This is a genomic window from Burkholderia territorii, assembly GCF_001718335.1.
GTDB lineage: Bacteria > Pseudomonadota > Gammaproteobacteria > Burkholderiales > Burkholderiaceae > Burkholderia > Burkholderia territorii.
Genome location: NZ_CP013365.1, coordinates 1322474 through 1436531, shown reverse-complemented (window position 1 = coordinate 1436531; position 114058 = coordinate 1322474). Strand labels below are relative to the sequence as shown.

The following is a 114058-nucleotide window of genomic DNA, read 5'->3' as shown; positions in this document are numbered from 1 at the left end:
CATGCCCCGATTCGTTGATGAAGCCGGTCTTCTGCAGCCGGATCGGCAGGCGGCCGTACCGGACGAGCGGATCGGAGTTCACGTACAGCAGCTCGCCGTCGCCGGCCTGCACGGTGGCCGACGTGTCCGTCGAGAAATAGCGGATCAGCGGATCCTGCGCGGCCGCGCCGACGAGCCGCGCGAGATCCTCGGCGGTCGACACGTTGTGCGGCGACAGGCCGGTCGGTTCACGGAAATGCGTATGGCGCATCCCGAGCCGGCGCGCCTCGCGGTTCATCGCCTTCACGAACGCGGCGCGGCCGCCCGGATAGTCGCGGCTCAGCGCGGCGGCCGCGCGGTTTTCCGACGACATCAGCGCGATATGGAACATCTGGCGGCGTGACAGTTCGGTGCCGATCGGCAGCCGCGAACCGGTGAACTTGATCGTGTCGCGATCGCGCGCGGTGACGCGCAGCACACCGTTCAGCGGCCGGTCCGCGTCGCGTGCGACGACGGCCGTCATCAGCTTCGAGATCGACGCGATCGGCCGCACCGTGCGTGCGTTGCGGGCCAGCAGCGGCGTGCCGGAGTCGACGTCGAGCACATAGGCCGCGCGCGAATGCAGCGAGCGAACCGCGCGCGGGCTGTAGCCGCAGCTTGCGAGCAGGCGCGGTTTCGCGGCGGGGCTTGAGCGGGCCGCATTCGTGCGTTTCGCGCGCCGTTGCGGCGCGGGCGCCGCGTGACGCTTGACCGCATGATGCTTCACGCGCGGGCGGCGGTGCTTGACGGCCTTGTGTTTGCGGGACGCGGGCTTCTTCTTGACGACTTTCGCATGCACATGCGGCGCCGCGGTGCGATGCGGCTGCGCGGACGCGTTCGTCGCGAACGCGAGTGTCAGGAACGACAGGGCGATGATCAGGGTGGTCCGGGCGCGAGGCAGGCGCGCGATGAGGCCGGTCAAGCGAAAGTCTCCTTTTCACGCGCGTTGCGGCGGCGCGAAATGCGTGGGCGGTCAGCGGGTGCGGGAAATTATAAGGTCGATTGCGTCGCGATGACGATGGATGTGTGCGAATTGATGCGTGATGCGCGCGGATTCCTGCCGTTTTTTGCGGAAGATCGAACGCGTGCGTTCATTGGCGGGAGGCAGGCGTGCCGATTCAACGCGGCCAGTTTCGCCGCGACACGACCGCGAAGCTGATCGCGATCGAACCGGTGCCGCCCCGCGACGGCACGTCGTCCAGCGCATCGCCGAAGCGGAAGCGGCGGCTGCGGCTGTCGGCGCGTGCGGCGCGACGCCCGGGCGCCGGCGCGTCGTGCGCGACATCGCCTGTGTCGGCGACGACCGTGTCGCACGATACGTCGGTCAGGTACTCGGCCGCATGATCGAGAGGCATGATGGTGAATTCCGGGAAGGGTGTTTGCCCATATTGAACGCCACGACGATCGATCAGTAAAATGAATGTTTCAATCGATAAGATTCCTTTCAAGAATGGAATTGAAACTGCTGCGCACTTTCCTGACGGTCACCGAGCTCAGCCATTTCAGCCGCGCGGCCGACACGCTCCACATGAGCCAGCCGGCGCTGAGCAAGCAGATCGGCGCGCTCGAGGCGAGCCTTGGCGGCAAGCTGTTCGAGCGCGGGCGGCACGGCGCGGAACTCACGCCGTTCGGTGAACGCTTCCTGCCCGACGCGCAGGCGCTCGTGCGCGATGCCGACGAGATTCTCGCGCGTGCGCGGGAGGCGACCAGCGGGCAACGCGGGCATTTGCGGCTCGGCATCTGCCTGTCCGTGCTGACGCTCGTCCCGAAACTCGTCGCGGAATTCCGGCGCCGCAATCCGGGCATCGCGGTCACGCTGAGCGACCTGTCGTCGTCCGAGCAAACGCGGCGGCTGCGCGCGGGCAAACTCGACGCGGGGTTCCTGCGATTGCCGTCGGACGAAGGCTTGTCGTCGTTCAAGGTGATCGACGAGGGGCTCGCGCTCGCGGTGCCGCCGCACCTCGGCTTCAAGCGCGTACCGGCGGATCTCGACGTGCTCAACGAGATCGGCTTCATCGCGCTGCAGCGCGCACGCGGCCCCGGACTCGCCGCGCAGATCGACCGGTGGTGCGTCGAGCGGCGCTTCGTGCCGCAGGTGATGCAACAGGCGGAGGACGTGCAATCGGTGCTCACGTCGGTCGCGGCCGGCGTCGGCGTCGCGTTCATTCCGTCGCGGGCGCAGTACCTGCTGCGCGATGCGACGGTATTGCCGCTCGCCGGCAGGGACGCGAAATGGCGCGTCGGGCTGGCGTGGCTGTCCGGCCGCGACGATCCCGTGACCACGCGTTTCGTGTCGTTCATGCGTGCCGCGATCAACGGTGCGTGACCGGGCGTATAGTGTCCGCGATTGCCGCCTTCCTGAATGCCGGCCCCGTGCCGGCGCATGAACCCGAACCTATGACTTCCGAATTCGACGACGCCCCGCTCGATCCCGCACTCGTTGCGACGCTCGCGACGCTGCACGAAGCTGCAAGCGACCCGTCCGGCAAGACGTGGTCGCTGCCGAAGATCGCGAAGCGCGCGCAATTGCCGATGAGCACGCTGCGCCGTGCGTTGACGCAGCTCGACGCGGCCGGCCTGAGCGCGACGACGTCGAACGACGACGGCACCGGCAGCGCCGCCTTGACCGAAGAGGGGCGCGCCGTGTGCGCGCAACTGTTTGGCGCGAACGACGGCAAATGACGAAACGGGCCGCCCGAAGGCGGCCCGTCGTCGTGCGGTTGAATATGCGGCATCGGCCGCATCACCACGGCATCACCACCGCACCGTTACCCCGCCCATGACGGAATGTCGGTAGGTCTGGTCGTTCAGCCCGTGCCGGTAGCCGATGTCGAGGTCGAGCCAGCGCTTCGGCGAGTAGATCGCGCCCGCGATCACGAAGGCCGGATTCGCGCCGGCCGTGCTTTCGGTGTTGCGCGACAGGCCGATGTCCGCGACGAACTGCAGCGTGTCGGTCGCTTTGTAGAGCGCCGCGGCGGACACGGCCCAGACCGAGCGCAGATCGCCGTGGCGATTCGGCTGGTACGCGAGGCCCGCATTCGCGAGCAACGAGAAGCGCGCGATGTCCGCTTGCGCGAGCAGCGTCGCGCCGGTGCCGACGCGGCCTGTGCCGAGCCCGCGAGCGTCGTTGCCGGTCGGCATCGTCACCTTCGGTTTCAGCGCAAGCGACAGCGGCCCGTGTTCGACGAAGCGCCATTTCATGCCGATCTCGACATCGCCGATGCCCGCGCCGTTGTCGTCGGTCCGCGTTTGCAGATGCGTGTAAGGCGCGTTCACGTAGAGATCCACGTGCTCGCCGAACCCGCGCGTGAGCGTCGCGTTCCACAACTGATGGCGGCCGTTCTCGTCCTGTTTCGACGTTTCCTCGCCGTTGAACTCGAACTGCCAGTTCGCATTGCCCTGCGTGCCCGTGTCGTCGCTGACGAGCGGATGAGCCGCGTAGACGTCCAGCGGCGCGAGGAGGGCGCTCGCGGCCGCGAGCGGAAGCATTTTTCTTTTCATTACGTCACCTGTCGTGCGTCGTAAGCGGCCGGCCCATGCGGGCCGGCACGCCATCATTCGGAGAAGATCAGAACCACTGCTTGTAGCGACGGACATAGATCGTCTTGACGATCTGCGCGAGCAGGATGTAGCCGGCCATCGTCGCGGCGAGCCACAGCCAGTAAGTGCCCGGCAGGTGCGCGAAGCCGAGCGAATCGGCGAATGGCGAGAACGGCAGCCAGCAGCCGATCGCGATCGCGGTGAAGGTCGACAGCAACACCGGCAGCGCGGCCGTGCTCTGCAGGAACGGAATCTTCTGCGTGCGCAGCAGGTGCACGACGAGCGTCTGCGACACGAGGCTCTCGATGAACCAGCCCGAGTTCATCACGATCTGGCCGCCCGAGCCGCCGTGCAGGTGATACATCGCACCCGCGCCGAACACGGTCCACATCAGCACGTAGGTCGTGATGTCGAACACCGACGACGTCGGCCCGACCCACAGCATGAAGCGGCCGATGTTGCCGGCTTCCCACTTGCGCGGCTTCTTCAGGAACTCCGGATCCATCTTGTCCCACGGCAGCAGCATCTGCGACGTGTCGTAGATCAGGTTCAGCACGAGCAGCTGGGTCGCGAGCATCGGCTCCCACGGCAGGAACGCGCTGGCGACGAGCACCGAGAACACGTTGCCGAAGTTCGAGCTGGCCGTCATGTTCAGGTACTTGAGGATGTTGCCGAACGTCTCGCGGCCCTTGATCACACCTTCCTCGAGCACCATCAGGCTCTTCTCGAGCAGGATGATGTCGGCGGTCTCCTTCGCGATGTCGGCGCCACTGTCGACCGAGATGCCGACGTCTGCGTCGCGCAGCGCGGGTGCGTCGTTGATGCCGTCGCCGAGGAAGCCGACCGTGTGCCCGTTCGCCTGCAGCGCCTTCACGATGCGCGCTTTCTGCAGCGGTGTGAGCTTCGCGAACACCGTCGTGCGTTCGACGACCTTCGCGAGTGTCGCGTCGTCGAGCGTTTCGATTTCGGCGCCGAGCATCGGCCGGCCCGGTTCGAGGCCGACCTGGCGGCACACCTTCATCGTGACGGTCGGATTGTCGCCCGTCAGTACCTTCACCGATACGCCGTTCTCGCGCAGCGCCGCAAGTGCCGGCGCGGCCGATTCCTTCGGCGGATCGAGGAAGGTCAGGAAGCCGCGCACGACCAGGTCGCGCTCGTCGGCCGTGCGGTATTGTTCGCGTTCGTCGCCGCGCGGGATCGCGCGCGTGGCGAGCACCAGCACGCGGAAGCCGTCCTCGTTGTAAGCGTTCGCCTGTTCGAGCAGCCGCTTGCGCGCGACGAAGTCGAGCGCGCGCACGCCGTGTTCGTCCTGCACGTGCGTCGAAACCGCGAGCATTTCCTCGACCGCGCCCTTGCAGATCAGCAAATGCGCGCCGTGCTTGTCCTCGACGACCACCGACAGGCGGCGGCGCACGAAGTCGAACGGCAACTCGTCGATCTTCCTGTAGCCCTGCGGTTTCGCGCGCTCGCCGATCTCGTCGGCGCGCGCGACCACCGCGATATCGATCAGGTTCTTCTGGCCGCTCTGGTGGAAGCTGTTCAGCCAGCCGAGCCGCAGGATGTCCTCGTTCTTGTGGCCGGACAAGTCGAGATGATGTTCGAGGATGATCTTGTCCTGCGTGAGCGTGCCGGTCTTGTCGGTGCACAGCACGTCCATCGCGCCGAAGTTCTGCACGGAATTCAGCCGCTTCACGACGACCTTGCGGCGTGCCATCGCGATCGCGCCGCGAGCGAGGTTCGCACTGACGATCATCGGCAGCATCTCGGGCGTGAGACCGACGGCGACCGCGAGCGCGAACGTGAGCGCGCTCAGCCAGTCGCCCTTGGTCAGGCCGTTGATCATGAACACGATCGGCACCATCACAAACATGAACCGGATCAGCAGCCAGCTCACGCTCGCGACGCCGCGGTCGAAGCTCGTCTCGATGCGCTTGTGGCTCACGACGTTACGCGCGAGCGATCCGAAATAGGTGTCCTCGCCGGTCGCGACGACCACCGCCGTCGCGGTGCCGCTGACCACGTTGGTGCCCATGAAGCACACGTTCTCGAGATCGAGCAGCGACGTCGACGCGTCGTTCGCCGCGCCGGACGTGCCCGCGACGCCCGCGTGCGCCGACTTGCCGGCGACCGCGCCGAGCGTGTCGTACTTCTCGACCGGCAGCGCTTCGCCGGTCAGCACGGCCTGGCTGATGAACAGGTCGCGCGATGCGAGCAGACGCACGTCGGCGGGAATCATGTCACCCGCAGACAGGTGAACGATGTCGCCGACGACTACTTCGCGCATCGGCACCTCGCGCCGCGCAGGCTCCGACGTGTCGGTCACCGCGCGCTGCACGGTCGCCGTCGTGCGAACCATCGCCTTGAGCTTTTCGGCCGCGCGCAGCGACCGGAATTCCTGCACGAAGCGCAGCAGCGCGCTGATCGTGACCATCGCCAGCAGGATGGTCATGCCGACGTAGTCGCGATCGTCGGCGGCCGCGAAATAGACGTCGGTGAAGAAGCTGATCGCGGCCAGCACCAGCAATACGTAGACGAACGGATTGTGGAATGCATGCAGCAGCTGGCGCATCCAGTGCGGCGGCTTGTCGTGCGCGATTTCGTTCGGGCCGTGGTGCTGCAGGCGGTCGGCGGCCTGCGCGTAGGTGAGGCCGCGCATGCTGGTGTGCAGCGACTTGAAGGTTTCTTCGAGCGGGCGGGCCGCTTCCTGTGCGGCGCGCATGATGCGCGGTTCGTTCTGCTGACCGGGGCCGGCGTTGATGAAGCCGCGCTGTTTCTTTTGCGGGTTGTTTCGTTGAGTCATGAATCGCTCCTTGCGCACGAGGCGGCGGGCGGGGAGCGAGCGTGACGTTATCGATGCACGAACGCCCCCCGCCGCGTCGCGTCAGGCGCGATCGGCTGTGGATCGGTGAAGGGAGGAACGCTCGCCGGCGCGCGGAGCGCGGCCGGATGGACGATGCGCAGCGTCGCACCGGCGAGCGGTAATCGACTACTGTCGTCTGAGTTCATCTGCACTCCTGTCGGTTTCGGGTAGATGGCGCGAGCGATCGGCAGCCGCGCACGCACATGGGCGCGCGGCCGGACGGCACGCGAACGGAACACGCACGCAGCGTGTGCTGCGCGCGGCGCGAACGTATGCGCGCGGCAACGCACGGTTGCGCAGCGCGGACATTCGGCGATATCGAAAAAATCGGCGGGGGATTCTGGCCGGTCAGGCCGGAAGGGCGCCGCATCCTGCTTCCCGGGATGCGGCAGAAGACGAGGCTCTGCGCGGTTTCCTCAGGCAGCAGTCAAGTTGGTCGACGACCAACTACAACTCGCATCGGTGTTCACAGAACACTCCATGTAATCAGACGGGGGCGATGGTAATGGGTCGTCGTGCGAAGCGTCAACCCTTTTACGGCCTTTTTTCAGGCAGTTCAGTGCAATATGTCATCGCGACGACGCCGGCTCCGCAGATAAAAAACGCGCGCACGCCAGACAGGCGTGCGCGCGGTTGCGTCGAGGCGACGTGCCGGTTACTGCGTGGCGGCCGTGACGGCGGCACCTGCGTCGGCGATACCGGAGCCTGCCGGCATCGCGGTGCACGACGTGCTGGCCGGCAGCATCGCCGCACGCGCGCCGCCTTGCAGTTTCTGCTGGATCTGAGCGGGCGTGAGGTTGCCGTTCACCGACAGCATCAATCCGACGATGCCCGTCACCTGCGGTGTCGCGAGGCTCGTGCCGCTTGCGGTGCCGTAGGTGTCCGTGCCCGGCGTCGTCGCGCCGCTGTTGGCCGTCGACAGGATGTTGACGCCCGGAGCGCTCAGCGCGACGTCGGAGCCGAAGTTGCTGAACGATGCGCGGCGCCCGGTCGCATCCGTCGCGCCGACGCTGATCACGCCGCGGCAGTTCGCCGGCTGGTCGAGGCCGGTCGACAGGCCGTCGTTGCCCGCGGCGACGACGACCGTCACGCCTTTCGCGTTCACGTCGTCGATCGCCTGCTGGAACGTCGTGCTGCATGCGCCCACGCCGCCCAGGCTCAGGTTGATGACCTTCGCGGGATTCGGGTTCGTCGGCACGCCGGCGACCGGAATGCCGGCCGCCCAGCGCATCGCGTCGGCGATGTCGCTCGTCGTGCCGCCGCACTTGCCGAGCACGCGCACCGGCAGGATGCGGCCGAGCCACGACACGCCGGCGACGCCGATGCCGTTGTTGGCCGCGGCGCCGATCACGCCCATCACGCGCGTGCCGTGCCAGCTGCTGCTGCTCGGTTCGCTCGCGCAGTGATAGTACGGGCCGCTGGCGTCGTCCAGTTCCTGCTGCGTGACCCAGTCGCCCGGATCCGTCGCATCGGTGCCGCGCGTCTGGCCGTTGTTGCTGGTGTGGGCGTTCGAGATGAAGTTGTAGCCGGGCAGCAGGTTGCCGACGAGGTCGGGATGCGGCCGGTAGCCCGTATCGAGCACCGCGGTGACGACGGTCGGCGAACCTTTGGTCCGCGTCCATGCGGGCGGCGCATTGATGCCGACGCTCGCGTCGGACAGATACCACTGCTGGCTGTATGCGGGATCGCTCGGCGTGTCGCGGATCTGCATCGGGTGATCCGGTTCCGCGTAGTCGACGTCGCCGTCTGCTGCAAATGCCTGCGCGAGTGCCGCCGCGTCGCCGGACGCGATGCGCTGGCCGATCGACAGCACGGCCGCGCCGTCCGACAGGGTTCGCTCGACCTGCACGTTCAGCGGTGCCTGCGACGTCGTCGCGGCTGCATACGTGCGTGCGGCGCCGGTCGCGGTCGGCGCCGTCCAGCGCGTCATCGAGCGCTGGATCACCGCGTCGAGCCGCGTGCCGGTGTCGAGGGCCGCCATCGCGCGCGTGGCCGTCAATGTCTTGAGCTTGACGATCAGGTGATCGACCGGCGGCTCGGCCGGCGCGGTCGTCTGGGCGGCCATCTGCACGGCGGCCTGCTGCGTCGCGCATGCATTGCTGCCGCTGGTGGTGGGCGGAGTCGTCGGGGCAGGGGCCGGCGCCGGGGCGGGCGAAGGCGAAGGGGCCGGCGCGGCATTGGAAGACGACGGATTGCTGCCGTCGCCGCCACCGCCGCCGCAGCCTGCAAGCGGAAGCAGGGCGGCGGCAGACAGCATGCCGGCAAGCATGCGCGCATGAGCGGAGCGGGCCAGCGCGAAATTGAAACGTTTGGCTCTCATGGTGAGACTCGATCCTCGTAGATAACCGTCGTGCTGGCGGTCGTGCCTGGCCGGAGGAACACCGGCCCTTGTCGTTTTTTGTCTGACGAGCGCGGCATGGTTGCTGCGACGCGTCATGCACTGGGTAACGGCTGTTGCGGACGCTTCTTGAGCGTGTTTAGCGAGAAAAAATCGGGGAGCCGCAAACGATTACGTTGTTGCAATGCGGCGCGATGGCGGGTGTGGAGCGAGCGATATCGCGTGCGGGACGCGTCGGAGCGCGCCCGGCCGGGCGCGACGCGTGTCGCACGCATGTTTGCGCGCCACGGAAAACGGCTGTGCCCGCCCGGCCGAGATCGACGGTGGCTTGCGCTTTCCCTGATGCGACGCGAATTTTGTCGGGCGTACGATCGCGATTCGATCAACGATTCATCAGGAGAAAAGCATGGATCGCCGCTTCCGTTGGCTGGCCGTCGCGCTGACCTGCGCGCTGGCGGGCACCGCGCACGCGCAGGCGCTCACCGGCACGCTGAAGAAGATCAAGGACACGGGCATCGTGTCGCTGGGTATCCGCGAATCGTCGGTGCCGTTCTCCTATTCGGACAACCAGCAGAAGAACATCGGTTATTCGCGCGACATCGCGGCGCGCATCATCGACGCGCTCAAGGTCGAGCTGAAGGCGCCGAACCTGACGGTGAAGGAAATTCCGATCACGTCGCAGAACCGGATTCCGCTGCTGCAGAACGGCACCATCGACTTCGAGTGCGGATCGACGACCAACACGCTGGAGCGGCAGAAGCAGGCCGCGTTCTCGAACAGCATCTTTCTCTATGGAATTCGCTTCAGCACGCGCAAGGATTCGGGCGTGAAGGACTTTCCGGATCTCGCCGGCAAGACGGTGGCGACGACGGCCGGCACGTCGGACGAGCGCCTGCTGCGCAAGATGAACGAGGAGAAGGGGATGAACATGACGATCATCAGCGCGAAGGACCACGCGGAAGCGTTCATGAACGTCACGACGGGGCGCGCGGTGGCATTCGTGATGGACGAGCCGCTGCTGTACGGCGAGATCGCGAAGGACCGCAATCCGGCTGCGTATACGGTGACGGGCACGCCGCTCGTCCACGAGAACTACGCATGCATGATGCGCAAGGACGATCCGGCGTTCAAGCACGTGGTCGACGGCGTGATCGCGAAGATGCAGACGTCGGGCGCTGCCGAGAAGCTCTACGACCAGTGGTTCATGCAGCCGATTCCGCCGAAGGGCGTGAGCCTCAACTATCCGCTGTCGCCGGAAATGAAGCAGCTGTTCAGGAATCCGACGGATCAGGCGCAGTACTGATCGACGCTCCGCAGCCGTATCGCATCGCAAATAAAAAAACCGCCGGCACATGCCGGCGGTTTTGCTTTGCGGCCCGGTCGCTCGCGCGCCGGAATCGCGTGTCAGGCCTTGATTTCTGGGCCGCGCGCGGCCGGCCGGGCCGGCACCGACGGTGCCGGCGCCACCGCCCGCGTCGACGGCTGGGCCGGCACGAGCACGACGACCGGTTCGGGCATCGCCCACAGCGGCATCGTGAATGCGACCGGCTGCGGCATCGGCATCGCGAACGCGTTGGCGAGCGCGACGTGCTGCAGCGCCATCATCTGCTGCTGCAGCGCGACCATCTGCGCCTGGGCGGCCTGCATCCGGTACTGCGCGGCCTGCAGCTGCCGCAGCGCGGCTGCGGGCGGGGTGCCGTCCGACGACGACGTCTGCATCTCGAAGCTCGCACCGCCTTGCGGGCTGTGCCAGCTCCACGTGCTGACCTTCATCGGGCCGAGGGCCGTCTGGACGACACGCGTTTCGGCTTTGACGGGCACGGCGTGACCGTTGACGTTGACGAACATCGGTTGTGCGGCCGGGGCCGCGTCGGCCTGCCCGGCCATCGCGAGCACGGGCATCAGCGCCAGCGCGCCCGCCGCCATGGATGAACGGAATCGCATATTCGTATCTCCAACAAACGAAGACTGATCGAATCGACAATGGATGAAGCGTGTGGCTCACGGATCGAGCCACACGCGACTATGCGGGTGCTGGCTTAAAGCAGGATTAAAACGGCGACGGGCGCTGCGGGAGCGCGACTGCGGCGGGATGTCGAAACCGGCCGGCGGCCGGCGGCGCTTGTCTCGGCGCGTTTCGGAAGGCCACGCGACAGCCATTCAACCTCGTCCGCGCCAGGGAATTCCTGTGAGAGGGCGCAACAAGAGGCACAATACGGCTTCGCTGCGCACCGCTGTTCGTTATTCGAACACGCTGGCGCGTGCTGCCGCCGTCCGAATCCTTCCCGGTTGTCATGAACGCCTCGCTCACACCCGCGCGCGAATCGAACTCGCCGCGCTTCCTGTTGTTCCTGATCTGCCTGTTCGCGTCCGCCGGCCAACTCGCGATCGACATCTACGTGCCCGCGCTGCCCGACATGGCGCGCTCGTTCGCCACCACGCCGCAGGCGATCCAGTCGAGTGTGTCCGGCTACATGGCCGCCTATGCGCTCGGCCAGCTGATCTTCGGTCCGGTCGCCGATGCGTACGGGCGCAAGCGCGTGCTCGCGTTCGGGCTCGTCATCTATACGATCGGCTGCCTGCTGTCGCTCGGCGCGCCGAACCTGGAGACGTTCGTGCTCGCGCGCTGCCTGCAGGGCTTCGGGATCGCGACCACGAACCTGCTCGCGAAGGCGATCATCACCGACTCGTTCTCGGGCCAGGCGCTGATGCATGCGTTCACGTACATGTCGATCGCGTGGGGGCTCGCACCGATCATCGCGCCGGTGATCGGCGCGCACCTGCAGGAATGGTTCGGCTGGCGCGCGTGCCTCGTGTTCCTGCTGGTGTATTCGCTGGTGATGTGGGCGCTGCTGTGGCGTTATCGCGAGACCTTGCCGAAGCCGGTCCACCTCGAGCCGCGCACGCTGATGGCGAATGCGGGCAAGGTGCTTGCGAGCCCGGTGTTCCAGAGCTGCTTCCTCGCGCAGGGGCTTTGCTACAGCATCCTGCTGGTGTTCAACATCGTCGGGCCGTTCATGGTGCAGACCACGCTGCACAAGCCGCCGACCTACTTCGGCTATCTCGCGCTCGGGATCGGACTGATGTATTTCCTGGGCGGGCTGTCGAACCGGATCCACGGGCGCGGGCTGCCGAGTGCCGAGCAGCGGCTGCGCATCGGCGCGCGCGTGATGGCGGGCGCGGCGATTGCGATGCTGGTGCTGGCGCTGACCGTCGGCCTGCGCGTGTGGACGCTCGCGACGCCGGTGCTCGTGATGGGCTTTTGCGCGGGCGCGATGTATCCGACGCTGATGGCCAAGGGCAATTCGCTGTTTCCGCATATCGCGGGGCTGACGAGCGCGATCCTCGGCTGCGCGCTGCTGCTGGTTTCGTCAGCGATGATGGGCCTCGCCGGCTTCGTGTCGGTGCAGGTGCTGACGCCGCTCGCGGTGTTCTTCGTCGCGCTGTCGTTCATCGTCGTGTGGATGGTGACCAAGCTGCTGCGCTACCTCACACAGCAGCAGGCCGCGCGCGTTGCTTGCGGGAGCGGGGAGGCCGCGTAAGCGTGTCGGCGGCGTGAGTGCGTGCCGCAACGGCACGCCGGCCAATTTACAGCGGGTGTCCCGCACCCGCCTGTGCCAGCAGCGAAATCGCGGCCGGATCCGGCATGCCATTCGAATCGATCGCGCCGGCCTTGGCCAGCGCATCGAGATCGCCGTCGATGCCCGGTTGGCCGACCACGAACGGTGTCGTCAGGAAAGCCGGCGTCGACAGCGTGACCGAATAGCGCTGCTGCAGATTCGTCACGACCGCCGATTGCGCGGCCTGCACCGCGTTCGGGCTGCCCATCGCCTGCTGGAAGCGCGCATTCCCCTGAAAATTGCCGATCAGCCCGGCCGTGTTCGTGCCGAGTTGCGCGGCCAGATAGACGAGCATCAGCTCGGTCTCGGGTGTCGTGTTGAAGGTGCCGCCCGCGTACGCGAGCGAATGCAGGCTCGTGCCGCCCGATGCAACGGTGATCGCGCATGGCAGCACGGCGTTGACCGTCACGCGGTAGTTGCCGCCGCCGTCGGTCAGCGTCGTCGCCGAGCCTTGCGCGCAACTCACCGTCACCGACGCGCTCGCGAGCGCGGCGCCGGTGGCGGCCGTGCCGGATAGCGCGACGGTCTGCGTGTTGTTGCTGTTGAAGCAGACATCGACGCCGAAGCAGGCGTCGCCGTTGCAGCCTGCCAGCGCCGCGACGGCGGCGACACAGGCGGTGCCCAGCGCGGGGCGGAGAAAGCGCGGATGGCAAATGTTCATGGTCGCGGGCGATCGGGAGAGGGGGCAACCGTTGTACGGCGCGGGCGCCGGGACGCTCATATTCTAGGTCTCGAATCCGGGCAGTGCTTGCCCGTTTTCCTGATCGAATGCGGGGCGCGTGCCGGCCGACGTGTTTTGTCACATCCGTCTGCAAACGCGGCGCATTTCCCGGACGCAATCGGCAACCACGGCGGGCCGGAACCTTTCGATTCCCTTCGCAATTGGTTATGCTTCGGGTCGATTAAAAAAACGACGAGAGAACGCGCCGTTCCCGACGGAGCCGGCGCGCCGTTTCCGACATGAACCTGAAACGACTGACGGGGCGTTCACGCCTCCCGGATTGCGAGGGCGATCCGGTATCGACGGGAGGCACGACGCGCCTCGCAATGGCGGCCGCGCTGCTGGCCGGCGCGATGTTTCTTTGCGGCCCGGCGTTCGCCGCGCCGGCCGCGGGCGAAGGCGCGATTCCGCTGGCGGCCGGTGCGCCGTCGACCTGCACGAACGTGGCTGCCGCAGCCGCTTATCCCGTCGCCGACAACCCCGAAGCGCCTCCGCCGCTGAAAGGCCGCGTGACCGACATGACGGGCGTGCTGAGTGTCGCATGTGCGTCCGAGCTGACCGACCGCCTCGCCGATCTCGAGCGCCGGCTCGGCGTGCAGATGGCGATCCTGCTGGTCGGGTCGACCGGTCACGCGACCATCGAGCAGTTCGCGACCGCGGTGTTCGAGAAATGGCGTCTCGGCCAGAGCAAGATCGACAACGGTCTGCTGCTGGTCGCCGCACTGAACGATCGCACGGTGCGGATCGAGGTCGGATACGGCCTCGAAGGTGCGATTCCGGACGTCGTCGCGGGGCGAATCATCCGCGAGCGCATCGTGCCGCCGTTTCGCGAGAAGCGTATCGAAGCCGGCGTGAGCGACGCGGTCGATGCGCTGGTGCGTGAGATGACGCCGCCGCAAATGGCGGAGTCGGAGAGCGCACTGCCCGACGAGGACGCGCAGCGCACGACGTCGCACGATGTGAAGAGGCTATCCAACGGCTTGCGGGAGAAAACTCCGGTCGACCTCGGGAGCTTCTTGTTCTGGTTACTGCTCGGGCTGACCGGTGTCGCGCTCGGTGTCGTCACCGAATGGCGCAAGCTGCGCTGGCGGGTGATGCTGCCGGCCAGCTTTCTCGTCGCGACGATCGTGCCGGTTGCGATGTTGCCGGTCGGCGCGATTTTCGACGGCGATCTGGTCGCGATGCTGGGTGGGCTGGGAATCGCGACGAGCATGGGTTTCTGTGCGTGGCTCCTCGGCATCGGTCTCGTTCGCTCCGCACGCGTGCGCAAGAATACGGCGATCATCGGCGTGACATTGCTGGCGCTGATCTGGATCGGGCATCGGATGGGATATTCGCCCGGTCAGGTTCTGCTGACGGTCTTCTGCGTGGTGATGGGGATCCTGGTGATCGTCGAAAAACTGACGGGCAGCGATTGGTCGTCATCCAGCTCCACGTCCTCGTCTTCGTCCTTCAAGTGGCCATCGTCCGGCTCGGACTCGTCCAGCTCCAGCTCGTCCGACTCGTTCACCGGCGGTGGCGGCTCGAGCGGCGGCGGCGGGGCATCGGGCCGCTGGTAGCCGCTGATGGCCGCCGTGCGCGGCGCATGCGCGAACGCTTCTTTTCAACTTACCGCTCCAGCCGGAGCGTTCAACGGGAAGTCACACACAATGAAATGGTTTCGAATCCTGCTCGTATGCTGCGTGCTCGCGCCGCTCGCCGGTTGCGGCTACAACGCGATCCAGTCGTCGGATGAAGACGTCAACGCAGCGTGGTCGGAGGTGCTGAACCAGTATCAGCGTCGTGCCGACCTTGTGCCGAACCTTGCCGCATCGGTGAAGGGCTACGCGTCGCACGAGGAACGCGTGCTGACCGAGGTTGCGTCGGCCCGCGCGCGCGTGGGCAGCGTGCAGATGACGCCGGAGATGGCAAAGGATCCGGCCGCGCTGGCGGCGTTCGATCAGCGACAGGGTGAACTGGCGGGCGCGCTGAGCCGGCTGATGGTGGTGTCCGAGCGTTATCCGGAACTGAAGGCGAACGTGGCGTTTCGCGATCTGCAGACGCAGCTCGAAGGCACCGAAAACCGCATCGCGGTCGCACGTGGCCGCTACATCAAGACGGTGCAGCAGTACAACGTGCAGATCCGCCAGTTTCCGGGCGTCGTGATCGCGCGGATCTTCGGTTACCAGCCGCGCCCGAACTTCAGCGTCGCGAACGAATCCGCGATTTCGACCGCACCCGTCATCGACTTTTCCAACCAGCCGCCGAAGGCGAACGCGGCCGGCCAGTAAGCAGCCGGCCCGGGCACTCAGCGCTTGCGCGCAGCCGGCTTCGCGAACGCGCCGCGCACTTCGAAGCCGATCGCATCGGCGACGTTGCCGCGCGCGTCGACGAGTTCCAGCCGGTGCCTGCCCGGCCACGGCATCCACGCGATGCGGTCGGCGTGGCCGATCACCTTGTCGTCGAGCCGCCACGCGAAGCGCGCGGCATGCCCGGACGAGCGCTCGAACCAGATCCGCTGGTTCTTCGGCGGAATGTCCGGATCGATCGCGAAGATCGTGCCGTCGGTCGGCGCGCCGATCGTCAGCGGCGCGCGCGCGCCGTCCTTGCCCGGCGTGACGGGCGCCGCGAGCCGGATCGTGTCGAGCGCGGTGCCCGCGACGAACCACTCGTCGCGCGACGGCTCGACGTTGCGCTCGAACGTGATGCGGCGCGTTTCGACACCGGCCGGCGGACGCGGCGCGCGGCTCGGCAGGTCGCGGTGCAGGTAGCCGACGACGGCCGACCACACCGGCGACGCGCCCGTCACCCCCGACACGTCCCACATCGGCGAGCCGTCCGCATTGCCGACCCACACGCCCACCGTGTAGCGCGACGTGAAGCCGACGGTCCAGTTGTCGCGCATGTCCTTGCTCGTCCCCGTCTTGACCGCCGAGAAGAAGCGCGTGGCGAGCGGATTGTCGAAGCCGAACGTGCGCACGCGTGCGTTGTTGTCCGAGAGGATGTCGGTGACGACGAAGCTGGCCGCTTCGCTGAACACGCGCGTGCCGCTGTCCGCGCGGCCCGATGCCGATGCGCCGGAAGCGGGCGACGGCGCGGGCAGGTCGACGACCTTGCGCGCGACACCGCCGTTCGCGAGCGCGCGATACGCATTGGTCAGCGACAGCAGCGTGACGTCGGCGCTGCCGAGCGCCAGGCTGAAGCCGTAGTAATCGCCTTCCTGCGCGAGCGGCAGGCCGAGCGCGCTCAGCGTGCGCGCGAAGCGGTGCGGCGTGACGAGCACGAGCGTGCGCACGGCGGGCACGTTCAGCGAGCCGCCGAGCGCGCTGCGCACGCTCACCCAGCCCTTGAAGTCCTTGTCGTAGTTCTGCGGAATGTAGAGTCCGCCACCGGCGGCGAGGTTGATCGGCGCGTCGTCGAGCAGCGACGCGGCGGTGAGCCGCTTCTCGTCGATCGCCTGCGCATAGAGGAACGGCTTGAGCGTCGAGCCGGCCTGGCGCGGCGCGAGCACGGCATCCACGTCGCGCGCGCTCGACAACGCCCCCGACGAACCGACCCACGCGCGAATCTCGCCGGTCGCGTTGTCGATCACGACGACCGCGCCGTCCTGCACGTTGCGCCGGTGCGCGGGCGCGTTGAGCTCGGTCAGCGCGCGCGTGAGCGCGTCGCGCGCGAAGCGCTGCAGCGGCGCATCGAGTGTCGTGCGTACCCGCGCGCCGGCCGTCGGTCTGACCTCCGCCGCGATGCGGCGCGCGAAATGCGGGGCGAGGGCGGCGCCGTCGTCGCGCACGGCGCTGGCCGGGCGGGCGATCACGAGCTGCACGTAGCCGTCCAGCGACGCGCAGCCCTGTTCCGCCCGCATGTCGCGCAGGATCCGGCACGCACGCTCGGCGATCTTTGCAGGGGCCGCGTTCGGTGCGCGCACCAGCGCTGCCGCGATCGCGGCCTCGCGTGCATCGAGGCCGGACGGCGCCTTGCCGAACAGCACCTGCGACAGCGCGGCGAGGCCGACCGTCTCGCCGCGCAACGGCACGAGATTCAGGTAGGCCTCGAGGATCTGGTCCTTGCGCCAGCCGCGCTCGAGCCGCAGCGCGTTCACCGCCTGCGTGGCCTTCTGCGGCAGCGAGCGCTGGCCCGAGCGGCGCGGCGAATCGCTGAGCAGCCCGGCGAGCTGCATCGTCACCGTCGACGCGCCACGCGTGCGCTCGTTCCACAGATTGCCCCACGCCGCGCCGGCGATCCCGCGCCAGTCGACGCCGCTGTGTTCGTAGAAACGCTTGTCCTCGGACAGGACGATCGCCTCGCGGAACGCGGGCGACACGTCGGCGAGCGATACCCAGTCGCCGCGCCGTTCGGTGAGGTCGACGCGCGTGCGCTGCAGCGGCGTGCCGTCGCGCGCGAGCAACACCCAGTCGGAGCTGCGCCAGTTGCGGCGCACGTCGTCGTAGCCGGGCAGCGCGTGCGCGACCAGCGGCACGGCAAGCACGACGGCGACGAATATGCGGCCGGCGAAACGCACCGGCCGCGGCAATACACGATCGATCATCACGTACTCGTTACTTGCCGGTGTCGGCCGGCTTCACGGTCATCGGCGGGTTCGGCCACAGGCCGTACACGGACGGCGCGTACAGTGCCTCGACGCGGGTCGGCGGCAGTCCGAAGGTGCCGACGTTGTTCAGCCGCACCGTGTATTCGACCGAGAGTTTGCCCTTCGGCAGATAGTCGTAATACGCGCGGTAGCCGTCGAAGTCGCGTTCGATGAAGGCCGGCCATGCGCCGTCCGGCGATTTCTCGCCTTGCGTCGCGGCTTCGGAATCGCGGCCGAGGCCGGAGCCGAGGATCGTCGCGCCGGACGGGATCGGATCGTTGACGACGACCCACGTCATGTCGCTCTGCGCATCGATGTCGAGATGCACGCGCACGACGTCGCCGCGCGTCAGCACGCCCTTGACCGCGGGCGACACGGGCGTGACGGTCTTCGTGATCCGGTAGCCGGCCGCGAACGGCGCACGCAGCGGCACGGCCGCGAGGCTTTCGACGGTTGCCCACGGGCGGCCCGTGCCGTCCTGCGTGACGGACAACGTGGCCGGCGCCTGCGCCGCACGCGGCCACGGCATCAGCACGCTGCGTGCGGCTGCGGCACGCGTCGCGGCGGTGGCCGACGCAGGGGCGTCCGACGGCACCGGCGCCTGCGACCACGAGATCGCGCGCTCGTTGCCGCCGAGCGCGACCTTCGTCGTGCCTGCCACGGGCGTGCTCTCGTAGGTGCGCGAGAAGCGTTCGATCGCGAGCTGACCGAGCGCGTTCGACGTCGTCGTCTGCCATGCGCCCTGGCGTTGCAGCGCGAGCAGGCCGGTCGCGACGCGCGGCATCTCGTCCTTCCACGCGGGGTCGCCCGCGAATTCCAACGCGAGACGCGCGGCGTTGGTTTCGTTGCTCGTCATCAGCCACCACAGATCGTCGTCGCGCGCGGTCGAGAACACGAGCTGCGTGCCCTGGTACGTGAGGCGCGCACGCAGGATCTGCTCGACCTGCGTACGTTTCTCGTCGCGCTGCGGGATGTCCTTCACGCGCGTGAGGATCGCGTGATAGTCGATCACCGCCGATGTCGGCCACTGGTTCGGCGCGATCTCGATCGAGCCGAGCATCCGGCCTTGCGCGGCGCCGTAACGCGACAATGCCTCGATCGCGGCGAGCTTGCGCAGGTCGCGATCCTGGCGGGGCGCCCACGCGTTGCGCTCGATGCGGCCGTCGACGAAGCGCGCGAGCCCGGCCTCGAGCTGCGTGCGCACGTCCTCCGGCAGCGCGAAGTGCGGGTCGAGGCGGCTGGCCTCGTCGGCGACCACGAGCAGGTACGACGACAGCGTCGGGCTCCCGTAGTGCGCATCGTCGGACGACGGCGGGAAGTAGTTCGCGAGGCCGTCGCTGTCGAGGTAGACCGGCATGCGCGCGACCAGCGCCTGCCATTGCGCGGCGTCGTGCAGGCCGATCGCGCGCGACGTCTGCTGCTCGAGGCAGCGATACGGATAGCGCTCGAACCAGCGCCGCACGCCGGGCAGGCCGTCGGCGAGCTTCGACTGCAGCGACACGGCAATGCCGCCGCGCGGCGCGCCCTGTGCGTTGTTGACAGCGCCGGCCGGCGCCGACACGGGCACCGTCAGCGTGCCGTCGACCTGCGCGAGCGTGGCCTGCTGCACGGTCACGGGCAGCGCGGGCACGACCTTCTGCGCGACGGCCAGCGCGTCGGACGCACGCTTGCCGCCTTGCTCGGCCGCCTCGATGCGCCAGTTCAGCGCGCCGGCCGCATCGAGCGCCTGCTCGGGCACGGTGATCGTCCATGCGACCTCCGTCGCCGCATTGGCCGCGAGCGACACGGTTTGCGGCGCGACGTCGAGGCCGGTCACGCGCGGCGTCACGACGACCTGCATCGCGCGGTCGGTCGTGTTGCGCAGCGTGACCTGCGCGCGGAACGCATCGCCTTCGCGCACGAGCGGCGGCAGCCCGGAGATCAGCTGCAGATCCTGCGTGCTGCGAATCGACGTGCTGCCCGTGCCGAAGCGATCGGCGCCGACCGCCGCGACCGCGACGATCCGGAAGCGCGTCAGCGCGTCGTTCAGCGGCACCTCGACGGTTGCGCTGCCGTTCGCGTCGAGCGTCACGCGCGGATTCCACAGCAGCAGCGTGTCGAACAGCTCGCGCGTCGGCGCGCTGCCGCCGCCGCCGCCGGCCGGCACGGCCTTGCGGCCGAAGTGGCGGCGGCCGACGATTTCCATCTGCGCGGTGGCCGTCTCGACGCCGTATGCGCGTCGCTGCAGCATCGCGTCGAGCAGGTCCCAGCTGTTGTTCGGCATCAATTCGAGCAGCGCCTCGTCGACGGCCGCGACCGCGATCTGCGTGCCGGCTGGTGCCGGCTGCCCGTTCGGCAGCGTGACCTTCACGTGTGCTTGCGCCTTGCTGCGTACCGTGTAGCGCGTCGCGTCGGTCGTCACGCTCACGCCGAGGCGATGCGCGCCCGTGCCGACCTTGATCTCGCCGAGCCCGTAGCGGAACGCGGGCTTCGACAGGTCGACGAATGCGGTCGGCGCCTCATAGTGACGACCCTCGCGCCAGAATGCGCGCGCCCATTCGACCGGTGCCTTCCAGCCCCAGGTGAAGAACGAGTACCACGGCACTTCGCGAATCCGGCCGCGCAGCGCGAGCACCGACACATAGACGTTCGGCCCCCACGATTCGCCGACCTTCAGATCGACGGTCGGATTCTTGCCGTTCAGTTCGACGATGTGCGTTTCCATCACGCCGCCGCGCTCGACCGCGACGAGGGCCGTTGCGTAGCGGAACGGCATGCGAACCTGGAAGCGGGCCGTTTCGCCCGGCTCGTAGGACGTTTTCTCCGGGATCACGTCGATCCGGTCGGTGTTGTCGCCGCCGAACCAGAGTTCGTCCTCGCGCGTGACCCACACGGACGTCGACGCATTCGACGTGCGCCCGTCGCCATCCTTCGCGACCGCGATCAACTGGATGTTGCCGGCCTGTTCGAGCGTCGCGTCGCAGGCCATGCGGCCCTTGTCGTCGGTCTTGCCCGAGCACAGCACGCCGAGCTCGCGCGTGTCGCTCTTGTTGTCGTATGCATAGAAGCCGCCGACCATTCGCTTGCGCGACGACGTCGTGATGTGCGCGATGCCCTTGATCTCGATCGGCACCGATGCGCGCGGCTTGCCCTGCAGGTCGACCGCGAGCGCCTGCACCGGCACGCGCTGGCCGACCGACACCCAGCGTCCGGCCTTGATGCCGGCCACGACCGCGGCCGGCCACAGGATCGTGTCGCCGCGGATCGTCTGCACTTCGCCGTTCGGGTCCGCGAACGTCGCCTCGAGCGCGATGCGCTTCGGCGCGTCGACATCGGGCAAGCCCTTGAGCGTGACGGAGCCCGCGCCGTTGCGGTCGAGCGTGACGGGCAGCTTGTCCGCGATCAGCCGGGTCGCGTCGGGATCGTTGTTCGCGGCCGATGCGTTGTCGCCGTCCTGCGCATCGTCGTCGGCATTGCCGTCGCTGCGTTCCGCGCGGTACGGCGCGAAGCTGAAGTCCTCGAAACGATCCGCGAACGGCGGCGACGCCCATTTCATCAGCGCCGACACCTGCACGGGCAGGTTCGATGCGCCGCCGCCCGATACGTAGTCGATCTGCACCGCGAGCGGCGCTTCCTTGACCGCGACGAGCGGGCTCTTCTGCGCGTCGCGCGCGCCGATCGTCCCCTTGAGCACCGGCAGGCGGAATGCTTCGACACGGAAGCTGCCGCTGTAGTAGCTGGCGGTCGGCGCGTCGTCGGGGCCGCCTTCGAGCGTCACGCTGTACTCGCCGAGCTTTGCCGCGGGCGGCAGCGTGAACTGCGTGTCGGCGCTGTGGTCGGCCGACCACGTCAGCGGCAGCTTGTAGGTCTGGTCGGAACCGAGATGGCGGATCGTCACGCGCGACGGGTATTGCGCCGGAAACGCGAGGCTCTGCAGCGTCTCGGTGCGCAGGAAGTGCTTCATCGATACGGTTTCGCCGGCCCGCAACAGCGTGCGGTCGAACACGGTATGCGCGCGCACGGTCGGCGCGCTGTCGGTGTCGGTCGGCACGTTGAAGCGCCACGATTCGATTCCGCGGTTCCAGTTCGAGCTGACGAACGCCATGTCGGGGCCCGTCTTCGGATCGTCGACGCGCGCCGACACGAAATAGTCGTCGAAGCGTTCCGACTGGCTGCATTCGTGCTTCGGCTCGAATGCGCCGTCGATCTTCAGCAGGCCTTGCGCGTCGGTCTTGCCGGACGCGATTTCGTCACCGTTGCAATCCGACACGCGGATTCGCGCGTTCGGCACGGGCTTGCCCTTGTCGAGCGTCGTGACCCATACGAGGTTGTTCTCGCGGCCCTGTTTCAGATGCACGCCGAGGTTCGTGACGAGCACGGTGGTGCGCACGTACATGCTCGACGGCTTCGCGAGCAGCGAGCGGCCGAGTGCGGGCGACGCGAGTTCGAGCACGTAGAAGCCGGGTTTTTCGATCGGCACGCCGACGACCTCGAACGGGCGCAGCGCCTTCGGATCGGCCTTCGGCAGCGTCAGCGCCTGCGCACCCGGTTCGCCGGTGAGCAGCGACAGCGAGCGCACGTCGATGCGGCGGTTCTGCGGCGCGGGCATCTTCTCGCCGGCCGCGAGCGGCACGTAGACGGGGTGCTGGCCCTTGCGCCGGAGCAGGCCCGGGATGCGCTCGTCGATCGTGTCGGCCGTCATCGACCAGTTGTCGAACCGCTCGACGGTGCGCATCCATTGGCGAATCGCGGTGTCGTCGTCGACCTTCAGGTTCGAGAATTGCGCACCGCTCGTGTTGAGGCCGGCGATATGCAGATCGGCCTCGACGTTGCGCAGCGTGACGGGCACGAGCGCGGGCGTACCCGGTTCGGCGAAACGCTCGACGATCCCGAAGGTGCCCGACGAGAACTTCGCGAGCGGCGGCATCGGCGCGGTGCGCGTCGCGAGCGGGAACAGGTCGGCGTTCGCGAGCGAGCGGTCCGTCACGTCGCGCAGGCCGGACGGCAGCTCGACGGTCAGGTTCGCCTGCGCGGGCAGCGGCGGATTGAACGTGACGGTCGTCACTTCGTCGCTGCGATCGTCGGCCGCGAAGGTCGGTGAAAGCGAACCGTCAGGGCCGCGCAGCCTGATCGCCTCGGCGTTCTTGCGCGAAATCGGCGCATTGAACGACAGCGTGAGCGGACGCAGCGGCGTGCAGGGCGCCTTCGCGTTCTCGCGCTCGCACGAGAAGCTCGCGGCGAACGGCGCGCGCACCGTGAAGTCGAAACGGCGCTCGGTATCGTTCGCGATGCCGCTCGGGCTCGCGACGCCCTTGCCGTAGACGAGTTGCATCTTCGCGCTCGCGGGCAGCGCCTGCGCGCACGACAGCGTCAGCACGCGCGCGGCGTCCTTCTTCAGCCCGAAGTGATCGAGCAGCGCGTTGCGGGTATCGTCGTCGGCGGCCGTGACGGGGATGCGGTTGCCGATGCCGACCGCTTCGCACCAGATGTTCGCGAGCGCGGAGCGCGGCTCGGCCGGGCCGTTCAGCTTCAGCACGAACACCTGGCGTTCCTCGATCTCGCGCGAGCCCGGGCGCACCGTCACGGGAAACGGGCCGCCGGTTTGAAACGTGAAGCGGCGCGGGCCGCTGACCGCATTGCCGGCGACCGAGCGCAGCGAGTCGTTGAGCGCGACGGAGCATCGCACGCCGGGCGGCAGGTCGTTCTCGAAATCGTAGACCCACGTCTTGTCGTCGAGCCAGTGCCCCTGGCCGCGTGCGGCGGTGGAATCGTTGCAGGTCATGCGTGCGGGATTCGGCGCGGATGCCGAACCGAACGCGACCATCGCTTCGTCGAACTTGACGACGCTCTGCCGGACTTCGGTGACCGTGCCTTGCGGCGACACGCTCACCGTGCGGGCGGCGCCCGCATGCAGCGACAGTGCAGCGGCGGCGGCGAGCACCGCGACCGCGCCGATGCGCCAGGGTAGCCGTGTGGTGTGACGGGTTGAATTCGTGTTGTTGTGCTTGTCGTGCTGCTTCATCGCTCGATGCCCTCGGAGGGAAGCTTTCTGTTTGATTGCACGCGATTCTAACCGACGCGCATATGAGCGGATGACGGGAGGCGGCGTGTCGTCGGCTTGCGACACCTTGGCGTCTCGAAGCAGAATTGTCGCGTCGACGACACAAAAATGCAGCGAAATGTCGATTGTCTCGGATTGCGGAACATTTAATGGACTATAAAAGCATTGTCCAATCCGAATTGTGCGCGTACATTTCAGGGCCGCGCGAAAGTTTGAGAAATATCAAGCGTGGTTTTCCCGAATCCGGTGTTCGAGAGAAGGAAACATGCACAACGACAACACTCCCCACTCGCGTCGCGATAACGACGCAGCCGCATCCGGCATCACGCGGCGTCAATGGCTGCAGGGCGCACTGGCGCTGACGGCGGCGAGCCTCACAGGCTCGCTGGCGTTGCGGGCCCTGGCCGACAACCCCGGCGCCGCGCCGCTCGATACGTTCATGACGCTCTCCGAAGCACTGACAGGCAAGAAAGGGCTGAGCCGCGTGCTCGGCGAACGCTACCTGCAGGCGTTGCAGAAGGGCTCGTTCAAGACGGCCGACGGTCTGTCGCAACTTGCCGGCGCGCTCGCCTCCGGTTCGTTGAGCCCCGATCAGGAAGCCTCCGCGCTGTCGATTCTCGGCGCGTGGTATCTCGGCATCGTCGACAACGTCGTGATTGCATACGAAGAAGCATTAATGTTCAGCGTCGTGTCCGATACGCTCGTGATTCCTTCGTATTGCCCCAACAAACCCGGCTTCTGGGCCGAAAAACCGATCGAGAGGCAAGCCTGATGGCCGATACCGATACGCAAAAAGCCGACGTCGTCGTCGTCGGGTCCGGTGTCGCAGGCGCGATCGTCGCGCACCAGCTCGCGATGGCCGGCAAGTCGGTGATCCTGCTCGAGGCAGGCCCGCGCATGCCGCGCTGGGAAATCGTCGAACGCTTTCGCAACCAGCCCGACAAGACGGACTTCATGGCACCGTACCCGTCGAGCCCGTGGGCGCCGCACCCGGAATACGGCCCGCCGAACGACTACCTGATCCTGAAGGGCGAGCACAAGTTCAACTCGCAGTACATCCGCGCGGTGGGCGGCACGACGTGGCACTGGGCTGCCTCTGCGTGGCGCTTCATCCCGAACGACTTCAAGATGAAGACCGTGTACGGCGTCGGCCGCGACTGGCCGATCCAGTACGACGATCTCGAACATTACTACCAGCGCGCGGAGGAAGAGCTCGGCGTGTGGGGCCCCGGCCCCGAGGAAGATTTGTACTCGCCGCGCAAGCAGGCCTATCCGATGCCGCCGCTGCCGCTGTCGTTCAACGAGCAGACGATCAAGAACGCGCTCAACGGCCACGACCCGAAGTTCCATGTGGTGACCGAGCCGGTCGCGCGCAACAGCCGTCCGTACGACGGCCGGCCAACCTGTTGCGGGAACAACAATTGCATGCCGATCTGCCCGATCGGTGCAATGTACAACGGCATCGTGCACGTCGAGAAGGCGGAGCAGGCCGGCGCGAAGCTGATCGACAGCGCGGTCGTCTACAAGCTCGAGACGGGCCCGGACAAGCGCATCGTCGCGGCGATCTACAAGGACAAGACGGGCGCCGACCATCGCGTCGAAGGCAAGTACTTCGTGCTGGCCGCGAACGGCATCGAGACGCCGAAGATCCTGCTGATGTCGGCGAACCGCGATTTCCCGAACGGCGTCGCGAACAGCTCCGACATGGTCGGGCGCAACCTGATGGACCATCCGGGCACGGGCGTGTCGTTCTACGCGAGCGAGAAGCTGTGGCCGGGCCGCGGGCCGCAGGAAATGACGTCGCTGATCGGTTTCCGCGACGGTCCGTTCCGCGCGACCGAAGCCGCGAAGAAGATCCACCTGTCGAACATGTCGCGCATCAACCAGGAGACGCAGAAGATCTTCAAGGCCGGCAAGCTGATGAAGCCGGAGGAGCTCGATGCGCAGATCCGCGATCGCTCCGCGCGCTACGTGCAGTTCGACTGCTTCCACGAAATCCTGCCGCAGCCCGAGAACCGCATCGTGCCGAGCAAGACGGCCACCGACGCGATCGGCATTCCGCGCCCGGAGATCACGTACGCGATCGACGACTACGTGAAGCGCGGCGCCGTGCATACGCGCGAGGTCTATGCGACCGCCGCGCAGGTGCTGGGCGGCACGGACGTCGTGTTCAACGACGAGTTCGCGCCGAACAACCACATCACGGGCTCGACGATCATGGGCGCCGATGCGCGCGACTCGGTCGTCGACAAGGACTGCCGCACGTTCGACCATCCGAACCTGTTCATCTCGAGCAGCTCGACGATGCCGACCGTCGGTACGGTGAACGTGACGCTGACGATCGCGGCGCTGGCGCTGCGGATGTCGGACACGCTGAAGAAGGAAGTCTGACCGTGCGGAAATCTACTCTCACCTTCCTCCTGGCCGGCTGCCTCGCGCTGCCGGGCCTCGTGCGCGCGGCCGACTCGGCCGATCCCGCGCAGATCAAGCGCGGCGAATATCTCGCGGTCGCGGGCGACTGCATGGCATGCCACACCGTCAAGGGCGGCAAGCCGTTCGCGGGCGGCCTCGCGATGCCGGTGCCCAAACTCGGCAAGATCTACACGAGCAACATCACGCCGGACCCGGACACCGGCATCGGCAAGTGGACGTTCGAGGACTTCGAGCGTGCCGTGCGCCACGGCGTGTCGAAGAACGGCGACAACCTGTATCCGGCCATGCCGTACGTGTCGTACGCGAAGATCAACGACGACGACGTGCAGGCGTTGTACGCGTACTTCATGCACGGTGTCGAACCGGTCAGGCAGACGCCGCCGAAGAACGAGATTCCCGCGCTGCTGAGCATGCGCTGGCCGCTGAAGATCTGGAACTGGCTGTTCCTGAAGGACGGCGCGTACCAGCCGAAGCCGGCGCAGAGCGCCGAGTGGAACCGCGGTGCGTATCTGGTGCAGGGCCTCGCGCACTGCAGCACGTGCCACACGCCGCGCGGCATCGCCATGCAGGAGAAGTCGCTCGACGAGACGGGCGGCAGCTTCCTGTCGGGTTCGGTCCTCGCAGGCTGGGACGGCTACAACATCACGTCCGACCCGAACGCCGGTATCGGCGGCTGGACGCAGCAGCAACTCGTCCAGTACCTGCGCACCGGCAGCGTGCCGGGTGTCGCGCAAGCGGCCGGCCCGATGGCCGAGGCGGTCGAGCACAGCTTCTCGAAGATGACCGACGCCGACATCGGCGCGATCGCGACGTATATCCGCACTGTGCCGGCCGTCGCCAGCGGCGACGCGAAGCAGTCGCGCTCGTCGTGGGGCAAGCCGGCGGAAGACGGCCTGAAGCTGCGCGGCACGGCGCTCGCATCGTCGGGCATCGATCCGGCGCGGCTGTATCTCGGCAACTGCGCGACGTGTCACCAGATGCAGGGCAAGGGCACGCCGGACGGCTATTACCCGTCGCTGTTCCACAACTCGACGGTCGGCGCGTCGAATCCGGCGAACCTGGTGCAGGTGATCCTGAACGGCGTGCAGCGCAAGGCCGGCAGCGAGGACGTCGGCATGCCCGCGTTCCGCAACGAGCTGTCGGATGCGCAGATCGCCGCGCTGGCGAACTACGTGACCGGCCAGTTCGGCAATCCGGCCGCGAAGGTGACCGAGCAGGACGTCGCGAAGGCGCGTTGATGGCGCGCGCGACGCGGCACGAAGCAGGGCAACACTGACAAGAGGAGGAGCACAGCACATCGGGCGGGCCCCGATGCCGGTTGTTGCAGAGCGGGGCGGGCGGCCGGCAGCCGTCCGCCCTGGTTCACTGGCAATCCGGTGCGCGCGGTTCGCGCACCGCTTTCGTTGATCACACCATGACACCGAATCAACCGTTTCTCGCGTCCCAGCGCGATGTGCTGCTGCTGCTGTCCCGAATCCTGCTCGTGATCCTGTTCGTGATGTTCGGCTGGAAGAAGATCGTCGACTTCTCCGGTACGATCGCGTTCATGGGAAGCGAGGGCGCGCCCGCGCCGATCGTTTCGGCGGCGATCTCCGTCGTGATGGAGCTGTTCGCCGGCATCGCGATCCTCGTCGGTTTCCAGACGCGGCCGCTCGCGCTGCTGCTTGCGCTGTATACGATCGGTACCGCCTTGATCGGCCATCACTACTGGACGATGTCGGGCGGCGAGCAGATCAACAACATGATTCATTTCTACAAGAACATCGCGATCTCGGGCGGTCTGCTCGCGCTTTGCGCGGCGGGCCCAGGGCGTTTTTCGATCGATCGCGGGTGAACCGGGCCGCCGGCTCGCGCATGGGGCGCGTGTCGGACGGTCGAGACTCCGAGGGGGCATCATTTTGCGACTCAAACAATTCGCATGGCTGATCGCGGCCGCTGCGCCGGCGGCCGCGTTTGCACAGATGAGCGTGACGCTGTATGGCCGGATCGACGGCGGCGTCGAATACCTGAACCACATCGCGACGCCCAACGGCAGCTCGACGCGCTGGAGCGCGGAGGGCGGCGACTGGGGCACCAGCATGTTCGGCCTGAAGGGCGTCGAGGATCTCGGCGGCGGGATGTCGACGGTCTTCAACCTCGAAACCGCGTTCCAGGTGATGAACGGGACGACGGGCGGCGGACGCATGTGGTCGCGCCGCGCGTACGTCGGGCTGAAGAGCGATACGTGGGGCCAGCTGCAGGCCGGCCGCAACCTGTTCGTCGACAGCGACGGCGTGTGGGAATTCGATCCGTTCGTGCAACAGGCGTTTTCATCCGCATCGCTCGTGCGCGGCCGTAACTGGCAGCAAAGCAGCAACAACATCGAATATCACAGCCCGGTGATCGGCGGCTTCGACGTGCAGGCGCAATATGCGTTCGGCAACCAGTCGCGCGGCTTCAATTACGGCGCGGCCGACGACTTCGGCCGCTCGGACGGGATCATGATCTCGTACCACTCGCCGGTGCTCGACGTGCGCGGCATCTACGACGAGCTGCGTGACAACAACGGCAAGTTCAGCAACATCTTCACCGCGTCGCGCGAGTATTTCGTCGGCGCGAACGTGAAGGTGTCGAAGTTCAAGATCCAGGGTGCCTATACGCACTACCAGGCGCCGGACAGCCCGGCCGGCGTCGCCGATCGCGCCGATCACTACTGGCTCGGCGCGACCTACACGGCCACGCCGCAGTGGGCCGTGACGGGCGGCGGCTACTACGTGAAGGTCGGCGACGGCGGTGGCGATGCGTCGCACGATCCGTCGGGGCACGCGATCATGTACGTGCTCGGAACCACGTACAACCTGTCGAAGCGCACGTTCCTGTACGGGACGGTCGCGTATGTGCGCAACGGCGGCAACTCGAACTTCTCGCTGCTCGCGTCGCCGCGCGACGCGACGTCGGGCACGAGCCCGATGACGGGCGAGTCGCAGACGGGCGCGTATGTGGGCATGATGCATACGTTCTGAGCGCCGCGTCGCGCGCGCAAGGCACGAGTGAGGGTGGCCCGTGCGTTGTTGCGTTTACGGCGACGAATGATAGCGTTCGCGCTGCCGTTTCATGTGCGCGTTATCGATCGCGCAAAAGGAAAAACCCCGCCGAAACCGGCGGGGTCAGTCGGGCGACGACGTTGCGGCCGCGCGTGCCGCGCATCGCGCGTCAGTCAATCGAGCGCCTTCCCGGCCTTCTCGTCCATGCAGCGAATGGCAAGTAGCGTCAACACGCCACAGCCGATCGCATACCACGCGGGCGCATTCGGATTGCCGGTCGCCGCGATCAGCCAGGTCACGAAGAATTGCGCGAAGCCGCCGAAGATCGCGACGCCGACGCTGTAGACCAGCGCGCCGCCGGTTGCTCGCACCGCACGCGGGAACAGCTCGCCGAGCATCGCACCGGTCGCGCCGACGTTGATCGCGTGCACGACCGACAGCACGGCGATGATCGACAGCAGCGACGCGGCGCCCGGCCATCGGTTCAGCGCGATGAACGCGGGATAGATCGCGGCCATCAGCACGATGCGCGTCCACCAGACGATCCGGTTGCGCCCGTAGATGTCGGACAGGTGGCCGCCGATCGGCGTCACGAGCATCAGGATCGCGCCCGCGACGCAGCCGGCCGACATCGATAGCCAGGTCGGCAAGTGCAGCACCTGCACGCCGTAGATCGCCATGTAGAACACGATGATGTAGTGGATCGACGTGCCGCCGATCGTGACGCCAAGGCCCGCGAACACGGCCTTGCCGTGGTGGCGCAGCACGTCGGCGAGCGGCAGCGACGCGACCGGCTCGGCGTGCTCGGCGGCGGGCGTGGCGGCCGGCACTTCCTCGACGGTGCGGCGCAGCCAGTAACCGAGCGGCACGAACAGCGTGCCGATGATGAACGGCACGCGCCATCCCCAGCTTTCGAGCTGCGCGGCATTGAGCGTCGACGTCAGCGCGACGCCGGTGAGCGCCCCGGCGAGCGCGGCGAGCCCCTGGCTCGAGAACTGGAACGATGCGTAGAAGCCGCGACGGTGCTGCGGCGCCTGTTCGAGCAGCAGCGTCGTCGACGCGCCGACTTCGCCACCCGATGCGAAGCCCTGCAGCAGGCGCGCGAGCACGAGCAGCAGCGGCGCGGCGATGCCGATCTGCGCGAAGGTCGGCGCGACCGCGATCATCGCGGTGCCGAGCGCCATCAGCAAGAGCGTCAGGATCATCGCTTTCTTGCGGCCGGCGCGGTCGGCATACATGCCGATCACGAGGCCGCCGAGCGGACGCGTGACGAAGCCGACGCCGAAGCTCGCGACCGCGAGCATCAGTTGTCCGAACGACGAGTGCACCGGGAAGAACAGCTTGCCGATCAGGATCGCGAAGAAGCTGTAGACCGTGAAGTCGTAGAACTCGAGCGCGTTGCCGACCGCGGCGGCCGCGATCAGGCGGCGTTTTTTCGCGGCGGCGCGCGCATCGGCCGGCGAGCCGGCGAACGGAAGAGCGGACGTTTCCATGAGGTTCCCCTGCTTGAGCGCGGAACTGCGTGATGAAGGGCCGTCAGGCCGCGAGCCAGCCTTCGGCGACGCGAACCCAGTAGCTCGCGCCGATCGCGAGGATGTCGTCGTTGAAGTCGTAGCCGGGGTTGTGCACCATGCAGCCGCCCTTGCTGCCGATCCCGTTGCCGATGAACGCATAGCAGCCGGGACGCGCTTCGAGCATGAACGCGAAGTCCTCGCTGCCCATCAGCGGCGCGGACTCGGTTTCGACACGATCGGCGCCGAGCATCTGGCGTGCGATATCGGCCGCGAACGCGGTCGGTTCGGGATGGTTGACGAGCACCGGATAACCGTACGCGTAATCCACTTCCGCGGTGACGCCGAAGCTTTCCGCCTGGCCCTTCGCGAGCGCTTCGATGCGGCGGGCGAGCAACGCGCGCACGTCGGCGTTCAGCGCGCGCACCGACAGCTTCATCACGACGGTTTCCGGGATGATGTTGAAGGTTTCGCCGGCCTGCACGCTGCCGACCGTGATCACGGCCGCATGCTGCGCGTCGACCTCGCGCGCGACGATCGTCTGCAGCGCGACCATGATGCTGCCCGCGGCCGACATCGGATCGCGCGCGAAGTGCGGCAGCGCGCCGTGGCCGCCGACGCCGCGCAGCGTGATCGTCACGCGGTCGGCCGACGCCATCGCGGCGCCCGTGCGGAACGCCATGTCGCCGGCGGCGCGGCCCGGCATGTTGTGGATCGCGAAGATGGCGTCGCACGGGAAGCGGTCGAACAGGCCGTCGTCCATCATCGCCTTCGCACCGCCGAAATTCTCCTCGGCGGGCTGGAAGATCAGGTTCAGCGTGCCGGAGAACCGGCGCGTCGCGGCGAGATGGCGCGCCGCGCACAGCAGCATCGCGGTGTGGCCGTCGTGGCCGCACGCATGCATCTTGTTGGCATGGCGGCTCGCATACGGCAAGCCTGTCTCTTCCGCGAGCGGCAGCGCGTCCATGTCGGCGCGCAGCCCGATCGTTCGCGTGCCTTGCCCTTCGCGCATCACGCCGACGAGGCCCGTCTTGCCGATCCCGCGATGGACCTCGTAGCCCCAGCCGCTCAGCAGCTCCGCGACGAGGTCGCTCGTCAGCGTTTCCTCGAATGCGAGTTCAGGATGCGCATGAATGCGGCGGCGCACCTCGATCAGGTCGGGAGCGATCTCGGCGATGCCGGGGATGACGGGGTTCACGGCTTGCAGCATGGTGTCTCCTGTGGGGCGGTGAGGCGTTTGACGCGCATATGACGAGCAAGCATATAAATTTCTTTTGCGTACCAGAAGCTGCTAAATTGCTTTGGTGCACACCGCTGGTTGCCGCTCGGGAATACCCTGAGCCGGCGCGCGTGGCGGGGCACGGGTTTTCCACGAATCACGCATGGCGCCATGAAATACCATCAGCTGAAAGCGTTCGTCACCGTCGCGGACGAAGGGAGCATCCGCGCGGCCGCACGGCGCCTGAACGTGTCGCCGGCGGCGTTGACGAAGGCGGTCAAGGAACTGGAGATCGCGCTCGGCGTGTCACTCGTCGTGCGCACCGCGCGTGGCGTGCAGCTCACCGCGTTCGGCCAGCAGCTGCAGGTGCGCGCGCGGCTGATCGTCGCCGAGATGCAGCGCGCGCGCGACGATATCGAGCAGGCGCAGGGCGCGATGACGGGCTCGGTTGCGGCGGCGATCACGCCGGCCGCCGCGGTGACGATCCTGCCCGATGCGTTTCGCGCGTTCCGGCGGCGCTTTCCGGTCGCGCGCGTCAGTCTGATCGAAGGGTTTCCGGGCGTCGCGCTGCCGCGGCTGCACGACGGCTCGCTCGATTTCGCGGTGGCCGTCGTCGTGCCCGAACTGCTGGCGGCCGAGTTCGATCACGCGGAACTTTATGCGAGCCGATCGTTGATCGTCGCACGCAAGGAGCATCCGCTCGCGTCGGCCACGTCGCTCGCCGATCTCGTCGATGCCGACTGGCTGATGAATCCGTCGCCGGAAAGCTCGACCCAGGTGCTGTTCAATTCGTTCATCGCATACGGGCTGCCGGTGCCGCAGCGGGTCGTCGAATGCCCGAGCTTCGGCCTCGCGCACAGCCTGATGACGAGCTGCGACCTGATCGCATCGATGCCCGAACAGCTGCTGCAGGGGGAGTGGGCGCGCGACCGGCTCGCGGTGCTGCCGATCCGCGAGCGGCTACCCGGCGTGTCCGTGCAGGTCGTCACGCGCCGCGACAGCCCGCTCACGCCGGCCGCGGCCATGCTGCTCGACTGCCTGCGCGATTCCGCGCGACGCAAAGGGCTCAGATGAGCTGCTCGATGAGCGCCACGCAACATATCAGGTAGTGATCCTGATTATCTGGCGCGCGCCTGCGATTCGTCACGATCGACGCACGCCTGCCGCGAGCCGGTATCATAGCGGCCGGCCTGCCGCCCCGGCCGGCTTCCGACAACACGCCATCCGGCATCCAGCAATCAGAGGCATCACATGACCAGTGCAACCCAATTCGACAACGTGTCGGTCGTCAAGCGCGCGAACGTCTATTTCGACGGCAAGTGCGTGTCGCATACCGTGCTCTTCCCGGACGGCACGCGCAAGACGCTCGGCGTGATCCTGCCGTGCGCGCTCAACTTCGGCACGGACGCGCCCGAATTGATGGAAGTGCAGGCCGGCAAGTGCCGCGTGAAACTCGACGGCAGCAGCGAATGGCAAACCTACGGCGCGGGCGAATCGTTCTCGGTGCCGGGCAAGAGCCGCTTCGACATCGAAGTGCTCGAGACGCTCGACTACGTCTGCAGCTACCTGTAAGCGCGCAAGCACCGGCTGCGGCGCATGCGCGCGGCGGTGCGCCCAAACGACAAGCCCCGCCGAAGCGGGGCTTGTCGCATGCGGACGGCGCAAGGCCGTCAAGCGAGGCGCTTACAGGCAGGCGCTGATGTCGCCGGCCGCGGCCGCGTCGCCGCGCACGCCGACCCACGTCTTCGCGCCCGGCTTCCACGACGGACGAACCATCGCGGCCGCGCCGTTCGGCGGTTGCTGGCCCGGCGCGTACACGTCGGTCGCAAGGCCGTTGGCGAGCACGTTCTGCGAGATCACCTGTTGCTGCGACTTGTCGGCCCAGGTCTTGGCGATGCACGCCGAGACGTCCGCGGCCTCCTTCTGGCTTTGTCCCACATTCTGCACGGCCGGATCGGCCGCGTGAGCAGAAATTGCCACGGTCAATGCGATGAGCGGTAAGTATTTCACGTTCACGTTTTATCTCCCTCGAGTCGTGATTGATTGAGTGGGATGCGCAGCAGAACTGCGTGCATGTGAGATTGCATCGGACAAATGCGGTTCCGGCGATTCCGAAACAAGTTGTTAACGCGCTTGCCAAACGGCAATCCGGATGCTGTGCGTTCTGTTGCGCGGCGGCATGCGTCGCGCGGTCCGTATGGAGACGCGGTGACGACGTCATGCGTCGTGAGGTCGGCTCGCTGCCCCGAGGTGTGGCGGATTGACGGTCGCGGCGGGCTGCATGTGTCTGCATGTCGCGCCGCGACGTTTCTTTATTGAATGACGATGTGGAATGGCTGAATGTTGGCCCCGTCGCATGAGCATCATGATGACAAACTTTCGTCCGATCAATTGTCAACGAAGTTTAAACGCGCGGGCTCGCGGCGGCACGCATGGGCGTGCCGTTTCGCGAGATCGAGCGATGACGGGAGGCGCTGGTGAGCGGCTCGTACGCCACGCACGCGATACGTGTCAGCGTGTCAGCCGGCCTTGCGTGCGCCTGCGTCGCGCAGGTTGACGGGTACGACCGGACGAAAGCGTTCGCGCTTCTGTTCGTCGTCGAAGTGCTGGAGGGCCGGCTTGATCAAGTCGCTGCGCGACACGATGCCGACGATGTGCAGCGATTGCGGATCGTCGACGACGGGCAGGCGCTCGAGGCCGAGCATCGCGAGCCGCGATGCGACCATGCGGCACGTTTCGTGTGCCTGTGCGACTGCCGGCACATGCTCGGCGAATACGCTCGCGAGCACGGCGCCCGGGCCGGCGTGCGCGCGCTGCGCGTCGAGCGTCGCGCGATCGATGACGCCGAGCAGGCGACCGTTCTGCACGACGGGGTATGCACGGTGCGTCTGCGTCACGCCGAAGTATTGCGACTCGACGACGTCGAGCGTCGTGGCGCCATTGATCGCGACGAGCGCGTCCGCCGAAGTCATCACTTCGGCGACGTCATGGCGTTCGAGCGGATCGACGCCGTATTCGCGGTAGATGTGATACCCGCGGCGTGCGATCTTTTCCGTCATGATCGAGCGCTTCATCACGACGGTCGCGAAGCCGTGCGCGACGAGCGTCGCGGCGAGCAACGGCAGCAGCGCGTTCGCGTCGTGCGTGAGGCCGAACGCGAAGACGATTGCGGTCAGCGGTGCGCCGAGCGTCGCGCCGAGCGTCGCGGCCATGCACACGAGCGGCCACAGCGTCGGATTGCCGCCGGGCAGCACCGGCGACAGCACGGTGCCGAGGCCGGCGCCGAGCATCAGCAGCGGGGCCAGCACACCGCCCGACGTGCCCGAGCCGAGCGCGATCACCCACATCACGGCCTTCACGACCAGCAGCGCGAGCGCGATCTTCAGCGCGATGTGCTGGTGCAGCAGGTCGCCGATCACGTCGTAGCCGACGCCGAGCGCGCGCGGCTCGAGCCAGCCGCCGATGCCGATCGCGATCGCGCCGAGCGCCGGCCACCACATCCAGTGCACGGGCAGCTTTGCGAAGGTGTCCTCGACGCGGTAGAGCGCAGCCGACAGGCCGCACGCGAGCACGCCCGACAGCAGGCCCGCGACGATGCAGGACAGCAGCGCGACGGGCGTCGGCGATGCGGTGGTCAGCGGAAACAGCGGACCGACACCGAAGAACACGGCGCGGGCGAACCCGGCCACCGCGCATGCGAGCGCAACGGGCAGGAAACTGCGCGGACGCCATTCGAACAGCAGCAATTCGACGGCGAGCAGCACGGCGGCGACCGGCGTGCCGAACACGGCCGTCATGCCGGCGGCCGCACCCGCGACCAGCAGTGTCTTGCGCTCGGCCGCGCTCACGTGCACGCATTGCGCAATCAGCGAGCCCAGTGCGCCGCCCGTCATGATGATCGGGCCTTCGGCGCCGAACGGGCCGCCGCTGCCGATCACGACGCCGGACGACAGCGGCTTGAGAATCGCAACCTTCGGCGACATGCGGCTCTTGCCGAACAGGATCGCCTCGATCGCTTCCGGAATGCCGTGGCCGCGGATCTTTTCCGAACCGAAGCGCGCCATCAACCCGACGATCAGGCCGCCGATCACCGGCACGACGATCACCCACGCACCGAGGGTATTGAGGGCGGGCGAACGGTCGGCGAACGAGATCTGCTGGAAGAAGAACAGATTCGTGAACAGGCGGATCAGGCTCAACAGCACGAACGCCGCCAGCGTGCTGAGCACGCCGATTCCGGCAGCCAGCAACGCGATCCTGGGCAGGCGTTCGTTGGTCGAGAAATCGCGTTTGTGCGGTGCGTTCATCGGCGTAGGGAAAGGTCGGTAAAGCGTGGGTCAGTAATCGATCTGCGGAACCTGGAACGTGCCCTTGAGCGATTTCAGTTCCGTGCGGTGCATGGCCGCGAGGCGGGCGAGCAGCGTCTCGCCGGCTTCCTCGAGATGGACCTCGACCTGCCGGCGGTCCGCCTCGCTCGTCTTGCGTTTCACGAGCCCGAGCGCCTCGCAGCGCGTCACCAGCGCGACGACGCCGTGATGCTGCGCCTGCAGGCGTTCGGCAAGCTCGCCGATCGTGGCCCATTCGCGATGCGGGTAGCCCTTGATGTGCAGCAGCAGCAGATATTGCAGCGGCGTCACGCCTTCGCTTTGCGCGGCGCGCTCGGAGAAGCGTTCGAAGCGGCGCATCTGGTAGCGGAACTCGGACAGTTGCTGGAAATCGCTTTTGGTCAGCGCGCGTCGGGTATCGGTCATTGCGGTCGGTCTGGCAGCAGTTTCGGTAGCGTCAAATATATCATAACGTGATATATGTTACCGATTTTCTGCGGAAATCATGAATTTTTGTGTTCGCCTGCGTCAGGCGGCCTTGAGCATTTGCGTCTGCTGGTACAGGCCCGTGACGAGATCCGTCTGCGTGATGATGCCGACGAGCCGGTGCGATGCGTCGACGACCGGGATGTGATGGTGGCCCGAATGCGTAAACAGCGGCACCAGCGCGGTGATCGGCATGGTCTGGGGCACGGACGCGACGTCGCGCGTCATGACGGTGGCGACGCTGGGCGGCTGGCCGCCGAGCGACTGTGACAGCCGCGCGGCGAGCCGCTGCCACAGCGGGGCCGGGCGGTGCGGCTGGCGCGTGAGGTCGGCGCGCGTGACGATGCCGATCAGCCGATCCTCACCGTCCACGACGGGCAGCGCCTTCACGCGATGGCGGTCGAGCAGCGTCAGCGCGGCCGTCACCGATGTCGACGGCGCGACTTCGATCGCGTTCTTCGTCATCAGGTCGGCGCACGTGAGCTGGCCGAACGTGCGCGCATACGCCTGCATTTCCGTTTCGCGCAACAGCATTTCGAGGTCGTCCGGATCGACGTCGAGCCATTCGCCGCGGCGCTTCAACACGGCGTCGAGATCGGCGCGCGTGAAGCCGCCGCGTGCCGGCGCGGTGCTGCCGGCTTGCGGCTTCGCATCGGGACGCACGCCGCCGTGCGGATAGCGGTGACCCGTCAACGCGTGGTACACGAGCGCGGCCGACAGCAGGATCGCCGATTGCAGCGCGATCGGCTCGACGACGAAGCCGAAGCCGAGCGAGTGGATCGCGGGGCCGCCGAGCACGGCCGTCAGCGCGACCGCGCCCGACGGCGGGTGCACGCAGCGCAGTACGAACATGCCGCCGATCGCCAGCGCGACCGCCACCGCGGCGGCCGTGATCGGATCGGCGATCGACTGCGCGCATGCGACGCCGACGGTCGCCGCCACCAGGTTGCCGCCGATGATCGACCACGGTTGCGCGAGCGGGCTCGCAGGCACCGCGAACAGCAGCACCGCCGATGCGCCCATCGGCGCGACGAGCAGCGGCACGAGGCCCGGCACGCCGGGCAGCAGCCGCATCGTGACGCCGACCGTCGCGATGCCGACGAGCGCGCCCATGCACGAGCGCATGCGCTCGCGCCAACCGAGCGTCATCGGATGGGGGATGAAGCTATGCAGCCATTGGAGGAAGGTGCGGCGCGACGAGGAAGAGCCTGACGACATGGACGATAAGCGGGAAAAAATGACGGCGAGGATGACGTAGCGCAAGGAAAGCGCAGATTATATCGTGTTGTGATACAAATTGTCGCGCTGCATCAATGCGTTGCACGTGTGCGACGCGTTCGTCGTGCGAGAACCTTTCATCCGATGAAAGGTTGGCGGCGTCACGATCGCGCAAATTTGTCCGCAGCGGCGTACAATTCGGGCCACTCGATCCCCCGATATGCCACAACCACGCACGCGATGCCCGCTCTCACGCCCGTTCCCCGGCATGGCGATCGCTCGCGCGTGGTCCGCGCGCACGCGCCGACTTTCGTCTGACGCGGGCGCCGCGGACGTTTCCCCACCGACACTCCCCAAGCCAATTCAATGGACATGCTCGAAAACATGCGCCTGTTCGTGCGCGTTGTCGAAGCCGGCAGTTTCACCGCGGTCGCCAAAGAAATCGATGCGACCACCGCGCAGGTGTCGCGCGCGGTGTCGAATCTCGAAGCTCACGTACAGACGCGGCTGCTGCATCGCACGACGCGCCATCTCGGCCTCACCGAAAGCGGCGAGCGCTACTTCGAGCGTGCGAAATCGATCCTCGCGGAATTCGACTATGCGAACGCCGAGGCGCGCAACGCGCTGCTGCGGCCGAGCGGCAAGATGCGTATCCATGCGATGACGGGGCTCGGGCAGAGTCATGTCGTATCGTCGATCGTGCGTTACCAGGAAGACAACCCGGACGTGTCGGTCGAGCTGACACTCGCGCAGCGGATGCCGAACCTCGTCGAGGAAGGCTACGACGTGTCGATCGTGACCGCGTCGCAGCTGCCCGATTCCGGCTACGTCGCGCAGACCTGCGGAACGAGTTGCAGCGTGCTGGTCGCGTCGCGTGAGTATCTGGCGCGGCACGGCACGCCGACGACGCCCGACGACCTGCCGAACCACGTGTGCCTGCGCCTCGACACGCCCGCATCGCCTGCCAGCGAGTGGCGGCTCGAGCGAGGCGACGGCGAGGAGACGGTGTACGAGCTGCAGCCGGCGCCGTTCCAGGTCAACGTGCCGGATGCACTGTGCGTCGCGGTGCGGGCAGGGCGCGGCATTGCGTGCGTCGCGCTGTACACCGTGCTCGACGACCTCCGCGCAGGGCGCCTGATTCGCGTGCTGCCCGAGTACCGGCTGCAGACCGTCAGCGTGTATGCCGTCTATGCGACGCGCCGCTATCTCGACGCGAAGATCCGCACCTTCCTCGACCATCTGCGCACGACGCTCACGCCCGCGCTGGAGAACGACCTGCGCGAACTCGACCGGTTGGCGGTCGAACCGATGCCGGGCAGCCGCCAGCACGCGTGACGTCGCCGGCGGGCGTCATGCGCGCCGTGTGATTCGAATCCGTTCGAAGCGGCCTGCGAGCACGTGCACGGCTTTGTCGACGAGCTTCGCGTGCGCGCTATCGATCAGGAATCCTCGATGAAAGCGCGCCGCAAGCACGTTGGCCGTCACGCGCACGTTGCCGTGATCGGCCGATGCCGCGAGCACGAGCAAGTCTGGCTCGTAGCGATCGCCGCTGTCACGATGTTTGCGCAGTCAGAAGTAGCCGAGTCGGCATCCGTCACGTCTACACGCGCTGCGCGATCGCGCCTGCGGCACGGCTGATTTCAAGCGCGCTCGGCCGACGCATGATGCAACCGGGTATGGGAATCGCAGCGATATCGGTCTAACATCAAGCGGCGATCGATTGATTCAAGACTTGAATGATTGAACTGAACCAGCTTCGCTGCTTCGTCGCCGTGGCCGAGGAACTGCATTTCGGCCGTGCGGCCAAGCGGCTCTTCATGACTCAGCCGCCGCTCAGCCGCCAAATTCAGTTGCTCGAGCATGCGCTCGGCATCGCGCTGCTGGAACGCAGCAGCCGGCAGGTCAGGCTGACCGCGGCCGGCGAGCGCTTCTTGCGCGATGCGCGGCACATCCTCGAGTTTTCCGCGCGCGCCGAGCAGGCCGCGCAGCGCGTCGCGCACGGCAGGGCCGGCCGCATCACGCTCGGCTTCACGGCCGTCAGCGCGTACCGGATGATTCCGGAACTGCTCGCACATGCGGCACACGCGCTGCCGGACGTCGACGTCGAACTGCGTGAAATGGTGTCGACCGTGCAGATCGACGCGCTGGCGTCGCGCATGCTCGATGCGGGCTTCGTGCGCCAGCGCGCGGCGCGTCATCCGCTCGAATACCGGCTCGTGCAGCGAGAGCCGATGCTCGTCGCGGTCGCGCAGGGCACGCCGCTGGCAGCGTACGAGCGGATCGGCCCGGACGAGCTCGACCGGCAGCCGTTCATCGCATATTCGCCGAACGAGGGCAAGTATTTCCACGACATGATCTCGGGGATGTTCGCCAGCGCGGGCCGCTTGCCGAACTACCTGCATTACGTCGGGCAGACGCACACGATCCTCGGCCTGGTGCGCGCCGGGCTCGGTGCCGCGCTGGTACCGGCTTCGGCGCGCGAGCTGCATGTCGACGGCGTTGAGTTCCGGCCGCTCGCGGGTGTGGACGTCGCGGCGGAGCTGTATCTCGCGTGGCGCGCGGACAACGACAATCCGGCGCTGCCGGTATTCAACGCGATGGTCGGGCAGTTTCTGACGGAAGGGGCGGACAGCGGCGTCGTTTAGGCGAGGAAGTCGGTAAATCATCGGTCCGGACGCGCCGTGAAAGTACGGATCGGCGGCTCGATGCATCATGCGCTCGGCCGCCCGCATACCGGGTTTCGACGACAAGCAATCCTGACCGGGCACGACGAAGCGCGGCGTCGGCAACATCCTTACTGTTCGGAAAGCTGACGCACCGCGCACGCTTTCGATCGCGAAAGGGCAACGCATCGCGCCGGCCGCTTGACGCTGCATGCCGGTCGGCGCACGATACGTGCGTGCATTTGGAGCGGGGCGCGCTGGCCGCGCGTTCCCGCATCGGCGACGCACAGAAGAACAACGATGAGCCTTCACGCACTCGTACCGGAATCCCGGCGCCGCAGCCACCGGCCCGCCGGAATCGCGATCTTCCCGACGCCCGTCGCGTCACGTATCCGTCATCCCGTTTCGTACCGTGCATCGGTACACTTTCCCGTTCACGCGCCAGCCGCGACGATGAGTGCCGATCGGCGCCGCCGCGTCGCGCGCCAGCCTGCCGCACCCGAATACCGCATCGCGCACGACGCTTACACCGGCGTCTCGTGACGCCGCCACGCGATCGCACATCGCACCGTCGACCGCCCGCGCGCGGCGGCACCGGAGTCCGAAGCATTTCGATTGAGCATGACGCAGCTTACGCACGCAGTTCAGTTCGAGGTTCAAGGAGAAAAACTCATGTCGCAGCTTTCGAATGAAGCAAACGGCAGTTCGGGGAATGGCAAGGCAAAACTGATCAAATGGGCGATCATCATCGCCGGTGTGGCGATCGCGGCACCGGCCGCGCTGTTCATCCTGAAGGGGATGATCGCGCTGATCACGGCGGCCGTGATCGGCCTCGGGGCGATCTATTTCGCGCCGGTCGTCGCGATGAAGTTCGCGAACCAGAAGGTGAAGATGATCGTCGAGGAAGCGCAGGCGAATCCGGTCGAGACGCTCATCAACCAGCTCGCGGAAAAGCGCCAGGCCGCGCAGAAATTCGCGGACAGCATCACCGCGTTTCGCACCGAAGTGAAGAACTTCGGCGACAAGACCGAACTGTTCGAGAAGCAGTATCCGGATGACGCGCCACGCTTTCGCGCGCAGCTCGACACGATGAAGCAGCTGCTCGCGTTTCGCGAAAGCCGCTACAAGCAGGTGCAGGCGGAACTGAAGAATTTCGCGGCCGCGATCGATCGCGCGAAGGCGATGTGGGACATGTCGCAGGCGGCGCAGCACATGAACAAGCTCGCCGGCCGGCAGACGGCCGATACGTTCGAGCAGATCAAGACCGACGTGGCCGTCGATTCGGTGATGCGCTCGGTGAACAAGGCATTCTCCGAAATGGAGACGTCGCTGCTGGACAACCCCGAGGTCAAGCAGGCGCAACAGCAGGCGGTGATCAACGGCACGCCCGTGCCCGGCCCCGATGCGGCACAGGCCGCTGCATTGCCGTCGAAACAACAATAACTTCCCGCAGGCACGCAACCATGAAAAAACTTCTCGGTGCAGTCGTGTTTCTGGTGGTGCTCGTCGGCGTATGGATCGTCCATCAGGGCGGCTTGTCGACATTGATTCCCGCGCACGATGCGGCGCCCGGCGCGACGTCCGCGCAGGCAGGCGACACGGGCCAGCCCCCGCAGCCGACGACGTCCGGCAATGTGCTGCCGGCCGGCTTCACGCCGCAAGCGAGCACGCTGAAGTCGATCGCTGAAAACGGCGTCGTGCGCATCTCGGTGCAGAACCCGAGCGAACCGTTCTTCGGCGAGGACAAGGGCGCGCCGCACGGCTTCAACGTCGAATTCGCGCGGCTGCTGTTCTCGGATCCGTCGTTCTCGCACGGCGGCAAGCCGGTCGTCGTCGATACGCGCCACGAAGTCGATACGTATCCGGGCGTGCCGAAGCAACTGCTCGATACCGATGCGAAGGGCAACCATGTGGTCGACGTCGCGATGGACGGGCTGACGTTCCCGGACAACACGCCGGCAGGCGTCGTCTACTCGGTGCCTTACGTCGACGATTTCGGCTATTCGCTGATCGTGCGGCAAGGCTCCGCGATCCGCTCGGCCGACGATCTGGCCGGCAAGACGATCGGCATCCTGAAAGGCGACCCGGACGTGCGCGCGTTCGTCACGCGCCAGTATCCGAACGTGCGGTTCGTCGAGATCGACGATTCCGACCCGGCGTTCATCGCGAAGAGCCTCGACGGCCATGTGGTCGACGCGTTCGTCTACGACTACCCGTTCGCGGTCAGCTCGATCAAGGGCACCGACCTGAAGTTTGCGGTAACCAAGCTCGACGGCTCGAACATCGCATACAAGATCGGCGTGCGTGCCGACGACCAGGACCTGCTGATCTACCTGAACGCCGCGATCGCGAAGCTCAAGCAGTCGCCGCAGTATCTGGACCTGCTGCGCAAATACTTCGTCAGCGACCAGACGATGACGACCGCGGCCGCGTCGGGCGAGAAGACGTACGTGGTGAAGGCGGGCGACACGCTGAACATGATCGCGGCGAGCAAGCTCGGCAGCGGCCAGCGCTATCTCGAGATCCAGCGCCGCAACAACCTCGCGAATCCGAACCTGATCCTGGCTGGCCAGCATCTCGTGATTCCGGTGCGGTAGGCGCGTCGTGAAGGGAAGCAGGTGAAGCGAAGAGGGTGAAGCGGGGAAGGTGAAGCACGGCGCGCGGCACGGCGGATCGTTTTCGCCGTACCGCGCGCCGTTTTACATCAGTGGGTGATCGACAGGAACAGGTAGGCCGCGAACAGCGACAGATGCACGACACCGTGCAGCACCGTCGTGCGTCCCTGGCTGAGCGTCAGCGTGCTGACCAGCAGCGTCAGCGACAGCAGCACGGTTTCCATCGCGCCGATGCCGAGCGTAAGCGGCTGGCCGACCCAGATGAACACAGCCGCGACGGTCGGGATCGTGAGCCCGATGCTCGCGAGCGCAGAACCGAGCGCGAGGTTCATGCTGGTCTGCAGCCGATTCGCGCGCGCCGCCGTGACGGCCGCGAGCCCTTCGGGCAGCAGCACGAGCGCGGCGATCACGATGCCGACCGCGGCTTCGGGTGCGCCGAGCTGCATCACCGCATGCTCGACGGCCGGCGACAGCAGTTTCGCGAGCAGCACGACCGCGACGAGGCTCGCGAACAGCAGCACGAGGCTGATCAGCGCGGTGCGGCCGCTCGGCGGCGCCGCGTGCACCGACTCGTTCGCGCTGTCGTGCTCGGTGAGGAAGTAGTCGCGATGGCGCACGGTCTGCACGAATACGAATGCGCCGTACAGCACGAGCGACGATACGCCGGCGAACGCAAGCTGCGATTTCGAAAAGAACGGGCCGGGCGCCGCGTTCAGGTAGTTCGGCATCACGAGCGACAGCACCGACAGCGACGCGAGCACCGCGAGTGCCTTGCTCGCGCCGCGCCCCTGGAAATCCTGCTCGCCGTGCTTCCACGCGCCCACCAGCAGGCAGAGGCCGACGATGCCGTTGCAGATGATCATCACGGCGGCGAACACGGTGTCGCGCGCGAGGCCGGATTTCTCCGGGCCTGCGCCGAGCATCACCGACACGATCAGCGCGACCTCGATGACGGTCACGGCCACCGCGAGCACGAGCGTGCCGAACGGCTCGCCGACGCGGTGCGCGACGACTTCGGCATGGTGGACCGCGGCGAACACGGCGCCGGCGAGCGCGGCGGCGAACACGGCGATGACGAGGCCTTCGGCCGGCACGACGCGCGACAGCGCGAGTACCAGCCATGCGGCAAGCGGGGCCCAGAGGGTCCAGCGCGGGAGCTGGTTGGACGAGAGCGGCATGGACGGTTTCCTATGCGAGTGGCGGCGCGCGACGCGCCGTCACGGGTTGACGAAGCCCGGCCGGATGATCCGCCGAACGAGGACGATGAAGCTGATGCACGGCAGCACGGAACCGTGCTGCCCGGGGTTCGCCACCGTGAGGCGGCGAGGGGCGCGGGCGCGGCCCGTCGCTGGATGAAACGGTTCGATGTGACCGAATGCCGAAGGCGGGGCGCCGGCAAGTGACGTCAGGCGCGCCGGCAGGGATGAACCGACCCCGAAAGGCCAAGGACGGCGGACGGCAACGGCGTGACACGCGCTTTCCCCTCGAAATCCGGCGAATTGTCGAATTTTATCAGGCGTTCGGGGGGCACTATCTCATATTCGAACGCTTTCATTGACCTTTCGGTTTACAAAAAGTGCCCCAAGCCCTGAAATTTTTTGTTTTTACGGATTTCGTAACGGTTTCTTGCACGACAAATTCGGGCTCGCCCTGACATAAATCTACCGACCGGTCGGTTTATAATCGCTCGCACTTCCATTTCATGACGGATCGCAAGCGATGGCTGTTTCTTCTGCACACTCGGTGAATTCGGGCGCCCTGGCGCCGTCGGCGGTCGTCGGCGTGATCGGCGCCGGCGCGATGGGCGCCGGTATCGCGCAGGTCGCAGCGGCGGCCGGCCATGCGGTGCTGCTGTACGACCTGAACGAAGCCGCGTGCGACAAGGCGCTTGCCGGCATCCGCGCGCAGTTCGCGCGGCTCGCGGAGAAGGGCCGTCTCGAGCCGGCGCAGGCCGACGCAGCCGGCAGCCGCATTCGCGCGGTGCGCGAGCTGGCCGAGCTCGCCGGCGCGGCGTTGATCGTCGAGGCGGCGGCCGAGCGGCTCGACGTAAAGCGCGAGATTTTCGCGACGCTCGAGCGCCATGTCGACGATCGCTGCATGCTGGCGACCAACACGTCGTCGATCTCGATCACGTCCATCGCGGCCGGGCTGCGCGCGCCGCAGCGCGTGGCCGGCCTGCACTTCTTCAACCCGGCGCCGCTGATGGCGCTCGTCGAGGTGGTCAGCGGGCTCGCGACCGCGCCGGAAGTCGCGCAGGCGCTGTACGACACGGCTGTCGCGTGGGGCAAGCGGCCGGTGATGGCGAAATCGACGCCCGGCTTCATCGTGAACCGCGTCGCGCGGCCGTATTACGCGGAGGCGCTGCGCGTGCTCAACGAGCAGGGCGGCACGCCGGCCTCGATCGATGCGGTGATGCGCGAAGCCGGCGGCTTCCGGATGGGGCCGTTCGAGCTGATGGACCTGATCGGCCACGACGTGAACTTCGCGGTGACCGAGTCGGTGTTTCGCGCGTACTTCAACGACCCGCGCTACACGCCGTCGCTGATCCAGCAGGAACTCGTGAACGCAGGCTTCCTCGGACGCAAGGCGGGGCGCGGCTTCTATTCCTATGCCGACGGCGCGGCGCCGCCCGTGCCCGAGCTGGAAGCGCCGCGCGACGCGCCGGCCGACGTCACGCTGTTCGCGCAGGACGGCCCGGCCGCCGCGCTGCATGCACGTGTCGCCGAACGCGTCGCGGGCGCGCGGCAGAACGGCGCGCATGCCGACGAACTGCTGGCCGTGGCCGGGCGCGCGTCGATCGCGCTGACCGACGGCCGCACCGCGACCGCGCGCGCGGCGCAAACGGGCGTGGCCGAGCTCGTGCTCGTCGACCTCGCGCGCGATTACGCGCAAGCGGGGCTCGTCGCGCTGACGCGCGCGCTTCAGTGCAGCGATGCCGCCTATGCGGACGCGGTCGGGCTGTTCCAGCAGGCGGGTTTCCGCGTCGTCGGCCTTGCCGACGTGCCGGGCATGATCGCGATGCGCACCGTCGCGATGCTCGCGAACGAGGCGGCTGACACGGTGAACCAGGGCGTGTGCTCGCCCGCCGATCTCGATCTCGCGATGGAGAAGGGCGTGAACTACCCGTGCGGCCCGCTCGCGTGGGCCGATGCGATCGGCATCGGCCGCGTGCATCGCGTGCTGTCGAATCTCGCGGCCAGCTACGGCGAGGACCGCTATCGCGTGTCGCCGCGCATCGCCGCGCTGCACGAGGCCGGCCGCACGTTCCGTTAGCCGCCGGCACGCTAACACTGATCACGATAACGACATCACTCCATTGGAGGAGCACCCCGATGACTCACCCGACGCATCCCGCCGCCGCCCTCGAGCCGATCGAGACCGCCAGCCACGACGAACTTCAGGCGCTGCAGCTCGAGCGCCTGAAGTGGTCGCTGCGCCACGCGTACGACAACGTTGCGCACTATCGCCGCACGTTCGACGCGGCGGGCGTGCATCCCGACGACCTGAAGACGCTCGCCGATCTCGCGAAATTCCCGTTCTCGACCAAGAACGACCTGCGCGACAACTATCCGTTCGGGCTGTTCGCGGTGCCGCGCGAGCAGGTCGTGCGCGTGCACGCGTCGAGCGGCACGACCGGCAAGCCGACCGTGGTCGGCTACACCGCGCGCGACATCGATACCTGGGCGAACGTGACCGCGCGCTCGATCCGCGCGGCCGGCGGCCGCCCGGGCGACACGCTGCACAACGCGTTCGGCTACGGGCTCTTCACGGGCGGCCTCGGGATTCACTACGGCGCGGAGCGGCTCGGCTGCATGGTCGTGCCGATGTCGGGCGGGCAGACCGAGAAGCAGGTGCAACTGATTCGCGATTTCGAGCCGAAGATCATCCTCGTCACGCCGTCGTACATGCTGAACCTGATCGACGAGATGGTGCGGCAGGGCATGGACCCGGCCGAGTCGTCGCTGAAGATCGGCATCTTCGGCGCGGAGCCTTGGACGCAGGCGTTGCGCGAGGAAGTGGAAACGCGCGCGGGCATCGACGCGCTCGACATCTACGGGCTGTCGGAAGTGATGGGCCCGGGCGTCGCATGCGAATGCGTGGAGACGAAGGACGGACCGGTGATCTGGGAAGACCACTTTTATCCGGAGATCATCGATCCCGTGACCGGCGAAGTGCTGCCGGACGGCAGCGAGGGCGAGCTCGTGTTCACGTCGCTGACGAAGGAAGCGATGCCGGTGATCCGCTATCGCACGCGCGACCTCACCGCGCTGCTGCCGCCGACCGCGCGCGCGATGCGGCGCCTGGCGAAGATCACGGGCCGCTCGGACGACATGCTGATCGTGCGCGGCGTGAACGTGTTCCCGAGCCAGATCGAGGAAATCGTCGTCGCGCAGTCGAAGCTGTCGGGGCAGTTCCAGATCACGCTTTCGCGCGACGGCCACATGGACCGGCTCGACCTCGCGGTCGAGTTGCGCTCCGAAGCCGCCGCGAGCGTTGCCAACGGCGATCGCACGGCGATCGCGCGCGAGCTGCAACACCGGATCAAGACGATGATCGGCGTGTCGGCGGGCGTGACGGTGCTCGCCGCGGGCGGCATTCCCGCGAGCGCGACCGGCAAGGCCCGGCGCGTGATCGACCGCCGGCAGGCCGCCTGAGTTTGACCGTTCCCCGTTCTACCCCGAGCTACCCCGAGGAAACCTGTTCGATGGATGGATTGAAGACCCTGGCCGTCGCCGTCGATGCGCGCGGCATCGCGACCGTCGCGCTGCAGCGCGGCGACGTGCTCAACGCGTTCGACGAGACGATGATCGCCGAGCTGACCGACGCATTCACGACGCTTGGCGGCCGCGACGACGTGCGCGCGATCGTGCTGCGCTCGGACGGCCGCGCGTTCTGCGCGGGCGCCGACCTGCAGTGGATGCAGCGCGCGAGCGCGAACGACGCGGCCGCGAACCTGCGCGACGCCGAGCGGTTCGCCGCGATGATGCGCGCGATCCGGCAGTGCCCGAAGCCGACGGTCGCGCGCGTTCAGGGCCACGCGTTCGGCGGCGGCGTCGGCCTGTGCGCGGCCTGCGACATCGTGATCGCCAGCGATCACGCGCGCTTCTCGGTCAGCGAGGCCCGTTTCGGGATCCTGCCGGCGGTGATCGGCCCGTATCTGGTCGAGGCGGTCGGCCAGCGCCAGGCGCGCCGGCTCGCGCTGACCGCGACGCAGATCGCGGCCGGCGAAGCCGTCGCGATCGGGCTGATCCATCAGGCCGTGCCGGCCGACGCACTCGACGCGGCGCTCGACAAGACGCTCGCCGAGCTGAGCCGCAATGGCCCGAACGCGCTGATGGAGATCAAGCGCTTTTTCGATGCGATCGGCGAATATCCGCCGTCGAACGAACGCGCGGCATTCACCGCGCAGACGATTTCCCGCGTGCGGGCGACGCCGGAAGCGAAGGAGGGCTTCGCCGCGTTCTTCGCGAAGCGGCCGCCGGCTTGGGAACCGGCCGCCGAATAAGCGTGTCGCGCGGCTCGCCGGGCCCGGGGCGCGATTTGCGTCGCGGGCGCGCACGCTTGCTCTACAATGCGTGACCCCCGGCGCGCCGCCGGCCGAGCCCTGACCGCTTCTTCGCTTCCGATGATCGTCAACCGCCTTATCTCCGAGATCCTGTTCGGCTTCACCGGCCTGATCGGCATCATCAACCCGATCGGCATCGCGTTCCTGTTTCTCGAGCGCACCGAAGCGCTGACCGAACACGAGCGGAACCTGCTCGCGAAGAAGGTGGCGTTCAACGCGTTCGTCGTGTTGCTGGTCGCGTTCTTCGCCGGCACGCCTGTGCTGCATTTCTTCGGGATTTCGATGGAAGCGCTGCGGATCGGCGGCGGCTTCGCGGTCGCCGTCGCGGGCTGGCAGATGCTGAACGAACCCGACGGGCCGGCGGGCGGCGGCGATACGCCGATCCAGCCGATCAATGCGAACGCGATCATGACGCGCGCGTTCTTTCCGCTGACCGTGCCGCTGACGGTCGGCCCCGGCTCGATCGCCACCGCGATCGCGCTGAACGCGAACCGCACGCACAAGCTGTCGGAGTTCATGCTGTCGAGCATCGTGTCGATCGCGGTTTCCGCGCTCGTCGCGGTCGTGATCTGGCTGACCTACAGCCGCGCCGCGCTGCTTTCCCGCTATCTCGGCACCGAAGGCACCAAGGTCGCGAAGCGCGTGTCGGCGTTCCTGCTGCTGTGCATCGGCGTGCAGATCATGCTGACCGGCTTCTCCGAATTCCTGCAACCGCTCGCCGACCAGATTAAATAAGCGGCTCCCGCGCCGCATGCGCTGACGGGCATCGACCGCGTTCGGGCAAGCGAGGCCGGCCCGATGCCGGCGCCGTGAGCGACGATCAGCGCGCCACGGCGAGCATCGGGTACGTGAACAGCCCGAAGTGGATCGCGTTCAGCCCCGCATGCGCGAGCGCGGACGCGAGCAACCCGCCGCGCCGCCACGCGAGGCCATAGCCGATGCCGGCCACCGTGCCGAGCACGATCCAGGGCCAGCCGGCGGCCGCGTGCGCGGCGCCGAACAGCACTGCGCCGATTGCAAGCGCGGCCCATGGCCCCCAGCCGAAGCGGCCGAGCACGCGCGTGAGCCCACCCTGCACGTAACCGCGGAACAGCGCTTCCTCGGCGAGCGTGACGAGCAGCACGTTGTTGACGAGCCACATCCAGCCCGATGCCGGCCATTTCGGCGCCCAGCCGACCATCCCGAACGCGAGCGCGCCGGCCAGGCAGGCCGCCGCCGTCGCGACGGCCGCCACCGCGCCGGTGCGCAGCGCGCGCATCGGCGGGACGTCCGGCGCGACCCACGGCAGCACCCACAGCAGCCACAGGCCGACGAGCGGCTTGTCGAAATTCAGGTACATCGTGAACGGCACGGCATCGGGCGTGAAACGCGTCGGCTCGATCACACGCGGATTGTGGAAGCCGGGGATCAGGTGCAGGCTCAGCGCGATCGCGAGCGCGGCGAACACGGCGTGCGCGGCGATCCGCACCGCGAACGGACGGCCCGGCGCGACGCCCCAGGCAGCGGCCACGAGCAGCGCGAGCGGCGCGAGCACGATCGGCTCGAGCTTGCCGAACGCCAGCGCAGCGGCGTAGCCGAGCGCGGCAACGGCGATGCTCAGGCCATGCAGCGGGCGCTGCCACGCGAATGCGGCGGCGGCGAACAGCGCGAGCCAGATCGTGGCACAGGGAACAAGCGAGAGAGACATGGGGCGATGCAGGGTCGGACGAAACGCCGCGCATCATACCCCAGCGGCCGTGACATGCCGCGGTGCGGGCGGTCAGTGGCCGGCGATTTCGGTGACGCCGTCGCGGGTCGGAATGTCGACGCTGTTGCGCTCGCGCATGCGCCGCCGGTACCAGAAGGTCCACAGCAGCAGCGTGCCGAACACCGTGTAGCCCATGATCGGCGACACGACCAGCACGCGCTCGACGGGCCACGTGACGACCATCCACAGGCGCAGCAGCATCTCGAGCGTCATGCTCGCACCCCAGACGAAGGTCATCAGCCGCAGCATCTGGCGCAGCCCCGGCTGCTCGGCCCAGACCGTCTCGAAACGCGCGGCGCCGCCGGCCATTTCGCGGGCCACCGTCGCGCGCGCAAGATAGTAGATCAGCGGACGGTCGCGGAACAACGACAGCAGGAACACGACGCCGATCGTGCCGGACGCGAGCGATTCGCGCATCAGCAGCGTGCGCGCGCTGCCGCCGAGCGCCATGCCGGCGATCGACAGCGCGATGCCGAGCAGCACGATGGCGGCCACCGCATCGATGCGGCGGGAGCGGATGAATTCGACGATGGACCAGACGATGGGCGGAATCGCCGACGCATACAGCGCGCCGGTTTCGCCGAAATACGGATGCGCGACCCGATATGCGACCCAGGGCAGCAGCAGGTTGACGACGAGTTCGAGGATCAGGCCGGCTCGTGGTTTCACGGAAGCGGGCGCGCGGGCGGCGCGCGGGGCGGTGATGTCGCTTCGAGTATATCGAAGTCCGACCCCGCGCGCCGCACCCGGTGCCGTTGTGCGCGCACCGAAAACGGGCGGGAACACGTAGCGGCCGCGACCGGGCTGCGCGGCGCGGTTCGGCGCCGCGGCCGTCCGGCACGCGGCGGGCATCGGCCGGTCGTCGGTCCGTCAGGCGGTCGCCGGCTGGACGATGATCTTCACGTTGCGGTCCTTGTGGTTGACCAGTTCCTCGAAGCCGTGCGTGACGATGTCGCCGAGGCTGATGCGCCCGGTGATCAGCGGACGCACGTCGATGCGGCCGTCCGCGATGAAGCGGATCACGTCCGCGAATTCGCCGTTGTACGCGAGCGAGCCGATCACTTCCTTCTCGGTCGACACGATGTCGAAGAAGTTGAACGGCGTCGGCTCCTCGAAGATGCCGACCATCACCGACTTGCCGGCCTTGCGGATCACGTCGATCGCAAGCTGCGCGGTGGCCGTGTGCCCGATGCACTCGAACGACACGTCCGCGCCGTAGCCGCCCGTCAGCGCCCTGACTTCCGCGATCGCGTCGGACGCCTTCGGATCGATCACGACCGTCGCGCCCACTTCCAGCGCCTTCTGCTTGCGCGCGGCCGACATTTCCAGCGCGATCACGCGTCCGGCGCCCGCGGCCTTCGCGCACATGATCGTGCACAGGCCGATCGTGCCCGCGCCGACCACGACGACCGTCTGCCCGACGATGTTGCCGGCCTTCTTCACCGCGTGCAGCCCGACCGCGAGCGGCTCGATCAACGCGCCGGCCTCGGTCGGGAAGTCGTCGGGCAGCTTGTACAGCAGCTCGGCCGGCACGTTGACGAATTCGGCGAACGCGCCGTTGTTCATCAGCCCGGTAAACGCGAGGTTCTCGCAGATGTTGTACAGCCCGTGCCGGCAATACCAGCAGGTTCCGCAATGCTGGCACGCGTCGGCCGTCACGCGCTCGCCAAGCGCGAAGCCCGTCACGCCGGCGCCGAGCGCCGCGATTTCGCCGCTGAACTCATGGCCGAGGATGCACTGGCCCTTCAGGCCCGTCAGCGGATGCGGTGCGTCGACCGGGATGAACACGGGGCCGGCGACGTACTCGTGCAGGTCGGAGCCGCAGATGCCGCACCAGTGCACGCGGATCTGGACCCACCCTGCCGGCGGGTGTGCCGGAACGGGTACTTCCTCGACGCGGATGTCGTTGCGGCCATGCCAGACGGCGGCCTTCATGCTGGGGGCGGTGTTCGGTACCGGTGTACTCACGTTGCTGTCTCCGTCAGGTTGTCGTCGGACGCGGCGGGGGCCGAGGCGTCCGTCGCGCGATTGCGCGAGCGACCGATATGCAGGAACGGGGCCAGCCGGAACGAGCGGCCGCAGGGCGACGGAGCCGGCGCGGCGGTGTGCGGTGCGGCACGGCGGATTGCGCCCGCATCAGGGCATGCCGAGCGAATCGCGCAGGAAATTTGCTGCGCTTGCGACGGGCCGGGCGGGTGAGACGCCGCGACATTCGTCTCAGCCGTTTGAGACGAAACGCGAGACACGTGGCGGGGCACAGGCGTCGCCGCCACGACGGTCTTCCGGGCTCATTGTGCCGACGAGCGAAACGCATTGTTGCGCGCGCTGCCCCTTTACTTGAAGTTAACTTCAATTTGTATCATCTGCCGCATTGTCCGATCGCCTGCGTGCGTGACGGCGAGACCGGCGTCGCAGGAGCGAATCGAACGGCGTTGCTGCACGAACAGCCAAGCGCGGCGTGGCCCGTTTCAATCTTCATGGAATATCGTCAAGCATGCCGAACTTCATCGAAAGCCTGATATGCGAGTACGTGCAGTACCACATGCTGGTCGCCGACGAGCAGGAAGCGAAGCCGCTGCCGGCAGACGTCGGCATGGCGCAGCCGTCGAAACGCGCTGATCGCGCGCCGGCTGCGGAGCCTGTCGTACAGGGCGTTTCACCGTTGCGGCCGCAACTGTTCGTTTCGGTTCTGGAAGCGGGCGACGACGCCTTGCTGGTGCGCTGGAGCGAAAGCGGGCGCTGCCATTACGGTGAGCAACGCTGGCGCTTGCGTGTCGCGTCGCAGGCGGGCCGCTGCGCGATCTCGGGGCAGGCGATCGAGCCGGGCGAACCGGTGTACCGGCCGGTGCGGCGGCCGGTGCCCGTCAACGGCGACGAGATGATTCACCCCGCGTCGGTGCGACCCGCGGCCGGCGCCGCGCGTCACGTTGCACCATCCTTCGGCGAGGCGGCGGAGCCGGTCGACGCGCTGGGCTGAGCGCGACCGGTCGTCCGCGCGTTACTTGAGATCTTTCCGGTACTGAATGAATCCGGCATTGGTCGCGAGCTTGTCGTACAGCGCGCGCGCGGTCGTATTCGTTTCGTGCGTGAGCCAGTACACGCGGCTCGCGCCGGCTTCGCGGGCGCGCTCGTACACGGCTTCGATCAGCGCGCCGCCCGCGCCTTGTCCGCGTGCGTCGGCCGCCGTGAACAGGTCCTGCAGATAGCAGTACGGCCCTTCTGTCCAGCATGAGCGGTGATAGATCGCGTGCACGATGCCGACCAGCGTGCCCGACTTGTCGAACGCGCCGAGCGCGAACATCGGTTCGTCGGGATCCATCAGGCGTGCCCACGTCGTCGCGAACACGGCGTCGCTCAATGCGGTTTCGTAGAACCGCTGATAACCCTGCCAAAGCGGGCGCCATGCGGCTTCATCGGCCGCGACGAGCGGTCGGACCGTGACGCGCGTCGCATCGTTCGCACGGCCGGCTGCATCGCGCGCCCGCGCCTGCGCGTGGCGGATCGCGACGAGCGTCTCGCGCTGCATGCCGCCGGCGTCGAAGTTCTCCGGCGCGAGCCACGCTTCGAACGCGGCGCGCACGTCCGGCCACTCGCCGTCGACGATCGAGAACCACGCCGTGTCACGACTGCGGCCCTTGTAGACGATCGCCTGCCTGAACGTGCCCTCGTAACGGAAGCCGAGCCGCGCGGCGGCCTTGCGCGACGGCTCGTTGAGATCGTCGCACTTCCATTCGTAGCGCCGGTAGCCGAGCGTGTCGAACGCGTATTTCATCAGCAGGTACTGCGCTTCCGTCGAAATCGGCGTGCGCTTGAGCAGCGGCGAGAACGTGACGGAGCCGACCTCGATCACGCCGTTGGCCGGGTCGATGCGCATCAGCGCGAGCGTGCCGACCGCGCGGTTCGTCGCGCGATCGATCACCGTGTAGTGCAGCGGATCGGCACTCGCCGCCGCGCCGCGCGCGTAGTCGCGGTAGCTCGACTCGTCGGCGTACGGACCGTGCGCGAGATAGGTCCAGTCGCTGCCGTCGGGCGCCTGCGCATAGGCGGCGTACAGGTCGCCGGCATGGCGGTCGGCGTCGAGCGGCTCGAGACGGCAGTAGCGGCCTTCGAGCACGATGCGCTCGGGGCGCGGGCGTGCGGACCAGTCTGGAACGGGGCGGCCGATGGGCTGCCGGAATTCGTTGGTGAGCGTGGACAAGGTCGATCTCGCTTCGGTTGGCGGCCGGCGACATGCCGGCATGCAGACGATCGTAGTCCCGGCGAGGTACCATGAGAAGCGCCAGACACTGGCAAATTTATGGTGCCACGAATGCACAACGATGGCGCCATGCACCGAGACTTCCACGCCGCGATATCCCGATGACGACTGCCATTCCTTCCGGCGCCGCGCCGCTGCTGCCGCTCGACGCGCCGCTTGCCCGCACGGCCGGCGCGCCTTCGTTGCAGCGGCAGTTGCTGCGGCGCGTGCGCGATGCGATTCTCGGCGGCGCGATGCCGGCCGGCACGCGGCTGCCCGGCACGCGCGCGCTGGCCGAGACGCTCGGCGTGTCGCGCAACACGACGGCGGCCGTCTACGAGCAACTCGTCGCCGAAGGTTTCCTGCAATCCGATCGTCGCGGCACGCGCGTGGTCGGTCTGTCGCGGCCGGCCGCGCCGCGCCGGCGGGCCGCCCCGCCGGCCGTCGCGCAACGGCTCGGCCGGATACGTCCAAGCCTGATCGGCACCGGCGAGTCGGAAGGCTTCCGGCCGGGCGTGCCCGCGCTGTCGCATTTTCCGGTCGATGCATGGCGGCACGCGATCGATCGTGCGCTGCGCCGCGACGGCCGCGAGCTGCTCGCTTACGGCGACCCGCTCGGCGAGCGCGCGCTACGCGAATCGATCGCGCGCCATCTGGCCGTGACGCGCGGCGTGCGCTGCGAGCCCGAGCAAATCGTGATCACCGAGGGCGCACAGGGCGCCATCGCGTTGTGCGCGCAACTGCTGACGAACCCGGGCGACACGGTCTGGGTCGAGGAGCCCGGCTATCGCGGCGCGCGCACCGCGATGCAGGCGGCCGATCTCGACGTCGTGCCGATGCCGGTGGACGCGGAGGGGCTGCGCGCGGACGACGCGAGCTGGCGCGAGCGGACGCCCCGGCTCGTCTACACCACGCCGTCGAACCAGTTCCCGACCGGCGCGGTGCTGTCGATCTCGCGCCGGCTCGCGCTGCTCGATGCCGCACGCCGGCATCGCGCGTGGATCATCGAGGACGATTACGACAGCGAGTTCCGTCACACCGGCGAGCCGATCGGCGCGTTGCACGGGCTCGCCGCCGATTCGCCGGTCGTCTATCTCGGCTCGTTCAGCAAGACGATGTTCCCGGCGTTGCGGATCGGCTTTCTCGTGCTGCCGGACGCGCTGCTGGCCGCGGTGCGACCCGCGCTGCCGGAGATGCTGCGCGGCGGGACGCGCCACGTGCAGCTCGCGCTTGCCGATTTCATCGAGTCAGGGGAATACGGGCGGCATCTCGGGCGGATGCGTCGGCTGTATCGCGACCGGCGGCGCTTGCTGCTCGCCGCGCTGGACGATGCGTTCACCGTGCCGCATCAGGTGGAGGGCGGGCCGTGCGGGCTGCATCTGGCGCTGCGGCTGCCGGCCCGTTACCGCGACCGCACGATCGTCGACGCGGCGCGTGCGCACGGGATCGGGCCGTTCCCGCTTTCGGGGTTCTCGATTCACGCGACGTCGGCGGCCAACGGGCTCGTGCTCGGCTTCGGCAATACGTCGGCCGATGCGTTCGCGCCGATGCTGCGGACGTTGTCGACGATCGCGCATCGCGTCGCGGGCGAGTGAATCGCAGTTGCGCGGCGCGGCGGACATCGCCGTGACGCGACGCGCGCGAGCCGCTGCTTACCGCGCGGGCTCCGCTCGCATGATCCGGCGCGCAGCCACCAAGCCGAGCACGAGCAGCACCGCGACGTACGCGGCAACCGCATTCCACGCGCCGTGTTGCCAGAACGTGCCGCCGACCGAGCCCAGCACGCTCGATCCGACGTAATAGGCCAGCAGGTAGAGCGATGCGGCGTGCCCCTTCGCGGAACCGGCGAGATGCCCGACCCAGCCGCTCGCGACCGCATGCGCGACGAAGAAGCCGATCGTGATCAGCACGATCCCGACGATGATCGCGACGAGCGAGTGCGACAGCGTGAGCGCCAGGCCGGCCGCGAACACGACAATGCCGCTGACGAGCACGGGCGCGCGCCCGAGACGATCGGCGAGTGCACCGGCGCTCGACGAAGACACCATCCCGAACAGATAGGCGCCGAAGATTAGCCCGCATGCCGTCGTGCTCAGGTTGAACGGCGCGGCCGTCAGCCGGAATCCGGCGTAGTTGTACACGGTCACGAACGCGCCCATCACGAGGAAGCCGATCGCGAAGACGAACCGCAGGCGCGCATGATGCAGCTGCGCGCTCCACAGCCGGAGGTGGTGACGCAGCGTCAGGTCGGTTCGCTTCACGAAGCGCCGCGACTGCGGCAGCAGCATCACGAACGCGATCGCCGCGACCAGGTCGACGACGCCGATCGTCAGCATCGCGATGCGCCACGAGAAATACTCTTCCAGCGCGCTCATCCCGATCCGCCCGACCATGCCGCCGAACGCGGTGCCTCCGACATACAGGCCCATCGACAGGCCCAGCCCGTCGGCGGCGATTTCCTCGGCGAGATAGGCCATCGCGACCGCCGGGACGCCACCGAGCGCGAAACCTTCGAGCGCGCGCCAGATCAGCAGCAGGTTCCAGTGCGGTGCGATCGCGGCGAGCACGTTGAACAGCGCCGCAAGCGTCATCGACGCGAACATCAGCCCGCGTCGGCCGAAGCGTTCGGACAGCGCGCCGGCGCACAGGATGGAGAAAGCCAGCATCCCCGTCGACAGCGACAGGGACAGCGAGCTCGACGCCGCGCCCAGGTTGAATTCGCGCGCGAACGCGGGCAGCAACGGCTGCACGCAGTACAACAGCGAGAACGTGGAGAAGCCGGCCAGAAAGAGTGCCAGTGCGATGCGCTTGTAGGCCGCCGAGCGCGGCGACACGCCCGGGGGCAGCGTATCCGGCGCCGTGCTCGAGGTGCGGGGTGCGGCGCGCGAGATCGCGGAATTCGACATGGTATGTACCCGATGGGCTGGGGGATAGCGGAATTCTTGCGCACGGTCATATATATGTCCAATATATGAAAAGAACCGTAGCGATATCTTTTTCATCTGGCCGGAAAGCCGGTTCCGTCTACCCGAGATCACATGGAACTTCGACATCTCCGATACTTCCTGGCCGTGGCGGCCACGTCGAACTTCACGAAGGCCGCGGAAGCGCTCGGCATGGGGCAGCCGCCGCTGAGCCAGCAGATCAAGGCGCTCGAGCACGAGCTCGGCGTAGAGCTGTTCAAGCGGACCGCACGCGGCGCCGAGCTGACCGTGGCGGGAGAAGTGTTCGCGGAAGAGGCACGACGTGTGCTCGACGACGCCGAGCGCGCGGCGCGGGCGGCAAAGCGGGCCGCACGCGGGGAAATCGGGCAACTGCGGGTCGGTTTCACCGGGACGGCGGCCTTCAATTCGAAAGTGGCCGACCTGATTCGCCGCTTTCGCGAAGCGTTTCCGGATACGGACCTGACGTTGCAGGAGGCGACCTCCGGCGTGCTGCTCGAGGCGCTCGAAGCCGGGCGGCTCGATGTTGCGATCGTGCGTCCGGAGCGTCGCATCGCGGACACGCTGCAGGTATCGAATTGGGACGAGGAGCCGATGTTCGTCGCGATGCCGGTTGCGCATCGGCTTGCGAAGCGTCGTCGGATCGACCTGGTGGAGCTGGCCGACGAGGCGTTCGTGCAGGTGCCGCGCGAAGCGGGCAGTGCGCTGTTCGACGACATCGTCGCGGCATGCAATGCAGCCGGCTTCCAGCCGCGCATGGCGCAGCCCGCGCCGCAAATCGCGTCGGCGGTGACGCTCGTCGCGGCCGGGCTCGGCGTGTCGATCGTGCCGAAGGCAATCACGCAGGTGCAGGTCGCAGGCGTCGTCTATCGGCAGGTCGCGGGCAACGGGCTGCGCGCGCGGCTCGCGATTGCGTCGCGACGCGACGATCCGTCGGCGGTCGTGCGCAATTTTCTGCTGCTTGGCTGATGGCGCGGCCCGCACTTCGACGCGCGCAGCGTTGCCGTGTCGGGTGAATGTTCCGATTGACGAACCGCGAACTTTGTACGGAACGAACGCTGTCGCGGCTTCGATGCCACGCGACGGCCCGGGGTGCGGGTTTCGATTCGTATGTTGCGGATGCCGCGTGAACTATAAATGGAGGGGTGTACCGGTGCTTGTCGGGCGCCTGCGCGTCGCGCGCAGGGCGAAGCCGCGACCGCCGGGGGAGGTGCACCGTGCTTTGCCAGACGCTTGCTCGCGCCGTGCTTCGCACTGCGTTGATCGGGGGCCTATTCGCCTCGTTGCTGTCGCCGCCGCCAGTCGGTGCCGGAACCGTCGCACCGGCCGCCACGCCACCGGTCATGAAGAGCCGGCTCGCCGCATCGCCTCGCTCGATGCCGGTCGATTTCCCGACGATCGTCGACCGTTACGGCCCGGCGGTCGTGACCATCATGACCGCCGCGCCCGACCAGCAGGCCGGCGGCCCGTCCTTCGCGTATCTCGATCCCGACGATCCGTTGTCCGCGTTCTTCCGCCGGGGCGCGCCGCTGCCGCCCGCGCAGGGCGCCCAGGCGCCAGCGCCCGAGATGTCGCCGCGCGCAATCGCGGGCGTCGGCTCGGGCTTCATCGTCAGTGCCGACGGGGGGATCCTGACTTCCGCGCATATCGTTGGCGATGCGACCGATGTGACGGTGCGACTGGCCGATCGTCGCGAGTTGAAGGCGACCGTGCTGGCCGTCGATCCGCAGAGCGACGTCGCCGTGCTGCACGTCGACGCGACGAAGCTGCCGGTCGTGCGCATCGGCGATTCGTCGCGGGTGCGCGCGGGCGAACCGGTGATGACGATGGGCGCGCCGGAAGGATCGGGCAATACGGTCACGGCCGGCATCGTCAGCGCGACCGCGCATGCGTTGCCGGACGGCAGCGCGTTTCCGTTCTTCCAGACCGACATCGCGGTGAATCCCGACAACTCGGGCGGCCCGGTGTTCAACCGCGCGGGCGACGTGATCGGCATCGCGGTGCAGGTCTATACGGACGCCGACCGCTATGCGAGCACGACGTTCGCGATCCCGATCGCGCTCGCCCTGAAGGTGCGTGCGCAGGTGCAGGCGCAGATGCGGGCCGGCGCGCAGGCGCAGCGCGCTTCGTCCGGCAATGCATTGGGCGTCGACGTGCAGGATGTCGGTGTCGGGCTGGCTGCCGCGTTCGGCCTGCCGCGTCCGGCGGGCGCGCTCGTCAACGGCGTCGATCCAGGCTCGCCGGCTGCGGCGGCCGGTGTGCGGCCCGGCGACGTGATCGTGAAGTTCGGCGACAAGCCGATTGGCCGGTCGGCCGAACTGAACGACCTCGCCGCCGCGTTGCCGACGGGTGCAAGGGCGCCGCTGCGGGTGATCCGCAATCGCACGCCGATGATGCTGACTGTCACGGGAGCGGGGACCGGAGCCGGCGACGCGATCGACAACGCGGCAGCGACGGGCAGCGCTGGCACGCTTGGGGCGGGCGGCGCCGCCGGCGTGGCGATGGCGGCCGCACGGCCGGCTGATGGCGGCGATCGGCTCGGGCTGACGATGCATCCGCTGAGCGACGCCGAGCGGCGTTCGACCGGGCTCGCGGTCGGGATGATGGTGGATGCGGTGCATGGACCGGCTGCGAATGCGGGCATTCGGCCTGGGGATGTCGTGCTCGAACTCAACGATACGCTGCTCGAAACGCCGGACGATGTGCAGTCGCTCGAGGCGAAAGGCGGGGTGATCGCGGTGTTGATTCAGCGCGAGAATGCGCGGAGGTTTGTGTCGGTGCGGGCGCGGTAGGGCGTTGATGGGCGTTCGTGGACAAGCCGTTGTTCCATGCATGCTGAGGGAGTTCTTGTTACATGCATTTGGGGAACGAGACTATCCGCTCCGACCGTTCGCGAACTTCTCCAAATGGCGTTTGGCTCGCGCAAGATCGTGAGCCTTCCGGCATCATGCTCGCTTAACGATAGACCTCAACTTGAGACGGGGGAAGGGCGCGCTTTCGCTTGGTCGCAAAGATTCGCGGGCGTGCGCATTTTTAAAATCCGCCTCGGCAACTTCCGTGAGCCAGTTCCGCATGGACCTGACTAGAACAATCGTTATCGGAAACTCGGGTTCGGGGAAAAGCTGGCTGGCAGAACGCGTCGCCGATCGTTCGGGTGCCGCTTATGTCGATCTCGATCTGATTCATTGGCTTCCTGGTGGCTACGGCGTACCTCGGGAGCGCGCTGACGCGATTCGACTCGTTCAACGTGCCGCGCAGGCCGATCGCTGGGTCATCGAAGGGATCTACGGGTCGCTCGTTAACGAAGTTCTTGCAAACGCTAGCGCGCTGGTCTGGTTGTGCATCGACGAAGCCGAATGCGTAGCGAATATTCGTCGGCGAGGCATTCGTCGCGATGGGTCTCCAGAAGCTTTCGATGCGCTGCTGGAATGGGCCGCGACTTATCGATCCCGGACTGGATCAAGCTCGTATGGTGCTCACCGGACTATTTTCGAGCAGTTCCGTGGAGACAAGGAAACGCTCGGGTCGCGTGATGCAGTAGCGGAGTTTGTGGGTGGGTTGTCGCCCTTATGAAAGCCGAGTCTGTGATGTTATTGCGGCCTGTTTCAGCGTGGAAAACTCCATCTCTCACGGAGTGGCCGTTCAGGGCCATCTGCCCACGCCAGTTGACTGAGATCCGCTACCGGCCATAAGCGGACGTTGGAGGCTGGATTAGCGACAATCAAGCAATTCACGCGAAACCGGGACGGAAATTGGGCTAGCCTCAAAGGTAAGAGTTCGTCACGTCGTGGCGACGCGTGACGCGACGAACAAAGCGCAATCGAAGCTCTGCGTGACACTCAGTAACTCAGATAGACCGAACGCAGCGCATCGACCATCGGCTTGCGCGGCGAACGTGTGTCTGGCACGTTGGGGCCCTTGTTGTAGCCGTCGTCTCGCCACACCGGCGCATTGTTCGGAAGGCCGCCGCCTCGCCCGATCGCGAACAAGCCAAAACCGTCCTCGTCCCAGAACTTGTTTGGAAAGGCATCCGCAGCAGGGCCGCCGAAAGGCCGGTATGGAAAGTCCGGAAAGTCCGGAAAGCCCTCATCGACCTTCTGCTTCCACCATTCGTCGCAGAACTCGAAGTAGTACAGGCCGAGACTGAGCGGGTAGCGGCCGTTTAGCGCTTGCGCCGCCACGCCAGTGATCACGTTGGCGGTGAGCTGTGCCGTGCCGTTGTCGGAATAGATCGTCGTGCGATCCGTGGGATTGCGGTGTCCCGTTCCCGGCATGCCCCATTCCGTCAGGATGACTGGCTTCAGCGCGCTGCCCGTCAGGCCCTCGTAGCCGGGAAAATTTTCCGCCGCGACGGCCTTGAAGACCGTATCGAAGTTCTGCGTCTGGTACGTGTTGACGCCCCAGAAGTCGACCGACGGCACGCGGGCCATATGCGACGCCGACATCGAAAGCAGCTTGAGGTCGTCATGGTTCGCCATGCCAACGAGTTTCTTATTCGCCCCCATCGCAACCTTCGTCAAGTGCGCGAATTTTTCGATCTGCGACCACCAGAACGACACCGGCGCGGCATCGCCCCATGACGCGCCGGGGCCGTCCTGCTCGTTCTGGATCGTGAAGCCGAGGACGGCGGGATGCCCGGACACCTGCGCGACCGTCTCCTTGATCAGCGCGGTATAGAACGCGTCTTCGGCCTTGTTGTAGATGCCTTGCTTCAGGGCCGGCGCGGAAACGGGAATGCCGACCAATACGTACAGCGGCTTGACGCCGCCGTTCCAGCACGCGTCGAGGAACTCGCGATGCATGAACTGATGCGAGCTTTTGTCGAACGGCACCTTGGGCAAACCGCCCGTCTTGTAGTCGAGCTGCCGCGAAATCATGCTGTAGAGCCGAATCGTGTTCGCACCCGTCTCGCGAATTAGCTTCAAGTCGCGCTGCCACGTGTCGCGCCAGTTGCGGATGTGGTAGCCAGGCCCGGAGTACTCGTCCCAGAAGAAATCGCCGAGCGAAGGCGTCTTTTCGACGTTCTCGTTGATTGGGCATGGCGAATAGCAGATGCCGCGCAGCTTGAACGACGCGTGTGCGCTGCCGTTGACCGAGACGCTCAAGTGTGCCGAAGATCGACCGGACGAATCGCGCGACACGCGACATTCCCAGTCCGTCCTGACCGCGTGCGGCGTCTTCGCAGACAAGTTCGACACCATTGCCAGCATCGGCAGCGCTGCTCCAGCGCCCAGCAAATCCCTGCGTCTCATGTCATTCTCCTTGGTTCACTGCGTTTTGAGGTTCATTGGAAGATGTTCGAGCTAAGCGCGCGTCGACACCGTCAGAACCGCCGATAAACCACACCGAGGATCTGCGCTTCGTCTTCGAACACGCCAAGCGCATCCGACAACGACGACAGCGGACCGGCGTTGTTCACGAACACCGCGAATGCGAGGATCCGGCCGCTCTTCGCGCGCATGTAGCCGGCATTCGTCAGCGCCACCATCTTCCCGTTCGACAGCGTCGCGCCGCTCTTCACGTAGATGTGTTCCTTGCCCTCGACGTCCTTGCCGACATCGGCCAGCGAGCCGTCGGTGCCGAGGATCGGCATCGCATCCCGGTAGGACGGATAGACCACCTTGCGGCTCATGGTCTGCAGCAGTCGCGCCGTCGTCCGCGCGGTGGCCCGGCTGTCCGGCGATCCGCTGCCGTTGGTCGGAAAGTCGAATCCGCCCGGATCGAGTCCGTACTCGGCCGTCAGGACACCGCGCTCGACCGACAGCGCGTCGGCGACCGTCCGCGCGCCGCGCGTCAGGCCGAGATGCATCAGGCTCAGGTTCGCGCCGGTATTCAGGCTGACCTTGAGAATCAGCTTCGCGATTTCCGCATACGGCGGCGACGCGAACGACGCCACTTGCGGCAGCGACGCGTATTGCGCCGGCGACGGAAGCAGGCCCGCGGGATTGGACGCGACTGCGGGCGTGCCAACCGACACGCCGTTTCTGGCCAGCGCGTCGACGAGCGCGGTGCGCGCGAACGAAGCCGGATCGTCGATGTGCACGATACTGACAAACTGCGCGTTGCCGATCAGGGGCGCGTGATAGCCGGCCGGCAGCGTGGCGGCTGCCTGGCGGTCCTGCGTGCCGGACACCGTCGCGGCGCAGCCGATGCGGGACAAACACCCCAACGCGCCGGCGTTCGCCGCATCGCCGGAGAACGCGATGTCCGGTGCGGTGTCCGCTTGGCTCGTGAGCGCCGAACCCGCGACCGTATAGGCACGCGTCTTCGGCCGCCAGTCGATTTGCGCGGGCTGTCCGGCCGCGATCGCGGGCGTCACCGTCAGGTCGATCACGTTCTCGTTGATCAGGATCGGCGAGATCAGCACATTGCCGTTCGGCACGCGGAAGGGCTCGAACAGGCGATCGTCGACGACGACGTCGCCGCCGACGCTGCGAATGCCCGACGCGCGGATCTGCCGCGCGAGATCGTCGACGGCGGCCAGCGGATCCTCCGGCGTCAATGCCGCGCCCCCGAAGCCGCGCGCTTCGTTGTGATCGTATGGCGTGAAGTCCAGCGACCCGTCGCCTTTCATCCGGCCGCCGAACGTCAGGTCGCCGGCCGCCCGGAGAATCAGGTTGCCGGCGAGCGCCCCGCTCGCGGAGATCGCGCCGTCGCGATAAACCGCAGTAGTGAAACGATGGTCCGCACCGAGCTTGTCGAGCGCTGCGCCGACGGAAAAGAGCTTGCGGACGGACCCGGTGTACGAAAGCGCATCGGGGTTGAGCGAATAAACCGTCGCGCCACTGTCGACGTCGACGATGGCCATCGACCACGCGGCGCCCGACGACACGTATCGCGGCTTGTTCATGATGGCCGGGATCTCCGGAATCCCGCTGGATTCTCCGCCGCACGATGCCAGCAGCGGCGCCGCGGCAAGCAGCGCGAGCCATCTCGCCGTCCGGCGCACGCGCGACGCGCGAGCGCGAAGGGACGAGACGCTGTGTTGGACCGATTTCGCCTGCATAGCCGCTCCCCGATGAATTCGACCGTCGCCGTGCGGGCCGTCGCGACGCGCGCTCGTTGCCGCCGGCAGCGAACGATCCGCGTTTGCCCGCCCGCGCTGCGACACCCTGCGTCAGAGATACTTCCAGAGAATCGCCGCGATCCGCCCTTGATCCTGGAACACCGGCAGGACGTCGTCGATGGAACCGAACGGCACGTTGTTCACCGACAGCATGAACACATAGCGACGCCCGCTCTTCGCGTCGACGTAACCGGCCAGCGCCTGCCCTTTCAACGCAACCGGCTTGCCGCCCACGTAGGTGCCCGTCTTCGCACGGACGTGCCCTTTCGCACCGGCCAGCGACGCATCCTGCATGAATTCGGTCACGAAGCCGAGCGAGCCGTCGACGCCGAGAACCGGCAGAGCGTCGAGATACGCGTCGAAGTAAGCGGTCTTCTGCATGCCGGCCAGGAGCGTCGTCAGCGCGGTTCCGGTCGCTTTCGTTTCGAGGCCGCCGCTGCCGTCGACGAATGCGAAGCTGTCCGGGGCGAGATGGAATTGCGACTCGAGCGCCGCGCGTTCGGTGGCGAGCGCGTCATGCATCGTCGTCGCGCCGGACGACGCCAGTCCGTACAGGACCAGGCTGACGTCGGCGCCGATGTTGTAGCTCACCTTCAGGATGAACTTCGCGTATTCGCGATACGGCGGCGACACGAGGCGCGCAACGGGTGACGCCGACGCGTACGCGCCTTGCGGCGGCAGCGCCTGGCGTGGATTGACTTCGACCGCGGGCGCACCGACCGCGACACCGTGACGCGCGAGCGCCTCGACCAGCACGGTGCGGGCATAGCTGGCCGGATCGGTGATGCGAAACGTCTTGACGAGCGGATACGCGCCGGTCAGCGGCGGCACGTATTGTGCCGCGAGGGTGCCCGACACGTTTCCGAAGCATCGGGGCGTGCCGAAGCACGTGGGATCCCGCGGCGCAAACTCGATGTCCGTGTCCGCGTTTGCGCCGACCATCGACACCGACGACGTGACGCCGAAAGCCGCGGATTTCGGGCGCCAGTCCACGTTCGCGGTCGCGCCGGCCGCGCCCGGGTTCACGAGGACGTCGACTACGTCGTCGTTCACGAAGATCGGCGATACGTTGAATTCCTCGCGGAAATCGAACGGGACGAACAGTCGATCGTCGATGACGACGTCGCCGCCGATCCGCTTGATGCCCGCTGCCGCGATCTGCGATGCGAGCTTGTCGTATCCCGCCAGCGGATCGGCCTGGACGATCCCGGCATTGCCGAGCGAATTGGCTTCGTTGTGGTCGAAGCCGCTGAACGCGATCGTGCCGTCCGGATTCGCGCGTCCGCCCATCGTCAGATCGCCGCTCGCGACGAGGATCAGGTTGCCGTCGAGCGTGCCGGACGCTTCGACGCTGCCCAGTGCGTAGACCGGCGTGACGAATTGATGGTCGGCCCCGAGCTGGTTCAGCGCCATGCCGACCGAGAACAGCTTCCGGGTCGAGCCGACATAGGTGAGCGCATCGGGCTGGATCGCGTAGACGGTTGCACCGGTCGCGGGATCGATGACGTTGATTGACCAGGTCGACTGGCGATAGCGCGATGCGCCGATGACCTGCTCGATCTCCCCCTGCATCGAACGTGTCGTGTTGCCGCCGCATCCTGCGATCAGCGCGGCGGCGGCCGTCGAGATCAACGCGACGGCCGCAAGCACTCTTCTTCCGGAAATCATGTGCGCCCCCGAGAGTACGGCTTTGTACCCGACTACGACGTTGTTGTGCTTCGAATCATGCTCGAGTCAAGCGCGGGTCTGGTCTGGCGCCCGCTAAGGCCGTGCATCGGCCGTGTTTCCGTGAATGCGTGTTCCGACGGCGCAGGGCGACCATCGGGCGAGATGCGCGTGCAGCGATGCGGATTCGGAGTGGCGAGCCAGGCACTGGCAGGCCCCCGATTCGCTGCGGACATGGCGCGTGACGCCCTGCGATCAGGGCTCCGCCTGCAACTGCGCCGACCACTATATCGGGATCGCCCGCGAAGCTCAATGATGCGGCGGCCGCCATTTTTGCGGTCGGAGGATCGGGGCTTCATTTCCGATTTTCATCGGACGAATATAGTAAGCACCTGGCGTCGGGCTACCCGATCGAGGTGGACATCAGCCGCTACGCGGTTTTCTCGGCCGGGAAGGTCCGATGGGTTTGTCTGATGGAAACTTATCGCGCAGCAACTGGCGTCCCGCAAAGGCATGTAGCATGCTGAACGGCCGCTTTCGAGAAATGCGTCTGACCGCTTAGGGTCGACAAGCGACACCCGCGAAAATCCACGGAAAACGCTCATCTTCCATAGCGCACAGCCACGTGACGGCGTGTGCGGAGGGCATCTGCTTGCAACCAAACCTGCCGATAGCTTCCAAACGCACCCCACCACGACACGCGACGCTAATCCAGCTATGCGCGTTCTCCGTGCTGCCGTTGAGCCTGTTCCTGCCATCCCTACCCGCGATCGCGCGCGACCTGCGCGCCGACTACGCGCTAGTCGCACTGTCACTAGGCGGCTACGCAGCAGTCGCCGCCTCGCTCGAATTCGTAATGGGACCGCTATCCGACCGCTTCGGGCGGCGACCGATCATGCTGACGAGCCTCGGCGTCTTCACGCTCGGATCGCTGGGCTGCGCGATGGCGACCGATATCCACGTGTTTCTCGCGTGCCGGCTAATGCAAGCGATGATCACGTCGGTCTACCCGGTGTCCATGGCGACGTTGCGCGACACAGCCTGCGGTTCACGCGCGGCGAGCCGGATCGGCTATGCGGCGATGGCGGCCGCGTTCGCGCCGATGATTGGGCCGACGCTCGGCGGCGTGCTCGATCAGACGCTCGGGTGGCGCGCGAGCTTCTGGTTGCTTGGTGCGACAGGCATCGCGCTGCTCGGCTGGTGCATGTTCGATCTATCGGAAACCCATGCGACCCGCGCCACGACGCTCGCCCAGCAGCTTCGCGCGTATCCCGCGCTGCTCCGCGCGCGCCGCTTCTGGGCCTATGCGCTTTGCATGGCGTTTTCGACCGGTGCCTTCTACGCGTTCCTGGCCGGCGCGCCGCTCGTCGCGCAATCGGTGTTTCGCATTCCGCCCACGGAAATCGGCTTCTACATGGGAACGATCACGGCCGGCTTCGTTTGCGGGAGCTTTCTGGCTGCGCGTTACGCGCATCGCTATCCGCTGGCCACGACGATTCTGTGCGGCCGCGTGGTCGCATGCGCGGGGCCTGCGATCGGTCTCGTGCTGTTTCTCGGAGGGGCGACGCACGCAATCGCGTGGTTCGGGCCGTGCGTGCTGATCGGCATCGGCAACGGGCTGTCGAATCCGGGTGCGCATGCAGGCGCGATGTCGGTGCGACCGGAACTCGCCGGCAGCGCATCCGGGCTGGCCGGGGCGATGACAATCGCGGGCGGGGCCGCGCTGTCGTCGCTGACGGGGCTGGTGCTGACCGTCGCTAACGCCGGCCATGCGCCGCTGGCCATGATGCTGCTGTCCACGGCGCTCGCGCTGGCGGCCGCCGTGTGCATACGAAGCTTCGACGCACGCGAACGGAATGTGCGGTCGCCGTGAAAGAACCGGCATGCCGATCCGCCGCGATGTGATCGCTGCCCGAACCGGCAACGAACGGCACGATGCGACGCCACGGCCGTCGAACGGCCGCCACGTCGCATCGACCACACGATCCCTTACGGCTTCGCCCCCATCACGAACTCGAACGTCGCGACGCCGTCGACGCCGCCCGTTACGCGGTCGCCCGGCTGCAGCGCGCCGACGCCGGCCGGCGTGCCGGTGAAGATCAGGTCGCCGGCCTTCAGCTCGACCGAGCGCGACACATACGCGATCACGTCCGGCACGGCCCAGATCATGTCGGCGAGATCGCCTTGCTGGCGCGTTTCGCCGTTGACCGCGAGCCAGATCCGGCCGCTTGCCGGATGGCCGGTCGCGGTCGCCGGGCGCAGCGCGGTCACGGGGCCGGACGCGTCGAAGCCCTTCGCCCAGTCCCACGGCCGGCTGAGCTTCTTCGCCTCCGCCTGCAGGTCGCGGCGTGTCAGGTCGACGCCGACGCCGTAGCCCCACACGTGCGACAGCGCGTCGGCCGGGTCGATCGACCGGCCGTCCTTGCCGATCGCGACGACCAGCTCGATTTCGTGGTGGAGGTCGCTCGTCAGCGGCGGATACGGGGCGGTGCCGCTGGCCGGGACGATCGCATCGGCCGGCTTCGTGAAGAAGAATGGCGGTTCGCGGTCGGGATCGGCACCCATTTCGCGCGCGTGGTCGGCGTAGTTGCGGCCGACGCAGAACACACGGCGCACCGGATAGCGCGCGGCAGACTGTTCGACTTCGACGGAAGGACGCTCGGAAGCGTCGATGACGTATTCGGACATCGGATGGCCTCGTTCGATGAAAAGACGCATGCCGTCGCCCGGGCAACGCAGCACGGGCCGGCATGCATGGAACGATACCCGACGCATCCGCGCCCGGATGCGACGAAACTGCGCTTTAACCGGACAAAACTACGCGTCGCCGCCTGGCGCCGCTTCATCGCCGTCCGGCAGCGCGGCATTCGCGTCGCGATACGCCTTCGGCGACACGCCGACCCGCGCGCGAAAACGCCGCGCGAAATAGCCTTCATCGCGGAAGCCGACGGAGCGCGCGATATCGGCAATGCGCCGGCTCGTATGCGCGAGCAGCGATTGCGCGAGCGCGATCCGGCGCTCGGTCACGAGATCGGTGAAGGTGCTGCCGGTTTCCTTGCGCACGAGGTGCGCGAGGTAGTTCGGCGACAGGAACGCGGCCTCGGCGGTGGCCGCGAGCGTCAGGTCCTCGCGGGTCAGGTTCGCGCGCACGTGGCGCAGCACGCGCGCGAGCGCGTCGCGCCGGCCCGCGCGCTGGGCGCCGCGCTGCGCGAGCTTGTCGAGTGCACCCGCGTACTGCGTGCAGACGAGCCCGATCAGTTGCAGCAGGTAGCCGCGCAGCAACGTGGTCGAACCGAAGCTGCGCACGCGGTCGGCATCGAGCATGCACAGCGCGAGGCGGCGCGCCTCGTCGAACGTGTCGCCGGTCAGGATGAAGTCGAGATGTTCCTGGAAGCGGAACGGCGTCAGCTCGGGAAAGCGGTGCGCGGGGACATCCTCGAGATCGAGCGGATCGACGTCGAGATCGGCGCGCAGGAACGCCTGGCTGAAGTTGATCACGATGAAGTGCGCGCCTTCCGGATGCGGAATCAGGTGCTCGCGGTGCGGCAGCACGAACGCGAGCGCGCCGCGCGGAAACGGCCGTGTGACGCCGCCGATCCGCTGCTCGGTGTCGCCGCCCAGGTTGAACTGGATCTGGAAATACGCGTGCCGGTGCGGCTCGGTGATCGCCTGGCGCGACGCCTGGTCGCGGATGTAGAAATCGAGCCGGTCGCTGCGTTCGGGCATCCCGTACAGGCGCGGCGGGGCGGTGGAGGGCATGAAGGATTCTGCTGTTCGTGACGCGGTTGAGCCGCGATGGTACAGCGAACCGCGCGCGGCCGGAATCCGCGGGCGCGATCCGGGCGGCAGGCCGGGCGGCACGCATCCGCCCGGCGGCAAGGCAATCAGCCGGCCGGATGAAAGCCCAGGTAGCGGCAGCGCGTGCCGGCTTCGTCGGTTGCCGCAAGCTGGCTAGAGGCGCCGACCGAACGGAGCGTGTCGGCGGTCGCGCTGCGATTCGTGACCAGTGTCCATGCGCTCGGCGCTGGCTCGGCGGCCGCTGTCGAGTGTGCATCGGCGAGCGTGCCGAGCGCGGCCAGCAGCATGTCGGCGGGCGGCGCGTGAATCGCGAAGCCTTCGTTCGCGACGGCCGCCGTATCGATGCCGAGCGCCGCGCACAGCCGCGCGCGCAGCGGCGCCTCGGCCGCGCTGGCTTCCCGTGCGCGCACGATGTTCTCGCGCGTAAGCGCATCGACGATCGTGCCGCCGCGGGTGAGCGGCGCGTGTTGCCATGCGTCCGGAGGGCACTGCTTGCCGTCCGGCATCAGCGGCACGAACGGATTGACCTCGGCCGGGTAGATCCGGCACACGAGCGGCCGTTCGTCGTAGATGCCGCAGCGCAGATCGTCGAGCAGGTTCGGGCACGGGCCGGCATGGGACGCGGTGAGCAGGGTGGTGACGCGTACCGGCAGCGTGCCGCTGAGCGCGGGCGACGAACGGGCGCGCTTGTATGCGGCGAACGCGTCGTCGGGCGCCGGTTCGACGGGCCATGGCATGGCGTCGCACAACAGCTCCACGTGGCCGCCGCGCCGCAGCCAGGCAGCGGCCTCGGCGACGGTCAGCGGAATGCGCAGGTCATGGCAGCAACGGCCGCAGCCGGTGCATGAAAAGTCGATGTCGTTCTGATTCATTTCGATAGAAAGCGGGGCACGGTGCAGCTTGCGTCAGCCGGCGATCAGCGGCGCGACGCGGCGGCGCAGTTCGGGCACGATCTCGGCGTCGAACCACGGATGATGCTTGAACCACGCCTGGTTGCGCGGCGACGGATGCGGCAATGGCAGCACGCCGTTGCCGTAATCGCGCCACGCGTGCACGGTGTCGGTCAGCGTCGCCTTGCGCGTGTCGCGCAGAAAATGCCGCTGCGCGTATTGGCCGATCAGCAGCGTCAGCCGGATCGACGGCAATCCGGCGAGCAGCCGGTCGAGCCACAGCTGCGCACACTCGGGGCGCGGCGGGTTGTCGCCGCTCGCACCTCGGCCCGGGTAGCAGAAGCCCATCGGCACGATCGCGAAGCGGGTCTCGTCGTAGAAGGTGTCGGCGTCGACGTCGAGCCAGTCGCGCAGCCGCTTGCCGCTCGCGTCGTCCCACGGGATGCCGCTCGCGTGGACGCGAGCGCCGGGCGCCTGCCCGACGATCAGGATGCGGGCGTCGCGATGGGCGCGCACAACCGGGCGCGGGCCGAGCGGCAGCTCGGCTTCGCAGGCGCGGCACGCGCGGATTTCGGTAAGCAGCACGTCGAGCGGCGTGCGCGTTCGTTTCGACATCGATTCTGAACGGGGACGGAGTGGCGGCACGCAGGCCAACGCATCCGTGCGGCGCGGTGGCCCGGCACGGACCGGCGCGGAAACCGGCGCATCGCGTCAGGCGTTCCGCCGGTTGTCGCACAGCGCCGCGCGGCGGCCACGGCATCCAGGGGCGGGATCACTGGCCTGCCGCACCACCTTCGGCGACGGCAGCATCATACAACGCCGTCTGCGCGATCGCCGCGGCGATGGCCGCGTCGTCGTGCGTGCCGTCGAGCATGCCCCAGCGCCGGTATTGCAGCAGGAACCACCGGCCTTCCTGCGGATCCGGGCGGTTCACGGCACCGCCGTCGTGGAAGCGGATCGGCAGCGGCGGCTGCGCGAACGGCCCCGCGCCGTAGTCGCCGAGCAGGCGCGGCGCGATGAGCCGGGCCGGCACGCCGAGCGCGTCGGGCGACGCGAGCCAGTCGGCCGCCTCGCGACGATTCGCGGCGCTGTCGAGCCACGCGCACGCATCGACGAGCGTGCGGATCAGCGCGCGCGCGGTGGCCGGATACAGCGCGACGAAATCGCGCCGGGCCGCGAGCACTTTCTCCGGATGATCGGGCCAGATCTCGCTGGTGACGGCGACGGTCCGGCCCGCGCCGCAGGCTTCGGCTACCGCGTGCCATGGCTCGCCCGCGCAGAAGCCGTCGAGCTCGCCGCTCGCGAGCGCGGCGACCATCTCGGGTGGCGGAATCACGACGCTGCGCACGTCGCGCAACGGATCGACGCCGTGCGACGCGAGCCAGTGGTTCAGCCACATCGCATGCGTGCCGGTCGGGAAAGTCTGTGCGAGCAGCGGCTTGCGGCCGAGCGTGGCGAGCGCCGCGCGGACGTCGCCGCTTGCGCGGTACGCGTCGGCGAGACCACGGGCGAACGTGATCGCCTGGCCGTTGCGGTTGAGGACCATCAGCGCGGCCATGTCGGCTTGCGGGCCGCCGATGCCGACCTGCAGCCCGCACACGAGCCCGTACAGCGCGTGTGCGGCGTCGAGTTCGCCGCTCAGCAGCTTGTCGCGCACGGCGGCCCACGATGGCTGGCGGCACAGCTCAAGCGTCAGGCCATGGCGCGCGCCGAGATCCAGGTGTTGCGCGACGATCAGCGGGGCCGCGTCGCTCAGCGCGACGAACCCGAGGCGAAGATGCGCGCGTTCCGGCGCGGCGGGAGGCGAAGGTTTCATGGCATTCATGACGGGTGGGTCGCATCGAGCAATTGCCGCGCGATGTCGACGATGCGCTGGCCTTGATCCATCGCGCGCTTGCGCAGCAACGCATACGCGTCGTGCTCGGACAGCCTGCGCTGATCCATCAGCAGGCGCTTCGCGCGGTCGATCAGCTTGCGCTCGGCGAGCTCGCGCTCGACGTCGGCGAGCCGGCGCCGCAATGCATCGTCGTGCGAGAAGCGCGCAAGCGCGACTTCGAGGATCGGCGCGAGACGCTCGGCCGACAGGCCCTCGACGAGATACGCGCTGACGCCCGCGCCGACCGCCGCGTGAATCAGCTCCTGGTCGGCATCGTGGCTGAACATCAGCACGGGACGCGGCGCGGTCGCGTGCATCACGGCCAGTTGCTCGAGCGTGTCGCGCGACGGCGAATCGGTATCGATGATCACGACGTCGGGGCGCTGCTCCTCGACGGCGGCGGGCAGGCGCGCGGGCGTCGCAACGTCGTTGAGCATCTCGTAGCCGAGGCGCGCGAGCGCGTCGCCGAGTTCGCCGATGGGTTTGTCGGTGTCGGTGACGAGCAGCACGCGCAGGCGTGCGGGCGGGACGGACGAACTCATGACGCGAGCGGGGACGGACGAACTTCGGTGCAAGGGTTGAAGGGCGGATGCGGGGTGCGGGCGCGCGTCGACGGATTGCGCGCGTCGCGGCCGCATCGCGGACAGCCGGCGCGAACGCCGCTGCAGTGACCGGAGATGTGATGCGGACCGCGCATGCTATGCCGCCCGGAACCGCATCGCATCGCCGGCGGCATCGGTGCATTGCACGGCGGCTTCGCCGATCGCCGCGCCGACGAGCATCACGGCCGGGCTGCCGAGCCCGGCTGCCGCCACGCCGCGCGCGAGGCCGCCGAGCGTGCCGGTCCAGCGGCGCTCGTGCGGCGTGCCGGCCCACTGCACGGCGGCGGCCGGCGTCGACGCCGGCAATGTGGCCAGCAGGCCCGCCGCGATGCTGTCCACGCGACTCATGCCCATGTAGATCGCGAGCGTGGTGCCGCTCGCCGCGAGCGTCGCCCAATCGGGTTCGCCGTGGTCCTGGCGGTGCGCGGTGACGAACGTCACGCCGTGGCAGTGCTCGCGGTGCGTGAGCGAGATGCCCAGGGTCGCGGCGGCCGCGAAGCCCGACGAGATGCCGTTGACGATGTCGACCGGAATGCCTGCGGCGCGCAGCGTCGCGAGTTCTTCGCCGGCGCGGCCGAACAGCAGTGCGTCGCCGCCCTTCACGCGCACGACGTGCGCGCCGCGCAGCGCGTAGCGGCGCATCAGTTTCTCGATGAATGCCTGCGGCGTGGAGCGGCAGCCGCCACGCTTGCCGACGCGGATCACGCGCGCGTGCGGCGCGAGTTCGGCGATGCCGGGTGCGACGAGATCGTCGAGCAGCAGCACGTCGGCGGCCGCCAGCGCCTTGACGGCCTTCAGCGTAAGGAGATCGGGATCGCCGGGGCCGGCGCCCAGCAGCGTGACTTTTCCAGTCGTCATGTCGTATTCCATTGCCGCGCGCGTGCGCGTGCGGCGATCGATATTGCGTTGTTGCTCGCGGCGGCGGCGGGCGGTCGAAGCGACCACGGCATCCGGCCGTGCCGCGCACGGGGGGACGTCGTTGTCCTGGTCTGCTGCGCCCGCCTGCGACGGCGGGCCCGACTTGCGGAGACTGCCCACCGGCGCCGTTGCCGGTGTGGTCCGGATTCAGCAATATCCGGGCCAACCGGCGCGATCGCGACGGCAAGCGTAGCGACATGCGCGACGCCGCGCGCGCGACGAAGCCCGGCACGCGGGCGGCCGGGCGGCGGCGCGGCGCACGCGAGGCGGCATCGGCGTGCATCGCGCCCCGTCATCGCGCACCGCGATGTCGCACGCTGACAGTGCTGCAGCGCACCACATCTGTGCCTCTCTGCATCCTGACGTATCGCGCGCGGCGCGCATGGGCAATGCGCGCAGGGGCCGGCGAGCCTTGCGTGGCGCGGCTGCACGCGCGATTCGGGCCGACATGGCATGGCGTTTGCGTAATCTCGTTCGGGCGGATCAATGGCGATTCGTCCGCAGTACCGATTACCGACGCGCCCGGAAACGGGCTTCATGGGCAACGGCGTCCTTCGCATCGGGTCTCGACGAGACCGGGTGCGCAGGACGCCGTTTTTCGTTTGGCGGATGACATGACCGACAAAGCTACCCGTATCGATCTCTTCAGCTTCCGCACCGCGCCGATGCGCGCGTTCCACATGACGTGGATGGCGTTCTTCGTCTGCTTCTTCGCGTGGTTCGCGTGCGCGCCGCTGATGCCGCTGATTGCGCGTGAATTCCACCTCACCGCGGCACAGGTCGCGAACATCAACATCGCCGCGGTAGCCGCGACGATCGCCGTGCGGCTGCTGGTCGGCCCGCTGTGCGATCGCTTCGGCCCGCGCCGCGTGTATGTCGGGCTGCTCGTGCTCGGCGCGATTCCGGTGTTCGCGGTGTCGTTCTCGCACGACTATCTGACGTTCCTGATCTGCCGGCTCGGCATCGGCGCGATCGGCGCGGGCTTCGTGATCACGCAGTACCACACGTCGGTGATGTTCGCGCCGAACGTGGTCGGCACGGCCAACGCGACGACGGCCGGCTGGGGCAACGCGGGCGCGGGCGCGACGCAGGCGATGATGCCGCTGCTCGTCGCCGCCGGCCTGATGCTCGGCTTCGGCGACGACGCATCGTGGCGCATCGCGCTCGTCGTGCCGGGCATCGCGATGCTCGCGATGGCCTGGGCGTACTGGCGCTTCACGCAGGACTGCCCGCAAGGCGACTTCGCCGCGCTGCGCAAGCAGGGCGTGACGGTCGACAGCGGCAAGAAGGGCGGCTGGGCGAGCTTCTTCACCGCGTGCGGCAACTATCGCGTGTGGATGCTGTTCGTCACGTACGGCGCGTGTTTCGGCGTCGAGGTGTTCATCCACAACATCGCCGCGCTGTATTACGTCGATCACTTCAAGCTGTCGCTGAAGGATGCCGGCTTCGCGGTCGGCATGTTCGGGCTGCTCGCGCTGTTCGCCCGCGCGCTCGGCGGCTGGCTGTCGGACAAGATCGCCGCGCGCCGCAGCCTCGACGTGCGCGCGACGCTGCTGTGCGCGCTGATCGTCGGCGAAGGGCTCGGGCTGATCTGGTTCTCGCATGCGCAAGGCGTCGGCATGGCGCTCGTCGCGATGCTGACCTTCGGCCTCTTCACGCACATGGCCTGCGGCGCGACCTATGCGCTCGTGCCGTTCATCGACCGCAAGGCGCTCGGCGGCGTCGCGGGGATCGTCGGCGCGGGCGGCAACGTCGGCGCGGTGGCCGCGGCGTTCCTGCTGAAGGGCGTCGGCGACGTGCAGCACGCGCTGAGCCTCCTCGGGCTTGCCGTCACCGCGACCGCGCTGTGCGCGATGGCCGTGCGCTTCAGCGAAGAACACAAGGCACGCGAGGCCGAGCTGCGCGATCGCGCGCTGGCCGCTGCCAGCGCCGCGAACTGATCGACCGAAGGAAACGTCATCATGAAACTCATCGTCATCGGCCACGGGATGGTCGGCCACAAGCTGCTCGAATGCGTCGCCGCGCAGGCCGGCGCGGCGGACACGCTGCGGGTCACGGTGCTCGGCGAGGAACCGCGCCCGGCGTACGACCGCGTGCACCTGTCGGAATTCTTCGCGGGCAAGTCGGCGGACGATCTGTCGCTCGTCGAGCCGGGCTTCTTCGAGCGTCATCCGCAGTTCGATCTGCGTCTGAATGCGCAGGTCGCGTCGATCGACCGCGTCGCGCACACGGTCACGCTCGCGTCCGGCGAAACGCTCGCGTACGACAAGCTGGTGCTCGCGACGGGCTCGCGCCCGTTCGTGCCGCCGGTGCCGGGCCGCGATCGCGCGGGCTGCTTCGTGTACCGGACGATCGAGGATCTCGAGGCGATGCAGGCATGCGGCACGCACGCGAAGCGCGGCGTGGTGGTCGGCGGCGGGCTGCTCGGCCTCGAATGCGCGAAGGCGTTGCGCGACATGGGCCTCGACACGCACGTCGTCGAATTCGCGCCGCGACTGATGGCGGTGCAGGTCGACGACGGCGGCGGCCGGATGCTGCGCGCGAAGATCGAGGCGCTCGGCGTGACCGTGCATACGGGCAAGAACACGCTCGAGATCGTCGACGGCGAACAAGGCACGCACCGGATGGCGTTCGCCGACGGCTCGCATCTCGACACCGACATGATCGTGTTCTCGGCCGGCATCCGCGCGCGCGACGAACTGGCACGTGCGTGCGGCCTGGAAATCGGCCCGCGCGGCGGCGTCGCGATCGACGACGCGTGCCGCACGAGCGACGCCGACATCTACGCGATCGGCGAATGCGCGGCTTGGAACGGCACGGTGTACGGGCTCGTCGCACCGGGCTACGACATGGCGCGCGTGGTGGCGAAGCAGCTTGGCGGCGACGTGAAGGAAGCCGCCGACGCCGCGTTCGCCGGTGCCGACATGAGCACCAAGCTGAAGCTGATGGGCGTCGACGTCGCGAGCATCGGCGACGCGCACGGCGCAACGGCCGGCTGCCGCACCTACCAGTACGCGGACGAGCGCCGCCAGGTCTACAAGAAGCTGGTGGTGTCGGACTGCGGCAAGTTCCTGCACGGCGCGGTGATGGTCGGCGACGCGGCCGAATACGGCACGCTGCTGCAGATGATGCTGAACCGCATCGAGTTGCCGGAGTCGCCGGAATTCCTGATCCTGCCGTCGTCGGACGGCGCGGCGAAGCCGGCGATCGGCGTCGACGCGCTGCCCGAGGGTGCGCAGATCTGCTCGTGCAACAACGTGTCGAAGTCGCAGATCTGCGCGGCGGTGGCCGACGGTGCGACGAGCCTCGGCGCACTGAAGTCGTGCACGGGCGCGGGCACGTCGTGCGGCGGCTGCGTGCCGCTCGTCACGCAGATCATGAAGGCCGAGATGAAGAAGCAGGGCCTCGCGGTCAACAACCATCTGTGCGAGCACTTCCCGTATTCGCGCCAGGAGCTGTTCCATCTGATTCGCGTCGAGCGCATCACGACGTTCGACGAACTGCTCGCGAAACACGGCCACGGGCTGGGCTGCGACGTGTGCAAACCGGCGGTGGCGGGCATCCTCGCATCGTGCTTCAACGAGTTCGTGTTGAAGAAGGAACATGCGGGGCTGCAGGATTCGAACGACTACTACCTCGCGAACATTCAACGCGACGGCACGTACTCGGTCGTGCCGCGCATGCCGGGCGGCGAAGTGACGCCGGAAGGGCTAATCGCGGTCGGCCAGGTCGCGAAGAAGTACGGGCTCTACACGAAGATCACGGGTGGCCAGCGCGTCGACCTGTTCGGCGCGCGCGTCGAGCAGCTGCCGTCGATCTGGGAGGAGCTGATCGCGGCCGGCTTCGAATCGGGCCACGCGTACGGCAAGGCGGTGCGCACGGTGAAGTCGTGCGTCGGTTCGACGTGGTGCCGCTACGGCGTCGACGATTCGGTCGGCCTCGCGATTGACATCGAGAACCGCTACAAGGGCTTGCGCGCGCCGCACAAGATCAAGTTCGGCGTGTCCGGCTGCACGCGCGAGTGCGCGGAAGCGCAGGGCAAGGACATCGGGATCATCGCGACCGAGAAGGGCTGGAACCTGTACGTGTGCGGCAACGGCGGGATGAAACCGCGCCATGCGGAGCTGCTCGCGTCCGATCTCGACCGCGACACGCTGATCCGCTACATCGACCGCTTCCTGATGTTCTACGTGCGCACGGCCGACCGGCTGCAGCGCACGAGCGTCTGGCGCGACAACCTCGAAGGCGGGCTCGACTACCTGATCGACGTCGTCGTGCACGACAAGCTCGGGATCGCGGCCGAACTCGAGGCCGACATGCAGCACGTGGTCGACACCTACGAATGCGAGTGGAAGAAGGCCGTCACCGATCCGGACACGCGCAAGCGCTTCCGCCACTTCGTGAACAGCGACGCGCCGGACACGACCATCGCGTTCGTCGAGACGCGCGGGCAGATCCGGCCCGCCACGCCCGACGAGCGCGCGGGCGGCAAGCCCGTTTCGATTCCGGTCGTCGTCGAACCGGCAATCGAACCCGCAACCGTTTGATCCCGACCGACACCAGCGTCTTTTCGAAGGAGCCCATCATGAACGATCGTCTTCCGCTGTCCTGGACCCGTGTGTGCCCGCTCGACGACATCGTGCCCAACACCGGCGTGTGCGCGCTCGTCAACGGCGAGCAGGTGGCGGTGTTCCATGTCGCGCATCCCGAAGAAGGCGGCGTGTTCGCGATCGGCAACGTCGATCCGGTGTCGCAGGCGGCCGTGATGTCGCGCGGGTTGATCGGCAGCCTCGGCGAGCGCGTGGTCGTCGCGTCGCCGCTGTACAAGCAGCATTTCGATTTGCGCACCGGCGAATGCCTCGAATCGCCCGAGAAATCGGTGAGCGCGTATCCGTCGCGGGTCGAGGACGGTTACGTGTGGATCGCCGCCTGAGCGCCCGGGAGCACGCATGAGCGCCACCGCCGTCAAGAGCGTATGCCCGTACTGCGGCGTGGGCTGCGGAATGGTGCTGCACGTCGAGGATGACGAAGTCGTCAAGGTGTCCGGCGACGCCGATCATCCGACCAACTTCGGACGGCTGTGCACGAAAGGCTCGTCGGCGCACGTCGCGTTGCGCCGTTCCGGGCGTCTCGATCGCGCGTTCGTGCGGCGCGCGCGCGAGGACGACCTCGTGCCGCTGCCGGCCCGCGACGCGATCGCCGAGACCGCGCGGCGCCTGCGCGCGGTGCTCGATGCGCACGGGCCCGATGCGTTGTCGTTCTACGTGTCGGGGCAGATGTCGATCGAGGCGCAATACCTCGTGAACAAGCTCGCGAAGGGCTTCGTCGGCACCAACAACATCGAGTCGAACTCGCGCCTGTGCATGGCGAGCGCGAGCACCGGCTACAAGCAGTCGCTCGGCGCGGACGGTCCGCCCGGGTCGTACCAGGACTTCGATCGCGCGAACCTGTTCTTCGTGATCGGCGCGAACATGGCCGACTGCCACCCGATCCTGTTCCTGCGCATGATGGATCGCGTGAAGGCCGGCGCCAAGCTGATCGTCGTCGATCCGCGCCGCACCGGCACCGCCGACAAGGCCGACCTGTTCCTCCAGATCCGGCCGGGCACCGATCTCGCGCTGACCAACGGCTTGCTGCATCTGCTGCACGCGAACGGCCGCACCGATGCCGCGTTCATCGATGCGTATACCGAAGGATGGGACGAGATGCCCGCGTTCCTCGCGGACTACACGCCCGAGCGCGTCGCGGCGATCACCGGCCTCGCGGAAGCCGACATCCGCACGGCCGCGCAATGGATCGGCGACGCGCAGGAATGGATGAGCTGCTGGACCATGGGCCTCAACCAGAGTACGCACGGCGTGTGGAACACCAACGCGATCTGCAACCTGCATCTGGCGACGGGCGCGATCTGCCGCCCGGGCAGCGGGCCGTTTTCGCTGACCGGCCAGCCGAACGCGATGGGCGGGCGCGAGATGGGCTACATGGGCCCCGGCCTGCCGGGCCAGCGCTCGGTGCTGTCCGACGACGACCGGCGCTTCGTCGAGCACCTGTGGCGCGTGCCGGCCGGCACGCTGCGCAAGGACACAGGCGGCGGCACGGTCGATCTGTTCGAACGGATGGCGGCCGGCGACATCAAGGCGTGCTGGATCGTCTGCACGAATCCGGTCGCGACCGTGCCGAACCGGCAGAAGGTGATCGCGGGGCTGCAGGCCGCGGAGCTCGTGATCGCGCAGGACGCGTTCCTCGACACCGAGACCAACCGCTACGCCGACATCCTGTTGCCCGGCGCGCTGTGGGCCGAGGGCGACGGTGTGATGGTCAACTCCGAGCGCAACATGACGCTGATGCGCGCGGCGATCGCGCCGCCCGGCGACGCGCTGCCGGACTGGCGCATCGTCGCGGAAGTCGCGCGCGCGATGGGCTTCGGCGATGCGTTCGACTACGCGTCGGCGGCCGACGTGTTCGACGAGATCGTGCGCTTTTCGAATCCGGCGACCGGCTATGACCTGCGCGGCGCGAGCCATGCCGCGCTGCGCGACGGCCCCGTGCAATGGCCGGTCGCACCGGGCACCGCGCGCGAGCGGCACCCGATCCGCTATCTGAACGACGGCGTGAGCCAGACGCCGCGCGCGGCGGCCGACAGCCGCGACGCACCGCGCATCGCGTTTCCGACGGCGTCGGGCAAGGCGCGCTTCCTCGCGCGCGCGCACGTCGCGCCGGCCGAGCTGCCCGACGACACGTTCCCGATCGTGCTGAACACCGGCCGGCTGCAGCATCAATGGCACACGATGACGAAGACGGGCAAGGTCGCGATGCTCAACAAGCTCAATCCGCGCCCGTTCGTCGAGCTGCATCCGGACGATGCGAGCGCACTCGGCATCGCGACGAAGGACAGCGTCGAGATTCGCTCGGCGCGCGGTCGGGCGGTGCTGCCGGCCGTCGTCACCGAGCGCGTGCGGCGCGGCAACTGCTTCGCGCCGATGCACTGGAACGACGTGTACGGCGACGATCTGTGCATCAACGCGGTGACGAACGACGCGATCGATCCCGAATCGCAGCAACCCGAACTGAAGTATTGCGCGGTCGCGCTGACGCGCGTCGACACGGGCGCGTTCGCGTCCGCCGATGACGACACGGCGCGGACCGACGCCAGCGCCGCCGACGCGCGGCCCGAGCCCGCGCCGGCGCAGATCGCGGCTTCACAGGAATTCGACATGGCAGACCTCGACACTTTCGCGGCCGCGCTCGGCGTGGCCGACCTCGCGCCGCCGCCGCTCTCCGAGGCCGAGCGCCTGTACGTGGCCGGCCTCGTCAGCGGGCTGAAGGCGAGCGCCGGCCGGCGCGAAGGCGGCGTGCCGGTGCTGCCGGCCGGTGCGCCGCTCGCGCAGCCGGTGCGGCTCTGGCTCGACGGGATGCTCGCGGGCCTGTTCAGCCGCTCGGCGCTCGTTCATGCATCGGAAGGCGCCGTGCCCGCGCTGCCGGCCGAAGCCGTCGCACCCGGCGGCGTGCGGATCGTGCGAACGCGCCCGAAGGTCGTGCTGCTGTGGGCGTCGCAGACGGGCAACATCGAATCGCTGACCGAGGACTACGCGACGCAGCTGATGAACGCCGGCTTCGAGATCCGCACCGCGTGCATGTCCGACTATCCGGTCGCGTCGCTGGCCGGCGCGCAATACGTGCTGCTGATGACGAGCACGTTCGGCGACGGCGACGCGCCCGACAACGGCAGCGAGTTCTGGGAAGCGCTGCAGGCCGGCAGTGCCGCGCGCCTCGACGGCGTGCACTTCGCGGTGCTCGCGTTCGGCGATCGCAACTACGACCAGTTCTGCGGACACGGCCGCCGGCTCGATGCCCGGCTCGCGGAGCTCGGCGCGGTGCGGCTGTGCGCGCGAGTCGACTGCGACGTCGAATTCCAGCGCGATGCGGACCAGTGGCTCGAACGCGTGGTCGCCCGGATCAAGGAAGCGGATGCCGCGCTGCACGCGGTGCCTGCCACCGGAATGAGCGGGTCGGGATTGCTGCCGACCAAGGCGCACCCGGCACCGTCGAAGCTCGTCGCGAACCTGCGGCTCAACCGGCCCGGTGCCGCGAAGGACACGCGCTACGTGTCGCTGTCGACCGAAGGCGCGAACCTCGAATACGAAACCGGCGACGCGCTCGGCGTGTGGCCGACCAACTGCCCGGAGCTGGTCGACGAGCTGCTGTCGGTCACCGCATTGAAGGCCGATGCGCCCGTGTCCGTCGCAGGCGTCGGCGACATGCGTCTCGGCGATGCGCTTGCGCGCCACTTCGACATCACGCGCCCGCATCCCGACACGCTGTCATTCATCGCGTCGCGCAGCGCAAACGGCGCGCTCAAGGCGCTGCTCGGCGACGATCGCAAGACCGACCTGAAGCAATGGTTGTGGGGGCAACAACTTGCGGACGTGCTGCACGAGTTTCCGGTCGAGCTGTCGGGCATGGAGCTGGTCGGGATGCTGAAGCGGCTGCAGCCGCGCCTGTATTCGATCGCATCGAGCCCGAGCGCGCACCCGGGCGAGATTCACCTGACCGTGTCGGCCGTGCGTTATCACAACGGCCGGCGCGCGCGCAAAGGCGTTGCGTCGACGTTCCTCGCGGACCGCGCGGACGACGGCCGCGTGCCGGTGTTCGTGCAGAAGTCCGCGCATTTCCGGCCGCCGGTGAACGGCGACGTGCCGGTCGTGATGGTCGGGCCCGGCACCGGCGTTGCGCCGTTCCGCGGTTTCCTGCACGAGCGGCAGGCGCGCGGTGCGCGGGGACGCAACTGGCTGTTCTTCGGCGAGCAGCATGCACGGACCGACTTCTACTACGGCGACGAACTGAGCGCGATGCGCGACAGCGGCTTCCTGACGCGGCTCGATCTCGCGTTTTCGCGCGACCAGGCCGACAAGATTTACGTGCAGGACCGGATGCGCGAACAGGGCGCCGAGCTGTACAAGTGGCTGGAGGAGGGCGCGCACTTCTACGTGTGCGGCGACGCGTCGCGGATGGCCAAGGACGTCGATACCGCGCTCAAGGCGATCGTCGCAGAGCATGGCGGGATGTCGGAGGAGGCCGCGACCGACTACGTCGCGCGGCTCGCGAAGGCGCGGCGCTACATGCGGGACGTGTATTGAGCGCGGGCGGCGTGAGTCGACGCCGCCGCGCCGCAACCGTCGGCGGACCGGGCTTCTGTCGGCATGACCGGCGATGGCGGATGGCGCGTAACCGGCCTGTCGCGCCGGCCCGCATTACTGTTGCCGCTCCCATGCGCGCGCCTGCTCGGCGCGCACGAGCGCTTCCGACGACTGCGGCAGCAGGTTGCGGAACGCGCCGCCGTCGCGCTCGATCACGTCGACCATCTTCGCGATCATTTCGTCCGGATCGTGCTGCTCGAGCGGGAAGGTCAGCCGCTCCGGCGTCACGGTGTGGACGGCCGGATCGCGCCAGCGTCGCGGCGTTTCCATCATCCGGTCGTTGAAGCCGGTGCTGTACGGCCCCGGATTCACGACCGCGACGCGGATGCCGTACGGCGCCAGTTCCGCGTGCATTGCCTCGGCGACCGATTCGACCGCATGCTTCGACGCGCAGTAGGCGCCCGTGAACGGCCCCGTGATCAGCCCCGCGATCGACGACACGAACACGATCTTGCCGTGCCCGCGCGCGAGCATGCCGCGCGCGATCTGCTGCGTGAGTTCGAGCGGCCCGAACACGTTGACGTCGAAGAGCTCGCGCACGATCTCGACCGGCAGGTCGACCAGCGCGCCGGCTTCGCCGACGCCCGCGTTGTTCACGAGCACGTCGACGTCGAATTCGGCCGCACGGGCGCGATCGTAGGCCGACGTGACGTCGAGCTTCATCGCGCGCAACGACGCGCCGCGCTGCGCGGCGGCGTCCGTGAGCGCGTCGATCTCAGCGGTCGTGCGGACACCGGCCGTGACCGCGTGACCGTGTTGCGCGAGCCGCAGCGCGACTTCGCGGCCGAAGCCGGTGCCCGCGCCGGTGATGAGAATGCGTTTCTGTGCCATGTGCTTACCTCGAGGTGGGAAAGGTTGCGTGAAAGCGATCGCGGCAATGCCGGGCGATCGCGTCGTCCTGCTCGACGCTGCCGCCCGATACGCCGATCGCGCCGACGCAGCGACCGCTGGCGTCGACCAATGGCTCGCCGCCGCCGAACGTGACGAGCCCGCCGTGGCTGTGTTCGATCCCGCGCAGCGGACCGTCGCCGGACATCGCGCCGAGCGCGGCGGTCGATGCGCGGAAGCGGATCGCCGTCAGCGCCTTGCGCTGCGCGAGGTCGATCGCGCCGAGAAAGCTGTCGTCGGTGCGGACGAACGCAAGCAGGTTCGCGCCGGCGTCGACGATCGCGATCGATACGCCGGCGACCTGCAGCGACGCGGCCTGCGCGAGCGCGGTTTCGATCGTCCGGCGGGCGGCCGCGAGCGGCAGTGCGGGGCAGTGCGGATCCATTCGATGCTCCAGTGAGGGACGGCCGGGCCAGTGTAGGCGGTTCCGGTATATGGGAGAATCCGTATTCCGCTCGAAGGAGTTTCAAGTTTTTTTAATGATGAGCAGACGCGATCCGATGGCCGGGCTGCACGTGTTCATGACCGTCGCGACGGCCGGCAACTTCACGCGCGCGGCCGCCGCGCTCGGCCTGACACCCGCCGCCGTCAGTCTGGCGATCGGGCAGCTCGAGGGCGAGCTGAACGTGAAACTGTTCAATCGCAGCACGCGCGGCGTGAGCCTGACGGAAGCCGGCCGGCATTACCTGCAGCAGACGGAGCCCGCGTACCGGCAGGTCATGCACGCGCGCGACGCGCTGAAGGAGGTGCGCAGCGAGCCGGGCGGGCTGTTGCGCATCACCGCGCTGCCGCTGGCACGCACCCTCGTGATTGCACCGGTGCTTGCCGCGTTCCGGGCGCGCTATCCGAAGGTGCGGCTCGAGATCCGCTACGAGAACGAGCTGATCGATATCGCGAAGGACGGTTTCGACGCGGGGATTCGTCTCGCCGACCGGCTGCAGCCGGGCATGATCGGCGTGCGCATCGCGCCCGCGCTCACCTGCGCGCTGGTTGCATCGCCCGGTTACCTCGTGCGGCACGGCACGCCCGCGTCGATCGCCGAGCTGGAGCGGCACGCGTGCATCCGTTTCCGGTTTTCGGAGAGCGGGCGCCTGCACAAGTGGCTGCTGCACGACGGGCGCCGCGACGTCGATCTCGATCCGGAAGGCGTGCTCGTCACGAACGATGCGGATGCGGTGATCGATGCCGCGCGCGAGGGCGTCGGCATCGCGTTCGCGTTCATGCGCGAGCGCATCGACGCGGACTTGCGCGACGGCTCGCTCGTCGAGGTGTTGCCCGGTGCGTGCCGGACGCTGCCGCCGATGTGGCTCTATTACGTGAATCGCAAGCACGTGCCGGCGAAGTTGCGCGCGTTCATCGACGTGCTGCTCGAGCGGGCCGGCACCCACTAGCGGGGCTCGCTGCAGCGATGCGCGGGACGGCGCATGATGGCGGCTTCATCCACGCAGCCACGGAGTCGCGTCATGACGGCACACCGGAATTACCCGCTTCGAACCCTTGCGATCGTCGCATCGCTGGCCGCTGCCGCACTCTGCGGCGCGCCGGCCGTCGCGCAGACGTCGACGGTGCCGGCCGGCACGGCCGCCGCGACGCCCGACAACGCGATGCTGCTGACCGTCTTCCTGAAGCACGACCAGTCGCGCCCGCTCGCCGAACTGAACGCGCAGCTCGAGAGACAGGGGTTCTACAAGGCGTTTCCGCCGCCGGGCGTTGAAGTGGTGAGCTGGACGGTGGCAATGGGAATCGGTCAGATCGTCGTGCTGCGCTTGCCGGCGTCGCGGGTGCGGGAGGTCAATCGCGTGCTGGAGGACACCGCGTGGGGCGCGTACCGGACCGAGTTCTATCCGACTTACGACTACAAGGCGATCGGGCTCGCGTCGCACGAGCGCGCGAAGTGACGAACGGGCGGCGCGACCGTCCACCCGCGTTCCCTGAAACCCGCGCACGGTCGCGGTTTTGCCCTCGCTCGCCCAGCCGGGCCGGAGAATTTCTCCCAAATGCATCACAAGTCATTCATCCGATGAAAAATCGCGGCCGGTTCCCGGTATGATGCGCACCTTGCGTTCGTCGGACGCACGATCTGATGCGACGTAGGCGCGAGCCGCGTGCCACAAAACCGCACAATCCGAAGTTGAAAGATTCTGTAATATAAATTCCGTATACTCGTAAGTTCTGATCCAGGCGCCGCCTGCGTCCATCTCCGGCGGACCGCCCACGCAGAACAACCCGATATGTCGCCGCCGGGCCAACCCGCGCCGTGACTCGCTATGCACCACCACTGAACAACCTATGTCTTCCCGCAACTCTGGTTCGCCCGGCCGCGCCGCGGCGGTGATCGCCCGCGTCCGGGCGCTGATCCGCAACGAGCGCGTGCTGTCGCCGCTGCTTGCGCTCGGCATCGGCCTGCTGCTGATCGTGGTTTTCCAGCACCTGTCGGAATCCGTCGACTACCGGTCGGTGATCCGCCAGTTGCGTCACATGTCCGTCAAGGAATGGGGCGCGTCGCTGGCCGCGACCGCCCTGAGCTATCTCGCGCTCGTCGCGCGCGACGCGGTCGGCCTGCGCTACGTCGCCGCGAAGGTGCCGCGCGTCGCGTTGTGGATCGGCGCGATCGCCGGCTCCGCGCTCGGCAATGCGACCGGCTTCGGCGCGCTGACGGGCGGCGCCGTGCGCGCGCGCGTGTACGGCGCATCGGGCGTCACGCCCGCGCAGATCGGCCGCATGACGGTATTCACGAGCGGCACGCTCGCGCTCGCGCTGGTGTTGATGACGGCGGTCGGCATGGTCTGCGTGCCGCAGACGCTCGCCGCGATGCTGCATGTCGCGCCGGGCGTGCTCACGTGGAGCGGCGCCGCGCTGCTCGTCGTGCTGGCCGCGCTGACGATGATGTGCGGCAACGCCGCGCGCCCGGTCGTCACACGCTTCAAATGGCTCGCGTTCGACGTGCCGGCGCGCCGCGACCTGGTCGCGCAGGTCGTCTACGCGGTGCTCGACGTCGTGGCCGCCGGCCTGACGCTGTGGGTGCTGCTGCCGGCCGCGCCGGTCGGTTTCCCGACCTTCATCACCGTGTATGCGGCCGCGCTGCTGCTCGGGATGATCGGCCATACGCCGGGCGGGATCGGCGTGTTCGAGGCCGCGATGGTATTCACGCTGGGCCGCGAAGTGCCCGCGCACGCGATGGTCGCCGCGCTGATCGCCTATCGCGCGATCTACTTCGGCGTGCCGCTCGTGCTGTCGGCCGGCCTGCTGGCCGGGTTCGAAGGCCGCGCGCTGCGCCGCCGGCTCGTGTCGCGGCAGGCCGCGCGGGTGTCGCACCTGGCGCCGCTGTTCCTGAGCCTCGTGACGTTCGCGGTCGGCGGGATGCTGGTGATCTCGAGCGCGACGCCCGCGTTCTGGCACCGGATCGCGATCCTGCGCAACATCGTGCCGCTGTGGGTGCTCGAAGGCTCGCAGGTGATCTGCAGCGTGCTGGGCGTCGCGTTGCTGTTCGTCGCGCGCGGGCTGCTGCGCCGGCTCGACGGCGCATGGTGGATGACCTTCGCGCTGACGCTCGCGAGCCTTGCGCTGTCGCTGGCGAAGGGGCTCGCGTTCGTCGAGGCCGGCGTGCTCGGCACGCTGCTGGTGCTGCTGCTCGTCAGCCGCCGCCGCTTCAACCGGCATTCGTCGCTGCTCGCCGAGCGCTTCACGGTGAGCTGGTTCGTGTCGGTGACGATGGTGCTGATCCTCGCCGTGTGGGTGCTGTGTTTCGCGTTCCGCGACGTGCCTTATACGCGCGATCTGTGGTCGCATTTCTCGTTCGACGCACGCGCGCCGCGCGCGCTGCGCGCGACGCTCGCGGCCGGCGTGTTCGTCGCGATGTTCGCGCTGTGGCAGCTGCTGCGGCCGGCGCCCGGGCGTTTCGTGAAGCCCGCCGAGCAGGACCTGCTCGACGCGGAGCAGATCATTCGCGCGCAGGAATGCAGCGATGCGGGCCTCGCGCTGATGGGCGACAAGTCGTTCCTGTTTTCCGAATCGCGCCGCGCGTTCCTGATGTACGCGAAGAACGGCCGCACGTGGGCCGCGCTGCACGACCCCGTCGGGCCGCGCGAGGAATGGCCGGCGCTGATCAGCAAGTTCATCGCGCTCGCGCACGCGCACAGCGGGCGCGCGGCGTTCTACCAGGTGCGCGCGAACGCGCTGCCGTTGTATCTCGACGCGGGGCTCACGCTGATGAAGCTCGGCGAGGAAGCGCACATCGCGCTCGACCGGTTCGACCTGAAGGGTTCGAACCGGTCGCACCTGCGCTATGCGCTGCGCCGCGGCGACAAGGATGCGCTGTCGGTCGAGGTGATCGCGCCGTGCGACGTGCCGGCCGCGCTGCCGGCGCTGCGCGACATCTCCGACGGCTGGCTCGACAGCCGCGACGCGCGCGAGAAGAGCTTCTCGGTGGCCGCGTTCCACGAAGGTTATCTCGCGACGCAGTCGGTGATGCTCGTGCGCCAGGCCGACAAGCCGATCGCGTTCGTCACGTTCATGACGACCGACCTCAACACCGAGGCGACGGTCGGCGTGATGCGCCATCTGCCGGACGCGTCGCCGTACGCGATGGAGTATCTGTTTACGCAGCTCGCGCTGCATCTGAAGGAAGCGGGGTTCCGCAAGCTGAGCCTGGGTATCGCGCCGTTCTCGGGGATGGGGGCGGCGAAGATGCCGTCGCCGTGGCACCGGTTCGGGCTGATGGTCTGGCGCTTCGGCGGCCGCTTCTACAACTTCCGCGGCTTGCGTGCATTCAAGAGCAAGTTCGAGCCGCACTGGGAGCCGCGTTATCTCGCGGCCTCGGGCTCGGTCGGCGTGTTCGTCACGCTCGCGGATCTGTCCCTGCTGGCTGGAGGTCGGCGTTCATGATGTTGAGAAAGGGTATCGCGCAGGCGGCAATCGCCTGCGCGGGAATGATGCTGGCCGGCGCCGCGTTTGCCGCGCAGCCGGCAGCGCAAACGGAAACCGTGTCGGGCGGCCGCTACGGCCCCGTGACCGTGACGAAGCCGAGCGGCCCGCTGCGCGGTTTCGTCGTGCTGTTCTCGCGCGAGCGAGGCTGGGGCGCCGCCGACCAGCAGGCGGCGGACGCACTCGCGAAAGCGGGCGCGATGACGGTCGGCGTGGATTCGGAACGCTACGCGGCGAACCTCGCCGCGAAGCAGGAAACCTGTCACCACCTCGACGGCGACGCCGAGGCGGTCAGCCACCAGCTCGAACGCCTCGCGCAATCGGCGCGCTATTACACGCCGATCGTCGCGGGCGTGGGCCAGGGCGGCGCGATCGCGAAGCAGATCCTGTCGATGGCGCCGGAGAACACGATCGCCGGCGTCGTGTCGGTCGCGCCGGCGGCGAAGCTCGATGCGCGCTTCAAGCCGTGCCCGCCCGATCCGACGATCGTGCGCCGCGCGATGCCGGGCTTCGTCGAAACGGCCGCGGCCGGCGATACCGCGAAGCTCGTGTCGCTCGTCACGTCGCACCTGCACGACACCAGCAGCAGCGACGAGCTCGACGTGTCGGACCTGCCGCTCGTCGAGCTGCCGGCCAAGGGCGGCAGCGACCGCCTCGCGATCGTGATCTCGGGCGACGGCGGCTGGCGCGATCTCGACAAGACGATTGCCGAGGCGCTGCAGCGCGACGGCGTGTCCGTGGTCGGCATCGACAGCCTGCGCTACTTCTGGAGCGAGAAGCCGCCCGCACAGGTGAGCCGCGATCTGGCGCGCGTGATGCGCACGTACATGGCGCGCTGGCATGCGAGCCGCGTGGCACTGGTCGGCTACTCGTTCGGCGCGGACGTGATGCCGTTCGCGTACAACCGGCTGCCGGCCGACCTGCGCGACAAGGTCGCGGTGATGTCGCTGCTCGGCTTCGCGCCGGCGGCGGACTTCCAGATCCGCGTGACGGGCTGGCTCGGCATGCCGGCGAGCGACAAGGCGATGAAGGTCGCGCCGGAAATCGCGAAGGTGCCGCCGCAGCTCGTGCAGTGCTTCTACGGCGCCGAAGAGAAGGACACGATGTGTCCGGCACTCGCGAACACCGGTGCCGATGTGATCAAGACGGGCGGCGACCACCACTTCGGCCACGACTACATCGCGCTCGAGAAGAAGATCCTCGGCGCGTTCGGCAAGCCGGTGGCGGCGCGCTGAACGCCGGCGCCCGCTTCGCGGCGGGCGCGGCTTCGTGGTTCATCGGACGGGCGGCCTGTTGGCCGCCCGTTTTTCATTGTTCCGTCGGCAGCGCCGCGTCCTGTCGCCGCGACGGCGTGCTCGCGTCGCGCTGGTAGAAGCCGGGAAAGCGGTCGAGCTGACGGTGCGCGGCCGCGAGATCGGCATCGGCGGCGAGCACCGCGCTCGAAAACCCGGTGCGCGCCATCAGCAGCAGCTGGTCGATCAGCACGTCGCCCGTCGCGCGCAGGTCGCCGGTGAAGCCGAAGCGCTTGCGCAGCAGATACGCCTGGCTGTACGCGCGGCCGTCGGTGAAGGACGGGAAGTGCAGGTCGATGCGCGCGGCCTGCGCGATCCGGCCGGCGAGCGGCGCCAGTTCCTCGTCGTTGCCGATCGCCAGCGTCGCGAGCGTCGCCGGGTCGTGCGAGTTGGCGTCGTCGGCGTGTTCGGCCGGTGTCAGCAACCGGATGCGTGCGTTCGCGCCGTTGTTCGCTTTTTCGTCGGTCGGGTTCATGCATGCTCCGCGTGGTGACGTGCGTCGTTCGCCGCAGCCTTGAACGGCTCGGCGCCGATGCGGCGCACCGTGTCGATGAATCGTTCGGCGCGGCCGTCGGCGTCGAGCCGTGCGTCGAGATAGACGTTGACGAGCGCGTCGACGACATCGACGATCTCGTCCGCCGAGAACGACGGGCCGATCACCTTGCCCGGCCGGGCGGGGCCGCTCGAGGTGGAGCCGTCCGAGCCGCCGAGCGTCACCTGGTACCACTCGGCGCCGTCCTTGTCGACGCCGAGGATGCCGATGTGCCCGCTGTGATGGTGGCCGCACGAGTTGATGCAGCCGCTGATATGCAGGTCGATGTCGCCGATATCGTGCAGCATGTCGAGATCCTGGAATCGTTCGGCGATCGCGTCGGCGATCGGGATCGAGCGCGCGTTCGCGAGCGCGCAGAAATCGCCGCCGGGGCACGCGATCATGTCGGTCAGGAGTCCGACGTTCGCGCTGGCGAGACCGGTCGCGCGCGCGCGTTCCCACAGCAGGAAGAGGTCGTCGACGTGCACCCACGGCAGTACCACGTTCTGCGCATGCGTGACGCGCGCCTCGCCGCACGAGAAGCGGTCCGCGAGTGCGGCGAGCGCATCGAGCTGTTCTGGCGATGCGTCGCCGGGCGCCTGCAGGCGACGCTTGAACGACAGCGTGACGATCCTCAGTGCCGGGTCGCGGTGCAACGCGACATTGCGCGCGAGCCAGCGCGCGAAGGCCGGATGACGAGTGGCCTGCGCGGCCATGCGCGTTTCGACATCCTCCAGGTCGAGCGCGCGCGGCGCGGCGCGCGGCGGCACGAAGGATGCCGCGATGCGGTCGAATTCGGCCTGCGGGATCGTATGCGGGCCGCCGTCATGCTCGACGATCTGGCGAAATTCTTCCTCGACGTCGTCGACGTAGCGCTGGCCCTCGCTCTTCACGAGAATCTTGATGCGCGCCTTGTACTTGTTGTCGCGCCGGCCGTAGCGATTGTAGACGCGCACGATCGCCTCGATGTAGTTCATCACGTGTTGCCACGGGAGAAACGCGCGCAGCACCGTCGCGATCGTCGGCGTGCGGCCCATGCCGCCGCCGACGCTTACGCGAAAGCCGAGTTCGCCCGCGTCGCTGCGCACGAGCTTCAGCCCGACGTCGTGCCAGTCGGTCGCCGCGCGGTCCTCGGCCGCGCCGGTGATCGCGATCTTGAACTTGCGCGGCAGGAACGCGAATTCCGGATGCAGTGTCGTCCACTGGCGCATCACCTCGGCGAACGGACGCGGATCGGCAATTTCGTCCGGCGCGACGCCCGCGCGCTCGTCGCATGAAATGTTGCGGATGCAATTACCGCTCGTCTGGATCCCGTGCATGTCGACGGTCGCGAGCAGGTCCATCACGTCGGCCGCCTTCGCGAGCGGAATCCAGTTGAACTGCACGTTGGTGCGGGTCGTGAAGTGCGCGTTGCGCGTCGGCAGGCGCAGCGTGCCGAGCAGCGCCTGCGCGTCGCAGGCGGCGCGATAGGTGGCATCGTCCGGCACGTCGTAATCGCGCGCGATCCGGGCAAGCACGCGAAGCTGCGCGCTCGACAGTTCGCCGTACGGCACGGCCACGCGCAGCATCGGCGCATGGCGTTGAACGTACCAGCCGTTCTGCAGGCGCAACGGCCGGAACGCATCCTCGCTCAGCGTGCCGTGCTGCCAGCGTTCGAGCTGGTCGCGGAACTGGGCGGCGCGGCTGCGCACGAGCGCCCGGTCGAAATCGGTATATCGGTACATGACGTGATACGCGAGAGGAGCGGCGGCGCAGGGGCGCGCCGCTCGGGAGGGGACGTTGCGACGGGTGTCGGGCAACCGGAGACAGCGTAGGGAACGCGCGGCGGCGGGACAAGCAGCAGTTCGGCACGAAAAGGGCGCAGCAGATCGGCGATGCGCCGGCGGCGCTCGGGCATGCGTTGCGCATGCCCGCGTCGGGTTCAGGCTTGCGCGTCGACGATCAACGCCGGATCGAGCGCGCGGATGCGCTGGTCGATGAAGTAGCCGCCGCCTTCCTGGTAGCGCAGGAACAGCCGGCCGCACGACACGCAGCGGCTGACGTTGCAGCGGTTGTACGGAAAGTGGCGCGGTGCGATCGGTGCGTCGTCCGACCCGTAGCGCGTACCGGCCGGATGGAATTCGTCGTAGCGCGGTTCGGGGTCGTCGGGCGGCGCGAGCGTCGCCACTTCGACGAGCTGCGTATCTTGCAGCGACAGCGGCAGGCTCGTCCAGCCGGCAAGCGATGTCTTCGTGCAGATGCACGGTTGCGTGACGCCGGCGGCTTCGGCGGCGAGCGTCAGCAGTGCGGCGTGATCGAGGTAGGGCAATGCGCTCATGGGATGGCGAGACGGGGCGAAGGGACGTGCAATGTAACCCGTATGTGCATCGGCTGCACGGCAGCAGCGTGCTTGCGTGCGGTTCACCCGGCCTTGCGCACCGCCGGTTCGGCGACGAGTTCACCGAGCACGCGGATCGCGCGTTCGATGTCGCGGTTCCACGGATGGCCGAAGTTCACGCGCACGCAGCGCTCGAAGCCGTGCGCGGCCGAGAACAGCGGCCCCGGCGCGAAGCTGATGCCGCGCGCGATCGCCTGGCGGTGCAGTTCCATCGCATCGATCGCATCGGGAAACGACAGCCACAGAAAATACCCGCCGTCCGGCCGCACCCACTCGACGCCGGCCGGCAACCAGCGCCGCAACGCGTCGTCCATGCGGGCGAGCTGCGTCTGCAATGCGCCGCGCAGCTTGCGCAGATGGCGATCGTAGCCGCCGTGCTCCAGATAGTTCGCGATGCCGGCTTGCGCGGGAATGCTGGCCGACAGCGTGGTCATCAGCTTTAGCCGCTGCACCTTCTCGGCGAACCGGCCGGCGGCGGCCCAGCCGATCCGGTAGCCGGGCGCGAGCGTCTTCGAGAACGAGCTGCAGTGCATCACGAGGCCATGGCGGTCGAAGGCGCGCGCGGGCAGCGGGTAGTCGGGGCCGAAATGCAGCTCGCCATACACATCGTCCTCGATCAGCGGCACCTCGCGCGCGGCCAGCATTTCCACGAGCGCGCGCTTCTTGTCGAGCGACAGCGTGACACCGGTCGGATTCTGGAAATTGGTCATGAACCAGCACGCGCGGATGTCGTGCCGGTCGAGCGCGTTCGCGAGCGCATCGAGATCGAGGCCCGTGCGCGGATCGACCGGAATCTCGACCGCACGCAGGTCGAGCCGCTCGATCGCCTGCAGCGCCGCATAGAAGCCGGGCGACTCGACCGCGACGACGTCGCCGGGCCGCGTGACCGCCATCAGGCACAGGTTCAGCGCTTCCAGCGCGCCGTTCGTGACGACGATCTCGTCGACGGGTTGCGCGACGCCGGTTGCCAGATAGCGCCGCGCGATCTGCTGGCGCAGCGCCTCGTTGCCGGGCGGCAGATCGACGACCGTGCTCCACGGGCTGACGACGCGCGTCGCCTGCGCGAGCGATTTCGCGAGGCGCGGCAGCGGAAACAGCTGCGGCGCGGGGAACGCGGAGCCGAGCGGCACGATGCCGGGTTGCGTCGCGGCGTCGAGCACCGAGAACACGAGATCGCTGATGTCGACCTTGCGCGTGGCGCCGGCGCGGCGCGCGCGGCGTTGCGCAGGCGGGTTCGCGGCCGCGCCCGCACCCGGCGCGACGTAATAGCCGGAGCGTTCGCGCGCGCGGATCAGCCCCCACTGTTCGAGCAGGTAGTACGCGCGAAACACCGTCGACTGGCTCACGCCATGCTGCGCGATGATCTGGCGCAGCGACGGCAGGCGCGTGCCGGCCGCGAGGTTGCCGTTGCGGATTTCGTCGGCGATCGTATGGGCGAGGGTTTCGTAGCGTTTCATCGGCGCGGATGGAGCAGGCGTGCGCCGCGCGCGGGCCGGTGCGGCGCCGTGCCGGCGGGGCCGGCCATTGTCCGACGGGCGGCCCGAAAAGAAAAGAGTGAGGGCCTCGGCTGTTCGCGCGTTCGTGGCGATGGTCGCGCGTGATCGCGGCGCTCAAGGCGTTCACGCGGCGTGGTGCCGATGCGCATGCGACGGTGCGACGCACGTGCGTGCGGATGATGGCGACATCATGCAACGTGCGACCTGCGTCGCGCGATCGTGCTGAACGAGTCGAAGGCGTGCGTGGCGCATGCAGCGTGTTGACGTGTTGACGTAGCTGCAACCGAAACCCGCACACGCCGAGTCATGTCTTTCCCCTGACGATTCTTCGTGCGCGCGTGCGCAGACATGCGGTCGAACGCGGACACGCATCACGCGTTTCGAATGAAGCCGCACGCGGCGTGCGTGCGGCATCTTCCAATTGCGCGGCGATATTTTTTGTGGTCTTGTTTCAAGCTCACGCATCGACTCGACAAAGGACAGTCGAATGCATACGGGGAACTCGGGCGAGGACCGATTGATCAGGGGAATCGGCATGCGCCGGCATGCGCGCCGGGCCGTGTGCCGGTTGCTTGTCATCCTGACGCTCGGCCTGCAGTGCCTGCCGGCATGTGCCGCTCCTCCCGAGGCCGTCAACGACAGCGTACTGCGTATCCTCGCTTGGCCCGGCTATGCGGACAACGATGTCGTCAATGCATTTGAGACGCAATTCCACGTACGCGTCGAAGTGACGTTCGTCGATTCCGACGAAGCATTGTGGACGCGCATGCACAGTGCGTCGCCGCCACCGTACGACGTGCTCGCGGCCAACACGGCGGAGATCCAGCGCTATGCGCGCGACGGCCTGCTCAGTCCGATCGACCTGTCCCAGGTTCCCAATCGTCGCCGGCAACTGCCGAATTTCCAGCAGCTCGCAACGATCGGTGGACTCCTGCACAACGGCTCGACCTACGCGATTCCGTTCACGTATTCGTCGATGGGATTGATCTACGATCGCAAGCAGGTGCCGGCCGCGCCGCGCTCGATGCTGGAATTGTGGAATCCGCGTTATCGCGGGAAGGTGCTCGACTTCAACAGCGCGCAGCATAATTTTTCGTTCACCGCGCTCGCGCTCGGCTATCGCGACCCCTTCCACCTGTCGCCCGCGCAAACGCTTGCCGTCGCGCACAAGCTCGTCGATCTGCGACGCAACCTGCTCACGTATTACACGCTTCCTGAAGAGGCGACCGCGCTGTTCGTCCAGCATCGCGCGGCGCTGATGTTCGGCAACTACGGCACGCAGCAGGTCGAACAACTGCGTCGCGCCGGTGCGGACGTCGGCTACGTGATTCCGGACGAGGGCGCACTCGCGTGGCTCGACTGCTGGGGTGTCACGCGCGGTGCGGAGCGGCCCGAGCTCGCGTTCGCCTGGATCAACTACATGCTCGAACCGGCGATCGGCGCGCTGCTGACCAAACGCCAGGGGCTCGCGAATACGCTCGAGCCGCCGCCCGGTCTCGAGTCCGGCCACCAGCATCTGGTGTGGATCCAGCCGGTCGAGGACATCGCGCGGCGCGAGTCGCTGTGGAGCCGCATCGTATCGGGCGATCGGCCGGAGCGGTTCGACAAATGATCAGGCTCGGGATCACGTCGAAGCTGTCGGTGCTGTTCGCATGCATCGGCGTGATCGCATCCGGCTCGACCGGCTACTACACCTACCGCGCGAACCGGACGATGCTCGTGCAGGAAGCCCAGCACAGCCTGCTGATGTCGACGCAATTGCTCGCGCAGCGCTTCACGACCGCGTTGGCCGACGTGGCCGACGATGCACTCGTGCTCGCGCAATTGCCGTCGGCCGCGCTCGTCGCGAGCGGCGGCGGCACCGATCGCGCGCCGCGCTCGCGGCTCGAGCGCGTCTATTACAGCTTCATGAAGAACCACCCCGAGTACCTGCAGATCCGGCTGATCGCGCGCGGCGATTTCGGGCTCGAGCGGATTCGCGTCGATCGCGACGCGCGTGGCATCGTCGTGTTGCCGGAGCGTGCGTTCCAGGAAAAAGGACAGTTTTCCTACGTATTCGGTACGCTCGCGACGGCACCCGGTCATATCTACCTGTCGCCGATCGTGGTCAATCACGAGACCGGCGCGCATGCGGCCGAAGGGCTGCCGATCCTGCGCGTGGGCACGCCGGTCGTCGACCCGGCCGGTACGGTGGTCGGCGCACTGGTCGTCGACGTCGATCTGTCGCGCATGTTCGATCGGCTCGAGCGCGACCTGCCGCAGGACTACGCGGTGTTTCTCGCGAACGAGTGGGGCGACTTCCTCGTGCACCCGGACCCGTCGCAGGCGTTCGGCTTCGATCGCGGCCGGCGCGTGCTGATGCAGGATCGCTTTCCCGGCACGCGTCTGCTGTTCGTCGGCGCGCGCACGAATGTGACGCTGAACGGTCTCGCGCAGCCCGACGACGTGCCGGGCCAGATGTTCGCGTTCGTGCGCACGCCGTTCGGCAACAACGAGGGCAACCGCTTCGTCGTGCTCGGCATGGCGCGTCCGCTCACGGATGTGCTGGCGCCCGCGGGGATTCTCGGCGGACGGATCATCCGGATGGTGTTCCTGATGAGCCTCGCGGCGGTGATTCTCGCGATCCTGTTCGCGCGTGCGATCACGAGCCCGTTGCAGACGCTCGCGCGCGCGGCGACCCACGTGTTCGACGATCCGGCCGCCGAACGACTGCCCGTTGCGCGGGCCGACGAGATCGGCGTGCTGGCGCGCTGTTTCGACAGCATGCGCGTGGAAATCCGCACGCAGGTCGCGATGCTGCGCGCGAAGCAACTGGAGCTCACGCACCTCGCCGGTCACGATCCATTGACCGGCCTGCCGAACCGCCTGTTGTTCATGGAGCGCCTCGAGGCCGCGATCCGGCATGCGGCCGCCGTGCGCGAGGGGCTGGCGGTGATGTTCGTCGATCTCGACCGCTTCAAGCAAATCAACGACCAGCACGGACACGCGGCAGGCGATCGCACGCTCGTCGCCGTCGCGAAACGGCTGAACCTCGTGCTGCGCAGCGGCGACATGGCCGCGCGGCTCGGCGGTGACGAATTCATCGTGCTGATTTCGGACGTGCGGTCGCCCGACGTGATCGGCGATATCGCATCGCGTATCCAGATCGTGATGGCCGAGCAACTGGAGTTCGGCGAACGCCATCTGGCCGTGGGCGCGAGCATCGGCGTCAGCGAGTATCCGGCCGATGGCGCGTCGGCCGAGGAGCTGCTGGTGAAGGCCGACGCGGCGATGTATGCGGCGAAGGCGTCCGCGCAGTGCGCGTGCGTGCGCTACCAGGAGTTGTTGCGCGGGGGCATCGCAGCGGATGCGGGCGCCGGCATGGCAGCGGAGGGCGGCCGTTGACGGCGGGCAGGCCGTGCGTGCGGCGTAAACGCGACGAGCCCGTCACGGGACGGGCTCGCCGGATCCTGGCGGACTGCGCGCGATGCGCGCAGCGGCGGACTCAATGGCCGAAGTAGACCGAGTCGCGCGCGTTCTGCACCTTGGCTGCCGGTGCGCCGCCCTGGACGACCGGGGCCGGTTGCGCGCCGTAGCCGCTGGCATCTGCGCCGTGTACGCGTGCTTGAGCGGCCTGGATGTCGGCCGGGTAATACGGGCTCGACTGGCTCGGCTTGTAGCCGGCGTTTTCGAGCTGGACGAGTTCGTTGCGCACTTGTGCGCGGGTCACGGTGCTTTGGGCGAATGCGCCGAACGAAGCGGACAGGGCAACGGCTGCAACGACTGCGGAAACGAGCGATTTCATGATGACCTCCGATGTTCTATTGGGTTCGCCGGCGACACCATGTCGTAAGCGATTGATTACATCGTAGGCGTCGGGTGCTTAAGGGTAAACGTGGATTCCGACGAAAGATCGTTGCGGCCCAGGTAATAATCCGGCCGGAAAAGTCGATCCGGCCCTGTCTTGTGTTGCGGGAATGACAGATCGATATCGGAGGGCGCCGGCAAGGCGCCGCGCACGGGCAGGCGCCCGACGGCGAGCGCCGGCAGGCGGGCATGGCGGAGGGCGTTGCCGGATCAGACGCCGTCGGCGTCGTCGATTTCCTTGCGCTCGCGGCGTTCCTCGTTGCCGCGGCGGGCGCGCAGCCGCTGCCGCGACAGGACGGCGATCACCTGCTGGGTCGGCGCGCCGGACGGCAGCTCGTTGCGGATGCGATCTGGCACCATCGGCAGGCCCGCGCGCTGCCGGCGCAGTGCCTTCGCGATTGCCCGGCGGCATTCGTCCCCGTGGCAATCCCATTCATCGCGGATTCTCTGGCAATAACGGCATTGTTCCATGCGAACAGTCTAACGCGTCTTGCGAATTCGGACCGAAGGGGGAACGGACCGTGCCCGGCCGGCGGGCGGCCGACGTCATTTCGCGTTGGCGTGCGGGCCGCCGATCTGCCCGGCGGGCGCTGCCGCGTGCCGGAAGACGCCCGACTTCCAGATCATCTGCGATGCGGCCACGAGCACGAACAGCAGGACGACGGTCCGGAACACGCGCGGCGACATCCTGTCCCGCAGCGGGCGCACGAGCCACATGCCGGCGATGGCGGGCACGCTGGCAGCCGCCGAAATCGCGAGGTCGGCGACGCTCGCGTGCGCGGCGCCGCTGAACGTCGTGATCAGCGTGACGATCGATACCACGAGGATGATCGCGATCTGCTTCGTAAACGCGCGGCCGGTCGCCCCGGATGAAATCAGATAGGTGGCCAGCAACGGCCCCGGCACCGACGCAATGCTCTCCATCAATGCGGCGCCGAATCCGAGCGCGAACCCGACCGGCTTTTGCCATGCCGCCGGCAGGTTCAGCTTCGGCGCGCTCAACATCAGTGCCGCGGCGACGATCAGCAGCGCGCCCGACGCGGCCTGTGCGTGGCCCGCGTTCAGCGACAGGAGGATCGCGACGCCGGCGACGTTGCCGAGGACGGTGCCTGCGATCGGTGCGGCGATCTTGCGCGCGGTTGCGAGTACCTCGCCGCCTTCGAGCGCCTGCGGGATGTTGCCGAGGATGATCGGCATCGACAGCAGCAGCACTGCCTGTCGGATGGGCAGGAACTGGCTCAGGATCGGCATCGCCACCAGCGGAACGCCGATGCCCGTGATTCCCTTGACCATCCCGCCGAGCAACAGCGCGACCGCGATGCCGATCAGATCGAGCAGCGCAAGCCCGTGCAGGCTGGAAACCAACACACCTTCAGTCAGATCGAGATGAGTCATTGGAAACAGGTCGAGACATGGGCGGCGAGCCGATCGACGGCTTCCGGTACCGGTGCACGCGACCGCGCACGCCGTTGTGGGTTTTTGGGGCGAACCGGCCGATGGTTGCGTCGTCCGCCATCGGGATTCGACGGGCCGGTTTCGACGCGCCGGCGCAGGCCTGTGCGCGCCAAAGCGACTCGTTCGACACCGTTCGAGGCTGCATCTTACCCGAGCGCGGCGCGAGGCACCGGGCGCGTGACCGTGCCTGTGGAATATCGTTGGAGTGCTTGAGCACTATTCATGATGCATCGCTCTATCATGTGAAAAATACATGGACCGAAACAAGGAGGCGAGATGACGCTTGCACAGTTGCAGGCCCTGGCGGCCGTGGTCGAACTCGGGTCGCTGACGGCCGCGGCCGAGCGGTTGAGCCGCAGTCAATCCGCGATCAGTCACGCGTTGACCGAACTGGAGGACATCACCGAGGTCAAGCTGCTGTTGCGCGACCGCCAGCCGGTCGTCCTGACCGCTGCGGGCGAACGCCTGTGGCCGTACGTGCAGAACGTGGTTCGCGAAGCGCAGACACTGCGGCAGCAGTTCAGCCTGTCGCGCGGCAAGCTCGAAGGGCGGCTGGTGGTCGCGTCGCTGCCGAGCGTGTCGCTCGCATTCGTCGTACCCGCGCTCGAGGCGTTGAAGGCGGCGCATGAGGGCGTGACGGCGGTACTGCTCGAAGGCACGGACGCGGAGGTCGAAGGATGGCTCGACGACGGCACCGCCGACGTCGGCGTGGTCGCCGGAACGAAAACCTTCGCGAACAATCTGCCGCTGCTCGACGAGGATTTCGTCGCCGTGGCGGCGGACGGCGCGTTCGACGGCCGCAAGAGCGTGTCCGCGAAACGGTTGTCCACGATGCCGTTCATTTTCTCGAAGGCGGGTTGCGGGCCCGTCATCGAGGATTACTTCGCGCGCAACGGTGCATCGCTTCGCGCCGCGTTCAATGTGGTCGAGATGCGGACCATCCTGTCGATGGCGGAGGCGGGAATGGGCGTGTCGATCGTCCCGCGCATCACGCTCACCTACACCCGGTTCGGCGGCCGGGTGCTGGAGCTGTCGCCCAGATTGCAACGGTCCGTGCGGCTGTCGTGGAACACGACCGGCAATGCGGTCGCAGATGCGTTCGTGAAGCTGGTCGACGCGCAGCGCGCGAAGGCGGGCAAGGCAATTCAGGCGCGCACGAAAAAGGCCCGGTAGCGCATCGGCAGCTCGATGCGGCGATGAAGCGCGTTCATGGGGCACTTGCAGTTTATTCATGCCGGCGGTGGTCGACATGCAATACATTGTGGTTCCTCGCCCTGATTTCACTGCGTCGAAGGAGACCGCCGTGCCGGCCATGCCCACCCTGATTGCCTTCGGACTCGTGTCGCTCGGGATGGTCCTGACGCCCGGCCCGAACATGATCTACCTGATTTCGCGCTCGATCTGCCAGGGTCGCCGCGCGGGGTTGGTGTCGCTCGGTGGCGTCGCGCTGGGGTTCGTGTTCTACATGTTCAGCGCGGCGTTCGGCATCACCGCGCTGGTGCTGACCGTGCCGTACGCGTATGACGCACTGCGTTTCGCCGGGGCGCTGTACCTGGCGTATCTCGCGTGGCAGGCGCTCAGGCCGGGCGGGCGCTCGGCGTTTCAGGTCCGGGAGTTGCCGCACGACAGCGGCGCGCGGCTCTTCACGATGGGCTTCGTCACCAATCTCGCGAATCCGAAGATTGCGGTGATGTATCTGTCGCTGCTGCCGCAGTTCATTTCGCCGGGGCACGGCAGCGTGCTCGCGCAATCGCTGGCACTCGGCTGCGTGCAGATCGCGGTGAGCGTCAGCGTCAACGCGCTGATCGCGAGCATGGCCGGCTCGATCGCGGCGTTTCTGGCTGGCCGGCCCGTCTGGGCGCGCGTGCAGCGGTGGTTGATGGGCACCGTGCTGGCCGCACTGGCCGTGCGTATCGCGTTCGAGTCGCGCGGGTAGCCAGGGAAGATCGCTTGCGGGGCGAGCGACGTATCGATGCGCATGCAACGTTCGGCGGATGAGCCGGCTCCGCGCGATCCGCGTCAGTCGCTTCGTCGTACCGGAAACCGGGTGGCGTGCGTCACGCGAGATGTCGCGCGCGCGCCGACCTCAGCCGCCCGCCGCGCGATCGCGCGCCGCGGGCGGCCGTCGCATCAGCGCTTGCCGCGCTTCTTGCTCAGCTCGATCGTCTCGAACAGCTCGTACTGCGCGGTCGGTTGCTGATCCGCACCCGGCGCGTGGTAGTAGCGCATCGTGATCGTCGTGTGGCCGTCCGGCTCGCCCGGATCGTGGTCGAACACGGCAATCCCGTAACCCGTGCCCGTATCGCGGCGTGCGGACCAGATCGCATCCTCGAGCGCGTCGGCCGGCTTGCGCACGAACGTGTTCGGCGCGGTGCCCGGCACCGGCCGGTTCGGTTTCGTGAAGACCTTGGCCTGCGCAAAGCCCGTCGCCGGATTCTCGCCGTACACGTCGAGCGGCGCACTGGTGCCGCCGCCGCCGAGAATCAGGTGGATCGTGCCGTGGCTCGTGTCGAACGTCGTGCTGTTCGGGTCGGTCGCCCCGACCGGACGCGGCTGCAGTGTCTCGACGACTTCGCCGGTCGACGCATCGACGCCCGCGCGGTGATTGCAACCGCGCACCGGGTAGCTGCGCTCGTAGTCGTGATCGTGGCCGCACAGCACGAGGTCGACGCCGTAGCGGTCGAACAGCGGCAGCCATGCCTCGCGGATGCCCTTGTCCGAACCGTTGCCCGTCTTCGACGAACTCAGCGCGTCCTGGTGCATCTGCACGACGATCCAGTCGATGTCGTCATCGTGCGACGCGTGGCGCAGCGTGTGCTCGAGCCAGCGCGTCTGCTCGCCGTTGCTGTAGCCGCGTACGTAGAACGACGTCCCCGGTTCGATCGGCGCACGGCCGGTGCTCGCGGCCGGCACGAGCGGGTTCGGGCCGCCGACGAATGCGGCCGCATCCTGGTACACGACGTCGTCGGCGTCGAGCGAGATGAACAGCACCGAGCTCACGCGGAAGCTGTACCAGCGGCCCGGAAAGCGCGTGCCGTTCTCCGGGAGCGTGTAGCGCGCGAGATACGAGTCGAGCCCCTGCGGGCCGTTGTTGAATTCGATCTCGTGATTGCCGGGGCATGGCATCCACGGGCGGTTCGCGGCCGACGTCTGGTTGTTGTTGCCGAAGTCGCGCCACACCTCCGGTTGATGGGCCGGATTCAGGTTCGCGTAGCAGAGGTCGCCGTTCAGCAGGTGGAACAGCGGCTGGAACTGCTCGACCGCCTGCACAGCGAAGCGGCTTTGCGGCGACGACAGCACCCACGCGCCATTCGGCGTCGCGAGGTCGCCGTAGCTCGTGAAGCGGAACGGCGCGCGCCCGCGCGGCGCGGTCGTGAAGGTCGCGGCAAACGGCTGCGCGGCGTTGCTGTCGTTGTCGGCCGTGAGTTCGTAGCGGTAGCGGGTGTTCGGCTTCAGGCCATGTACGCGTGCGTGGTACGTGAACACGGTTTCGCCGTTCAGACCGTCGGTGTAAAGGCGCTGCACGCCATGCACGGTGCGTGCCGGCTCGCCGTCCGCGACGATCCGCGCGCGCGGATTGACGGCCGGCGCGAGCGACGCCCACGAGATCACGACTTCCGACGCCGGGTCGCTGCCCCACGTCAGATGCACCTGTTCGGGCGTGCCGTCCGGATTCGACGCCGCGGCGCGTGCGGCCGCGAGCCCGCCGGCGGCGGTGGCCAGGCCGGAGACGCCGGCCAGTTTCAGGAAGCCGCGACGCGATACGGAAGCGGCCGGCTCGTTCGATTCGGCGGGGAAGTTTTCCTGGTTCGACATGATCGTATTTTCGTTGAATGACACGAGGGATGCGGAACCGCCCGGCCGCGCGCGAGCGCGTGCGGGGCGTGGGCCGGAAACGAGCGGGATCCCGGTGACGGCATTGTCGAAGTGCAGTTTTGCCGGGTTGTGACAGACGGTAATCAATGGACGGCCCGGACGCGTCGATGAATGTGCGCGTCGTTGCCGGCGCTGCGCAAATTTATTTGCATGTGCCGCGACGGATTTTCCCGCATGCGTCGTTTAACGGATGAACGGCCACTTCCGGCCGGGAAACGATGCTTCGGAGTCTTGCATGAAACTTTCCATTTCATTACGGTTTGCCGCGGGTTGCGTGGCTGCGCTGGCGACATCCGCCGCATTCGCGCAGGCCGTCATCGTCGCACCGGTCGCACCGCCGCCGCCGCGCGTCGAAGTGATGCCGGCGCCGCGCGCGGGCTACGTGTGGGATCAGGGTCACTGGCACTGGCGGCAGGGCCGCTACGTGTGGATTCCGGGCCATTGGCAGGTGGTGCGTGCCGGCTATCACTGGATACCCGGACACTGGGTCGCGCGCGGCCCGAACTGGCGCTGGGTGCCGGGCCACTGGGCGTGACGCGCAGCGTGTCGCGCGGCCCTCGGTGGCCGCGCGGCAGGGCTTTCACACAACTTCATCGATCGAGCCATGCCTTTTCGAACCATCGTGATCCTGACGATCTCGGCCGTCGTGCTGGCCGGCTGCGTCGTGGTGCCGGCGCGCCCGGTGTATTACCGGCCCGCGCCGGTCGTCGTATATTGATTGCGCCGGCAGGTGCGCGATCGACAGGATCGATATGCCGGATGAACCGGATTTCGACGAAATCGACCGGGCCGGTTCCTGGTGCGGCGCAGCGTGCGTCGCCGATGCGGTGGCCCGATGCATGCAAGGGGAGCACGACGATGAGCTTCAGCCGGACAACGGGCGCTGTCGCCGGCAGCATGCGGCGTTCGCACCGCGCATCGCGGAGCGGCCCGCATTGAGCGGCACCGATCCGGACGCGGAACTCGTCGCGCGGGTCGGCGCGCGCGACGCATCGGCCGTGCGTGTGCTCGTCGCACGCAAGCTGCCGCGCTTGCTCGCGCTCGCGACGCGCATGCTGGGCGACCGGAGCGAAGCCGAGGACGTCGCGCAGGAAACCTTCGTGCGGATCTGGAATCACGCGCCGCGCTGGCGGAATGGCGAGGCGCGCTTCGATACGTGGCTGCATCGCGTCGTGCTGAACCTGTGCTACGACCGCTTGCGCGGGCGGCGCGAGGAGCCGGTCGATACGTTGCCCGACGTGCCGGACCCCCAACCCGAGCCCGCCGCGCACGCGGAGTTGCGCTCGCGCGACGCGCGCGTGCGAGAGGCGCTCGCCGCGCTGCCGCCGAGGCAGCGGGAAGCGCTCGTGCTCCAGTACTATCAGGACATGTCGAACCTTGAAGCGGCCAACCTGATGGGCATCACCGTCGATGCGCTGGAAAGCCTGCTCGCGCGCGCACGGCGCAACCTGCGCGCGCAACTGGCCGGCGACCCACCTAGCGAGGACAAGCGATGACACCCGAACGATTCCGTACCATCGTCGCCGCGTACGGCTCGGATGCGCGGCGCTGGCCGCAAGACGAACGCGCGGCGGCCGAAGCGTGGGCGCAAGCGCATCCGCGCGACGCGCTGGAGGCGCTCGACGATGCCGCCGAGCTCGATGCATGGCTCATGCAGGACACGGTCGCGCCGCCGGCGCCGGCGCTCGTCGAACGTATCGTCGCGTCGGCGCCGGCGCGGCAACGTGAACGGCGCCGGGGCAAGGTGTGGTGGTCGGGCGCGGCGTTCGCGGGTGTCGGGCTGGCCGGTGCGCTGGCGGGCGCGGTGGCGGTGTCGATGCTGATGCTCGGCAGCGCGCCGGTCGTGCAACACGAACCGGGCTATCTGACGACGACGTTCGGCGGCCCGAGTATCGACGGAGGCGACGAATGACCGAACGTGGCTGGAAAATCGTGCTCGTCGGCTCGGTCGTGCTGAACGTGTTCATGCTCGGCGCGATCGGCGGCGGCGCGTATCAGTGGCTCGCGACGCATCGTGACCTGCACGGGGCATGGCTGCCCGGACAGCGCACGGCACTGCGGTTCGCGGCGGACGGATTGTCCGATGAGCGTCAGCGGGAGTTTGCGGCGGCGCTGAAGGCGGCACGCAAGGACGGTCGCGATTTCGCGCGCGAAGGGCGTGACGGGCGGATCACGGTGCTCGATCTGCTGGCCGCGCCGCAGCTCGATCGCGCGGCGATCGATGCGGCGCTCGACCGGACGCGCGCGGCCGACAGTGCGTTGCGCGCGCAAGTCGAGCGCAGTGTCGTCGATTTTGCGGCGACGCTGACGCCGGACGAGCGCGCGAAGTTCGTCGACGGTTTGCGGCGCAGCGGGAACTGGCGATTGCCGGCGAGATTGCAGAAGCAGCAGGGGCACGGGACGGACCGCTGACCCGTTCGTCGCGCGGTGACGGCGCGCAAGCGCCGTTCACGCCGGCCCGATCGGCAGCACATCGTCGATGAATTCAGCGTAACGCAAGGCGGCAATCCCGCAAGCCGCGGCAAGGACGAACCATGGATCGAAGCGAAGACTTTGTCGTGCGCACCATGTCGGCCAGCGACGTGGCCATGTCGGTCGAATGGGCCGCGGCGGAAGGCTGGAATCCCGGGCTGCACGACGCGCAATGTTTCAGGCAAGCGGATCCGGCCGGCTTTTTCGTCGGCCTCTGGCGTGGCGATCCGGTTGCTTGTCTCGCGGCAGTCGCTTATGACGAACATTTCGGCTTCATCGGCCTGTACATCGTGAAACCGGAGTTTCGCGGCAAGGGCCTGGGCATGCGCATCTGGCAGCACGGCATCCATTACCTTGGAGAACGAAACATTGGCCTGGACGGCGTCGTGGCCCAGCAGGCGAATTACGGGAAGTCGGGATTCCGGCTCGCGTATCGCAACATCCGCTATCAGGGGCACGTGAGCGGCATCGGCTGCGCGCACGTGGCGGAAGCGGCCGATGTTCCGTTCGAGCAATTGCTTGCCTACGATCGCCAGTGCTTCCCGGTGGCGCGCGAGCGTTTTGTTTCCGTCTGGATCGCGCAGCCGGACACGGTGGCACTCGCGATGATCGACGCGGGCCGCGTGGCCGGATACGGTGTCGTGCGCCGTTGCCATGCGGGCTGCAAGATCGGCCCGCTCTTTGCCGACGACGCCGACGTCGCCACGGGGCTGTTTCGCGCGCTGGCGTCGCGCATGCCTGGCGAGATGATCGTCCTCGACGTGCCGGAAACGAATCGCGCGGCCGTCGCGCTGGCGGAGGGGCACGGGATGTCGAGCGTGTTCGAGACCGCGCGGATGTATACGAAGGAAGCGCCCGCGATTGCGATCGACCGCCTGTTCGGCGTGACGTCGTTCGAACTGGGGTAATCGTCGCGAGCATGGCCGACGATCGGGCGCCGCACGCAAGCGCTCGATGCCCGCTGAAAGCTGCGTGCAAGCAGCGGCCGATTCGACGCCAGCGGGCCGACCTCGAAATATTTTGCGATTCCGCGACGGATTTCTCGCCGGCCCCCGTTAAACACGGGTACGCACCGCGAGAGCCCCGTCATGGACCATCCGAACGACATCACACCGGCCGCCATCGCGCTGAACCGTTTCGGTCTCGGCGCGCGGGCCGACGAAGCACCGCCTGGCGATCCGAAAGCCGCGCTCGTCGCGCAGTTCGACCGTTACGACCCGCGGCCGGCCGCATGGGCCGGCGAACCCGACGCCGTCACGCTCGCCACGCGTTTCGCGACGGCCCGCAACGCGATGACGAGCGACGACGCGCAGGCCCGGCGCGCGACCGCGCAGTCGATCCGCCGCGACGGCTACGACGCATATCGCAGCGCGGTCGCCGCACGGCTGAACAGCGCGCTGACCACACCCGCGCCGTTCGTCGAGCGTCTCGTGCACTTCTGGGCAAACCATTTCGCGGTGTCGGTCGACAAGGGGCAGGTCGCCGCGTATGCGGGCGCATTCGAGCGCGATGCGATCCGCCCGCACGTGCTCGGCCGTTTCGAGGACATGCTCGTTGCCGTCGAACAGCATCCCGCGATGCAGCTGTTCCTCGACCAGGCGCGCTCGGTCGGCCCCGACAGCCCGGCCGCGCTGCGCGCCGACGCCCGCAATCCGGCGGCGCGACGCGGCCTCAACGAAAACCTCGCGCGCGAAATCATGGAGCTGCATACGCTCGGCGTGCGGACTGGCTATACGCAAGCCGACGTGACGGAATTCGCGCGCGCGCTGACCGGCTGGAGCATCGCCGGCGGACGCGGGCCGCAGCCCGGCGACGCGGCGCCGGGCGCGTTCGTGTTCCGCCCGAATCTGCATGAGCCGGGCGCGCGCACGGTGATGGGCCGCACATATGACCAGCCGGGCGAAGCGCAGGCCCGCGCGATCCTGCATGACCTGGCGCGTTCGCCGGCGACGGGCCGGCATATCGCGTTTCAGCTCGCGCGCCATTTCGTCGCCGACAATCCGCCGCCCGCGCTCACCGATCGGCTCGCCCGCGCCTTCGAGACGAGCGGCGGCGATCTGCCGACCGTCTATCGCGCGCTGGTCGACGCGCCCGACGCATGGTCGCCCGTCAATCGCAAGTTCAAGACGCCGTGGGAGTGGGCCGTGTCGTCGTTGCGCGGGCTCGGTTGGCGCGACGTGGGCGACCTGAAGGCCGCGCCGCTGCTCGCGCAGCTCGGCCAGCCGGTATGGCGGCCCGGGTCGCCGGCCGGTTACGACGACGTCGCCGCCAGTTGGGCCGCGCCCGACGCGCTGGTGCGCCGCGTCGAGATCGCGCAGCGGCTGGCCGCGCGCACGGGCGATCGGCTCGACCCGCGCACGCTCGGCAATACGCTGCTGGCCGGCTCGCTGAGTGCACCGACGGCGACGGCGCTGTCGCGCGCCGAGAGCGCGACCACGTCGCTTGCGCTGTTGCTGGTATCGCCCGATTTCCAACGGAGATGAACATGGCCCGATCCTTCACCCGCCGACAGTTCCTGAGCGTTGCCGCCGCCGGCGCGGGCGCGATGCTCGTCGCGCCGCGCATCGTGTTCGCGAACGTCGAAACCGACCGGCGCTTCGTGTTCGTGATCCAGCGCGGCGCGGCCGACGGGCTGAACATCGTCGTCCCGTATGCGGAACCGGCGTATGCGTCGCTGCGCGGCCCGTTGGCGATCGACACCGCGGCGGCGACGCGCGTCGACGGCACGTTCGCGCTGCATCCGTCGCTCGTGCAGACCGCGCGGATGTTTCGGGACAAGCAGGCGCTGTTCGTCCACGCGATCGCGTCGCCGTATCGCGACCGTTCGCATTTCGACGGCCAGAACGTGCTGGAGACGGGCGGGCGCGCGCCGTACCAGGTAAAGGATGGCTGGCTGAACCGGCTCGCCGCGATGTTGCCGCCGACGCGCGAGCGCGCGATCGCGTTCGCGCCGACGGTGCCGCTCGCGTTGCGCGGCAGCGTGCAGGCGGCGTCGTATGCGGCGTCGGGTCTGCCGGCCGCGCCCGACGACCTGCTCGCGCGCGTATCGGCGCTTTACGAGGCCGACGCGCAGCTCGGGCCGCTGTGGCAGTCCGCGATGGCCGCGCGCGGCCTCGCCGGTGACGCGCATGCGCGCCAGGATCCGGCCGGCGTCGGCAAGCTCGCGGCGACGTTTCTCGCGCGCGACGACGGCCCTCGGATCGCGATGATCGAGACGGGCGGCTGGGACACGCACAGCGCGCAGAACGCGCGGCTCGCGAATCAGTTGAAGGCACTGGACACGATGCTCGCCGCATTGCGCGACGGACTCGGGCCCGTGTGGCAGCAGACCACCGTGCTCGTCGCGACCGAGTTCGGCCGCACCGCCGCCGCGAACGGCACGGGCGGCACCGATCACGGGCAGGCGTCGGTTGCGATGCTGGCGGGCGGGGCGGTCGCCGGCGGGCGCGTGATTGCGGACTGGCCGGGGTTGCGGCCGGGCGACCTGTACGAAGGGCGCGACCTGAAGCCGACCGCGTCGCTCGATGCGCTGATCGCGGGCGCGGCCGCCGAAAGCCTGCGGCTCGATCCCGGCCATACCGCGGCCACGCTGTTCGCGGACAGCGGCCCGACGCGCCCGATGACGGGGCTTGTTAGCGGAATCGCGTGACGCGCGGCGGGCGCGCGCTCGCATCCGCCAGCCGATTGCACATGACACAACAGGGAGAATCGATGATGAAAGTCCGATCCGTATCGCTTGCCGTATTGGCGACGATGAGTGCCGCGCTGATGTCCGCATGCGTGGTGGAACCGGCGCGGCCGCCGCAGCCCGCGCCGGTCGTCGAGGTGATGCCGCCGGCGCCCGCGCCGGGCTATCGCTGGGCGAAAGGCCACTACCGCTGGGCCGGCAATCACTGGGCGTGGGTGCCCGGGCATTGGGTGGCCGTGTATTGAAGTCGAAGCGTGCGAACGGCGCGCCGCTCACCAGCCGATCCGATGCTTCTCCTCGGTTTCGCTGTGCCGCCAGTCGTCGTCCGCATGCAGATACTGGCTCGTGGTCGTCAGCGACACGTGCCCGAGGTTGTCGCGCACAAGCCGCAGGTCGACGCGGCCGTCGGCCATGTGCGAGCCGGCGCTGTGGCGCAGCCAGTGCGCGGATGCCTGTTCGAGCACGCGCGCCTGTTCTTGGCCCGCATGTCCTTGCGTGCGCAACCGGTCGGCCGCGACGCGGAATACCTGCTTCACGATCCGGTGCAACGCCGCGCGCGTGAGCGGCTTGCGCGTGCGACCGACCGGCAGCACGAGCGGCGTCGTCTCGCCCTCAGCCGGCAGCGCGGGCAGGCCGTGCGCGCGCCGGTAGCGCGCCAGCTCGGCCATCATCTCGGCGGTGGCCGGCACGAGCCGCTGCCGGCCGCCTTTGCCGGTCACGTCGAGCCACCAGCGATCGCGCCCGTTCGCATCGCGCCGTGAAAAGAACTGCCCCATCGTGGTCTCGGCGGCTTCGGTGATGCGCAGCCCGCCCAGATACAGCAGCGTGAACACCCAGCGCGCGCGATCCGCATGGAACGCGGCGCGCGCGTCGTCGCGCGGCATTGCGGCGATCGCATCCTTGACCGCCTGCCACAGCGGCGGCGCGAGATGGCGCGTGACGCGCGGCGCGGGCCGTCGTTGCCGCTGCCGTGACAGCGCGAGCGGATTGCCGGCCAGATAGCCGGCCTCTACGAGCCACGAGAACATCACGTTGAGGATCACCATCGCCTGCCGCTGGCTGGCCGCCGACAGCGGCCCGTAGAACGGCCGCCAGCGCGGGTCGCCGCGCGGATGCTTGCGGCCCCCGTTCGCGCACCACAGGTCGGCCGGCGCGGGCGCGAGCAGGAATTGGCGGTAGACGACGAGATCCTCGTGCGTGAGCGACGACAGCGGCTTGCCGCACGCGATCACGGCCCACAGCAACAGCCGTTCGGCTTCCTTGCGATAGTTCTGGAACGTGGTGGGCGTATCGACGAAGCGTGCGAGCCACGCGCGCACGGCGTCGAGGTCATGCGTCGCGGCGATCTGCGGATGCGCGCTGGTCGAGCGGTTGGTGCCCGCGCGTCCGTCGAGTGCGGCCGGCACGGTCAGCGTGTCGATCGGCTGCGGCCGCAGCGCGGCGCCGGACGGAACGGGTGAGGTCATGCGAAGAGAGCGCGCGCGAAGCGTACGAGGAAGCGCCGATGGTAATACACGATCGCCACGCGGTGAAGCCGCCATCGGTCGCGATCGTCCGGCCGGTGACGAAGCGCGACGCGGACGAGCGCGGCCGCATTACCCCAGCGACAACACGCTGTTCAGCAACGTCCGAACGAGCGTCGCCTGCCGCGTGACGCCCGTCTTCGAAAAGATCGCGCGCAGATGCGAGCGCGCGGTGTTCTTGCTGATGTCGAGTTCGTCGGCGGCTTCCTCGAGCGTCGCCCCGTTGACGAGCGCGAGCGCCAGCGCGGTCTCGGCCGGCGTGAGGTCGAACAGCTTGCGCACGATGTCGTGCGACGCCTGCGACTTGCGTTCGCCATCGCGGATGAAGATCGCGCACGCGGGCCGGCGCGGATTGTCCTCCGACCATTCGCTGAGCGGGACCGAGCGGATCAGCACGCCGAGCGGCGGCTTGCCGGACGGGCGCGGCACGGCGAGCGCCTGCGCGACCGCCGGCGCGCCGCCCGCGCGTTCTGCGAGCACCTGCCGGATCAGCTTCTGCAGCTTGCGGTCTTCCAGCGGATACGACGCCTCGAGCGCGCCGCCACGCACGCGCAGGCCGTCGCATTCGGCGAAGATCTCGTCCGCGACGGAGTTGGTCTTCATGATCGTGCCGCGCTCGTCGAGAATCGCGGTCGCGACCAGCATGCGGTCGATCGTGCTCGCGTACAGCATGCGCTCGGATTCGACCATCCCGAACTTCGCATGCAGACGCACCGCGCGCTTCAGGTGCGGCAGCAACGCGTTGCAGGCGGCCTTGTCGGTCATGGAGAACGCGCGCCCATGATGCGGGCGGCACACGCGGAACCGGCATTCGGTCCCGTCGGGCGTGCGCAGGTCGGCGCCCATCAGGTGGCCGACGTCGAACGGCTCGAGAAACTCGCGATACATCGCGCTATCGCGCCACACGCCGACGCCGAGCAGCTCGTCGACGGTGACGACGCGATCGCTCGGCAGGTTCACGAACGGGTCGAGCGCGTAATAGTAATTGTTGTACGACGCGACGCCCGGCAGCGGCGCGCCGTGCCCGGACGCATTGATCATCAGGCCCGCGTGACCGCTGGCCGGCCAGCGCAGGATCATCGTCACGTAGTTCGCGTCCAGGTGCACGCGGATCCGTTCGAGCGCGCTGCCCCATGGCACGTCTTCCAGCGGGCCTTCGTAGACGGCCGCGACGAGCGCATCGAACTGCTCGAGCGTCACGCTCGATCGGGCAATGTACGGGGAATGGGCCGGGGGCGCCGTGGTCATCGGGGTTGTCTCCTGTTGCAGCCGCCGGGTCGCGGTGCGCCGGGCATGCTGGTGCGTGCATGCTTCGCGGGCGGCGGTGCGCGGCGGCCTGCACCGGAATACGGTAGCGTGGCGACGCATGCGCGACATACCACGAATGAGGGTGGCGGCACGCCCGATGCAAGCAATTTGTGAACTTCCGCGAAACGCCGTTCGTCTAAACGGCCCACCAATGCTTCTCGAGGAACACCAGATGATTCGCAACGCCCGAATGTTGCTCGGCACGGCCGTGATCGCCGGCAGCACGCTGCTCGCCGGATGCCAGACCGACGCGGCCGTGACGAACGACGCAAGCGCCGCGAACGCCACGAACGCGCGCGCCGATCGCCCGGCCGACGGCCGGCCCGTGACCAGGACCGTTTATGTTGCACCGCAGACGGCACGCTGCACGGGCGTCGCGCCAATGGACTGCCTGCAGGTGCGCGGCAGCCCGGCCGAGCCGTGGAGCCTGTGGTACGCGGGCATCGAGGGCTTTGCGTACCAGCCCGGCTATCAATACGTGCTGGAAGTCGACGAATACCGCGTCGCGCAGCCGCCGGCCGACGGGTCGTCGATCCGCTGGGTGCTCAAGCGTGTCGTCGAGCGCCGTCAGGCGAACTGACGGCACGCGCGCCCGCGGCGCCGCTTACGCGGACGGCCGCGGCGCGACCGGCTTCGGCGGGGCGGTGGTGTCGATCCGCCGGAACACGACGGACGACAGCA

At 68.0% G+C, this 114058-nt stretch carries 96 protein-coding genes (2 of these 96 cut by a window edge); 48 read left to right on the top strand and 48 right to left on the bottom strand.

Annotation, left to right across the window (positions count from 1 at the left end; all coding sequences use genetic code 11):
- Together WS51_RS06325 and WS51_RS06320 are read right to left on the bottom strand one after the other, a co-directional pair.
- Positions 1–940: the 5' portion of a serine hydrolase gene (locus WS51_RS06325; protein ID WP_059545579.1), read on the bottom strand. The gene continues 128 nt to the left of window position 1, outside the view; only the first 940 of its 1068 coding nucleotides appear in the window; it begins with the start codon at positions 938–940; its stop codon lies beyond the left edge, outside the window.
- 196 nt (positions 941–1136) lie between these two features.
- Positions 1137–1373 carry a hypothetical protein gene (locus WS51_RS06320; protein ID WP_069228805.1) on the bottom strand — a complete coding sequence of 79 codons (237 nt, stop codon included), beginning with the start codon at positions 1371–1373 and terminating at the stop codon, positions 1137–1139.
- Positions 1374–1468: 95 nt separating this feature from the next.
- On the opposite strand from WS51_RS06320, the gene WS51_RS06315 reads away from it, so the two are divergent.
- Positions 1469–2344 carry a LysR family transcriptional regulator gene (locus WS51_RS06315; protein WP_059805051.1) on the top strand — a complete coding sequence of 292 codons (876 nt, stop codon included), beginning with the start codon at positions 1469–1471 and terminating at the stop codon, positions 2342–2344.
- Positions 2345–2415: 71 nt separating this feature from the next.
- Positions 2416–2700: a hypothetical protein gene (locus WS51_RS06310; protein ID WP_059507748.1), complete on the top strand. Its 285-nt coding sequence runs from the start codon at positions 2416–2418 to the stop codon at positions 2698–2700.
- Between the two features lie 72 nt (positions 2701–2772).
- Here the strand turns inward: WS51_RS06310 and WS51_RS06305 are convergent, their stop codons facing one another.
- The 4 genes from WS51_RS06305 to WS51_RS06295 all read right to left on the bottom strand — a co-directional run bounded on the left by WS51_RS06305 (position 2773) and on the right by WS51_RS06295 (position 8738).
- Entirely contained in the window at positions 2773–3519 is a 747-nt protein-coding gene (locus WS51_RS06305; protein ID WP_059774081.1) for a transporter, read from the bottom strand.
- A 67-nt stretch (positions 3520–3586) separates the two neighbouring features.
- Entirely contained in the window at positions 3587–6358 is a 2772-nt protein-coding gene (gene mgtA / locus WS51_RS06300) for a magnesium-translocating P-type ATPase (protein WP_069229144.1), read from the bottom strand.
- A 47-nt stretch (positions 6359–6405) separates the two neighbouring features.
- Positions 6406–6564, bottom strand: coding sequence for a hypothetical protein (locus tag WS51_RS32690; RefSeq protein WP_174905484.1), 159 nt, complete (start codon positions 6562–6564; stop codon positions 6406–6408).
- A 509-nt stretch (positions 6565–7073) separates the two neighbouring features.
- Positions 7074–8738 (bottom strand): S8 family peptidase, encoded by a 1665-nt coding sequence (locus tag WS51_RS06295; protein WP_059545574.1) that lies wholly within the window; start codon positions 8736–8738, stop codon positions 7074–7076.
- A 424-nt stretch (positions 8739–9162) separates the two neighbouring features.
- On the opposite strand from WS51_RS06295, the gene WS51_RS06290 reads away from it, so the two are divergent.
- Positions 9163–10059, top strand: coding sequence for a glutamate/aspartate ABC transporter substrate-binding protein (locus WS51_RS06290; RefSeq protein WP_059507581.1), 897 nt, complete (start codon positions 9163–9165; stop codon positions 10057–10059).
- A gap of 101 nt (positions 10060–10160) precedes the next feature.
- On the opposite strand, the gene WS51_RS06285 is transcribed toward WS51_RS06290, so the two are convergent.
- Positions 10161–10700 (bottom strand): hypothetical protein, encoded by a 540-nt coding sequence (locus WS51_RS06285; protein WP_059507580.1) that lies wholly within the window; start codon positions 10698–10700, stop codon positions 10161–10163.
- A 350-nt stretch (positions 10701–11050) separates the two neighbouring features.
- On the opposite strand from WS51_RS06285, the gene WS51_RS06280 reads away from it, so the two are divergent.
- Positions 11051–12298: a multidrug effflux MFS transporter gene (locus WS51_RS06280; RefSeq protein WP_059507579.1), complete on the top strand. Its 1248-nt coding sequence runs from the start codon at positions 11051–11053 to the stop codon at positions 12296–12298.
- A gap of 46 nt (positions 12299–12344) precedes the next feature.
- Here the strand turns inward: WS51_RS06280 and WS51_RS06275 are convergent, their stop codons facing one another.
- Positions 12345–13037 carry a hypothetical protein gene (locus WS51_RS06275; protein WP_059451164.1) on the bottom strand — a complete coding sequence of 231 codons (693 nt, stop codon included), beginning with the start codon at positions 13035–13037 and terminating at the stop codon, positions 12345–12347.
- Between the two features lie 299 nt (positions 13038–13336).
- Between WS51_RS06275 and WS51_RS32455 the strand changes: the two genes are divergently transcribed.
- Positions 13337–14656, top strand: coding sequence for a TPM domain-containing protein (locus WS51_RS32455; protein ID WP_081333528.1), 1320 nt, complete (start codon positions 13337–13339; stop codon positions 14654–14656).
- A gap of 90 nt (positions 14657–14746) precedes the next feature.
- Positions 14747–15367: a LemA family protein gene (locus WS51_RS06265; protein WP_059451166.1), complete on the top strand. Its 621-nt coding sequence runs from the start codon at positions 14747–14749 to the stop codon at positions 15365–15367.
- A 17-nt stretch (positions 15368–15384) separates the two neighbouring features.
- Here the strand turns inward: WS51_RS06265 and pbpC are convergent, their stop codons facing one another.
- Both pbpC and WS51_RS06255 read right to left on the bottom strand, forming a co-directional pair.
- Positions 15385–17622 carry a penicillin-binding protein 1C gene (gene pbpC, locus WS51_RS06260; protein ID WP_069228803.1) on the bottom strand — a complete coding sequence of 746 codons (2238 nt, stop codon included), beginning with the start codon at positions 17620–17622 and terminating at the stop codon, positions 15385–15387.
- Positions 17623–17632: 10 nt separating this feature from the next.
- Positions 17633–23665, bottom strand: coding sequence for an alpha-2-macroglobulin family protein (locus WS51_RS06255; protein ID WP_069228802.1), 6033 nt, complete (start codon positions 23663–23665; stop codon positions 17633–17635).
- Positions 23666–23969: 304 nt separating this feature from the next.
- On the opposite strand from WS51_RS06255, the gene WS51_RS06250 reads away from it, so the two are divergent.
- From WS51_RS06250 to WS51_RS06230, 5 genes are all read left to right on the top strand, one after another.
- Complete coding sequence (locus WS51_RS06250; protein WP_059774067.1) at positions 23970–24476, top strand: sugar dehydrogenase complex small subunit; 507 nt, start codon at positions 23970–23972, stop codon at positions 24474–24476.
- On the top strand, positions 24476–26095 hold the full coding sequence (locus WS51_RS06245; protein ID WP_059451170.1) for a GMC family oxidoreductase: 1620 nt from the start codon (positions 24476–24478) through the stop codon (positions 26093–26095). Before WS51_RS06250 ends, WS51_RS06245 begins: the two co-directional genes overlap by 1 nt.
- A gap of 2 nt (positions 26096–26097) precedes the next feature.
- Positions 26098–27375 (top strand): cytochrome c, encoded by a 1278-nt coding sequence (locus WS51_RS06240; RefSeq protein WP_059507572.1) that lies wholly within the window; start codon positions 26098–26100, stop codon positions 27373–27375.
- Positions 27376–27551: 176 nt separating this feature from the next.
- The gene (locus tag WS51_RS06235; RefSeq protein ID WP_059451172.1) at positions 27552–27971 is read left to right on the top strand and encodes a DoxX family protein; all 420 of its coding nucleotides are present in this window, start codon (positions 27552–27554) and stop codon (positions 27969–27971) included.
- A 64-nt stretch (positions 27972–28035) separates the two neighbouring features.
- Positions 28036–29139, top strand: coding sequence for a porin (locus tag WS51_RS06230; protein ID WP_069228801.1), 1104 nt, complete (start codon positions 28036–28038; stop codon positions 29137–29139).
- A 194-nt stretch (positions 29140–29333) separates the two neighbouring features.
- Here WS51_RS06230 and WS51_RS06225 read toward each other — a convergent pair whose 3' ends face one another.
- Together WS51_RS06225 and WS51_RS06220 are read right to left on the bottom strand one after the other, a co-directional pair.
- Positions 29334–30653: an MFS transporter gene (locus WS51_RS06225; protein ID WP_059507569.1), complete on the bottom strand. Its 1320-nt coding sequence runs from the start codon at positions 30651–30653 to the stop codon at positions 29334–29336.
- Between the two features lie 43 nt (positions 30654–30696).
- The gene (locus WS51_RS06220; protein ID WP_069228800.1) at positions 30697–31881 is read right to left on the bottom strand and encodes a M20 aminoacylase family protein; all 1185 of its coding nucleotides are present in this window, start codon (positions 31879–31881) and stop codon (positions 30697–30699) included.
- Between the two features lie 180 nt (positions 31882–32061).
- Between WS51_RS06220 and WS51_RS06215 the strand changes: the two genes are divergently transcribed.
- Positions 32062–32964 (top strand): LysR substrate-binding domain-containing protein, encoded by a 903-nt coding sequence (locus WS51_RS06215; protein WP_059451176.1) that lies wholly within the window; start codon positions 32062–32064, stop codon positions 32962–32964.
- Between the two features lie 177 nt (positions 32965–33141).
- A complete protein-coding gene (ppnP, locus tag WS51_RS06210; RefSeq protein WP_006478890.1) occupies positions 33142–33462 on the top strand; it encodes a pyrimidine/purine nucleoside phosphorylase in 321 nt (106 codons plus the stop codon).
- 111 nt (positions 33463–33573) lie between these two features.
- On the opposite strand, the gene WS51_RS06205 is transcribed toward ppnP, so the two are convergent.
- From WS51_RS06205 to WS51_RS06190, 4 genes are all read right to left on the bottom strand, one after another.
- Positions 33574–33906: a hypothetical protein gene (locus tag WS51_RS06205; protein WP_174905488.1), complete on the bottom strand. Its 333-nt coding sequence runs from the start codon at positions 33904–33906 to the stop codon at positions 33574–33576.
- A 503-nt stretch (positions 33907–34409) separates the two neighbouring features.
- The gene (locus WS51_RS06200) at positions 34410–36197 is read right to left on the bottom strand and encodes a chloride channel protein (RefSeq protein WP_069228799.1); all 1788 of its coding nucleotides are present in this window, start codon (positions 36195–36197) and stop codon (positions 34410–34412) included.
- A 30-nt stretch (positions 36198–36227) separates the two neighbouring features.
- Positions 36228–36641: a MarR family winged helix-turn-helix transcriptional regulator gene (locus WS51_RS06195; protein WP_059507566.1), complete on the bottom strand. Its 414-nt coding sequence runs from the start codon at positions 36639–36641 to the stop codon at positions 36228–36230.
- A 102-nt stretch (positions 36642–36743) separates the two neighbouring features.
- A complete protein-coding gene (locus WS51_RS06190; protein ID WP_069228798.1) occupies positions 36744–37919 on the bottom strand; it encodes an HPP family protein in 1176 nt (391 codons plus the stop codon).
- Between the two features lie 366 nt (positions 37920–38285).
- Between WS51_RS06190 and WS51_RS06185 the strand changes: the two genes are divergently transcribed.
- Positions 38286–39254: a LysR family transcriptional regulator gene (locus WS51_RS06185; protein WP_059451180.1), complete on the top strand. Its 969-nt coding sequence runs from the start codon at positions 38286–38288 to the stop codon at positions 39252–39254.
- Positions 39255–39269: 15 nt separating this feature from the next.
- Here WS51_RS06185 and WS51_RS31955 read toward each other — a convergent pair whose 3' ends face one another.
- The gene (locus tag WS51_RS31955; RefSeq protein WP_155753289.1) at positions 39270–39446 is read right to left on the bottom strand and encodes a hypothetical protein; all 177 of its coding nucleotides are present in this window, start codon (positions 39444–39446) and stop codon (positions 39270–39272) included.
- A gap of 209 nt (positions 39447–39655) precedes the next feature.
- Between WS51_RS31955 and WS51_RS06180 the strand changes: the two genes are divergently transcribed.
- Complete coding sequence (locus WS51_RS06180) at positions 39656–40564, top strand: LysR family transcriptional regulator (RefSeq protein ID WP_059507564.1); 909 nt, start codon at positions 39656–39658, stop codon at positions 40562–40564.
- 402 nt (positions 40565–40966) lie between these two features.
- Here the strand turns inward: WS51_RS06180 and WS51_RS31950 are convergent, their stop codons facing one another.
- Positions 40967–41242 (bottom strand): hypothetical protein, encoded by a 276-nt coding sequence (locus WS51_RS31950; RefSeq protein WP_059451187.1) that lies wholly within the window; start codon positions 41240–41242, stop codon positions 40967–40969.
- Positions 41243–41254: 12 nt separating this feature from the next.
- Here WS51_RS31950 and WS51_RS06175 point away from each other — a divergent pair, with 12 nt between their 5' ends.
- Together WS51_RS06175 and WS51_RS06170 are read left to right on the top strand one after the other, a co-directional pair.
- The gene (locus tag WS51_RS06175) at positions 41255–42025 is read left to right on the top strand and encodes a hypothetical protein (RefSeq protein WP_059507563.1); all 771 of its coding nucleotides are present in this window, start codon (positions 41255–41257) and stop codon (positions 42023–42025) included.
- A 20-nt stretch (positions 42026–42045) separates the two neighbouring features.
- Positions 42046–43179: a transporter substrate-binding and LysM peptidoglycan-binding domain-containing protein gene (locus WS51_RS06170; protein WP_069228797.1), complete on the top strand. Its 1134-nt coding sequence runs from the start codon at positions 42046–42048 to the stop codon at positions 43177–43179.
- Between the two features lie 107 nt (positions 43180–43286).
- Here WS51_RS06170 and WS51_RS06165 read toward each other — a convergent pair whose 3' ends face one another.
- Positions 43287–44375 carry a calcium:cation antiporter gene (locus tag WS51_RS06165; RefSeq protein ID WP_059507561.1) on the bottom strand — a complete coding sequence of 363 codons (1089 nt, stop codon included), beginning with the start codon at positions 44373–44375 and terminating at the stop codon, positions 43287–43289.
- Between the two features lie 227 nt (positions 44376–44602).
- On the bottom strand, positions 44603–44752 hold the full coding sequence (locus WS51_RS31945; RefSeq protein ID WP_155623728.1) for a hypothetical protein: 150 nt from the start codon (positions 44750–44752) through the stop codon (positions 44603–44605).
- A gap of 164 nt (positions 44753–44916) precedes the next feature.
- On the opposite strand from WS51_RS31945, the gene WS51_RS06160 reads away from it, so the two are divergent.
- From WS51_RS06160 to WS51_RS06145, 4 genes are all read left to right on the top strand, one after another.
- Positions 44917–46470, top strand: a complete 1554-nt coding sequence (locus tag WS51_RS06160; RefSeq protein ID WP_069228796.1) for a 3-hydroxyacyl-CoA dehydrogenase — start codon at positions 44917–44919, stop codon at positions 46468–46470.
- Between the two features lie 59 nt (positions 46471–46529).
- Complete coding sequence (paaK, locus tag WS51_RS06155; RefSeq protein ID WP_069228795.1) at positions 46530–47852, top strand: phenylacetate--CoA ligase PaaK; 1323 nt, start codon at positions 46530–46532, stop codon at positions 47850–47852.
- A gap of 50 nt (positions 47853–47902) precedes the next feature.
- Positions 47903–48703, top strand: a complete 801-nt coding sequence (locus WS51_RS06150; RefSeq protein WP_069228794.1) for an enoyl-CoA hydratase-related protein — start codon at positions 47903–47905, stop codon at positions 48701–48703.
- 120 nt (positions 48704–48823) lie between these two features.
- A complete protein-coding gene (locus WS51_RS06145) occupies positions 48824–49498 on the top strand; it encodes a MarC family protein (protein ID WP_059451194.1) in 675 nt (224 codons plus the stop codon).
- Between the two features lie 85 nt (positions 49499–49583).
- Here the strand turns inward: WS51_RS06145 and WS51_RS06140 are convergent, their stop codons facing one another.
- The 3 genes from WS51_RS06140 to WS51_RS06130 all read right to left on the bottom strand — a co-directional run bounded on the left by WS51_RS06140 (position 49584) and on the right by WS51_RS06130 (position 52445).
- Positions 49584–50450, bottom strand: coding sequence for a CPBP family intramembrane glutamic endopeptidase (locus WS51_RS06140; RefSeq protein WP_069228793.1), 867 nt, complete (start codon positions 50448–50450; stop codon positions 49584–49586).
- Between the two features lie 72 nt (positions 50451–50522).
- A complete protein-coding gene (locus WS51_RS06135; protein ID WP_069228792.1) occupies positions 50523–51179 on the bottom strand; it encodes a VC0807 family protein in 657 nt (218 codons plus the stop codon).
- 201 nt (positions 51180–51380) lie between these two features.
- Positions 51381–52445, bottom strand: coding sequence for a 2,3-butanediol dehydrogenase (locus WS51_RS06130; RefSeq protein ID WP_069228791.1), 1065 nt, complete (start codon positions 52443–52445; stop codon positions 51381–51383).
- 559 nt (positions 52446–53004) lie between these two features.
- Between WS51_RS06130 and WS51_RS06125 the strand changes: the two genes are divergently transcribed.
- Entirely contained in the window at positions 53005–53487 is a 483-nt protein-coding gene (locus WS51_RS06125; protein WP_069228790.1) for a DUF3331 domain-containing protein, read from the top strand.
- A 21-nt stretch (positions 53488–53508) separates the two neighbouring features.
- Here the strand turns inward: WS51_RS06125 and WS51_RS06120 are convergent, their stop codons facing one another.
- A complete protein-coding gene (locus WS51_RS06120) occupies positions 53509–54708 on the bottom strand; it encodes a GNAT family N-acetyltransferase (protein WP_069228789.1) in 1200 nt (399 codons plus the stop codon).
- A 161-nt stretch (positions 54709–54869) separates the two neighbouring features.
- Here WS51_RS06120 and pdxR point away from each other — a divergent pair, with 161 nt between their 5' ends.
- Entirely contained in the window at positions 54870–56342 is a 1473-nt protein-coding gene (gene pdxR, locus WS51_RS06115; protein ID WP_059507552.1) for a MocR-like pyridoxine biosynthesis transcription factor PdxR, read from the top strand.
- Positions 56343–56399: 57 nt separating this feature from the next.
- Here the strand turns inward: pdxR and WS51_RS06110 are convergent, their stop codons facing one another.
- A complete protein-coding gene (locus tag WS51_RS06110; protein ID WP_069228788.1) occupies positions 56400–57653 on the bottom strand; it encodes an MFS transporter in 1254 nt (417 codons plus the stop codon).
- A gap of 132 nt (positions 57654–57785) precedes the next feature.
- Between WS51_RS06110 and WS51_RS06105 the strand changes: the two genes are divergently transcribed.
- From WS51_RS06105 to WS51_RS30655, 3 genes are all read left to right on the top strand, one after another.
- Positions 57786–58658 carry a LysR family transcriptional regulator gene (locus WS51_RS06105; RefSeq protein ID WP_069228787.1) on the top strand — a complete coding sequence of 291 codons (873 nt, stop codon included), beginning with the start codon at positions 57786–57788 and terminating at the stop codon, positions 58656–58658.
- A 248-nt stretch (positions 58659–58906) separates the two neighbouring features.
- Complete coding sequence (locus WS51_RS06100) at positions 58907–60481, top strand: trypsin-like peptidase domain-containing protein (protein ID WP_069228786.1); 1575 nt, start codon at positions 58907–58909, stop codon at positions 60479–60481.
- A 265-nt stretch (positions 60482–60746) separates the two neighbouring features.
- The gene (locus WS51_RS30655) at positions 60747–61262 is read left to right on the top strand and encodes a P-loop NTPase family protein (RefSeq protein ID WP_236872339.1); all 516 of its coding nucleotides are present in this window, start codon (positions 60747–60749) and stop codon (positions 61260–61262) included.
- A 266-nt stretch (positions 61263–61528) separates the two neighbouring features.
- Here WS51_RS30655 and WS51_RS06095 read toward each other — a convergent pair whose 3' ends face one another.
- The 3 genes from WS51_RS06095 to dacB form a co-directional block, all read right to left on the bottom strand.
- Positions 61529–62899 (bottom strand): hypothetical protein, encoded by a 1371-nt coding sequence (locus WS51_RS06095; protein WP_155773566.1) that lies wholly within the window; start codon positions 62897–62899, stop codon positions 61529–61531.
- Between the two features lie 113 nt (positions 62900–63012).
- A complete protein-coding gene (locus tag WS51_RS06090) occupies positions 63013–64539 on the bottom strand; it encodes a D-alanyl-D-alanine carboxypeptidase/D-alanyl-D-alanine-endopeptidase (RefSeq protein WP_167357965.1) in 1527 nt (508 codons plus the stop codon).
- A 267-nt stretch (positions 64540–64806) separates the two neighbouring features.
- On the bottom strand, positions 64807–66405 hold the full coding sequence (dacB, locus tag WS51_RS06085; RefSeq protein ID WP_236872338.1) for a D-alanyl-D-alanine carboxypeptidase/D-alanyl-D-alanine endopeptidase: 1599 nt from the start codon (positions 66403–66405) through the stop codon (positions 64807–64809).
- 667 nt (positions 66406–67072) lie between these two features.
- On the opposite strand from dacB, the gene WS51_RS06080 reads away from it, so the two are divergent.
- A complete protein-coding gene (locus tag WS51_RS06080) occupies positions 67073–68293 on the top strand; it encodes a multidrug effflux MFS transporter (protein ID WP_069229142.1) in 1221 nt (406 codons plus the stop codon).
- A gap of 116 nt (positions 68294–68409) precedes the next feature.
- Here WS51_RS06080 and WS51_RS06075 read toward each other — a convergent pair whose 3' ends face one another.
- The 7 genes from WS51_RS06075 to cobA all read right to left on the bottom strand — a co-directional run bounded on the left by WS51_RS06075 (position 68410) and on the right by cobA (position 74444).
- Complete coding sequence (locus tag WS51_RS06075) at positions 68410–69108, bottom strand: fumarylacetoacetate hydrolase family protein (RefSeq protein WP_069229141.1); 699 nt, start codon at positions 69106–69108, stop codon at positions 68410–68412.
- A 129-nt stretch (positions 69109–69237) separates the two neighbouring features.
- Positions 69238–70179 carry a helix-turn-helix transcriptional regulator gene (locus WS51_RS06070; protein WP_059507546.1) on the bottom strand — a complete coding sequence of 314 codons (942 nt, stop codon included), beginning with the start codon at positions 70177–70179 and terminating at the stop codon, positions 69238–69240.
- Positions 70180–70304: 125 nt separating this feature from the next.
- Complete coding sequence (locus WS51_RS06065; RefSeq protein WP_060329598.1) at positions 70305–71090, bottom strand: YkgJ family cysteine cluster protein; 786 nt, start codon at positions 71088–71090, stop codon at positions 70305–70307.
- 33 nt (positions 71091–71123) lie between these two features.
- Positions 71124–71723 carry a uracil-DNA glycosylase family protein gene (locus tag WS51_RS06060; protein ID WP_069228783.1) on the bottom strand — a complete coding sequence of 200 codons (600 nt, stop codon included), beginning with the start codon at positions 71721–71723 and terminating at the stop codon, positions 71124–71126.
- Positions 71724–71880: 157 nt separating this feature from the next.
- Positions 71881–72924, bottom strand: coding sequence for a CmpA/NrtA family ABC transporter substrate-binding protein (locus WS51_RS06055; RefSeq protein WP_059805128.1), 1044 nt, complete (start codon positions 72922–72924; stop codon positions 71881–71883).
- Positions 72925–72929: 5 nt separating this feature from the next.
- Complete coding sequence (locus WS51_RS06050; protein ID WP_059507543.1) at positions 72930–73526, bottom strand: ANTAR domain-containing response regulator; 597 nt, start codon at positions 73524–73526, stop codon at positions 72930–72932.
- Between the two features lie 156 nt (positions 73527–73682).
- Positions 73683–74444: a uroporphyrinogen-III C-methyltransferase gene (gene cobA / locus WS51_RS06045; RefSeq protein WP_069229140.1), complete on the bottom strand. Its 762-nt coding sequence runs from the start codon at positions 74442–74444 to the stop codon at positions 73683–73685.
- 674 nt (positions 74445–75118) lie between these two features.
- Here cobA and WS51_RS06040 point away from each other — a divergent pair.
- The 4 genes from WS51_RS06040 to WS51_RS06025 are packed head-to-tail and all read left to right on the top strand — an operon-like array spanning position 75119 to position 83641.
- Entirely contained in the window at positions 75119–76444 is a 1326-nt protein-coding gene (locus WS51_RS06040; protein ID WP_059451215.1) for an MFS transporter, read from the top strand.
- A 21-nt stretch (positions 76445–76465) separates the two neighbouring features.
- Positions 76466–79051: a nitrite reductase large subunit NirB gene (gene nirB / locus WS51_RS06035; RefSeq protein WP_059774003.1), complete on the top strand. Its 2586-nt coding sequence runs from the start codon at positions 76466–76468 to the stop codon at positions 79049–79051.
- A 38-nt stretch (positions 79052–79089) separates the two neighbouring features.
- Positions 79090–79437 carry a nitrite reductase small subunit NirD gene (gene nirD, locus WS51_RS06030; RefSeq protein WP_059451217.1) on the top strand — a complete coding sequence of 116 codons (348 nt, stop codon included), beginning with the start codon at positions 79090–79092 and terminating at the stop codon, positions 79435–79437.
- Positions 79438–79453: 16 nt separating this feature from the next.
- Positions 79454–83641: a bifunctional nitrate reductase/sulfite reductase flavoprotein subunit alpha gene (locus WS51_RS06025; RefSeq protein ID WP_069228782.1), complete on the top strand. Its 4188-nt coding sequence runs from the start codon at positions 79454–79456 to the stop codon at positions 83639–83641.
- A gap of 114 nt (positions 83642–83755) precedes the next feature.
- Here the strand turns inward: WS51_RS06025 and WS51_RS06020 are convergent, their stop codons facing one another.
- Together WS51_RS06020 and WS51_RS06015 are read right to left on the bottom strand one after the other, a co-directional pair.
- Positions 83756–84532, bottom strand: coding sequence for an SDR family oxidoreductase (locus WS51_RS06020; RefSeq protein ID WP_059545528.1), 777 nt, complete (start codon positions 84530–84532; stop codon positions 83756–83758).
- Between the two features lie 4 nt (positions 84533–84536).
- The gene (locus WS51_RS06015; protein WP_069228781.1) at positions 84537–84974 is read right to left on the bottom strand and encodes a GlcG/HbpS family heme-binding protein; all 438 of its coding nucleotides are present in this window, start codon (positions 84972–84974) and stop codon (positions 84537–84539) included.
- Between the two features lie 97 nt (positions 84975–85071).
- Between WS51_RS06015 and WS51_RS06010 the strand changes: the two genes are divergently transcribed.
- The 4 genes from WS51_RS06010 (at position 85072) to WS51_RS05995 (ending at position 90747) form a co-directional block, all read left to right on the top strand.
- On the top strand, positions 85072–85980 hold the full coding sequence (locus tag WS51_RS06010) for a LysR family transcriptional regulator (protein WP_081333548.1): 909 nt from the start codon (positions 85072–85074) through the stop codon (positions 85978–85980).
- Between the two features lie 72 nt (positions 85981–86052).
- The gene (locus WS51_RS06005; RefSeq protein ID WP_069228779.1) at positions 86053–86487 is read left to right on the top strand and encodes a hypothetical protein; all 435 of its coding nucleotides are present in this window, start codon (positions 86053–86055) and stop codon (positions 86485–86487) included.
- A gap of 391 nt (positions 86488–86878) precedes the next feature.
- Positions 86879–89473: a bifunctional lysylphosphatidylglycerol flippase/synthetase MprF gene (gene mprF / locus WS51_RS06000; RefSeq protein ID WP_059507536.1), complete on the top strand. Its 2595-nt coding sequence runs from the start codon at positions 86879–86881 to the stop codon at positions 89471–89473.
- Positions 89470–90747: a virulence factor family protein gene (locus tag WS51_RS05995; RefSeq protein ID WP_059507535.1), complete on the top strand. Its 1278-nt coding sequence runs from the start codon at positions 89470–89472 to the stop codon at positions 90745–90747. Before mprF ends, WS51_RS05995 begins: the two co-directional genes overlap by 4 nt.
- Positions 90748–90820: 73 nt before the next feature.
- Here WS51_RS05995 and WS51_RS05990 read toward each other — a convergent pair whose 3' ends face one another.
- From WS51_RS05990 to WS51_RS05975, 4 genes are all read right to left on the bottom strand, one after another.
- Positions 90821–91279: a DUF934 domain-containing protein gene (locus WS51_RS05990; RefSeq protein WP_059804970.1), complete on the bottom strand. Its 459-nt coding sequence runs from the start codon at positions 91277–91279 to the stop codon at positions 90821–90823.
- Positions 91276–93060 (bottom strand): nitrite/sulfite reductase, encoded by a 1785-nt coding sequence (locus tag WS51_RS05985; RefSeq protein WP_069228778.1) that lies wholly within the window; start codon positions 93058–93060, stop codon positions 91276–91278. Before WS51_RS05985 ends, WS51_RS05990 begins: the two co-directional genes overlap by 4 nt.
- A gap of 197 nt (positions 93061–93257) precedes the next feature.
- The gene (locus tag WS51_RS05980; protein ID WP_059792669.1) at positions 93258–93653 is read right to left on the bottom strand and encodes a hypothetical protein; all 396 of its coding nucleotides are present in this window, start codon (positions 93651–93653) and stop codon (positions 93258–93260) included.
- An 83-nt stretch (positions 93654–93736) separates the two neighbouring features.
- A complete protein-coding gene (locus WS51_RS05975) occupies positions 93737–95170 on the bottom strand; it encodes an aminotransferase-like domain-containing protein (RefSeq protein WP_059804967.1) in 1434 nt (477 codons plus the stop codon).
- 526 nt (positions 95171–95696) lie between these two features.
- On the opposite strand from WS51_RS05975, the gene WS51_RS05970 reads away from it, so the two are divergent.
- Both WS51_RS05970 and WS51_RS05965 read left to right on the top strand, forming a co-directional pair.
- Positions 95697–96821 carry an extracellular solute-binding protein gene (locus WS51_RS05970; RefSeq protein WP_069228777.1) on the top strand — a complete coding sequence of 375 codons (1125 nt, stop codon included), beginning with the start codon at positions 95697–95699 and terminating at the stop codon, positions 96819–96821.
- Positions 96818–98593, top strand: a complete 1776-nt coding sequence (locus WS51_RS05965) for a GGDEF domain-containing protein (protein WP_069228776.1) — start codon at positions 96818–96820, stop codon at positions 98591–98593. The genes WS51_RS05970 and WS51_RS05965 overlap by 4 nt, the downstream gene beginning before the upstream one ends.
- A 100-nt stretch (positions 98594–98693) precedes the next feature.
- Here WS51_RS05965 and WS51_RS05960 read toward each other — a convergent pair whose 3' ends face one another.
- The 3 genes from WS51_RS05960 to WS51_RS05950 form a co-directional block, all read right to left on the bottom strand.
- On the bottom strand, positions 98694–98993 hold the full coding sequence (locus tag WS51_RS05960) for a DUF4148 domain-containing protein (RefSeq protein WP_059451231.1): 300 nt from the start codon (positions 98991–98993) through the stop codon (positions 98694–98696).
- A gap of 272 nt (positions 98994–99265) precedes the next feature.
- Positions 99266–99526: a hypothetical protein gene (locus tag WS51_RS05955; RefSeq protein WP_006760082.1), complete on the bottom strand. Its 261-nt coding sequence runs from the start codon at positions 99524–99526 to the stop codon at positions 99266–99268.
- Positions 99527–99601: 75 nt separating this feature from the next.
- Positions 99602–100450, bottom strand: a complete 849-nt coding sequence (locus tag WS51_RS05950) for a sulfite exporter TauE/SafE family protein (RefSeq protein WP_059507528.1) — start codon at positions 100448–100450, stop codon at positions 99602–99604.
- Between the two features lie 336 nt (positions 100451–100786).
- Here WS51_RS05950 and WS51_RS05945 point away from each other — a divergent pair, with 336 nt between their 5' ends.
- Together WS51_RS05945 and WS51_RS05940 are read left to right on the top strand one after the other, a co-directional pair.
- Positions 100787–101683 (top strand): LysR family transcriptional regulator, encoded by an 897-nt coding sequence (locus tag WS51_RS05945; protein WP_059978017.1) that lies wholly within the window; start codon positions 100787–100789, stop codon positions 101681–101683.
- 130 nt (positions 101684–101813) lie between these two features.
- A complete protein-coding gene (locus tag WS51_RS05940) occupies positions 101814–102446 on the top strand; it encodes a LysE family translocator (protein ID WP_059545498.1) in 633 nt (210 codons plus the stop codon).
- A gap of 194 nt (positions 102447–102640) precedes the next feature.
- Here WS51_RS05940 and WS51_RS05935 read toward each other — a convergent pair whose 3' ends face one another.
- Positions 102641–104326, bottom strand: a complete 1686-nt coding sequence (locus WS51_RS05935) for a purple acid phosphatase family protein (protein ID WP_069229139.1) — start codon at positions 104324–104326, stop codon at positions 102641–102643.
- A gap of 295 nt (positions 104327–104621) precedes the next feature.
- Between WS51_RS05935 and WS51_RS05930 the strand changes: the two genes are divergently transcribed.
- The 8 genes from WS51_RS05930 (at position 104622) to WS51_RS05895 (ending at position 110791) form a co-directional block, all read left to right on the top strand.
- Positions 104622–104921: a YXWGXW repeat-containing protein gene (locus WS51_RS05930; RefSeq protein WP_069228775.1), complete on the top strand. Its 300-nt coding sequence runs from the start codon at positions 104622–104624 to the stop codon at positions 104919–104921.
- A 217-nt stretch (positions 104922–105138) separates the two neighbouring features.
- Positions 105139–105882 carry an RNA polymerase sigma factor gene (locus WS51_RS05925; RefSeq protein WP_081333525.1) on the top strand — a complete coding sequence of 248 codons (744 nt, stop codon included), beginning with the start codon at positions 105139–105141 and terminating at the stop codon, positions 105880–105882.
- Entirely contained in the window at positions 105879–106298 is a 420-nt protein-coding gene (locus tag WS51_RS05920) for a hypothetical protein (RefSeq protein WP_059804954.1), read from the top strand. Before WS51_RS05925 ends, WS51_RS05920 begins: the two co-directional genes overlap by 4 nt.
- Positions 106295–106798: a periplasmic heavy metal sensor gene (locus WS51_RS05915; RefSeq protein ID WP_059545492.1), complete on the top strand. Its 504-nt coding sequence runs from the start codon at positions 106295–106297 to the stop codon at positions 106796–106798. The genes WS51_RS05920 and WS51_RS05915 overlap by 4 nt, the downstream gene beginning before the upstream one ends.
- A 122-nt stretch (positions 106799–106920) precedes the next feature.
- Positions 106921–107766, top strand: a complete 846-nt coding sequence (locus tag WS51_RS05910) for a GNAT family N-acetyltransferase (protein ID WP_069228774.1) — start codon at positions 106921–106923, stop codon at positions 107764–107766.
- A gap of 180 nt (positions 107767–107946) precedes the next feature.
- Positions 107947–109341 carry a DUF1800 domain-containing protein gene (locus tag WS51_RS05905; protein WP_059507523.1) on the top strand — a complete coding sequence of 465 codons (1395 nt, stop codon included), beginning with the start codon at positions 107947–107949 and terminating at the stop codon, positions 109339–109341.
- 2 nt (positions 109342–109343) lie between these two features.
- Positions 109344–110507: a DUF1501 domain-containing protein gene (locus WS51_RS05900; protein ID WP_059792653.1), complete on the top strand. Its 1164-nt coding sequence runs from the start codon at positions 109344–109346 to the stop codon at positions 110505–110507.
- Positions 110508–110572: 65 nt separating this feature from the next.
- Complete coding sequence (locus tag WS51_RS05895; RefSeq protein ID WP_059507738.1) at positions 110573–110791, top strand: YXWGXW repeat-containing protein; 219 nt, start codon at positions 110573–110575, stop codon at positions 110789–110791.
- A 27-nt stretch (positions 110792–110818) separates the two neighbouring features.
- Here WS51_RS05895 and WS51_RS05890 read toward each other — a convergent pair whose 3' ends face one another.
- Together WS51_RS05890 and WS51_RS05885 are read right to left on the bottom strand one after the other, a co-directional pair.
- Positions 110819–112012: a tyrosine-type recombinase/integrase gene (locus WS51_RS05890; RefSeq protein ID WP_069228773.1), complete on the bottom strand. Its 1194-nt coding sequence runs from the start codon at positions 112010–112012 to the stop codon at positions 110819–110821.
- Positions 112013–112141: 129 nt separating this feature from the next.
- Positions 112142–113317, bottom strand: coding sequence for a helix-turn-helix transcriptional regulator (locus tag WS51_RS05885; protein WP_069228772.1), 1176 nt, complete (start codon positions 113315–113317; stop codon positions 112142–112144).
- A gap of 232 nt (positions 113318–113549) precedes the next feature.
- Here WS51_RS05885 and WS51_RS05880 point away from each other — a divergent pair, with 232 nt between their 5' ends.
- Complete coding sequence (locus WS51_RS05880; protein ID WP_069229137.1) at positions 113550–113957, top strand: DUF4377 domain-containing protein; 408 nt, start codon at positions 113550–113552, stop codon at positions 113955–113957.
- 24 nt (positions 113958–113981) lie between these two features.
- Here WS51_RS05880 and WS51_RS05875 read toward each other — a convergent pair whose 3' ends face one another.
- Positions 113982–114058 carry the 3' portion of a DHA2 family efflux MFS transporter permease subunit gene (locus tag WS51_RS05875; RefSeq protein ID WP_069228771.1) on the bottom strand. Its footprint extends 1312 nt past the window's final position, so only the last 77 of its 1389 coding nucleotides appear in the window; the start codon falls outside the window, past its right edge; it ends in the stop codon at positions 113982–113984.

Excerpts from the sequence above, each read along its gene's own strand:
- WS51_RS05900 (WP_059792653.1), top strand. The coding sequence starts at position 109,344 with ATGGCCCGATCCTTCACCCGCCGACAGTTCCTGAGCGTTGCCGCCGCC.
- WS51_RS06005 (WP_069228779.1), top strand. The coding sequence starts at position 86,053 with ATGACGGCACACCGGAATTACCCGCTTCGAACCCTTGCGATCGTCGCA.
- WS51_RS05885 (WP_069228772.1), bottom strand. The coding sequence starts at position 113,317 with ATGACCACGGCGCCCCCGGCCCATTCCCCGTACATTGCCCGATCGAGC.
- WS51_RS06070 (WP_059507546.1), bottom strand. The coding sequence starts at position 70,179 with ATGCCCTCCACCGCCCCGCCGCGCCTGTACGGGATGCCCGAACGCAGC.
- WS51_RS06060 (WP_069228783.1), bottom strand. The coding sequence starts at position 71,723 with ATGTCGAAACGAACGCGCACGCCGCTCGACGTGCTGCTTACCGAAATC.
- WS51_RS06015 (WP_069228781.1), bottom strand. The coding sequence starts at position 84,974 with ATGGATCCGCACTGCCCCGCACTGCCGCTCGCGGCCGCCCGCCGGACG.
- WS51_RS06195 (WP_059507566.1), bottom strand. The coding sequence starts at position 36,641 with ATGACCGATACCCGACGCGCGCTGACCAAAAGCGATTTCCAGCAACTG.
- WS51_RS05915 (WP_059545492.1), top strand. The coding sequence starts at position 106,295 with ATGACCGAACGTGGCTGGAAAATCGTGCTCGTCGGCTCGGTCGTGCTG.
- WS51_RS05890 (WP_069228773.1), bottom strand. The coding sequence starts at position 112,012 with ATGACCTCACCCGTTCCGTCCGGCGCCGCGCTGCGGCCGCAGCCGATC.
- WS51_RS06095 (WP_155773566.1), bottom strand. The coding sequence starts at position 62,899 with ATGCTGGCAATGGTGTCGAACTTGTCTGCGAAGACGCCGCACGCGGTC.
- WS51_RS06025 (WP_069228782.1), top strand. The coding sequence starts at position 79,454 with ATGAGCGCCACCGCCGTCAAGAGCGTATGCCCGTACTGCGGCGTGGGC.
- pdxR (WP_059507552.1), top strand. The coding sequence starts at position 54,870 with ATGACGACTGCCATTCCTTCCGGCGCCGCGCCGCTGCTGCCGCTCGAC.
- WS51_RS06290 (WP_059507581.1), top strand. The coding sequence starts at position 9,163 with ATGGATCGCCGCTTCCGTTGGCTGGCCGTCGCGCTGACCTGCGCGCTG.
- WS51_RS06280 (WP_059507579.1), top strand. The coding sequence starts at position 11,051 with ATGAACGCCTCGCTCACACCCGCGCGCGAATCGAACTCGCCGCGCTTC.
- WS51_RS05925 (WP_081333525.1), top strand. The coding sequence starts at position 105,139 with ATGCCGGATGAACCGGATTTCGACGAAATCGACCGGGCCGGTTCCTGG.
- WS51_RS06175 (WP_059507563.1), top strand. The coding sequence starts at position 41,255 with ATGTCGCAGCTTTCGAATGAAGCAAACGGCAGTTCGGGGAATGGCAAG.
- ppnP (WP_006478890.1), top strand. The coding sequence starts at position 33,142 with ATGACCAGTGCAACCCAATTCGACAACGTGTCGGTCGTCAAGCGCGCG.
- WS51_RS06180 (WP_059507564.1), top strand. The coding sequence starts at position 39,656 with ATGATTGAACTGAACCAGCTTCGCTGCTTCGTCGCCGTGGCCGAGGAA.
- WS51_RS06165 (WP_059507561.1), bottom strand. The coding sequence starts at position 44,375 with ATGCCGCTCTCGTCCAACCAGCTCCCGCGCTGGACCCTCTGGGCCCCG.
- pbpC (WP_069228803.1), bottom strand. The coding sequence starts at position 17,622 with ATGATCGATCGTGTATTGCCGCGGCCGGTGCGTTTCGCCGGCCGCATA.
- WS51_RS05960 (WP_059451231.1), bottom strand. The coding sequence starts at position 98,993 with ATGAAATCGCTCGTTTCCGCAGTCGTTGCAGCCGTTGCCCTGTCCGCT.
- WS51_RS06200 (WP_069228799.1), bottom strand. The coding sequence starts at position 36,197 with ATGAACGCACCGCACAAACGCGATTTCTCGACCAACGAACGCCTGCCC.
- WS51_RS05910 (WP_069228774.1), top strand. The coding sequence starts at position 106,921 with ATGGATCGAAGCGAAGACTTTGTCGTGCGCACCATGTCGGCCAGCGAC.
- WS51_RS05990 (WP_059804970.1), bottom strand. The coding sequence starts at position 91,279 with ATGAACCCGACCGACGAAAAAGCGAACAACGGCGCGAACGCACGCATC.
- WS51_RS05935 (WP_069229139.1), bottom strand. The coding sequence starts at position 104,326 with ATGTCGAACCAGGAAAACTTCCCCGCCGAATCGAACGAGCCGGCCGCT.
- WS51_RS05945 (WP_059978017.1), top strand. The coding sequence starts at position 100,787 with ATGACGCTTGCACAGTTGCAGGCCCTGGCGGCCGTGGTCGAACTCGGG.
- WS51_RS05955 (WP_006760082.1), bottom strand. The coding sequence starts at position 99,526 with ATGGAACAATGCCGTTATTGCCAGAGAATCCGCGATGAATGGGATTGC.
- WS51_RS32455 (WP_081333528.1), top strand. The coding sequence starts at position 13,337 with ATGAACCTGAAACGACTGACGGGGCGTTCACGCCTCCCGGATTGCGAG.
- WS51_RS32690 (WP_174905484.1), bottom strand. The coding sequence starts at position 6,564 with ATGAACTCAGACGACAGTAGTCGATTACCGCTCGCCGGTGCGACGCTG.
- WS51_RS06130 (WP_069228791.1), bottom strand. The coding sequence starts at position 52,445 with ATGAAGGCCGCCGTCTGGCATGGCCGCAACGACATCCGCGTCGAGGAA.
- WS51_RS05950 (WP_059507528.1), bottom strand. The coding sequence starts at position 100,450 with ATGACTCATCTCGATCTGACTGAAGGTGTGTTGGTTTCCAGCCTGCAC.
- WS51_RS06245 (WP_059451170.1), top strand. The coding sequence starts at position 24,476 with ATGGCCGATACCGATACGCAAAAAGCCGACGTCGTCGTCGTCGGGTCC.
- WS51_RS06055 (WP_059805128.1), bottom strand. The coding sequence starts at position 72,924 with ATGAAACCTTCGCCTCCCGCCGCGCCGGAACGCGCGCATCTTCGCCTC.
- WS51_RS05920 (WP_059804954.1), top strand. The coding sequence starts at position 105,879 with ATGACACCCGAACGATTCCGTACCATCGTCGCCGCGTACGGCTCGGAT.
- nirB (WP_059774003.1), top strand. The coding sequence starts at position 76,466 with ATGAAACTCATCGTCATCGGCCACGGGATGGTCGGCCACAAGCTGCTC.
- WS51_RS06315 (WP_059805051.1), top strand. The coding sequence starts at position 1,469 with ATGGAATTGAAACTGCTGCGCACTTTCCTGACGGTCACCGAGCTCAGC.
- WS51_RS06020 (WP_059545528.1), bottom strand. The coding sequence starts at position 84,532 with ATGGCACAGAAACGCATTCTCATCACCGGCGCGGGCACCGGCTTCGGC.
- WS51_RS05975 (WP_059804967.1), bottom strand. The coding sequence starts at position 95,170 with ATGAAACGCTACGAAACCCTCGCCCATACGATCGCCGACGAAATCCGC.
- WS51_RS06105 (WP_069228787.1), top strand. The coding sequence starts at position 57,786 with ATGGAACTTCGACATCTCCGATACTTCCTGGCCGTGGCGGCCACGTCG.
- WS51_RS06295 (WP_059545574.1), bottom strand. The coding sequence starts at position 8,738 with ATGAGAGCCAAACGTTTCAATTTCGCGCTGGCCCGCTCCGCTCATGCG.
- WS51_RS05965 (WP_069228776.1), top strand. The coding sequence starts at position 96,818 with ATGATCAGGCTCGGGATCACGTCGAAGCTGTCGGTGCTGTTCGCATGC.
- WS51_RS05980 (WP_059792669.1), bottom strand. The coding sequence starts at position 93,653 with ATGAGCGCATTGCCCTACCTCGATCACGCCGCACTGCTGACGCTCGCC.
- WS51_RS06275 (WP_059451164.1), bottom strand. The coding sequence starts at position 13,037 with ATGAACATTTGCCATCCGCGCTTTCTCCGCCCCGCGCTGGGCACCGCC.
- WS51_RS06050 (WP_059507543.1), bottom strand. The coding sequence starts at position 73,526 with ATGAGTTCGTCCGTCCCGCCCGCACGCCTGCGCGTGCTGCTCGTCACC.
- WS51_RS06265 (WP_059451166.1), top strand. The coding sequence starts at position 14,747 with ATGAAATGGTTTCGAATCCTGCTCGTATGCTGCGTGCTCGCGCCGCTC.
- WS51_RS06225 (WP_059507569.1), bottom strand. The coding sequence starts at position 30,653 with ATGGAAACGTCCGCTCTTCCGTTCGCCGGCTCGCCGGCCGATGCGCGC.
- WS51_RS06150 (WP_069228794.1), top strand. The coding sequence starts at position 47,903 with ATGGATGGATTGAAGACCCTGGCCGTCGCCGTCGATGCGCGCGGCATC.
- cobA (WP_069229140.1), bottom strand. The coding sequence starts at position 74,444 with ATGACGACTGGAAAAGTCACGCTGCTGGGCGCCGGCCCCGGCGATCCC.
- WS51_RS05995 (WP_059507535.1), top strand. The coding sequence starts at position 89,470 with ATGATGTTGAGAAAGGGTATCGCGCAGGCGGCAATCGCCTGCGCGGGA.
- WS51_RS05930 (WP_069228775.1), top strand. The coding sequence starts at position 104,622 with ATGAAACTTTCCATTTCATTACGGTTTGCCGCGGGTTGCGTGGCTGCG.
- WS51_RS06125 (WP_069228790.1), top strand. The coding sequence starts at position 53,005 with ATGCCGAACTTCATCGAAAGCCTGATATGCGAGTACGTGCAGTACCAC.
- mgtA (WP_069229144.1), bottom strand. The coding sequence starts at position 6,358 with ATGACTCAACGAAACAACCCGCAAAAGAAACAGCGCGGCTTCATCAAC.
- WS51_RS06285 (WP_059507580.1), bottom strand. The coding sequence starts at position 10,700 with ATGCGATTCCGTTCATCCATGGCGGCGGGCGCGCTGGCGCTGATGCCC.
- WS51_RS31945 (WP_155623728.1), bottom strand. The coding sequence starts at position 44,752 with ATGAAAGCGTTCGAATATGAGATAGTGCCCCCCGAACGCCTGATAAAA.
- WS51_RS06310 (WP_059507748.1), top strand. The coding sequence starts at position 2,416 with ATGACTTCCGAATTCGACGACGCCCCGCTCGATCCCGCACTCGTTGCG.
- WS51_RS05970 (WP_069228777.1), top strand. The coding sequence starts at position 95,697 with ATGCATACGGGGAACTCGGGCGAGGACCGATTGATCAGGGGAATCGGC.
- WS51_RS06215 (WP_059451176.1), top strand. The coding sequence starts at position 32,062 with ATGAAATACCATCAGCTGAAAGCGTTCGTCACCGTCGCGGACGAAGGG.
- mprF (WP_059507536.1), top strand. The coding sequence starts at position 86,879 with ATGTCTTCCCGCAACTCTGGTTCGCCCGGCCGCGCCGCGGCGGTGATC.
- WS51_RS06220 (WP_069228800.1), bottom strand. The coding sequence starts at position 31,881 with ATGCTGCAAGCCGTGAACCCCGTCATCCCCGGCATCGCCGAGATCGCT.
- WS51_RS05895 (WP_059507738.1), top strand. The coding sequence starts at position 110,573 with ATGAAAGTCCGATCCGTATCGCTTGCCGTATTGGCGACGATGAGTGCC.
- WS51_RS06305 (WP_059774081.1), bottom strand. The coding sequence starts at position 3,519 with ATGAAAAGAAAAATGCTTCCGCTCGCGGCCGCGAGCGCCCTCCTCGCG.
- WS51_RS06090 (WP_167357965.1), bottom strand. The coding sequence starts at position 64,539 with ATGAACAAGCCGCGATACGTGTCGTCGGGCGCCGCGTGGTCGATGGCC.
- WS51_RS06235 (WP_059451172.1), top strand. The coding sequence starts at position 27,552 with ATGACACCGAATCAACCGTTTCTCGCGTCCCAGCGCGATGTGCTGCTG.
- WS51_RS06145 (WP_059451194.1), top strand. The coding sequence starts at position 48,824 with ATGATCGTCAACCGCCTTATCTCCGAGATCCTGTTCGGCTTCACCGGC.
- WS51_RS05905 (WP_059507523.1), top strand. The coding sequence starts at position 107,947 with ATGGACCATCCGAACGACATCACACCGGCCGCCATCGCGCTGAACCGT.
- WS51_RS06140 (WP_069228793.1), bottom strand. The coding sequence starts at position 50,450 with ATGTCTCTCTCGCTTGTTCCCTGTGCCACGATCTGGCTCGCGCTGTTC.
- WS51_RS06190 (WP_069228798.1), bottom strand. The coding sequence starts at position 37,919 with ATGTCGTCAGGCTCTTCCTCGTCGCGCCGCACCTTCCTCCAATGGCTG.
- WS51_RS06185 (WP_059451180.1), top strand. The coding sequence starts at position 38,286 with ATGGACATGCTCGAAAACATGCGCCTGTTCGTGCGCGTTGTCGAAGCC.
- WS51_RS05985 (WP_069228778.1), bottom strand. The coding sequence starts at position 93,060 with ATGTACCGATATACCGATTTCGACCGGGCGCTCGTGCGCAGCCGCGCC.
- WS51_RS06040 (WP_059451215.1), top strand. The coding sequence starts at position 75,119 with ATGACCGACAAAGCTACCCGTATCGATCTCTTCAGCTTCCGCACCGCG.
- WS51_RS06170 (WP_069228797.1), top strand. The coding sequence starts at position 42,046 with ATGAAAAAACTTCTCGGTGCAGTCGTGTTTCTGGTGGTGCTCGTCGGC.
- WS51_RS06320 (WP_069228805.1), bottom strand. The coding sequence starts at position 1,373 with ATGCCTCTCGATCATGCGGCCGAGTACCTGACCGACGTATCGTGCGAC.
- WS51_RS06250 (WP_059774067.1), top strand. The coding sequence starts at position 23,970 with ATGCACAACGACAACACTCCCCACTCGCGTCGCGATAACGACGCAGCC.
- WS51_RS06110 (WP_069228788.1), bottom strand. The coding sequence starts at position 57,653 with ATGTCGAATTCCGCGATCTCGCGCGCCGCACCCCGCACCTCGAGCACG.
- WS51_RS06255 (WP_069228802.1), bottom strand. The coding sequence starts at position 23,665 with ATGAAGCAGCACGACAAGCACAACAACACGAATTCAACCCGTCACACC.
- nirD (WP_059451217.1), top strand. The coding sequence starts at position 79,090 with ATGAACGATCGTCTTCCGCTGTCCTGGACCCGTGTGTGCCCGCTCGAC.
- paaK (WP_069228795.1), top strand. The coding sequence starts at position 46,530 with ATGACTCACCCGACGCATCCCGCCGCCGCCCTCGAGCCGATCGAGACC.
- WS51_RS05880 (WP_069229137.1), top strand. The coding sequence starts at position 113,550 with ATGATTCGCAACGCCCGAATGTTGCTCGGCACGGCCGTGATCGCCGGC.
- WS51_RS06075 (WP_069229141.1), bottom strand. The coding sequence starts at position 69,108 with ATGTCCGAATACGTCATCGACGCTTCCGAGCGTCCTTCCGTCGAAGTC.
- WS51_RS06065 (WP_060329598.1), bottom strand. The coding sequence starts at position 71,090 with ATGAATCAGAACGACATCGACTTTTCATGCACCGGCTGCGGCCGTTGC.
- WS51_RS06160 (WP_069228796.1), top strand. The coding sequence starts at position 44,917 with ATGGCTGTTTCTTCTGCACACTCGGTGAATTCGGGCGCCCTGGCGCCG.
- WS51_RS06010 (WP_081333548.1), top strand. The coding sequence starts at position 85,072 with ATGAGCAGACGCGATCCGATGGCCGGGCTGCACGTGTTCATGACCGTC.